The organism is Mesorhizobium sp. B2-5-11, from assembly GCF_006440835.1.
In the GTDB taxonomy this organism is placed as follows: Bacteria; Pseudomonadota; Alphaproteobacteria; order Rhizobiales; family Rhizobiaceae; genus Mesorhizobium.
Genome location: NZ_VFUK01000011.1, coordinates 1 through 114,517, shown reverse-complemented (window position 1 = coordinate 114,517; position 114,517 = coordinate 1). Strand labels below are relative to the sequence as shown.

Genomic DNA, 114,517 nt, shown 5'->3' with positions numbered 1-114,517 from the left:
CGCGGACCGCCCCCGACGCGATCGAGTTCGAGTGCGATCTCCCCGAGCCGCCGGAAAAGGTATGGCGGGCGCTGACCGTGCCCGAATTGCTTGCGGCCTGGATGATGCCCAACGACATCAATCCTGAGATCGGCAGCAATTTCGCCTTTGCCGGGCCGGATGCGCCGATCGAATGCGAGATCCTCGATGCCGAGCCCGGAAAAAGGCTTCGCTATTCCTGGCGGGAACAGCCGCGGCCCGACGAGGAACGGAACCCGCTCGACAGCATCGTCACCTTCACGCTCGCCCGCACCGTTTCGGGCGGCACGCATCTGCATATTATCCATGAAGGCTTTGCCCGTGTGGCGACATCCGCCGCCAGGCCCATGGTGACCATGGCAGGCGCCGGCTGCCGGCTTTCATTCACTGCGCGTGCCTCCGGCCGCCGCCCCGCAGCCAATTCATTTTGCCTTCTGCAGCGCGCCGCTTGAGTGGCCGACACATGAAAAACGGAGAGAGACGATGACCGGTTTTGCCAATCTGGTGCCGATGGTGATCGAGCAGTCGAGCCGCGGCGAGCGCGCCTTCGACATTTTCTCGCGGCTGCTGCGCGAGCGCATCGTCTTTATCAACGGCGAGATCAACGACGGCATGTCGGCGCTGGTCTGCGCCCAGCTTCTGTCGCTGGAATCGGATAATCCCGACAAAGAGATCTCGCTTTACATCAACTCGCCTGGCGGCGTGGTGACCAGCGGCTTCGCCATCTACGACACGATGCAATATGTCAGTTGTCCGGTGTCGACGGTGTGCATGGGCTTTGCCGCCTCGATGGCTTCGTTCCTGCTGATGGCTGGCACGCCGGGACGGCGCATCGCGCTGCCCAACGCCAGCCTCGTCCTGCACCAGCCGCTGGGCGGCTTCCAGGGTCAGGCATCGGACATCCAGCGTCACGCCGAAGGCATCCTGCGCACCAAGCGGCAGATGACCGAGCTCTATGCGCGCCATTGCGGCCGCACCTATGAAGAGGTCGAGCGCACGCTCGACCGGGACTATTTCATGACCGCCGAGGAAGCGAAGGCATGGGGTCTCGTCGATCATGTCTACGACACCCGCAAAAAGGCGGCGTGACCGGCACAAGCACGATGAATTGCGACGGCCCCGCCGTCCGGCGATTTGATGACCGCCGGTCTGGCCACCTCGGCGGGGCGGCGCTATAACCGGCCGATGATCGACAGCCGCTTATTCCAACCTTGGCGTCTTGCCGTCACTATTTTCGCCGGTGCGCTCATGCTGGCCGGCGGCGCCTTTGCCAACGACAGCCAGAAAGGCAGCCTGCCCGGTGTGGCCGGCGATTATCGCATCGCCAAGCCGGCCCCGCAGCCCGAACCCGATGACGCCTTCCCCGCCAACGGCAACGGCCGGTTCAAGATCGGCGATACCGATGTCAGGATTTCCGGCAGCATCACGGTCGATGTCGGCGCCGGCGGGATCAAACCGCCGCGGTAGCTGACATGTCGGGGCCGTCATTACCTCCGCGTTCCCCCAAAAGAGCAGCCCCGCCGTGCTTTTAGCAAACGGACGGGGCTTTTCTGGATCTATAATCCAATCTTTCGCCGGGAATGTTTTACCGGCTTTCGATTTCGGATGCTTCGCGGCGTTCAGCCGACGATCCGACCAGTAGTCTCTGATTTTGGTGCATCCGGCAGGGTCACGTCGGAAGGCGCTCGCGTCTCCCTGGCATTCATGCCTGCCGCGGCTCCAGTCACTGCTGGAGCCTCAAGGGACTGTCCGGTGGCGTCATGCTCCACTCCTGTGTCCATTGCGACAATCGTCGTCAGAAGCACTGATCGCAATAGCCCGCGGCGTCTCGCAGGCCGCCTTTGGGCGACGAGGCCATCGAAAGACAGCCGGCTTCATTGACCTGTGGAGTCTGCTCCCCTCAGCCGGGGACGTCAACCGCTCGATGTCCGATCGGAAAAAATGTGATCGAGCGACATATCCCCTGATGGGAACCACGCCGCCTGCTCCACCGCTTTTGTCAGGAGCGTGTTCGGTCTTTGTTCTTTCCGCTTGCCCGTTCGTGCGAAAGACGGTTAAACGACTTGGTCGAGAATTGTGGCGTCTCTCGACGCGGCGGCAAAAATACCTACATAGGGGACGGCCGGGGAAAACCCGCCGATCCCACAAATTCCAGATCTGAGGCGGCGACCGGCAATGGCCGACCATAAATATCTTTCCATTCGCGGGGCGCGCGAACACAATCTGAAGAATGTCGATCTCGACCTGCCGCGTGACAGCCTGATCGTCATGACGGGCCTGTCGGGCTCCGGCAAATCGTCGCTTGCCTTCGACACCATCTATGCCGAAGGCCAGCGCCGCTATGTCGAGAGCCTGTCGGCCTATGCGCGGCAATTCCTCGAAATGATGCAGAAGCCGGATGTCGACCAGATCGACGGCCTTTCGCCGGCCATCTCCATCGAGCAGAAGACCACTTCGAAGAACCCGCGCTCGACGGTCGGCACCGTCACCGAGATATACGACTACATGCGGCTTCTGTTCGCGCGTGTCGGCGTACCCTATTCGCCCGCCACCGGACTGCCGATCGAGAGCCAGACGGTGTCGCAGATGGTCGATCGCGTGCTGGCGGTCGAGGAAGGCACGCGCCTGTTCATCCTGGCGCCGATCGTGCGCGGCCGCAAAGGCGAGTACCGCAAGGAATTGCTCGAGCTGCAGAAAAAGGGATTTCAGCGCGTCAAGGTCGACGGCGTCTTCTATGAGATCGCTGATGTGCCGCCACTCGACAAGAAATACAAGCACGACATCGACGTGGTCGTGGACCGCATCGTCGTGCGCGGCGACCTCGCAACGCGCCTTGCCGATTCCATGGAGACCGCGCTGAAGCTCGCGGAGGGGCTGGCGGTAGCGGAGTTCGCCGACAAGCCGCTCGATGCCAGTCAGACGGGCGAGGATTCGGTCAACAAGTCGAAGAACGAGACGCATGAGCGCATCCTGTTCTCGGAAAAATTCGCCTGTCCGGTCTCCGGCTTCACCATTCCCGAGATCGAGCCCAGGCTGTTCTCGTTCAACAACCCGTTCGGCGCCTGCCCGACCTGCGACGGGCTGGGCAGCCAGCGCGCCATCGATCCCAATCTGGTCGTCCCCGACGAGAACGTCTCGCTGCGCGACGGCGCCGTCAGCCCATGGGCGAAATCGACTTCGCCCTACTACGTGCAGACGCTGGAGGCGCTCGGCAAGGCTTACGGCTTCAAGCTCGGCGACAAGTTCAAGGATTTGAGCAGGGAAGCCCAGGAAGCCATCCTGCGCGGCACCGGCGAGCGCGAGATCACCTTCCAGTATGATGACGGCCTGCGCTCCTACAAGACGACCAAGACCTTCGAGGGCGTCATCCCCAACCTCGAGCGGCGCTGGAAAGAGACCGAATCCGCCTGGATGCGCGAGGAGATCGAGCGCTTCATGTCGGCCACCCCCTGCCCGGCCTGTCGTGGCTACAGGCTGAAGCCGGAAGCGCTGGCGGTGAAGATCGCCGGCAAGCACATCGGCGAAGTGACCGAACAGTCGATCCGCAAGGCCGACCAGTGGTTCACCGACCTGCCGGCGCAGCTCAACGACAAGCAGAACGAGATCGCCGTGCGCGTGCTCAAGGAAATCCGCGAGCGGCTGCGCTTCCTCAACGACGTCGGCCTCGATTATCTCACCCTGTCGCGCAATTCCGGCACGCTGTCGGGCGGCGAGAGCCAGCGCATCCGGCTGGCATCGCAGATCGGCTCCGGCCTCACCGGCGTGCTCTACGTGCTGGACGAACCGTCGATCGGCCTGCACCAGCGCGATAATGCGCGCCTGCTCGACACGCTGAAGCACCTGCGCGACATCGGCAACACGGTCATCGTGGTCGAGCATGACGAGGACGCCATCCTGCATGCCGACTACGTCGTCGACATCGGCCCGGCCGCCGGCATCCATGGCGGCGAAATCATTGCCCAGGGCACGCCTCAGCAGGTGATGGCCAACCCGAATTCGATCACCGGCAAATACCTTTCGGGCGAGCTCGAAGTGGCGACACCAGCGGTTCGCCGCGAGGCGAAGAAGAACCGCCGCCTGAAAATCGTCGGCGCGCGCGGCAACAATCTGAAGAACGTCACCGCCGAAATTCCGCTCGGCACCTTCACCGCCGTCACCGGCGTATCGGGCGGCGGCAAATCGACCTTCCTGATCGAAACGCTTTTCAAGGCGGCCTCGCGCCGCATCATGGGCTCGCGCGAGCATCCGGCCGAGCACGACCGCATCGAGGGCCTGGAGTTCCTCGACAAGGTCATCGACATCGACCAGTCGCCGATCGGACGGACCCCGCGCTCCAACCCCGCCACCTATACCGGCGCCTTCACGCCGATCCGCGATTGGTTCGCGGGCCTGCCGGAAGCCAAGGCGCGCGGCTACCAGCCGGGCCGCTTCTCCTTCAACGTCAAGGGCGGCCGCTGCGAGGCCTGCCAGGGCGACGGCGTTATCAAGATCGAGATGCACTTCCTGCCCGACGTCTACGTCACCTGCGACGTCTGCCACGGCAAGCGCTATAACAGAGAGACGCTCGACGTGCTGTTCAAGGGCAAGTCGATCGCCGACGTGCTCGACATGACGGTCGAGGAAGGCGTCGATTTTTTCGCCGCCGTGCCCGGCGTGCGCGACAAGCTCGACACGCTGAAGCAGGTCGGCCTCGGCTACATCCATATCGGCCAGCAGGCGACGACACTGTCGGGCGGCGAGGCGCAGCGGATAAAACTCGCCAAGGAGCTGTCGCGCAAGGCGACCGGCAAGACGCTCTATATCCTGGACGAGCCGACCACTGGCCTGCACTTTCACGATGTCGCCAAGCTGCTGGAAGTGCTGCACGAACTGGTCGACCAGGGCAACACGGTGGTGGTGATCGAGCACAATCTCGAAGTGATCAAGACCGCCGACTGGGTGCTCGACCTCGGCCCCGAGGGTGGCGATGGCGGCGGCGAGCTGGTCGCCTCCGGCACGCCGGAAGCGATCGTGCGCGAAAAACGCAGCTACACCGGCCAATTCCTCAAGGAATTGCTGGAGCGACGCCCCGGAGGCAAGCGCGAAGCAGCGGAGTGATGGCGGGCTGGCGTTGGGAATCTCCGGAATGAAGATCAGGAAAGCCCTCGCCCCGGATGTCACCGCCGTCATGACTCTGACCACGGATGCCTACGCGCCCTACACCGCGCTGTTGGGCGCGCCGCCGATCCCGGTCACCGAAGACTATGCGCCGCGCATCGAACGCGGCCAGGCCTGGCTGCTGGAGAGCGGCGGCGACCTGGCCGGGCTGATCGTCCTGGAGCGGCACGAAGACCACGCGATGATCTTCTCCGTCGCGGTGGCGCCAGGATTTCAGGGCAAGGGCTTCGGCATCGCATTGTTGAAACATGCGGATCAGCAGGCGCGCCTGTGGGGCGTGCCGGAGGTGCGGCTCTACACCAATGCGAAAATGGAGCGCAACATCGCGCTCTATTTGGCCTACGGCTATCGCGAAACGGGTCGCCGGCCCAATCCCTACCGGCCAGGATGGGTGCTCGTCGACATGGCCAAGCCGGTCGACGAGGTCACGGCGGCCTGATTTTTCTGAACGCGGCCAGATTTCTGAAACGGGAGGACGACAATGAGCAAATCGGGAACAATCCGCGCCGGCATGGGCGGCTGGACCTTCGAGCCGTGGGACACGTCCTTCTACCCGGAAAAACTCCCCAAGGCCAAGCAGTTGCAATACGCCAGCCGGCAGGTACCGAGCATCGAGGTCAACGGCACCTACTATTCCAGCTTCAAGGAACCGACCTTCGTCAAATGGGCCAATGAGGCACCCGACGGTTTCGTCTATTCGCTGAAGGGCAACCGCTTCGTCACCAACCGCCGCGTGCTGGGCGAAGCCGGTGAATCGATGATGCGCTTCCTTGGCTCCGGCGTCGCCGCGCTCGGCGATAAGCTTGGGCCGATCCTTTGGCAGTTCGCGCCGACAAAGAAATTCGATCCCGACGATTTCGAGGCTTTTCTGAAGTTGTTGCCGGAAAGCCAAGACGGTGTCGCGTTGCGCCACGCGCTTGAAGTTCGCAACGACAGTTTCATCGTGCCGGAATTCCCGGCGCTCGCGCGCAAATACAAGGCGGCCATCGTCTATGCCGATCACGCAAAATATCCTGATATCGCCGATATCACCGGCGATTTCATCTATGCGCGGCTGCAGACCGGCTCGGATGACAATCCCGACTGCTACACGCCAAAAGGCCTCGATGAATGGGCGGCGCGGGCCAAGGTCTGGGCGGAAGGCAAGCAGCCGGCCGATTTGCGGCGCGCCGACCCTGCTACCGACGCGCCGGTGCAACCGCGCGACGTGTTCGTCTACTTCATCACCGAGGGCAAGGTGCGCGCGCCCTTCGGCGCCATGGCGCTGATGAAGCGAGTGACAGAAACCAGCTAAGCGGCAAGCCTCTGCGGCTATTTCCATTTGCATGAATTGCCGGCGTCAACAGCCTCTGTCGGAACCTCAAGGCGTCATCGTCGTTTTGCCTTGGTGGCGGGTTCCCGCGCGGGAAAACCAGCAGAAAAGCGAGGAAGGATGGCTGTCATCCTTATCGGTGCGTTTCTCATCGTCGCCGGCGTTGTGTATATGGCGGGCGCAGCTCTCAGGCGTGGACGGCTCAGCGATCCGGCACCTGCAGCTTCGGATCGACGGATGCCCAATCTCGCAACGCAGGCCCCGACGCTTGAGCCACGCCGGCGCGGCCTCGGTTTCCTAGGCGTGTCACAGAATTGGCCGGGTCTGCTGATGATGGCGGTCGGTGCGGTTCTGCTCCTGTCGGCGGTAGTCCTCTAACGCCGTGCAAGCTTGGCTTTTTCGCCGCGATCGTAACCTTATCGACACTTCCTTGCGTCATGACTCCAGCAACGTCAGGCTGCAGGGTCGTCGCGGGCAAGGAACGAGGGGCATGTCGCTCGACTACAACTCACTTCTGCTGGCGGTCGGTTTCTCCGCTGCCTGCCTGAGCCTGACGCTGTTCGGCACATGGCTCACCGCCCGCACCGACAAGTTCCTGCTCACCTGGGCGCTCAGCGCCTTGCTGGTGGTGGGCGAGGTCTTCACCTATGACGCCTATATCGACGCGCCCAGGCGCGGCCTCGGCATCGCCACCTTCACCTTGCTGCTGGTCGGCTTCTCCATGATGCTGGGCGCCGCCTACCAATTCAGAAGCGGCGGCTCGCCGGTCTCCAGGATTTTAATCGGCAGCGGCATTTCGCTGGCGGTGGCGCTGCCGCCCATGGCTCTCGGCTATGACGGGCTCGGCTTCATGTTCGAGAACCTGTTCGCGGCCCTGCTCCTGTTCGCAACCGCCGCCGAATACTGGAAGGGCCGCGCCGAGGCCCCAGCGCTTACCATCGGCGCCGCCGCACTCTATTCAGCGACCGCCATGTCCTTCCTGCTCTGCGCGACGGTTTTGGCATGGGACGGCAAGCTGATCATGAGCCATGCGCCAAGGAACTGGGCCGAGGATCTCAGCCTCATCGTCGTCATCGCCAGCATGACCGGCATCGGCGCCTTGTCGCTGGCCCTCAACCAGGGGCGTCTGGCGGGGCATCACCGCCGCAACGCGCTGACGGATCAGCTGACCGGCCTGCTCAACCGCCGCGCGCTGTTCGACCTCTTTGGCGATTCTCCCGTCGGCGCCTTTACCGCCGTGGTCGTGTTCGACCTCGATAGCTTCAAGGCCATCAATGACGAGTTCGGCCACGCGACGGGCGATGAGGTGCTGAAAGTGTTCGCCAAGGAGCTTGCCGGCAACCTTCGCCCGACCGATGTCGCCGCGCGCATGGGCGGCGAGGAGTTCGCGGTGGTGCTAAAGCGGACTTTGCCCGAAACAGTGGAAAACACGGCCGAGACGATACGGACCTCGTTCGCCGCGCGCCGCATCGACACCGAGAACGGTCCCCTGACGTGCACCGTCAGCGCCGGCTTTGCTTTCGGCACCAAAGAGGGCCTGAGCTTCGACAAGGTGCTTAGCGCCGCCGACAAGGCGCTCTATGCCGCCAAGCGCGGCGGCCGCAACCGCGTCACCGCCTCTCCATTCCGGCGCGCTAGCTGACCAAGCGCATCAATGCCGTGCCCATCATTGTTGAATGGCCGAATGCGGCTTTTACGCCGCCATGACAATTTCATTGAAGGCATCGAGGTCGACATAGAAGACCTTGGTGATCTCCTCGATCAGCTCGTCGTGGTCATAGCCCTGGGACTTCAGAATGTTGATGGCTGTGATGATGTCGACGCGCTCTGTGAGCCGCCGCTTCTGGTAGTCCTCGACGTAACGTTCCATGGCTGCCCCTTGGCCTGTATGCCCAAACGCGTTGAACGACAGAGATCGCAGGGAGGATGCTAGGAACGCATGCTTGCGCGGAACTTGCCCGTCGCCCACCTCGATCTGCGACAAACCAGACTGATACGGAAGCGGCCGACTCACAAAGCCATCAGAAGACTAGCATGTAGTATTGAGCGTGCCAGCGGGTGTTGAAGAAAGATTGAGCAATCTTTCATCAGGAGATGGATTTACACCGTCAGGAACTTCCTGACATCCGCCCGGTCGAGATCTTCCGCAGGACCAGTATGGACGATCTGGCCGCGGTCCATGATGTTGACCTCGTCGGCGAGTTCGCGGCAGAAGTCGAGATATTGCTCCACGAGAAGAACCGCAATGCCGGCCTGGTCGCGCAAATAGCGGATGGCGCGGCCGATGTCCTTGATAACGGACGGCTGGATACCTTCCGTCGGCTCATCGAGCACCAGAAGCTTGGGCCGCATCACCAGCGCCCTGCCGATGGCGAGCTGCTGCTGCTGGCCGCCGGAGAGATCGCCGCCGCGGCGGCCAAGCATCTGCTTGAGCACCGGAAACAATTCGAAAACATGCGCCGGCACGTTGCGGTCGGCCCGTTTCAGGGGCGAGAATCCCGATTCAAGGTTTTCCCGCACGCTGAGCAGCGGAAAGATCTCCCTGCCCTGCGGCACGAATGCGATGCCCGACCGGGCGCGGTCATACGCCGCGCTCCGGTCGAGCGCCTTCCCCTCGAAGGCAACGCTTCCGCTCGTCAGCCTGTGGTGGCCGACGATCGATCTCATCAAACTGGTCTTGCCGACGCCATTGCGGCCGAGCACGCAAGTGATCTTGCCGGCGCCCGCCTTCAGCGACACGCCGCGCAGCGCCTGGGCGGCGCCGTAGTGGAGCGTGGCATCGGAAACTTCGAGCATGTCAGCGCCTTCTCCAGAACCGAAGGAAGGCAAGATCGAAGCGATGGAATTGCACCCGCCAAACCATGCTCATCTCCCCAGATAGACTTCGACGACGCGTTCATCGGCGGATACGAAATCGAGTGTGCCTTCGGAAAGCACCGAGCCCTCATGCAGGCAGGTGACCTTGACGCCGAGCTCGCGCACGAAATGCATGTCGTGCTCGACGACGATCACTGAATGGTCGCGGGCGATCTCCTTGAGCAGGCGCGCGGTTTCCTCGGTTTCGGCGTCGGTCATGCCGGCGACCGGCTCGTCGACCAGCAGCAGCTTCGGGTCCTGCGCCAGGAGCATGCCGATCTCCAGCCACTGCTTCTGCCCATGGCTGAGATTGGCGGCGAGCTCGTCGCGTTTGTCGCCGAGCCGGATGGTCCCGAGGATGTCATCGATCCGCCGCGTCTCGGCGGGCGAGCGTCGATGGAACAGCGCCGGAAAGATCGAGCGCGGCCCCTTCAGCGCCAGCATCAAATTTTCCTCGATCGTATGGCTTTCGAAAACCGTCGGCTTCTGGAATTTGCGGCCGATGCCCATCATGGCGATCTCGGCCTCGTCATGGCAGGTGAGATCGACCTGGCCGTCGAAGAACACCTCGCCCTCGTCGGGCCGTGTCTTGCCGGTGACGATGTCCATCATCGTGGTCTTGCCGGCGCCGTTGGGGCCGATGATGGCGCGCATCTCGCCCTTGTCGAGCACCAGCGACAGATTGTTGATGGCGCGAAAGCCGTCGAAGGAAACCGAAACGCCGTCGAGATAGAGAATGGTGTTCGACTTCGGCATCGCTCGTTACTCCGCCGGCTGTGGTTCGAGGCTGGACGAGGACCATTCGCCGGGTGTTCTGGCCGCCGACTGCACGACTTTGGATGGCGCGATTTCACCATCGGCGCCGGCCTCCTCGGCCAACGATGCCGCACGCAGCGCCTTGGCGTTGCCGCGCCGGCTATCCCACATGCCGATGATGCCTTTCGGCAAGAGCAGCGTCACGGCGACGAACACGCCGCCGAGTGCGAACAGCCACAGTTCAGGCAGCACGCCGGTGAACCAGGATTTTCCGGTGTTGACCAGCAGCGCACCGATGATCGGCCCGATGATGGTGCCGCGCCCGCCGACCGCGGCCCAGATCACCACCTCGATCGAATTGGAGGGTTCGAATTCGCCCGGATTGATGATGCCGACCTGCGGCACGTAAAGCGCGCCCGCGACGCCGGCCATGACAGCTGAAACCGTGAAGGCGAACAACTTCACATTCTCAGCCCGCCAGCCGAGGAAGCGGGTGCGGCTTTCGGCATCGCGCACCGCCATCAGCAGCTTGCCGTATTTGGAGCCGACGATCGCCCAGGTGACGAAGACGCCGAGCGCAAGCATCACCGCGCTGGCCGCGAACAGCGCCGAGCGGGTCACGTCGGCCTGGATGTTGAAGCCCAGAATGTCCTTGAAATCGGTCAGGCCGTTGTTGCCGCCGAAGCCCATGTCGTTGCGGAAGAAGGCGAGCAGCAGCGCATAGGTCATCGCCTGTGTGATGATGGAGAGATAGACGCCTGTGACGCGGCTGCGGAAGGCGAACCAGCCGAAGACGAAGGCAAGCAGGCCGGGTACCGCAAGCACCATGAGGCCGGCGAACCAGAAATGGTCGAAGCCGGTCCAGAACCAGGGCAGTTCCTTGTAGTTCAGGAACACCATGAAATCAGGCAGGACCGGGTTGCCATAGACGCCGCGCGAGCCGATCTGGCGCATCAGATACATGCCCATCGCGTAGCCGCCGAGCGCGAAGAAGGCGCCGTGGCCGAGCGAGAGTATGCCGCAATAGCCCCAGACAAGATCAAGCGCGAGTGCCAGCAGCGCGTAGCAGAGATATTTGCCGGTCAGCGCCACGATATAGGGTGGAACGTAGAATGCGCTCGTAGGCGAAACAACCAGGTTGAGCAGCGGCACGATGATGGCCGCCGCCAGCAGAATGAGGATGGTGATGGCGATGCGGCGGTCCGCGCCCGCGGCGAAGAAGCGTCCCGACATCATGCTTCCACCGCCCTGCCCTTGAGCGCGAACAGGCCGCGCGGGCGCTTCTGGATGAACAGGATGATCAGCACCAGCACGACGATCTTGCCGAGCACGGCGCCGGCATAGGGTTCGAGGAACTTGTTGACGATGCCCAGCGAAAAGGCGCCGACCAGCGTGCCCCACAGATTGCCGACGCCGCCGAAGACGACGACCATGAAACTGTCGATGATGTAGCCGCGGCCGAGATTGGGCGAGACATTGTCGATCTGGCTGAGCGCCACGCCGGCAATGCCGGCAATGCCGGAGCCGAGCGCGAAGGTCAGCGCGTCGACCCATGGCGTCCTGATGCCCATAGAGGCGGCCATGCGGCGGTTGGCGGTGACGGCGCGCATCTGTAGGCCCCAGGGGGTGCGCTTCATCACATAGAGCAGCACGGCAAAGACGCTAAGCGCGAAGACCAGGATCCAGAGCCGGTTCCAGGTGATGGCAAGCTGGCCGACATCGAACGAACCCGACATCCAGGAGGGATTGCCGACCTCCTGGTTGGTTGGCCCGAAGATCGAGCGCACTGCCTGCTGCAGGATCAGCGAAACGCCCCATGTCGCCAGCAGCGTCTCCAGCGGCCGCCCGTAGAGGAAGCGGATAACGCCGCGCTCGATGGCAAGGCCGACAAGCCCCGCGACCAGGAAGGCGAGCGGCAGCGCGATCACCAGCGACCAGTCGAACAGGCCGGGAAAGGATGTACGGATCACCTGCTGGACGACGAAGGTCGTGTACGCGCCGAGCATCACCATCTCGCCATGCGCCATGTTGATGACGCCCATGACGCCGAAGGTGATGGCAAGCCCGATCGCCGCCAGCAGCAGCACCGAGCCCAGCGAAATGCCGTACCAGATGTTCTGTCCGGCGTCCCACAGGGCCAGCGTCGAATTGATGTTGGCGATTGCCGCTGTCGCCGCTTCCTTCACTGCGCCCGACGCATTGGCCTCTGCCGAGGTGAGCAGCGATACCGCATCGCGGTCGCCGCGCGCGCCGATCAAGGCGATTGCCGCGAGCTTGTCGGCATCCGGCCGATCCGAGCTCAGGATCGACGCGGCACGAGCCTGTTCCAGCAAGGTCTTGACACTGGCGACCGTCTCATTGGCGATCGCAGCGTCGAGCGGCTCGATGTTTGCGGAATCGGGCGTCTTGAACATGGTGTCGGCGGCGGCGAGCCGCACGGCCGGATCCTTGGCGCCAAGCGTCAGCGTGCCCAGCGCATCGCGGATGGTGCGGCGCAGCGTGTTGTTGACCTTGATCTTGGTGATGTCGTCCTTGGCTGCTTCACCGGATGGCTCACCGCTCAGCGGGTCGAAAAGCTGGACCCGTTCGCCGCCTTCCTTGCCGACGAAGACCAGGGAATCGATCTTGCGGATGTAAAGATTGCCATCGGCGAGTGCCGCAAGAGGCCGCTCCACTGCCGGATCGCCGGTCGCCGCCAGGTCGTGAACGACAGCTCCCGTCTCCGAAAAACCCTTGGCGGCGGCGAACTTGGCGATGATGCCACGCAGATCGGCTTCGCCGGCGCCCGATGACGACAGCGTCGCCAGCAAGAACAGCAGTGTCAGGCCAAGTGCGCGGAAAAGGTTCATCGGCGTCAGGCGACTCTTCAGGGTTGAGTTGGACGTCCGGACGGCGAAGGAACCGTCCGGACGCTCGCGGTCATGGGCATGGACCTGAAGGTCCAGCCCGGGAGGATCAGTTTGTGCCCTTGCCGCCGCATTTGCCGGTGGCGACATTGAAGTTGCCGCAGGACAGAGGCGCCCGCCAATCGGAGATCAAGTCCTTGGAGTCGGGCAGGTAATCCGACCACTCGTCGCCCATCACCAGCCCCGGCGTGCGCGAGACCGTCTCGAACTGGCCGTCGGCCTGGATTTCACCGATCAGCACCGGCTTGGTGATGTGATGGTTCGGCATCATCGTCGAATAGCCGCCGGTCAGGTTCGGCACCGAGACGCCGACCATGGCGTCAATCACCTTGTCCGGATCGGTGGTGCCGGCCTTCTCGACCGCCTTCACCCACATGTTGAAGCCGATATAGTGGGCCTCCATCGGGTCGTTGGTGGTGCGCTTGTCGTTCTTGATGAACTTGTGCCAGTCGGCGATGAACTTCTTGTTCTCGGGCGTGTCGACGCTCTCGAAGTAGTTCCAGGCGGCGAGATGGCCGACCAGCGGCGCCGTGTCGAGACCGGCAAGCTCCTCCTCGCCGACCGAGAAGGCCATGACCGGGATGTCCTCGGCCTTGATGCCCTGGTTGCCCAGTTCCTTGTAGAACGGCACGTTGGCGTCGCCGTTGACGGTGGAGACGACGGCGGTCTTCTTGCCGGCCGAACCGAACTTCTTGATTGCCGAGACTTCGGTCTGCCAGTCCGAGAAACCGAACGGCGTGTAGTTGACCATGATGTCTTCCGCCGCGACGCCCTTGGCCTTCAGATAGGCCTCGAGGATCTTGTTGGTGGTGCGGGGATAGACATAGTCGGTGCCTTCCAGCACCCATCGCTTCACCGAGCCGCCATCCTCGCTCATCAGATAGTCGACGGCCGGAATGGCCTGCTGGTTCGGCGCCGCGCCCGTATAGAACACGTTGCGCTCGCTCTCCTCGCCCTCATACTGGACGGGATAGAACAGGATGTTGTCGAGTTCCGAGAACACCGGCAGCACCGATTTGCGCGACACCGAGGTCCAGCAGCCGAACACCGCCGCGACCTTGTCTTTGGAGATCAGCTCGCGCGCTTTCTCGGCGAAGAGCGGCCAGTTGGACGCCGGATCGACGACGACCGCTTCGAGCTTCCTGCCGAGCAGGCCGCCCTTGGCATTCTGCTCGTCGATGAGCATCAGCATGGCATCCTTCAGCGTCGTCTCCGAAATCGCCATAGTGCCGGACAGCGAATGGAGGATGCCGACCTTGATCGTGTCGTCGGCCGCTTTCGCGGGCGCCGACATCGACAGGCCGGCAGCGACCACGCCCGCCGAAAACATTTTTGTTATTGTCGAGAAATTACCCCTCATGCCTGACACTCCCAAGCTGATTGATTGCAACGCAACACTACGAAGCAACCCCCATGCCAACCGCCGAGGCGGTCTCGCGGGAGGAGTTAATGCTCAATGTTATCAGCGGCTTGATGTATCGTACTTAGAGAAATCGTGAGCGCCCGGTTAAAAATTGGTTGAGAGAAATTTGCGCAGCGCACACAGTTTTTGCCTAATTTTCGTCCAATTTCTCCAAATGCCTAGATTTTGATCTCCGGACGCGGGCCGCACGCGACAAATATTGCGGTACGGCACACAAATGGGGCAAGCTCGCCCCTCAACCGAGCGACGTCATGGCATCCGGAATTTCACGCATCTCTACCGGCCTATTGTTTCTGGCGGCGGCGACCGGGGCGGCGCGAGCCGACTTCAGCGACGGCAAGATGCCCGACGGCATTTATCATTGCGAGGTCTACCTGCTCGGCATGTTCCTCAACCTCGGCGACATCACCATCAAGGGAAACGTCTATACCGGCCCAGTCACCTTCGGGACCGCCCAGCAGGGCTACAATTACCAGATGGACGCAAATGGGGTGATCTCCTGGCTGGGACCACTCGGCGGCTACACCGCCGGCGGCAACTCGTTGTCCCTCACTCAGGCGACTCTGGATGGCCAGGGCCCGCCCTCATTCGACATCATCATGAGACAGCCCGACGGCGCCTTCACCGCCTCGACCTGCACCAAGGGCTGAAAGTCGAGAAAAATGGCGCGGAACCCCGGTCGGGGCTCCGCGCCAGCAGGCAGTCGGGAGGTGGAACTAGATGCTTCTCGCTGACATTTGGCTGGCGATGTAATCGGCCTGCCGGATCGCCAGCGAGACGATCGTCAGCGTCGGGTTCTCGGCCGCGCCTGTCGTGAACTGGCTGCCGTCGGAAACGAACAGGTTCTTGATGTCGTGCGTCTGGCCGTGCTTGTTGACGACACCGTCGGCCGCCTTCTCGCTCATCCGGTTGGTGCCGAGATTATGGGTGGAAGGATAGGGCGGCGTCGGGAAAGTCCGCGTCGCTCCAACCGCGTCGTAGAGCGCCATGGCCTGTTTGTAGGCATGATCGCGCATCGCCGTATCGTTGGGATGATCGTCGAAATGCACATCGGCGATTGGCATGCCGTGCTCGTCCTTTTCGTCGGCATGCAGCGTGATGCGGTTTTCTTCGCGCGGCATGTCCTCGCCGACGATCCACAGCCCTGCCATGTGGTCGTAGTGGTCGAGCGCGGTGGTGAAGGAGCGGCCCCAAGCGCCGGGATCGAGGAAGGCCGCCATAAACGGCAGGCCGAGCGAAAGCGTCTCGAATTCGTAGCCGCCGACGAAACCGCGCGATGGATCATGCCGCGCCTCGTCGCGGATGATGCCGGCCATCGTGGTGCCGCGATACATGTGCACCGGTTTGTCGAAGATGGCATAAACCGAGCCGGTGGTGTGGCGCATGTAGTTCTTGCCCACCTGCCCCGATGAATTGGCGAGGCCGTCAGGGAACTTGCTCGAAGCCGAATTGAGCAGCAGGCGCGGGCTTTCAATCGAATTGCCGGCGACGGCGACGATGCGGGCCTTCTGCTCCTGCAGCTTGCCGTCCTTGTCGGCATAGACGACGCCGGTCACCTTTCCCGAGGCGTCATGGTTGATCTTGACGGCCATGGCGTTCGGCCTCACCTCGAGATGGCCTGTCGCTTCGCCTTTCGGGATCTCGGTGTAGAGCGTCGACCATTTGGCGCCCCATTTGCAGCCCTGGAAGCAGAAGCCGGTCTGCTGGCAGGACATCCGGTCGTCACGCTCGACCGAATTGATCGCCATGTTGCCGGTGTGGCATTCCTTGTAGCCGAGCTTGTCGGCGCCAGCCTTCAACAGCTTGAAATTATTGTTGCCCGGCAGCCTCGGCCAGTCATTGGTGCCGGTGACGCCCATCTTGGCTTCGGCCTTGGCGTAATAAGGCTCCATCTCGGCCAGTGTCACCGGCCAATCGAGCAGGTTCGCGCCCTCCACCTTGCCGTAGGTCGAGGCGGTCTTGAACTCATGCTCCTGGAAGCGCAGCGAAGCGCCGGCCCAGTGCGTGGTCGAGCCGCCGACCGATTTCACGATCCAGGCCGGCAGGTTCGGAAAATCCCTGGCTACGCGCCAGTCGCCCGAAGTGGTGCGCTTGTCTTTCCAGGCGAGTTGGGCAAAGGAGTCCCACTCGTCATTGATGAAGTCGTCGAATTCGTGGCGAGCGCCGGCCTCCAGGATCACGACGTCGATGCCCTTCTGGGCGAGTTCATTGCCGAGTGTGCCGCCGCCGGCTCCCGAGCCGATGATGACGACCAAATTGTCGTTTTTCAGATCAAATGCTGCTGCCATGGTTTCCTCCCATGATTTCGATTTTGCTGGGTGACGAGAGGAGCGGCTCAGAGCCACTCGATGTCGTCGAAGCCGCGCGCGATATAGCCGCCCTTGGAATAGGATTCGCCCTCATAGCCAAAGACCGGCCAGACCTCCTTCTGGTTGTAGAGGCTGACGACGAGGCCCCCGCGCACCGCCTGGAAGAAAGGCGTGGCTTCGACCTGCTTCAGCACTGCGACACGCTGATCCTCCCAACCAAGGTTCCGGTAGCCGCCCTTGCCGGACCTCTTGTCGAGATCGGCGATGCCGTTCTCGATGAGATCCCTATGTGCGGCATCCTTGCCGGCCTGATCGTCATGGCTCTTGACCGCGATGGCGTAATATTTGTCGGGAAGCTGATCGTGCGGGTAGACGTCCCGCCCCATTTGGATCAGCGTCGCCATCGTCTCCGGCTTCAGCGCCGACGTTTCGAGGCCCCAGGCATGTTCCGGGCTGATGACCGCGCTGCCGGAAATGACGAGCAAGGCTCCGACGCCGCCGCGCTTCAGAAGCTCGCGCCGCGAAAGCCCGGGCCTGCTTTCATAGATCGTGACCATATTTTCCTCCCTGCTTGCTGGTTGCATCCATGGGATGCCTTGGCTGGCGCCGCGCACACGCGGCCGCGATCTCTACTGGAACCTGCCTCCTCGTTGCAGAACCTCGATCCTGTAGCCGTCCGGATCCTCGATGAAGAAGAAGCGTGCGATCAGCGAACCGTCACGGTTGAATTCGACGATCTTCTTCGGGTTGAGGCCGAGCGCGCCGAGCCGGTCGTGCTCGCCGTCGAGATCGACGACCGAAACCGCGAGATGGCCGTAGCCATCGCCAAGCGCATAAGGCTCCTGCCGACCCTTGTTCACGGTCAGTTCGACTTCGAATTGCGTCTCGGCATTGCTGAGGTAGATGAGCGTGAACGTGTCGAAATCCAGCCTTTCGGCGACATCGAGGCCGAAGGCATTTCTGTAGAAATCGACGGAGCGGGTCTCGTCGAGAACCCGGATCATGGTGTGGATTGCCTTCGCCAAATCAGTCCTCGCCACTCGATGCTTCGAAGATGATTATGCGCGGCGACGGCAAAAGATGGTGGCAGCCGGTTACCACGCTCCGAAGATCGACTCGCCTGACAATCGCAAGGACGAAAGTCCGATTGCTGTTCAGCCGATTTTGCCGGAGAATGCTGTTGGGGACAAAGGCCGCGTCGCCTCTGGCGGCAAAAGCATCTGTCCACCCAAAATCAACGCCAAAAATCAACGAACGTGGGAGGTTGTCGGATGTGCAGGGTATTTGCGGCCCAGGATCCCGAAGGTTATCGTCAGATCAACCGGTCGATCCGCATCGACGGATATTCGACCAGCATCCAGCTTGAGGCGACGTTTTGGGCACTGCTCGACGAAATCGCCGAAAGCCAGGACCTGACGACGCCGAAATTCATCTCGAAACTCTATGACGAGGCCATCGAGATCAATGGCGAGATTCCCAACTTCGCCTCCATGCTGCGCACCACCTGCGCGCTCTATCTGCGCAGCCACCGGCCGGGTATGGAAGACCAGATGCCGCCGAAATGGGAAGCCGCCTGAAGAATCCAGAAAAGTGCCCCCCGGCTTTGTGTTCGGAATGCATCAGGAACTGGGGCGGCTCGGCGGGCCTATCACGCACCGGGCCGATCGGCGGCGGCGATTTCCAGCGCCAGCCGCGTCATGTCGGTAAAAAGATCCTGGCGCTCTGCATATTGGGTCTGTTCGCCGCTGTCGATATCGTCGACCACCGTGCAGATCGATAGCGCACGGGCCCCGAAATGCCTGGAAATGCGATAGAGCGCACTGGTCTCCATGTCCACGGCCAGCGCGCCGGCTGCCTGCGCATCGGCAAAACGGGCGCGTCCCTGCGGATGGTGGAAGACGTCGCTGCATGCCGTCAGCCCGGCACGATGGTCGATGCCGAGTTCGGCCGCCTTCGCCAATGCGCGAGCAAACAGCGCCGGGTCCGGCCCGGCTGCAGCGTCATAGAGGCCGAAAACCTGACCGCTTCGGGCGCTTTCGGGCCGCACCGATTGCGAGATGACGAGGCTGCGTAGTTTTACCTCAGCGGTCAGCCCGCCGCAGGTGCCGGTACGGATCAAAGTCCGCACACCGTAGCCGTCCAGCAGCTCATGCGCATAGATCAGAAAGGAGGATACGCCGATGCCGGTCGCCTGGATGCTGACCGGCTGACCACGAAACAGGCCAGTGAAGCCAAGGGCACCGCGCCGGCGGTTGATGCAGCGTGGGGCCTCCAGGAATGTCATGGCCATCCATTCGGCGCGCTGGGGGTCGCCCGGCAACAGCACAATGTCGGCGTAGTCACCCTCGCTGGCTTCGATGTGTGGCGTCAACAGCTCGTCCCTGCCGTTTCATCCACAATCATGGCCTTGTCGCAGTATTGCGCAAGAGGCATTCGGGAACGCTAATACACGGAAACTTCGTTTCAGGACGACAATATCACGAAAACAAAGAGTTAAACCGGTCGGCGACTCTATCAAAGTCGTAGCGGTGGCGACACGCCGGAAGTGCTTCAGCTTGGAGGAGAACCGCTCGATCAGGTTGCGCTCGCGATAGAGCCGCCCGCTGAAGCAAGGCTTCACTTGGTTGCTCTTCGGCGGGATGTTCGGCCGGCAGTCAGGCCGAGCCGCCCCAATTGCAGGCTGATGAAAACGCGCGGCGCGTCTTCATCAGCCGACGCACTCCAAGCGCTCATGATGCGAAGCTGGTTGATCGCGAAAGCTCCTCCCACGCGCTGATTTCGCTCCGCATCGCGTCGAGCTTCTGGTCGACCAGCCCCAGCGCATCGTCGCCCAGGAACAGCCGTACCGGCGGGTTCGCGGCATCGACCAGCACGAGCAACGCCTGCGCGGCCTTGGCCGGATCGCCCGGTTGGTTGCCGCTCTTGGCCTGTCGCGCGGCGCGGATCGGGTCCATGACCGCGTCATAGTCGGCAATGCTGCGCGGCGTGCGATCCATCGAGCGTCCGGCCCAATCCGTGCGGAATTGGCCGGGAGCGAGCGCCGTCACCCGAATTCCAAAGCCTGCCACTTCCTTGCCGAGCGCTTCGGAAATGCCTTCGAGCGCGAATTTGCTTCCGCAATAGAAGGTGATCCCGGGCATGGTGATGAAGCCGCCCATGGACGTGACGTTGATGATATGGCCGCGACGCCGCTCGCGCATGCCCGGCAGCACCGCCTTGATCATCGCGACGGGCCCGAAGACGTTGGCGGCGAACTGGCGCTGGAGATCGTCCAGGGACGACTCCTCCAGCACGCCCTCATGGCCGTAACCGGCGTTGTTCACCAGCACGTCGATTGGACCCGCCTGCCGTTCCGCCGCGGTGACAGCCGCCGGGACCGTCTCGAAATCGGTCACGTCCAGCAAGAGCGGGTGGGCGCGATCGGGCGCGAGCGCGGCGAAGATCTCGGCGTCGGCTTCCCGCCGCACGGTGCCGATCACCCGATGGCCCGCTTCAAGCGCGCCTCTTGCAAATGCTCGCCCCAGCCCGGAGCTGACACCGGTGATGAGGAATGTCTTAGGGGTGGAAGTCATGGTTCACTCCGGGCTATGATTGAAAACTATATCATGATATAGATAACAGCATGACACCAAACAAGACCAAGGTTGCTCCGACCGCCACGCGGGGTGAGCCGCTTCGCCGGCGTGTGATCGATGCGGCGGAGCGACTGCTCCGACAGGGTAAGGCCGGTTTCTCGATGCGCGACCTCGCCACCGAAGCCGGAGTCAGTTTCGCGACGCCGTTCAATCAGTTCGGGAGCAAGGCCGCGATCATGCATGCCCTTTCGCGGCGGCGGATCGATACGATGGCCCAGCGCTTTGCCGGGATGTCACCGCCTGCCGATGCCGCAGGCCGCGTGCTGTTGGCCATCGATACCGCGGTCGAGGTAATGTTGGAGGAGCCGGAGATAAACCGGGCCGTGATGGGATGGATCGGCACGGCCGGCCCGTCCCCCGGAAAGGTCCTGGCGCACTCCACAACCTTGTGGTCGCTGGCCCTTGGAGCGGGCGAAGGCTTGATCGCGGCCGGCAGGCAGAAGGCGCTGCGCAGTCTGCCGGAACAGCTCGCATTTGCCTTTCGTGGGGTCCTGTCATTCTGGACCGCCGGCGAACTGCCGGATGAGGCGCTTGCCTCGAAGGCGCGAGAGATCGCAAAAACCTTGCTGCTCGGATTTGCTGAACGGCCGCTATTCGGCGATTCCGCCTCCTAAGCTGCCCTCCGGGAACCACCAATCTCGGCCATTTCCCGATTTATGGGTTCACGGCCTAAGACTCCAGCATGTCCTTGACGATCGTTGCCAACTGCTTGAGCGAAAACGGTTTCGGCAGGAATCCGAAATGCGCGTCCGCCGGCAGGTTCCTGGCGAATGCATCCTCGGCATAGCCGGACACGAAGACGAACTTGATGTCCGGCTGGCGCTTGCGCAACTCGCCGAGCAGCGTCGGCCCGTCCATCTCCGGCATCACCACATCCGAAACCACAATGTCGACCTTGCCGCCGAGCGCTTCGAACACTTCCAGCGCCTCGACCCCGGAGGACGCCTCGTGCACGGTATAGCCGCGCGAGGTCAGAGCCCGCATGCCGCCCATGCGCACCGCATCCTCGTCCTCGACCAGCAGCACCGTGGCCGACCCGGACAAATCCTTGCCTGTCTCTGCCGACTTGGCAGGCACCGCTGCCGGTGCTTCCCCGGGTTCGCCTGCCTTCTTTGCCTCGGCGATGTGGCGCGGCAGGAAGATGCGGAAGACCGAACCCTTGCCGACCTCGGAATCGCAGAAGATAAAGCCGCCGGTCTGTTTGATGATGCCGTAGACCATGGACAGGCCAAGGCCGGTGCCCTTGCCGACCTCCTTGGTGGTGAAGAACGGTTCGAATATCTTCTTCAGCACGTCGGGCGCGATGCCGCTGCCGGTGTCCTCGACCTCGGCCACCACATAGTCCGCCGGAGTGAGTTCCCGGTAGGGAAAGGTCTTGCACTCCTCGGCGGTCACATTGCGGGTGCGCACCGTGAGGTCGCCGCCCGCCGGCATTGCATCGCGCGCGTTGACCGCCAGGTTGACCACCACCTGCTCGAACTGGCCGATATCGACCTTGACCGGCCAGAGATCGCGACCGTGGTCGATCTTCAGCTTGATGTCGTTGCCGACCAGACGGGCGAGCAACATCCTGAGATCGGCGAGCACGTCGGTAAGGTTCAGCACTTCCGGCCGCAGCGTCTGCTTGCGCGAAAAGGCCAGCAACTGCCGCACCAGCGAGGCTGCCCGGTTGGCATTCTGCTTGATGTTCATGATGTCGGGGAAGGATGGGTCCGACGGCCGATGATTGGTCAGAAGCAGGTCCGACGCCATGATGATGGCGGTCAGCACATTGTTGAAGTCGTGTGCGATGCCGCCGGCAAGCTGGCCGACGGCCTGCATCTTCTGGCTTTGCGCCATCTGCCCTTCGAGCGCCTTCTGCTCCGTCGTCTCGACGGCGTAGACGATGGCCGACTCCTCGGCCCCCTCGCCGCCTGTGCCGTCGGCGACCGCATTGACGTAAAAACGGATGTGGCGCTCCTCATTGCCGGGCAGGAGCGTGTCGATCGGCTCGATATCGGCCTGCCGCTGCCGTGCCTTTTCGAAGGCCGCGGCAAAGGCCGGGCGGTCACGTTCGTGGATGACCGTGTCGAGCCGCATGCGGCGGTCGACGGCGTCCCGGTCGACGACCGATGAAAACAGCGAAAGGAATGGCGCATTGGTGCGCAGGATGCGCCCGCTGGCGTCGACGCCGGCGATCGCCATCGGCGTCGAGTTGAAGAAGCGGGTGAACCGCACTTCCGAAGCGCGCAGGTCCGCCGAGGCGTCCTCGCCTTGCGTGCGGTTGAGCACGATCGTGCGCGTCGGACCGTTGAGGCCTTCGCGGCTGGCTGAAACGCGATGCATGAAGCGCACCGGCAGCGCCTCGCCCGTCATTGTCGTGAGGTCGAGATCGATGACCGCGTTGCGCGTCGTACCGGGGTCGGCCTTGACCGAGCGCACCAGCGCCATGCCGTCGCCGGCGACGATCTCCGGCAGGGAGACGGCGCCGGGCGTGAAGCTGGCAAGGTCGATGCCCAGCCATTCGGCGAGCGTGGCGTTGATATAGGTGACGCGGCCTTCCTGGTCGGCGGAAAAGAAGCCGGCGGGCGCGTGGTCGAGATGATCGATCGCCTTCTGCAGGTCCAGGAAGAAACGCTCCTGCTCGGCGCGTTCCTGCGAAATGTCGGCAAGTTGCCAGGCGAGCATCGGCGGCCGCTGGCCCGGCACGCTGAAAGCGCGGGCGCGGGCGCGATACCAGCGCGCGCCTGGCTCAGCGCCAGGCTTGATCGACTGCGCGAGCCGGAACTCGCCGTCGCCCGGCTGGCCGTCACGCAGACCGGAGGCCAGTCGGTAGATGGTGACCGAAGCTTCCGGAACGTCCGAAAGCAGCCCTTCGACCGTCTTCAGGTCGGCCGCGGAAGAGGCTCCGGTCATGTCGGCATAGGCGCGGTTGGCATAGACCACGCGGCCCTTGGTGTCCGTGACCAGAAGACCCTGCGACATCGAATCGACGAATGCCTTCGACAGTTCGTCGCCCGTCGAGCGTGGCGTGATCTGCACAAAGCCAATCGCCGTGGCGAACAGGAAGCCGACGCCGATCATCGCCAGCACGCCGAGCATGCCCAGCAGGAAAGGGTCGCCGAGCCGCTCGCGAAACAGGCCAAAAACGATCGCGGCCCCCGTCAGGACGGCAATGAAGATGACGAGCCGGGTAACGGCGCCCGGCCGCGTGTTCTGATCGACGATCGGTACCGGATAGAAATCGCCGCGCGTTTCCTTGGCCATGTGCCCCCTGCTCTTGAAGTCCGGTGTTCCGATACTCGCCGCAATGTGTGCCGACGCCCGCCCCTGTCGGGTTGAATCACATTCTCCTGGTCCCGAAAAGGCCCGGGCGGCAAATGTCAGATAAAAATGACGTCGGCCAGCCCTCCAGTGTTTCAAGCTGTTCATGAAGCGTGAAAGGCAACTTGCGGTAGCCCGCCGCAACGGTCTAGTGTCGCGTCACTTCCAAACCGATCAGGGGGAACCAATGCTGCAATGGCTGGATAGCGTAGCGGGCCCCGGCTATGTAGCGGCACTGCTGTGGACCTTCGCGGCGCTGGTCCTGCTGGTTATCGTCCTCATCATCGTCAAACTCGTTCGCAACCTGACCTTCGGCACCTTTGTCGCGGGCGGCCGGAACCGCAAGACGCGGCTTGCGGTCATGGACGCCACCGCCGTCGACAGCCATCGCCGCCTAGTGCTGGTGCGCCGCGACGACATCGAGCATCTGCTTTTGATCGGCGGCCCCACCGATGTCGTCGTCGAGCGTGACATCCGCCTTTCTGCGCCACGCCGTCCCGCGCTGACCGGAGATGGCGGTTCGCAGCAGCCTGTCGCGGTGGCAAAGCCGCGTCCGCATCAGCCCACCCCGGCGCCGGCGAGACAGGCACCTGCTCCGCAGCCGGTGAGTGCAGCGCCACCCGCCCGCCAGCGCGCTCCGGAGCCGGTGCCGAAGCCGGCGGCGCAGGGTTATCAGCCGACCAATGTCACGCCGCTGCCTTCCTACGGCTCCGCAAACGTCAATGCCGTCCGGCATGCCCCGCCGCCGGCTTCACCACCGCCGGGGCAGGAAAGCATCGATGAAACGCTGATGAAGGAACTCGAGGTTTCGCTCGACCAGCCCCGCTCGAGCAGTCCGGCGAATAAGCCGGTGGCAAAAACACCGCCGTCGCTCGACGACGAGATGACCAGGCTTCTGGGCGAACTCTCCAGCCAGAAAAGATGAGCAGCGCTTGTGCCCGGTCCGAAAAACCGATCGGGGTTTTGCGCGCATCGCCCGGTTCTGAAAAAAGAAATGGCCGGAAAACCGGCCATTTCGAGAGCGATATCGCTGAAATCTTCTTGAATGCAGACCGCAGGCTAATCGTCGCGATAGACCTTCTCGCGGCGCTCGTGGCGCTCTTGCGCTTCGATGGACAAGGTTGCGATCGGGCGGGCATCCAGCCGCTTCAGCGCGATCGGTTCGCCGGTCTCCTCGCAATAGCCGTAAGTGCCTTCCTCGATGCGCTGCAAGGCCGAATCGATCTTTGCGATGAGTTTCCGCTGGCGGTCGCGCGCCCTGAGTTCGATGGCGCGGTCGGTTTCCGAAGAGGCGCGGTCGGCTAGATCGGGATGATTGGCGTTTTCCTGCTGTAGGATTTCGAGGGTTTCGCGCGCTTCGCGCAATATGTCGTTCTTCCAGGTGACGAGCTTTGAGCGGAAGTAGGATTTCTGCCGCTCGTTCATGAACGGCTCGTCTTCGGAGGGTACGTAATCGGCGGTAACGGCATCGTTCATTCGACTCACCCAAACAGCCCCAAATTTGGCGCCTATATATTCGCGGTCAAACGCCTGCACAAGCGCAATCGATTACCGATTCACGCAATTGTTAATCTGCCTCGAGGAGCGCGATTGAGGTGATTCGGGCTGGTCTTAGGTACCGGATCCTTCGAACTGGCAGCCGCCGGCTGACGATTCGTCATGTCCGAAAAACGACTGCCATTGTGCGCCACGCCGTTCTTATGGCTAATCACGGCAAGGTTCGGGCTGTTGGCACGGTGGAGGTTGGGTGAGCAGGCTTTATCTGTTGAGGCACGCCAAAGCCGGATGGGCGCTGCCCGGCATGCGTGATTTCGATCGCCCGCTCGATGCGTCCGGCCGCGCTGATGCGGAGGCGATGGGCATCGCCATGCGGTCGCGCTCCTATGTGCCCGATCTGACGCTTTGCTCCACAGCCCGGCGCGCGAAGGAGACGCTGGAAGGCGTGGCCGGTCGGGCCGACACCGGCCGGGTTCTGTTCGTCGACGCGCTCTACAGCGAGGACGCGGCCGCGTACCTCAGCCTCATCCGGGACAATGGTGGGGTGGGTTCGATGCTGCTCGTCGGCCACAATCCGATGACGGAGGATCTCGCCATGGCGGTGTCCGGCGATGGCGAGGAAAGCGCCCGCGCCATGCTCAATCATGGTTTCCCGACCTCGGGCCTGGCGGTCGTGCGCTTCAGCGGCGATCTTGCCGGGGCCGCCCAGGGTGCCGGCTATCTCGAGGCATTCCTGACGCCGGCTGACCTCTGACGCATTTCAAACCAGCACGGCAACGCCTATATCGGACCTGTCGCAGCATCGAGAGACAATTTTGGCGTCATCGCTGACCACTTTCACCGACGAGGCGAGAATTGCGCTCGACACGCTTTCGGGCCGCGCCAGCGGGCTATTTTCGCCGTCGCTGCGGCTGGGCGTCACGGGCCTTTCCAGGGCGGGCAAGACGGTTTTCATCTCGGCGCTGGTCCACAACCTTATTCATGGCGGGCGCCTGCCGCTGTTCGAGGCGCAGAAATCCGGGCGCATCGCGCGCGCTTTCCTCGAAGAGCAGCCCGACGACGCGGTGCCGCGATTCCAGTACGAGGACCATATCGCCGCCTTGGTGAACGACCGCGTCTGGCCCGATTCGACACGCGCCATCTCCGAATTGCGGCTGACCATCGAATATGAATCGGCTTCCGGCTGGAACAGGATGTTTTCCTCCGGAAAACTGTCGGTCGACATCGTCGACTATCCCGGCGAATGGCTGCTCGACCTGCCGCTGCTCGGAAAATCCTTCGCCGATTTTTCGCGCGAAGCCCTTGAAATGGCTGCGTTGCCGGTGCGCGAGGACCTGTCGCGGGCCTGGCGGGCGCTATCGGCCGAGATCGACCCGAACGCCGATGCCGAGGAGATGACGGCGCGCCGCCTGGCCGAGGATTTCGCCGCCTATCTCAAAGCCTGCAAGCTCGACGAGCGGGCGCTTTCGACTTTGCCGCCGGGCCGTTTCTTGATGCCTGGCGATCTCGAAGGCTCGCCCGCATTGACCTTCGCGCCTCTGGCCAGCCTGGGCGACAAGCGCCCGCGCAGCGGCTCGCTGCACGCGATGATGGAAAGGCGCTACGAGGCCTACAAGACCCGTGTCGTCAAACCCTTCTTCCGCGAACACGTCACCCGGCTCGACCGCCAGATCGTGCTGATCGACGCCATGCAGGCGCTGAACGCCGGCCCCGGCGCCATGGCCGACCTGGAGCGCGCGGTGACCGAGATCCTCGCCTGTTTCCGTCCTGGACGCGGCAGCTTCCTCACCGATCTTTTCTCGCGGCGCATCGATCGTATCCTGATCGCCGCCACCAAGGCCGACCACCTGCATCACGACAGCCATGACCGCTTGCAGGCGATCGTGCGGCGGCTGGCAGACCGCGCCGTGGCGCGGGCGAATTTCACCGGCGCCGGCGTCGACGTCGTCGCCATGGCGGCGGTGCGCGCAACACGGGAAGGCACCGTCAAACAGGGCCGCGAGACATTGCCGGTCATCATCGGCACACCGCTCGCGGGCGAGACGATCAATGGCGACGCCTTTGACGGGAAAGCTGAAACAGCTATATTTCCCGGTGATTTACCGGAGAAAATTGATGCTGTCTTCGAAGCTCCCGGGGGAGCGCACAGGCAGGACAATACCGACCCGGCGATCCGCTTCGTGCGTTTTCGCCCGCCAAAACTCGAGCGCACGGCCGAGGGCGTCATGCTGTCACTGCCGCATATCCGGCTCGACCGTGCCTTGCAGTTCCTGATCGGAGACCATCTGGCATGACCGCGCCCCGCAAGCCGGCGGCATTCCGCATCGAACCGGAGGCCACATCGCAGCAGGACGCGGCGCAGGCGCGCCGTGCCCAGGCCGGGGCGCCGGAGGCGCGCCGTGTCCAGACCGACACACAGCGCAAGCCCCGCGCGGTGAAGAGCGATGTCGCGCTGGTCATCCCGTCGGAGATCGACGTGTTCGACGAGCCGGACATCGTCGCTGCCGAACCGCCGCCGGCGGTCGCTCGCAGGAAACGTTCATTGCTTGGCTCCATCTTCTTCGGCGCGTTCGGGGTGCTGATTTCGCTGGCCATCGGCCTGTGGACCGATCGGCTCATTCGCGATCTGTTCGCGCGCGCCGAGTGGCTGGGTTGGCTGGCCGCCGGCATGGCTGCCGTCGCCGTGCTGGCGCTGGTGGTGATCCTGATTCGCGAGTTCCTGGCGATCGCCCGGCTTGCCGAGGTCGAAAAGCTGCAGAAACGTGCGCTCGATGCGATTGCACGCGACGATCCCAAGGCGGCGCGATTGGTGGTCGACGAGCTGTCGGCCTTCGTCGCGGCCAAACCCGAAACGGCTGCGGGCAGGCGCGCGCTGGCCGATCTGCGCGACGAGATCATCGATGGCGCCAATCTGGTGCGTCTCGCTGAGGCGGAGATCCTTGGCCCTCTCGACGCCAGGGCCAAGATCATGATCCTGGAAGCCGCCAAACGCGTGTCGCTGGTGACGGCCGTCAGTCCGCGTGCGCTCGTCGACGTAGCCTATGTCGTGTTCGAGGCCGGGCGCCTCATCCGGCGCCTTTCGGAACTCTATGGCGGGCGGCCGGGAACACTGGGTTTCTTTCGCCTGGCGCGCAGCGTGCTGGCGCATCTGGCGGTCACCGGTTCGATCGCCGTCGGCGACAGTTTCGTCCAGCAGATCGTCGGCCACGGCCTGGCTGCGCGCCTCTCCGCCAAGCTCGGCGAAGGCGTCGTCAACGGCATGATGACGGCGCGCATCGGCATCGCCGCGATGGAGACGGCGCGCCCCCTGCCCTTCAGTGCGGCAAAACGGCCGGGACTGGGTGATTTCCTCTCCGCGCTGACATCGTTCGCAAGCAGGAAGGAAAGCGAGAACACCCCGCCTGGCAAGTGAACGACGACCTTGGCAGTGACGAAGCATTAACCAATCTTGTTCATGGTCGCACTGGTTCCAAAACAGCCTCTTTGTTGCCGGGTGTCGTCGATGAAAAGCGTAATTCTGTCCAGCCTGTTGCCCCTGGCGGTTGCGATCACCACTGTCGCCGGCATTGCCGCACAGGCGTCCGCGGCGGAGCCGGACAAGCAGTTCTTCCGGTCCGCCGAAGGCAAGTGGGTGGGCCCGGGCGAGATCGTTGCCGGCAAATACAAGGGCACGAAGTTCAATTGCAGCTTCACCGGCTCGACGCCCGACGGCAAGATGGGCATGACGCTCGACGGCGGCTGCCGTGTGGGCATGTTCACCCAGCCGATGTCGGCCAAGATCGAGCGCAAGGGGCGCGATTACAAGGGCTCCTTCATGGGCGGCGCGGCCGGTGCCGGCCTCGATATCATCGGCGGCAATGTGGTCGATGCCCGCAAGGTGGTGTTCACCATCAACCGCAACCAGCTGCGCGGCGTCATGCAGGCACGCATCCCCGACGACAATTCGATGACGGTGACGGTTGCCGTGCGCGTCGCGGACCAGCTGGTGCCGGTGATCGGCATGAGCCTGAAGCGGGTCGACGCGATCGAAGTCGGCTCCATCGCGCCGAACTGAGCGCGTATCAACCGCCTGTAACCAAACACAAAAAGAGACGGCGGCCCATCGCCACCGCCTCCTTTTGAAGACGTCGATAGGAACGATCAGCCCTTGATCGCCGCCGTCACCTCATCATAGGCCTTGCAGGCGTCGGCCAGGGTCGTGGTGCCCTGATATTTGGTCGTCACCTCTTGCACCTTGGCCGTCAGATCGGCCGCCTTGGACGGATCCTTGGTAATCGCCTCCTGCAGCGCGGCGGCCATGTCCTGCGCCTTCTTGGTGGCGACCTCGGCCGTGCACTCAGGCACCTTGGAGCAAGCCGAGCCGGCGAGCACCGCCAGGCCGACGGCAACGAGCAAAAACTTCTTCATGTCAGTCATCTCCTCAAAAAGGGCGCGACTTGATCGCCACACCCTCCACTGGCCGAAGCCGAGCGTGCTTAACCTCCGATTGCAGCCAGACGCAACGCGGCCTCGCGCTCAACTTGTGTAACATGCCTGCAACATTGCCCGCCGCAGGATTCGGGCTGTTACATGCCCGCCGAAGCCCCTATCCTTGGGGCGCTGGCGCCTGATCCGAGGCGTCTTGACCCGATCGCACAGGCTGCGGTCCTCAAACGAGCGGAATGGCGGGAATGGCGGCAGAGGCAGCGGGCAGCGAGCTTGTTCAGGTGGTGGCGCTGCTCGCCGCGGGTGTTGTCGCCGTTCCGATCTTCAAACGTATGGGCCTGGGTTCGATTCTCGGCTATCTGGCCGCGGGCGTGGTGATCGGCCCGTTCGGCATCGGTGTGTTTTCCGAATCGGGAGCCATCCTCCACGTCGCCGAGCTCGGCGTCGTGATGTTCCTGTTCATTATCGGGCTGGAGATGCAGCCGTCGCGGCTCTGGGGCTTGCGCCGCGAGATCTTCGGCCTGGGCGCGCTTCAGGTCGGGGTCTGCGCGGTCTTGCTGACCGGTGTGGGAATAGCCGGAGGCTTTTCCATCGCGCAATCCTTCGTCGCCGGAGCCGGCTTCGTGCTGACCTCGACGGCGATCGTCATGCAGCTTCTGGAAGAGCGCGGCGAAATCGCCTCGCCCAAGGGCCAGCGCATCGTCTCCATCCTGCTGCTGGAGGATCTGGCGATCGTGCCGCTGCTGGCCCTGATCGCGTTCCTGGCGCCAGGCGGCACCGACACCAGCCTGTCGGAGCGGCTGGCCGAGGTCGGCATCGGCCTTGCCGCGATCATTGGCCTAGTGCTGGCCGGACGTTTTCTGCTCAACCCTTTCTTCCGTATCCTGGCGGATGCCCGCGCCCGCGAGGTGATGACGGCGGCTGCCCTTCTGGTCGTTCTCGGATCCGCCCTTGCCATGCAGCTCAGCGGCCTGTCGATGGCGATGGGCGCGTTCCTGGCTGGCGTGCTGCTATCCGAATCGACCTTTCGCCACCAGCTCGAAGCCGACATCGAACCGTTTCGCGGCATCCTGCTCGGCCTGTTCTTTCTCGCCGTGGGTATGTCGCTCGACCTGCATGTGGTGGTTCAGAACTGGCGGCTGATCGCCGTCTATGTCGTTGCCTACATGGTCATGAAGGCGCTCGGCATCTACATCGTCGCCCGCATCCTGAAGTCGGGCCATCGCGAGGCGCTGGAACGCGCCGTTTTCATGGCGCAAGGCGGCGAATTCGCCTTCGTCCTCTATTCGGCTGCCGCTTCCGTCGGCATCATCGACGGCCAGGCCAACGCGACGCTGACGGCCATCGTCATCATCTCCATGGTGCTGACGCCGCTGGCGATCGTCGCGTTGCGGTATCTGACGCCGCGCGACGAGCTGTCGCTGGATGGCGTCGACGTCGCCGAAGGGCTGACCGGCAGCGTGCTGATCATCGGATTCGGTCGCTTCGGCCAGATCGCCAGCCAGCCATTGCTGCTGCGCGGCATCGACGTGTCGATCATCGACAACGATGTCGAGATGATCCAGGCAGCGGCCGATTTCGGCTTCAAGGTCTATTACGGCGACGGCACGCGGCTGGACATCCTGCACGCCGCCGGCGCCGGGCGCGCACGCGCCGTGCTCATCTGCGTCGACAAACCCGATGCCGCCGTGCGCATCGCCGAGCTCGTCAAAGCCGAGTTTCCCTTGCTTACCGTGCTGGCGCGCGCCTTCGACCGAGGCACCGCGCTGCAGCTCATCCGTACAGGCGTCGACTATCAGCTGCGTGAAACATTCGAATCGGCGCTGGTTTTTGGCGGTTCGACGCTGGAGGCCCTGGGCGTCGACCCGGAAGACGTCGCCGAGGTGGTCGAAGACGTCCGCCGCCGCGACACCGCCCGCTTCGAGACGCAACTCGCCGAAGGCATCCGCTCCGGACAGCGCTTCCTGAAGGGCAATATCGGCACGCCGATCCCGACGCCGCTCTCCACGCCGCGCCGCCCCGGCCAGGCGCTCAACGAGGAAACGGCCGGCGTTCTGCACAAGTCCGAGCCGGCGGATTGATAGGAGAAAAGCATGGATTTGGACAGCGGAGCCCTGTCGGTCACCAGATTCTGGCGTGATGCCGGAGCGGACGCATGGTTCGAGAAAAGCGATGTTTTCGACGGCGATTTCCGCAACCGCTTTCTTGAGCTGCATTACGCGGCCGCACGGCGCGAATGCGACGGCTGGTCGGAGCATGCCGAAGGCTCGCTGGCGTTGATGATCCTGCTCGATCAGTTTCCGCGCAACTGCTTTCGCGGCACCGGCCACATGTACGCCACGGACCCGCTGGCGAAGCATTTCGCCCAAAAAGCTGTAACGGCCGGCCAGGACCTGGTGCTCGAACCGGAATTGCGGGTGTTCCTGTATCTGCCGTTCGAACATTCGGAATTGCTCGCCGACCAGGAACGGTCGGTCGAGCTCACCGCGGCCAATGCGCCGGACTACCTCAAATACGCCGAAGAACACCTCGACATCATCCGGCGCTTCGGCCGTTTTCCGCACCGCAACAAGATGCTCGGCCGCGAAACCACGCCGGAGGAAAAAACCTTTCTGGACGATGGCGGGTTCTCAGGCTGACGCTGGTCTATCCAGCCACCAGTCGCGGCCCGACGGCAGGCGTTCGATACCGGCCGCATCGACGGCGGCCAGCCGCTCCGAGACGCTTCGCCCGCTTACCGCAAGATCGGGCGCGATCTCGGCCAGCGGCGCCAGCACGAAGGCACGTTCAAGCATGCGCGGATGCGGCACTTCCAGGCCGGTTTCGTGGATGACGCGGTCGCCGAAAACCAGGATGTCGATATCGATGAGGCGCGGCCCCCAGCGCTCCTCACGCACGCGCTTCAGCTTGCGCTCTGCATCGAGGCACAGGTCGAGCAATGCCCGCGGCGAGAGCCGTGTCGAGAGTTCGGCGGCGGCGTTCAGGAAGTCGGGCTGGTCGAGCTTGCCCCAGGGCGGCGTGCGGTAGAGCGAGGACACCGCGGCCACGCGAGCGGCGGGATCGGCGTCGAGCAGGCGCAGCGCCGCCGCCATCGAACTCGCCGGATCGCCAAGATTGCCGCCAAGGCTGAGATAGACGGTGTTACTGCGGCCAGACAACTGTCACCTCGACGTAATCGAGCACGCCGGGCACCGGCGCATTCGGCTTGCGGACCGTGATTTCGGCTTTCCTGATCTGCGGGAAGCGTTCCGTCAGGGCTTTTGCGACTTCCAGGGCCAGCGCCTCGATCAGGAAGCGCCTGTGTCCGGTGATGATCTCCTCGATCACCGTGAAGGCAACACCGTAATTGACGGTTTCCCCGATGGCATCGTCGACCAGCGCGCGCCCGGGCTCCACGGTGAGCGAGGCGTCGACATAGAAGCGCTGGCCGAGCGCCTCCTCCTCGTCCAGCACGCCGTGCCGGGCAAAGAAGGCGCAGTTCTTCAGGCGGATGACATACATGGTTCAGCGTCCCGAAGCGGCGGCGGTTTCGCGCGCCAGCATAGCATCCGCCACGGCCAGCGCGTCCACGTTGATTGCGACATCGTGGACGCGAAACAGGTCGGCGCCCTTCAATCTAAGTATGACGCTTGTCGCCGCAGTCCCAGCCCCTCTTTCGGCGGCATCGCGGCCAGTGACGGTGCCGATGAAGCGTTTTCGCGAGGTTCCGGCCATCAGCGGAAATCCGAGGGCGTTGAGCTCGGAAAACCGCGCCATCAGGTCGAGGTTATCCTCGGCCGTCTCCTTGGCGAAGCCGAAGCCGGCATCGAGAACGATATGATCGTCGGCGATGCCGTGTCGGCGGGCGATTTCAAGCGATTTTTCGAGGAACGCGAACTGGTCGGCGATGACGTCGGGCAGTTTCCGGCGATCCCGCCCGGTATGCATGATGATGAGCCCCGCGCCGGTTTCGGCTGCGACACGCGCAATGTCCGGCTCGCGCTGCAAGCCCCAGACGTCGTTGACGATATGCGCCCCGGCCGCGACGGCCAGCCGCGCGGTCTCCGCACGATAGGTGTCGACCGAAATCAGCACCTCGCCGGAACGCGCCAGCGCCTCGATCACCGGCAGGATGCGCGCCTGCTCCTCGCCCGCCGTGATCGCGGACGCGCCCGGCCTGGTCGATTCACCGCCGACATCGACGACCAGGGCCCCTTCGCCCAGCATGCGGCGCGCCTGGACCAGCGCGGTTTCGGCGGCATCGAACAGACCGCCGTCGGAAAAACTGTCGGGCGTGACATTGAGAATGCCGACCACCACGGCCTTGTCGCCAAGGTCGAGATGACGCCCGTGCGCCAACTGCCATCGCCTCGCCGTCATTGCTCATCAACCATGGGGCTCATCAACCGTGTGGCTCATCAACCGTGGGGCTCATCAACCATGTGTGATCCGCACCAGATCAATTCCGTTGCGCCGGCAATGGCCGTAAAGCAAGGTAGGACGAGAGGCAACCTGATGAAACGAACCCTGCTTTGCGCATTGCTGCTTGCCGCCACCGCCGTTCCGGCGGGCGCGGCCAATCTCGTCAAGACATATAGCTACTTCGCCGTCGGCGGCAGGACGCTAGAAGACATCGAGGCACAGCTTTCCAAACGTGGTCCGCAGGTGAAGAGCACGGGCTCGCGGCATCCCGGCGCCACACAGATGGCCTTCACCACGCGCATCAGCTATGCCGGGCAGTCCGGCTCCTGCCGGATCGCCGACGCCGCCGTGACCGTCAAGGTCAAGGTTATCCTTCCCGAATGGAGCCGCCCACGCAAGGCCGACGCGGATGTGCGGCTGTTCTGGGACACGCTGTCGGCCGACATCAAGCGCCATGAGGAACGCCATGTCGAGATCGCCAAGAATCACGCCCGCGAACTGGAAGACGCGCTGAAAGCCGCTTACCCGCAGAAGGACTGCGATGCGGCGAAGGCCAAGGCCGCCCAGATCACCGCCGCCATTCTCGCCAGACACGACCGTGCCCAGGTGCAGTTCGATCGCGTCGAAAGCGTCAATTTCGAAAGCCGCATCCTGCGGCTCCTGCGCTATCGCGTCGAGCGCATCGGCAACGGCCGGTTGCCGCCGACGTGAACGTCCTGATGTATGTCGCCTAAGGGGCGGCGGTGCGAGCCAACCGGGCCGAAGCGTAGTGCCAGCTTCGAAAAATTTCCGGGCAACGGTCGAAATCGGCCTATACGGGACGACATATCAGGGGTTGGCAAGGGCACGACCTTTCAAACACGAGCATCACGACCGATCGCGCCGCGGATGCAACCCGGCTAGCCCAGCCGACGCACCGGACGGCGCGCGCAAGCATATGGACGAAAGATTATGGACCAGGCTGTCGACAATCAGGCCGTGGCGGCCGCGAGCGCGCCGCTGACGGAAAGCGAAAAGAACGCCATTATCGGCGGCGTTCTCCTGTCGATGCTGCTGGCAGCACTTGACCAGACCATTGTGGCACCGGCCATGCCGACCATCGCGCGAGCGCTCGGCCACGCCGAGTACCTGCCCTGGATCGTGACCGGATATCTCCTGACCGCAACCGCCATGGCGCCGCTCTACGGCAAGATCTCCGACGTCTACGGCCGCCGGCCGACCGTCTATGGCGCGATCCTCATCTTCCTCGCCGGCTCGCTGGTCAGTGCGATGGCGCCCAACATGTTCGTGCTGGTGATCGGCCGCGCGATCCAGGGCGCCGGCGGCGGCGGGCTTTTCGCCCTGGCGCAGACCGTCATCGGCGACCTCGTGCCGCCACGCGAGCGGGCACGCTATGCGGCCTGGATCTCGGGCACCTGGGCAGTCGCCAGCATCGCCGGGCCCTTGCTCGGCGGCACGTTCGCCGAACATCTCCATTGGTCGCTGATCTTCTGGATCAACATTCCGCTCGGCATCCTGGCCATGGCCATCATCAACAAGCCGCTGCGCAAGCTGCCGGTCGCGGCAAGACGGCATCGCATCGACGGGCTCGGCGCGCTGCTTCTCGTCGCCGCCACGGCCCTGCTGCTTCTGGCGCTGAACTGGGGTGGCAGCGAATACCCCTGGCTATCGACGGAGATCCTGGGGCTCGTCGCCAGTTCCTTGGTCCTGTGGGGCGCCTTTGCGCTGCGGCTGCTGCGCGCAACCGAGCCGCTGATTTCGCTCGAGGTGCTGAGCAACCCGATCGTCCTTGCCGGCACGCTCTCCATGTTCCTTCTGCAGGCGGCCAATATCGGCCTGTCTGTCTACTTGCCGGTCTATCTCCAGTCGGTCATCGGCCTGTCGGCAAGCGAATCCGGCACCGCCCTCCTGGGGCTGATGCTTGGCACGGTGGCCGGCGCGACATTCAGCGGGCGCACCATTCCGCGTTTCGTCCATTACAAGCGGATCGCCATCTTCGGATTGGCCTTCGCCGTTCTATGCCTCGGCGTCCTCAGCCTGGTGGCGGGGCACGCCTCGCTGCTGGTTGTCGAGATCCTGACGACATGCGTCGGGCTCGGCAGCGGAACCACCTTTCCGGTGGCCACGGTGTCTGTCCAGAACGCAGTCGACCCCAGGCACCTTGGCGTCGCCACCGGCGTTCTGACGTTCCTGCGCTCGCTGGGCAGCGCGCTCGGCGTTGCTATCCTCGGTGCGGTCGCCCTGGGCAACGGGCTGCCGCTGGCGGGCGAAGGCGCGCAGGCGACCGGCGCCGGTGCCGAAGCTGCCGCCTTCGGGCTGATCTTCGTCGCCGCCGTGGTGATGTTGATCATGGCGCTGCTGACGCTCAGCCTGATGCCCGAAAAACCGCTGCGCGGCCATCCCGAGGCCCCCGTGCTGGCGGACTGAAGCGATACGCGTCAGGAGGCCTCCGCCACACCGAGCTTCTTCTGCAGGCTGGTCGACGAGGTCGTGTATTGGAAGACGATGCGTTCGCCCGGGCTGACGATGCGCTTGGCGGCCTGGGCCATCAGCGCGACCTCGTGAAAGCCCGACAGGATGAGCTTCAGCTTGCCGGGATACCAATTGATGTCGCCGACCGCGAAGATGCCCGGGACCGACGTCTGGAACTTCTCGGTGTCGACCGGAATCAGGTTCTCGTGAAGGTTGATCCCCCATTCCGCAATCGGTCCGAGCTTCATGGTCAGGCCGAAGAAGGGCAGCATCCGCGTGCAAGGAATTTCGATGTCGCCCTCCGTCCCCTTGATCAGGGCGGACGACAGTTGGCCGGCGGCGCCGGTCAAGCCGGTCACTTGCCCGACCTGGAAATCCAGCTGCTTCATCTCCTGCATGGCGTACATCTTGTTGACGCTGTCGGGGGCGGCGCGGAACTCCGGGCGCCGGTGGACCAGGGTCACGCTTTTTGCCACCGGCTGCAAATTGAGCGTCCAGTCCAGCGCCGAATCGCCGCCGCCAACGATAACGAGGTCGTGGCCGCGAAAGTCTTCCATCCGGCGCACCGAATAGAAGACGCTCTTGCCCTCATAGGGTTCGATGCCCGGGATGGGCGGGCGTTTCGGCTGGAACGAGCCGCCGCCGGCGGCGATCACCACCACCTTGGCCTCGAACACCTCGTTCTCGTCGGTGGTGACGCGAAAGCCGCCGTCCTCCAACCTCTCCAGGCTGGAGACCATGCGATTGTAGGTGAAATCAGGCTTGAACGGCGCGATCTGCTCGAGCAGCTTGTCGACCAGCCCTTGCGCCGAGATCGACGGCCAGCCGGGAATGTCATAGATCGGCTTTTCCGGATAGAGTTCCGCGCATTGGCCGCCGGGCCGGTCGAGGATGTCGATCAGGTGGCACTTCATGTCGAACAGGCCGAGCTCGAACACGGCGAACAGGCCGACCGGCCCTGCCCCGACAATGAGTACGTCTGTCCTGGTGATGCCGGTCATGGTGCGCGCCTCGCTGCTGGATTGGCGTGAGACTGCATGACCTCCGGCTTGCTGCCAAGCGGCAGCCGCAAAAATCAGAGCTGCGAACTCGGGTTGCAAGGGATGGACGACTGCCAGTCCGGCTGCCCCGCCACCTTTTCATGGCAGGGCAGCTTCTCACGATAGGAATTTTTTCTTGACGGGGTGCCCGCAACTATGGTAGATATTTGGTTGTGGTGCTGAGTTGCGCCGGAGGCCCGCCGCACAGGCGGGTTTTCCATTCAAGGCGACGTCAACAGCCGGCCCCCAAGGAACCCCCTGCCCGGATTCATTGCCTCGGGCAAAAATCGGCTTTTAGCCTTGGCGCTCGGGCACCCGCACCACCAGTCCGTCGAGCGCGTCGCGCACCTTGATCTGGCACGATAGCCGCGAATTCGGCTGGACGTCGTAGGCAAAGTCCAGCATGTCCTCTTCCATTGCTTCCGGCTCGCCGACTTCCGCCGTCCAGGCCTCGTCGACATAGACGTGGCAGGTTGCACAGGCGCAGGCGCCGCCGCACTCCGCTTCGATACCCGGCACGGCATTGCGGATGGCGTTTTCCATGACCGTCGAGCCGTTCTCGGCATCCACGTCGAAATGTGTGCCGTCATGGGCAATGAAGGTCAGTTTGGTCATTTGTCACCTGAGGGAGTTTCCGCCGAGATAATCACTCGGGCACACAAGTCAACTGCGGCGAGAAAGCGCCGCTCGGTGACGTTTTTCCGCAAACGGGTCTAGCGGTTGATGGCGGCGATGAAATCGCGCACTTCGTCGATCAGTTTGCCGAGCCGCGTAAGCGTCTGGCTGTCTTCCGGCTGCCGTTCTATCTCGGTGGCGCAATCGGCAATGGCAAAGGCCCCGACACCACGCGCCGAACCCTTCAGGCCGTGCGCCAGGAGCAGCCGGTCCTTGATGTCCGCATCGACTATCCTGTCGCGCACCGACAGCGCCTGTTGTACAAAGAGCGCCAGCACCTCCTGTTCGAGGCCGCGGTCGCCCATCGTCTGCCGCGCAAGGTGTGCCAAATCGATCGGTCGGGACCGCCTCGTTCCCGATACATCGCCCCCGGGCATTGAAAAGGCAATGCCGCTTTCGCCACGCATGAACTCGAACTCCGCTTCTTCGGCCGCCTGAAAAACTAGGCGAATCCAATGGACAACGGGTTAATGGATGGCCGGAAAAAATGTTGCGAAAGCGGCGCCGGAATCACGCTTCCGTTAACCTTATATTTAAAGTTTTACGTATCCCGCGGAATGCATGTTTTCTTTACCCCCCTGTGTCATTACGATACGAGGGGTCCATTTTCAGCCTCCTGCGCGTGGGTGCGACAACCAAAATCATAAGCCCGCGGCAGCTAGTACAGGGTAGCGAAGGCATGGCGAAGAAAACAACGACGACCAGATCTCTGGACAACGATGTGGCCAGGGAACTCGAGAAGGCACTCGATCTCGACCTCAGCGGCGACACCGGCAGCGGCGACCTCGATATAGCGGCCTCGATGGAAGATCTGGAAGCGCAGATATCCCAGGCCGCCGACGAATTGGCGCGCGAGGGACGCAATCAGACGCAGGCACCCGTCGTCAACCAAGCCCAGGCCGCGAATCCCGCGCCAAAGACCAGACCCGCCGAACTGCGCCCCGTCGAAACACGCAATGGCGGTCAGCCCGCCGGCTTCTCGCCGGCCAATGACGATCGTCAGAAGGATTACAAGACGCTTCTGCACAGCCTCAACCGGCGCGCCTCGAACACGATCTACTGGGTTATCGCCTTCGTTTCGCTGGCCTGGATCGCCGGCGCGGGCGGATTGGCCAACCTCCTCTTCGGGCCGAGCATCTGGAGGATCCGCACGCTCGACCAGTTCTTCGCCCGTCCCGAACTGATCGGCCTTGCTGTCGCGGCCATCGTGCCGGTCATCCTGTTCTGGGCCTTCGCCGCCATGATTCGCCGCGCGCAGGACATGCGCATCGCCGCCCAGTCGATGACGGAAGTGGCCTTCCGCCTCACCGAGCCGGAAAACATGGCCCAGGATCGCGTCATGATGATCGGCCAGGCCGTCCGCCGCGAGGTGGCCGCCATGGGCGAAGGCATCGAACGCACGCTGGCCCGCGCCGTCGAACTGGAAACGCTGGTCCACAGCGAGGTCAACCAGATCGAGCGCTCCTATTCGGAAAACGAAACCCGCATCCGCTCGCTCGTCGACGGGCTCGGCAGCGAGCGCGAGGCGGTCGTCAGCCATGCGGAGCGGGTTCGCGCTTCGATCGCCGGCGCGCACGACACCCTCAAGGACGAAATCGGCGCTGCCAGCGACCTCATCCGCGACAGCATTCTCAATGCATCGACCAAACTGTCGATGACCATCACCAATTCCGGCGACACGCTTATCGACCGCATCAACGAAAGTTCGCTGTCGATCTTCGATTCGGTGGAAGGACGGCTCGACACCATAACCGACAAGCTTTCGACTTCCGGCGAGGCTTTCGCCAGCCTGCTCGACACGCGCATCGCCAAGCTGACGGACACGACAGACGGCCTGACCCGGTCGTTGACCGACCTGCTCGACGATCGCACCAACGGCATGGTGTCGCTGCTTGGTGGCGCCGCGCGCACACTCAATTCGGAATTCGAGGCCAGCCTCAACGGCATCGAGCGCACGCTCGCCGAGCGCGGCCAGGCGCTGATCAGCGAGTTCCAGACCCGCGCCGAGGCTCTCGACACCGGCACGCAGAAGCTCAACGCAGCACTCGAAGCCCGTGCCCGGCAGATCAACGAAACGCTGGTCGAACGCGCGCGCGAAATCGCCCACACCTTCGCCGAGAGCAAGGACACGCTGACGGCGATGATCGACCAGGGCAAGACCCAGATCGGCGCCGACATGGCCGATATCGTCACATCGACCTCGTCCATGCTCGAAGCGCGCGCCAGCGATTTCGCCGGACGCATGGAAGCGGCGCGCCACGTCGTCTCGCGCTCGTTCGATGCCGATATCCAGCGGCTTGCCGATGCCCGCGTGGGCATAGAGGAAGCGGTCGAAAATCACAGCCGCAGCCTTTCCGAGAGCCGCGAGCGCATGGCGGCCGCGATGCAGGCCGATCTGGCCAAGTTCGCCGAGAGCCGTGCCGGCATCGATGCTGCGGTAACCGACCAGGTGCAGAAGCTGGCCGAAGGCCGCAGCCTGATCGCGCGCGCTCTCGAAGAAGATCTGCGCAAGGTCAACGAATCGCGCGCTGCCATCGACGCTTCGCTCGGCAGCCACCTCGAAAGGCTGGAAGAAGGCCGCAACCGGCTCTCCCAGGCTCTCAACGAAGACTCCGGAAAGCTGGTGCAAGCCCGTACAATCATTGACGAAATGGTTGCTGGACATGTTGGCAAGCTGGCCGAGGGCCGCAACATTCTCTCGCGCGCGCTCGAAACCGACCTCGGCAAGCTCGTGGACACGCGCGCCGACATTGATGGCCTTGTCGCCGGTCAGGTCGAGAAGATCGCCGAGGGCCGCGCGGTACTCGCCAAGGCGCTGGAGAACGACATCGCCGGCATCAAGGACCTCATCGAGGCGCATTCGGCCAAACTGGCGGAAGACCGCTCGCAGCTCGGCCGTTCGCTGGAGGACGATCTGTCCAGCATACGCGGGCTGATCGAAGACCATTCGGGCCGCCTGGCCGAGGATCGCAGCCTGCTGTCGCAGACCCTTGAAGCCGACCTTGCCAAGCTCGCCGAGAGCCGCTCGAGCATCGACGGCCTGGTCGCCGGTCAGGTCGAGAAACTGGCCGAAGGCCGCGATATTCTCAGGCGGGCGCTGGAATCCGACCTCAACGCGATCAAGGGCGTCATATCGAGCCAGTCCGAGAGGCTGGCCGAGGACCGCGGGCAGCTGTCGCGGGTTCTCGAGGCGGACTTGCAGAACGTGAACAGCGTCATTGCCGACCACATGAACAAGCTGGTCCAGGACCGTTCGACCTTGTCGAAAGCGCTTGAGGAGGATCTCGCCAAGCTGGCCGAAAGCCGTTCGAGCATCGACGGGCTGGTGGCCGGCCAGGTCGAGAAGCTGGCCGAAGGCCGCGACATCCTGCGCCGTGCGCTGGAAGCCGATCTCAACACGATCAAGAGCACCGTCGCCGATCAGTCCCAGAAACTGGTCGAAGATCGGGGACAATTCGCCCGGGCGCTCGAAGCCGACCTCGAAAACGTCAACAGTCTCGTCAACAGCCACTCCGAAAGGCTTGTCCAGGATCGTTCGGCGCTGTCGAAGGCACTCGAAGACGATCTGGAAAACGTCAACGGACTGGTCAATAGCCACTCCGAGCGGCTTGTCCAGGAGCGTTCGGTGCTGTCGAAGGCACTCGAAGACGATCTCGCCAAGCTGGCCGAAAGCCGCTCGAGCATCGACGGCCTTGTCGCCGGCCAGGTCGAGAAGCTGGCCGAAGGCCGCGACATCCTCAAGCGCGCGCTGGAGGCCGATCTGCAGAGGCTGTCGGAGAGCCGTGGCGATCTCGACGGCATCATCGCCGGACATGTCGGCAAGCTGGCCGAAGGCCGCGACGTGCTGAGCCGCGCGCTGGAAGACGATCTCGGCAGGCTCGCCGAGACCCGCAAGGACATCGATCGTTCGCTGTCGGGTCACATCGACCAGATCGCGGCCAGGAGCACCGACATCTCCGCTGCGATCGCCGCCGACGTGGACAAGATCGAGCAGGCGTTCAGTCACCAGACCGGCATCATCGAGGAGCGTGCGGGCACCATGGAGCGTGCGCTGTCGACAGGCGTCGACAATGTGCGCAACGTGCTCGAGAAGAGCGCCGTCTTCGTGGCCGGCGCCTTGCGCGAGAAGGTCCTGGAAGTCACCAGCGTCCTGCATGAGCAGGCGGGCCAAGCCTTCTCCGATGCGGATCGCAAGATCGCCGAGCGCGCCGAGCAGACCTCGGCTGCCCTGCTGGCCCGGGCCGAAGACATCGCCCGCACCTTCGAGGAGGCGGATCGCCGTCTCCACGCCCGTGCGGAAGACACGTCGAGCGCCTTGCTTGCCCGCGCGGACGATGCGTCCAGTTCCTTGCTGGCGCGAGCCCATGAAACCGCCGATCAGCTTGCCGCCCGTGCGAGCGAAATCGCCGGCACGTTCGACGCGGCCGACCAGAAGCTGGCCGCCCGCGCCCAGGAGACCGCCGACCAGTTGGCGGCTCGGGTGAGCGAGATTGCCGGCACCTTCGACGCGGCCGACCAGAAGCTGGTTGCCCGGGCCGTCGAAACGGCACAGTCGCTGGCCGCGCGCGCCGGCGATATCCTGCGCAATTTCGAAGGCGCCGATCAGCGGCTCGGCATGCGCATCGGCGAATCGGCCGAAGCTCTTGCCGCGCGTGCAGCGGATCTCGGCCGCATCTTCGATGCCGCCGACCAGCACCTGGTCTCGCGCATCGCCGAAGGTTCGGAAGCGCTGTCAGGCCGCGCCTCCGAAATCGCCCGCATCTTCGATGATGCGGACAACCGACTGGTTTCCCGCATCGCCGCCAGCACCTCGACCATCGGCGAACATGCTGAGAGCATCGTCGGCGCCTTCACCAGCACAGAGCAGAGGGTCGCCGACCGTGCGCGCCAGACCGGCCAGGAGCTGGCCGCGCATGCCCGTGAAATCGAGCAGGCGCTCGCCGGCGCCGACGAGCGGCTCGCATCGACCGCGGCAACGGCTGCTGCCCGCGTCGAAGAGCAGATCGCCAGCGTCGAGAACCGGCTCGCCCATACCGCCGAGACGATGGGCCAGAAGCTCAACGAGCAGGTGTCGAGCGCCGAGGCGCAACTCGTGTCGCGCGCCAATGTCATCGCGGAGACCTTTACCGCGGTCGGCCAGCATATCGGCCAGAGCACCAACGACGCCGCCAAGACGATCGGCGCCAACACCCGCGAGCTCAACACCATGCTTGCGGCACGGTCGGCGGAGATGTCGAAGATCCTCGACGAGACCGCGCGGCCGCTGGTCGAGCGTTTCGCCCAGGGCGGCTCGGAACTGCAAAAGAGCATGGAAGAGGTCACCGAACGTGCCGCCGAGAAGCTGCGCAGCGAAAACGCAGCCCTCGTCAACGCGCTCGCCAGCCGCACCGCAGAGACCCTGTCGGCGGTCGAAGGTGCCCGCTCGTCGCTATCCGACAGTGTCGCCGACCTGATCGGCCGCATGACCACGTCGAGCGCGCAGCTCGGTCAGCTGATCGAACAGGCCGCGGCCAATCTCGGCCAGGTCGACGAACGCCTGACCGGCAGCACGCAAAGCTTCGCGGCAACCACCGAGAAAGCGGCGCAGACCTTCGCCAGCTCGGCAAGGCTGGTCGATTCGAACACGACAAGGCTGACGGAACTGTCGTCGTCGACCTTGCGCGAGGTCGCGTCGATCGCCACCAAGTTCGATGAACACAGCCGCCTGCTCGCCGGTGCTTCGGACCTCCTGAGCTCGGCCCAGAGCAACCTCGAACACACGCTCGAAAGGCAGTCTTCGCTCGAGGATCTCGCTGTCGGCCTGGTCAAGAAGTCGGAAGATCTCGAAAGGGTCATGCGCTCGTTCGAGAATCTGGTCGGCCAGACGCTGCAAAATGCGGAAGGCAGGACGCTGGAATCGGCCGACAAGATCCGCAACGCCATCACCGACGTCGTCGATTCGGCGACCAAGCGCTTCTCCGACGCGACCGAGGAGATGCGCCGCACCGCCGGCGCCATCAAGAGCGAGCTCGACCTCACCCGCGCCGAGCTCAAGAAGGGCGTCATCGAGATGCCGGAAGAGGCCAAGGAATCGACATCGGCCATCCGCCGCGCGGTTTCCGAGCAGATCAACGCCCTGAAGGAGCTTTCGGACATCGTTGCGAAGTCCGGCCGCAGTGGTGGAGAGCCCTCGGAATCGCGCAATTTGCGCCCGGCGCCGCAAGCCCCGGCAGCGCCCCGCGCGGCAGAGCCGCCGCGCCGCGCTCCCGCGCCACAGCCGGAACTTCGCGCGCCGCAGGCGCCGTCGGGCGGCACGGCGCTACGCGGCACGCTTGACCTGGAGCGCCCCGCCGACACGGCGCCGCGCCAGCGTTCCGACGCCGGCGCCCGCACGCAACAGGGCGGCTGGGTGCGCGATCTCCTGAGCGGGGCGTCACGCGAGGACGAAGCCAAGCCTGCAACACCCGCCGAAGCACCGCGCGCCGCCCCTGCCCAGCGTTCGCCGCTCCACGTCGTGGAGTCGCTGAACTCGCTGTCCGTCGACATCGCACGGGCCATCGATCACGATGCGTCGATCGAACTGTGGAACCGGTACCGGCGCGGCGAGCGTGACGTGTTCACGCGGCGGCTCTATACGCTGAAGGGCCAGCAGACGTTCGACGAGATCCGTCGCAAGTATCAGACGGAGGCAGAGTTCCGCGCCGCCGTCGACCGCTATTGCGATGATTTCGAGAAGCTGCTGAAGGACGTGTCGCGCAACGACCGCGACAACATCATGGCGCAGACCTACCTGACCTCGGATACAGGCAAGGTCTACACCATGCTGGCCCACGCCAGCGGCCGCCTGCACTAGGCAGCGGCAGACAGCCAATGAAAAAAGGCGGGGGACTTGTCTCCCGCCTTTTGGCTTGGAAGGGTGGACGTCGCATCCGGAACTGGATCTCTGACTTGTGAAGACGGCGATCATATTCGACTGCGAGTTTCTTTGCCTTGAGGGCTCGCAACGCAGATTCTGGTGCGCGGCCCACGATCCCGACCCGGTCATCGCGCAGATCGGCGCGGTCAGGCTTGGGCTCGAAGACGACTTTCCCGTCCTGGGCACGCACAAGGCCTATGTCAGACCGATCGACCGGTTTGGCAGGAGATACGCGCTCGACCCTTTCTTCACCGAACTGACTGGCATCACAGAAGAAAAGCTGGAGATCGAGGGGGTCGCGCTAGGAGAAGCCCTTGTTGACATCGATCGTTTCTCGGGTGGGGCGCGATTCTGGTCCTGGGGCAAGGACGAACTGAACATGATAGCCATCAGCTGCTATATCGCAGGCATTCCTGCTCCCTTCCCGGCGGCCCGCTTTGACAATGCCGTAAAGCTGCTGATCTCGGCCGGGATGCCGATCGAGGACCTGGCAAGGACGCCGAGCAACAAGCTTGCCGACTATTATGGCGTTCAACACCCGCCATTGCAGGGACACGATGCGCTCGATGACGCGCTGTCCGTAACCTACACCCTGCAGCACCTGATGAAGGCCGGAAAGCTGCGGCCGGACGCCTTCGACCGCTTGTAGCCTGGTGGCTGGCGCCCGCCCGGGATCGCCGCTCAGACCGCCGAATCGGTCCAGCGCACGATCTGTTTGGCCGCGTCGCCGAAAGCAGCATCGAGCGCGCCGACATAGCCTTGGTTGCCGCTGCCCGAGACGGGCGCGGTCGCCGTAAAGCTCTTGGACGCACGCACCTCGCCGTTGCGGTCGTTGAGGATGCGCACGAACAGGTCGACCTCGGCATGATCGCCGCCGTCGACACGGACTTCGAACGAACGGATCTCGACGATGACCTGGTAATCGATCGCCAGTCCCTCGCCCGGCTTGCCCACGCCGGCGAAGCTGCCCGAGCGCTGGAACGTCTCGGCCAGCCGAGCCTGCACGATCAGCGGCAGCCGGTCCGCCCATTGCGCGCCCTTGAGGTACTGGATCGAGCGTGGGGACGGCTTTATGACGATGTTCTGGCTGTCCAGCGCCTTGAGCGCGGATGGCTGGGCGATCAGGATCTGGCGACGGCTGTGGCCATGCGCCTCGACCGACGGCGCCGACAGTTCGAATGTGTCAAGCGGCGCAGGCCCGCCGCCCGGCAGCGCGGCACAACCGGCAAGGGTCAAGGCAAGCAAGGCCACGCCCGATCTGAACACAATCGTCGACTTCACGCGCGATCCCTGCTGTCCCCGGCCTCACTATCCCTGGATTGTAACAACAACCCGCGGATGCAGACACTGTTTCTGGGGCGAGCCGAGACCGAAGTCAACGCCGCGCCCTGCCATCGTACTGCCGAACCTCGCCCTCGCCGCCCGACAGGATGCGCTGCGGATTGCGGCTGAGGTCGGTAACCGCCTCCTCGATGCGGCTGATCGAACGGCGGCTGTCCTGAACCAGCGCCTCGACATTCGAAAGGCCCTGGCCGGAAAACCGGGCTATATTGTCTGTGATGACGCCAAGCCGCGAATTCAGCGTATCGGCAACCTGCTTGAACGACCTCAGCGTGTCCCTGGCGTCCGCCATCACGCCGTCCGCCTGGCCCGAGCCGAGCAGCTTGTCGACCTTGGCCAGGATGCCGTCGACGCGCACCGAGGCGTCGTTGAGCCGCTGCGCGAGCTGCCTCGCATCCTTGATCGTCTCGTCGATGTCGTCCGCCCTGTTCGCGAATTTGCCGGTCACCTTGGCGATGTCCGAGGCCGCCTTGTCGGCGCTTTCGCTTGCCTTCTGGATGTTGGCCAGAGCCGTGCGCACTTGCGCCGGATCGATGCCGTCGAGCACGCTGTCGACCTTGGCCAGCGTACCTTGCGTCTGCTTGGCGAAATCATTGACCGATCCCACGGCCGTATCGACATTCCTGATCACGCCATTGAGCTGTTTGGACGTTTCCTTGAGGTTGCCGGTCACCGTATCGACATTGGCGACGATGCTCTTGATCTTGTCCTTGTCGACCGCATTGAGCAGCCCTTCGGCCGCCTTCAGCGTGCCGTCGAGCTTGCCCGAGACGCCCTTCAGCTCATCGGACAGCGCGCTGACCGCGGACAGGAACTTGTCGACGCCGTCGGAATTCCTGGCCAGCGCGTCGGAGAACGTCTGCACATTCTGCACGGTCTGCGTCAGCGGCCCGCGCACATCCTTGGTGAACCCCTCCAGCTGCGTCAGTACCGTGTCGGCGCGCGTGAAGATGTTCTGCGCCGTCTGCAAAAGATTGGTCACCGCCGACGGGTTGGCCACGATCTCGGCGACCTTGCCTTCCTTCTCGGCCTGGTCGAGAAGTTTTACTTCCTTGGGGTCGGCGCCCTTGAGTTCGATATTGGCCTGTCCGGTCAGGCCCGCCAGGCCGATATCGGCCTGCGTCGATTTGGTGATCGGCGTCATGCGATCGATCTCGGTGTCGGCGATGGCGACCGTCGGATTGTCGACATCGATATAGACGCGCCTGACGTCGCCGACCTTGACGCCGTTGAACAGCACGAAGCTGCCGCGGCCAAGTCCGGAAGCCGAGCCAGGGATGCGCACGCGCAACAATGTGGTCTCGCCTTTGTCGCCGATCGCCGCCGTCCAATAGACGAAGCCGAACGCCGCCAGGATCGCCACCAGCGTGAAGATGCCGACAATAACGTAGTTGGCTCTGGTTTCCATTGCTTCACTTATGGCTATGCGCGCGCGGCAAGATCAAGTTGCCGGGCTCGTTTTCCGCGGAAATACGATTTTACCCACGGTTCTTCACTCTTCAGCATGTCGTCTATGGTGCCTTCGACCAGCACTTTCTTCTTGCCGAGCACGGCGACGCGGTCGCAGGCGGTGAAAAGCGTGTCGAGATCGTGGGTCACCATGTAGACGGTCAGGTCCATCGTATCGCGCAGCTTGACCACCAGCTCGTCGAATTCCGCCGCGCTGATCGGATCGAGGCCCGAGGTCGGCTCGTCGAGGAAGACGATGTCGGGATCGAGCGCCAGCGCGCGAGCGAGTGCCGCGCGCTTGATCATGCCGCCCGACAGCTCGGACGGGAATTTCTGCGCCGCGTCCGGCGGCAGCCCGACCAGTTCGACCTTGAGCATCGCCAGTTCGTCCATCAGCTTGCGCGGCAGGTCGAGATATTCGCGCATCGGCACCTGGACGTTTTCCAGCACCGTCAGCGCCGAGAACAGCGCGCCGTGCTGGAACAGCACCCCAAGGCGCATGTCGATGCGCAGCCGTTCGGCATCGTCGGCCTTTTCGATATCCACGCCGAACAGCTTGATCGTGCCGGACTGCTTGCGCGTCAAACCAAGGATGGTGCGCAGCAGAACTGATTTGCCGGCGCCCGAAGCGCCGACGAAACCGAGGATCTCGCCGCGCCAGATATCGAGCGACAGTTTGTCGAGGATCAGATTGTCGCCGAAGGAAACGGTGATGTCATGCGCCGAAAGCACGATCTCGCTGTCATCCGCGCCCTCCTTGGCCCTGGTCTCGATGCCGTTTCCCATCGCCATTTCAGAACTCGATCGCTGCATAGAACATGGCGAAAAGCCCGTCGAGGATGATGACGACGAAGATCGATTTCACCACCGAGGCGGTCACGTGCTGACCAAGCGATTCGGCGCTGCCGCCGACCTTCATGCCCTCGACCGAGGCGATGGTGCCGATGATCATAGCCATGAACGGCGCCTTGATCAGGCCGGCGAAAATGGTGCTGAGGTCGATGGCGACGCGCAGCCGGTCGATGAAGGCGGCGGGTGCGATGTCGGAATAGAGCCAAGCCGCGAGGATACCGCCACCGAGTGCGGCAAAATTGGCGATGATGGTCAGGCAAGGCAGGGCGATCACCAGCGCAACCAGGCGCGGAAAGACCAGCACGCCGATGGGGTTGAGCCCGATGACCTTCAGCGCATCCACTTCCTCGCGCATCTTCATCGAGCCAATTTCGGCGGTGATGGCGCTGCCCGAGCGGCCGGCGATCATGATTGCCGTCATCAGCACGCCGAGTTCGCGCAGGATCAGCACGCCGACGAGGTCGACGACGAAGATGTCGGCGCCGAAATAGCTGAGCTGGTAGGCGCCCTGCTGGGCAACGATGGCGCCGACGATCGCCGACATCAGCACCACCACCGGAATGGCTCCGACGCCCATGCGGTCGATCTGGTTGAAGATCGCCGCCGGATTGACGGCATGGCCGCGGCCGAGCTTCATCTGCGCGCCACGGATCGTGGCGCCCAGTATGTTCATCGAGGCGAGAAAATCGTCGCGCATTTCGTAGACGCGGCGGCCAACCGCCTCCAGCGCGCGAATGACGATGTTGGGCGGCCCGACCGGCCCCGATTCGGGCTCGCGCCGCACCGCGTCGCCGACCGCGCCAAGCAGGATCGAGGCAACGTCGCTTTGGCCCTGCAGCCTGACCTCGACGCCCTTCTTCTCGAAAGCGCTGACCAGGCGGTCGATCAGCCACGCGCCGGCGGTGTCGATCTTCTCGATGTGCGAAAGATCGAGCGCCAAAGTCTTGAAACCGCTCCGTTTCTCGATTTTGCGCATCTCTGCGTCGACCGCGGCCACGGTGCGCGTCGTCCAGATTCCCGAGAAGGCGCACCCGAGAACGCCTGCTTCCTCACCGACCGACACGCGCGGTTCGTGGTCAGCCTCCGAGGCGGTCTTGCCGCTTGCGTCGCGCTTGCCGATGGTCAACATGGCGTCCTGTTTAGCCTGACGGGTCCGGCCTTGTCGATTTGCCGACGACCCTTCTCGCACAGCCGGAGCAGAAAATTATGGCGCGTGTCATTTCGGTCGAGGCCGAGCGTTTTCCGATCGCCGGCACCTTCACCATTTCGCGTGGTTCGAAGACCGAAGCCGAAGTGATCACCTGCACGATCAGCGAAGGCGATTACACGGGCCGTGGCGAATGCGTGCCGTACAAACGCTATGGCGAGACCATGGATGGGGTTCGCGCCGCGGTAGAGGCCATGCGCGGGCAAATCTCTGCTGGCATGGACCGGACAGCCCTGCTCGGCGCCATGCCGGCGGGCGCGGCGCGCAACGCCATCGATTGCGCCTTGTGGGACCTGGAAGCCAAGATCAGCGGCAAGGCGGTGGCGGACGTAGTCTGGCCGGCTCCTTTGCATCAGCTCGAGACGGCCTACACGCTGTCGCTGGGCGAACCCGAGGCGATGGCGGCGCAGGCCCGTGCCAATGCGGCGCGGCCGCTGCTCAAGGTCAAGATCGGCGGCGACAACGACATCGCGCGCATCCGCGCCGTCCGGCAGGCCGCGCCCGACAGCCGCATCATCCTCGACGCCAACGAGGGCTGGAACGATGACACCATCGCCGCGAACCTCGCCTTTGCCGCCGAGCAAGGCATCGCGCTTATCGAACAGCCGCTGCCGGCGGGCCATGACGGCATCCTGCGCCACATCGCGCATCCGGTGCCGATCTGCGCGGACGAGAGCGTGCATGAGGCGGGGGATCTGGCCGCGCTCGCCGGTCTCTACGATGCCGTCAACATCAAGCTCGACAAGTCGGGCGGGCTGACGGCGGCGCTCGTGCTGCGCGACCGCGCCCGCGAACTGGGTTTCGGCGTCATGGTCGGCTGCATGGTCGGCACGTCGCTGGCGATGGCGCCGGCGGTGCTGCTCGCCCAGGACGCCGATTTCGTAGACCTCGACGGACCGCTGCTGCTTGCGCGGGATCGTGTGCCCGGCCTCGCCTATGAGGGATCCTTGGTTTCACCGCCCGATCCGGCGCTTTGGGGCTGAGCGCGCCGCGAGTCCGACCAGCACCAGGCCGATGATCGCGATCGGGATCATGGCCAGGAAGCCGTCGACCCCGAAACGGTCGTAGAGCGGGCCGGAGGCGAGCGTCACGGCGGCCATGAAGAAGCCGTTGAAGAAATAGGCGATGCCCTGTGCGGCACCGGTGCGCTCTTCCGAGACCGTTTCGCCGATCATTTTCTGCAGGCCGATCAGCACCATGGCCACCGACACCGAATGCAGGGTCTGGACGCCGAAAAACCCCGCGACGCCGAGGCCAAGCGGCCAGATCAGCGGAAAGGCGATCCAGCGCACGACCGCGCCGATGCCGGCAATCACCATCACCCTGACGACCGACACGGAGGCGAATATGCGGTTGAAAAACACGAACATGCAGACTTCGGCCACCACGCCCCACGCCCACAGAAGCCCGACGACGGTGTCGCCGATGCCGATCGACTTCCAGTAGATCGACACGAAGCCGTAAAGGAAGGCGTGGCTGGCGGTGAGGATGCCGACACCCAGGGTGAAATAGACGAAATAGGCATTGAAGAGACTTGGTGCCGAGTGCTGGATCTCCGCGGCCGAAAGCGGTGAGGCAAGGCGCGGCCGCCCAAGGCGCGGCGCAAGCAGCGCGGCAACGAGCGCGGCACCCAGTGCCGCGAAAATGATCGCCGGGACGGCTTGCGCCCCTGCCGCGGTCAGGATGAAACCACCGGCCACGTTGGCGCAGAGATAGGAGATCGAACCCCACTTGCGCATGCTGGTGTAGTTGGAGCCGAAGCGGCGCACGCCCGAAAGCGCGAGCGAATCGGCCATCGGCGAATGCGGTGTCCATACGATCGTCAGCGCCAGCGACACCGCAAGCACGACGGCGTAGGAGGCCGGCAGAAAATAGCCGGCGGAAATGATCATCGATGCCGCGACGAGCGCGATATAGACGTCGGCGCGGTCCCTCGCCCGGTCCGCGAGCGCGGTGAGCAGCGGCGTCGTCACGACGCGCAGGAACATCGGAGCCGCCAGGATGACGGCGATCTGCTCGGCGTGAAAACCTTTCGCCTGCAGCCACAGCGGGAAGTAAGGCAGATGCGTGCCCTGCGACACGAACAATGTCGCGAAGATCAGGCTCATGCGCAGTTCGAAATGGCGAGGCTTGACGAGCTGTTCGGGTGAAAGCGGCGGCAGCGGCATGAATCGATCCAATAACGCTGCCGTCCACGAACGGCGAGCAGTGTGGATTGACCCTTAACATGAGGAAAAACCGGACGAAACCGATTGGCCTAATCGATTAACACCGGAATCTGTGCCTGGCACCCGCAGTCAGGCGGCCTGCACCACCCGGTCCTCGATCAGCATCGGGATGAAGGGTTCGTCCGGCGCGTCGGGCAAGACATGCGCCCAGGTCAGGATTTCCATCCGGCCGTCGAAATGTTCGACCACCGCCGTGCAGCTTTCCACCCAGTCGCCGGTGTTGATGTACTGGACGTCGCCATAGTTTTCGATCGCGGCATGATGGATATGGCCGCATATGACGCCGTCGACATGGGAGCGCCGCGCCTCGTCGCTGAGTACCATCTGGAACGAGCCGATGAAGTTCACCGCCTTCTTGACCTTGACCTTGGCCCAGGACGAAAACGACCAGTAAGGCAGGCCGAGCAGCTGGCGCAGCCGGGTGATCACACGGTTGACCTGCATGGCGGCGTCGTAGGCGTGGTCGCCGAGATAGGCGAGCCAGCGCTGATTGTGCACGACCGTGTCGAACTGGTCGCCATGAATAACGAGCAGCCGCCTGCCGTCGGCGGTTTCGTGAATGGCGCGGTCGGCTACGACGATGCCGCCGAAATGCACGCCCTGGAACTGGCGGGCGAATTCGTCGTGGTTGCCGGCGATGTAGGTGATGGTGGCGCCCTTTCGCGCCTTGCGCAGCAATTTCTGCACGACGTCATTGTGGCTCTGCGGCCAGTGCCAGCTGCGTCTCAGGCGCCACCCATCGACGATATCGCCGACGAGATAAATGATGTCGGCATCGTGATATCTAAGGAAATCGATCAGGAAATCGGCCTTTGCCGCCTTCGACCCGAGATGGACGTCGGAGATGAACATGCTGCGGAACGTGCGGGGCTCTTGGCCGGACATCGCGAATTCACCGTTGCTTTCGCGAGCCTATGCCCCGATTCATGCAACAACCGTATGACGGTTGCGATTGGTCCAGCCCAAGAGCTAGCCTGCCGGCGAATCACAGGAGAAATCGTCATGGATCTCGGCATCCGCGGAAAGAAGGCCATCGTCTGCGCTTCGAGCAAGGGGCTCGGAAAAGGCTGCGCCATGGCGCTGGCCGCGGCTGGTTGCGACGTCGTCGTCAACGGGCGCAACGCCGAGCTGGTGGCCAAAACCGCTGCGGAGCTGCGCGAGCGTTACGGCGTGACCGTCACGGAAGTCGTCGGCGATGTATCGAAGCCCGAGGTGCAGAAGGCGCTTCTCGCCGCTTGCCCCGAACCCGACATACTGGTCAACAATAATGGCGGCCCGCCGCTGCGCGATTTCCGCGAGCTCGATCGTGCCAAGATGCTCGAAGGCGTGACCCAGAACATGGTGACGCCGATCGAGCTGGTGCAGGCGGTGATCGACGGCATGGCCGTGCGCGGTTTTGGCCGCATCGTCAACATCACTTCGCTATCGGTCTATGTCCCCATCCCCGGCCTTGATCTGTCGTCCGGCGCGCGCGCCGGCCTGACCTCCTTTCTTGCCGGCGTGGCGCGCACGGTGATCGACCGCAACGTGACCATCAACAGCCTGCTGCCCGGCAAGCTGGATACCGACCGGCTGCGCGGTCCGCACGAGGCCGGCAGCGTTGAAGACCCGGCCGCGGCAGCCGCCCGCAAGGCGCGCATCAGTGCCGACGTGCCGGCCAAGCGGCTCGGCACGCCGGAGGAGTTCGGCCAGATCTGTGCCTTCCTGTGCTCGGTCCATGCCGGCTACCTGACCGGCCAGAACATACCGGTGGACGGCGGCCTCTATGTCAGCGCCTTCTGAGACCCGGTAGCGCCGGCGCCGAAGAAATTCCGCTCAAACCGTTGAAATAGATCGCTTATCCCGGCTTCGTCGATGTGAATGGCGATTGCGTCATTTGGCGTCGCGAAAAATCTCGGCCGCATGCTAAGAAGGCGGCACGCAGGATCGCAGGGAGGCCCGGAATGAACGGCGAGAGCAAGAAAACGGCACGTTCGGACCTCGACGAAGCCGCGCTCTACTTCCACAAGCACCCGACGCCGGGCAAGCTCGAAATCCAGGCCACCAAGCCGCTTGGCAACCAGCGCGACCTGGCGCTCGCCTATTCGCCCGGCGTGGCGGCCCCTTGCCTCGAAATCCGCGACGATCCGGCGACCGCGGCCGACTACACGGCGCGCGCCAATCTGGTCGGCGTCGTTTCCAACGGCTCGGCCGTGCTCGGCCTGGGCAATATCGGCCCGCTCGCTTCCAAGCCGGTCATGGAAGGCAAGGCGGTCCTGTTCAAGAAATTCGCCGGCATCGACGTCTTCGACATCGAGATCGACGCGCCCGAGATCGAGCGCATGGTCGAAACGGTGGCGGCGCTGGAACCGACATTCGGCGGCATCAACCTCGAGGACATCAAGGCGCCGGAATGCTTCGAGGTCGAAGAGCGACTGAAGGCCCGGATGGGCATACCGGTTTTCCATGACGACCAGCACGGCACCGCCATCATCGTCGCCGCCGCAGTGCTCAACGGCCTGGAATTCGCCGGCAAAACCATTGCCGACATCAAGATCGTCACTTCGGGCGCGGGTGCGGCGGCATTGGCCTGCCTCAACCTGCTGGTCTCGCTCGGCGCCAAGGTCGAGAACATCTGGGTCACCGACCGTTTCGGCGTCGCCTATAAGGGGCGCACGGATGAGATGGACCGCTGGAAAGACCCTTATGTGAAGGACACGGAGGCGCGCACGCTGGCCGACGTCATATCGGGCGCAGACGTGTTCCTCGGGCTTTCGGCCGCCGGCGTGCTGAAGCCGGAATTGCTCCAGCACATGGCGCCGAAGCCATTGATCCTGGCGCTGGCCAATCCCAATCCGGAAATCATGCCGGAAGTGGCGCGGGCGGCGCGCCCCGACGCGATGATCTGCACGGGCCGGTCCGATTTTCCAAATCAGGTCAACAACGTACTGTGTTTTCCTTACATCTTCCGCGGCGCGCTGGACTGTGGCGCCAGCGCCATCAATGAGGAGATGAAGATGGCCGCGGTGCGGGCCATCGCCGCCCTTGCCCGCGAAGAACCTTCGGATGTCGCCGCGCGCGCCTATTCCGGCGAGACGCCGGTGTTCGGACCCGAGTTCCTGATCCCCTCGCCCTTCGATCCGCGCCTCATCCTGCGCATCGCCCCGGCCGTCGCCAAGGCGGCCTGCGACACCGGTGTCGCGACAAGGCCGATCAGCGACTTCTCCGCCTATATCGACAAGCTCAACCGCTTCGTCTTCCGCTCCGGCCTGGTGATGAAGCCGGTGTTCTCCTCGGCCAAGGCGTCGAGCGCCAAGCGCGTCATCTATGCCGACGGCGAGGACGAGCGCGTGCTGCGCGCCGCGCAGGTGGTTTTGGAGGAAGGCATCGCCGAGCCGATCCTGATCGGCCGTCCGCACGTCATCGAGGTGCGATTGAAGCGCTACGGACTGCGCATCAAGCCCGGCGTCGACTTCGGCCTGATCAACCCGGAGGACGATCCGCGCTACCGCCATTACGTCGACCTCCTGATCGAGCTGGCCGGCCGGCGCGGCGTGACGACGGAGGCCGCGCGCACCATGGTGCGCACCGACAACACGGTGATCGCGGCCCTCGCATTGAAGCGCGGCGACGCCGACGCCATGGTCTGCGGCCTCGAAGGGCTTTTCGAGCGGCACCTGCGCAACGTCACGCTGATCATCGGGCCACGAACCGGCATCAAGGACCGGGATCTGTCGACGCTGTCCATGCTGATCTCGCAACGCGGCATCATCTTCCTGACCGACACCCATGTTTCTGTCGACCCCACCGCCGACGAGATCGCCGAAATGACCGTGCTGGCGGCCGAGGAGATCCAGCGCTTCGGCATCGAGCCCAAGGCGGCGCTGCTGTCGCATTCGGATTTCGGCTCGCGCGATTCGCCGAGTGCGCTCAAGATGCGGCAGGCGGCGGCGATCCTGGCGCGCATCGCGCCCGAGCTGCAATGCGACGGCGAGATGCATGCCGATTCCGCGCTGTCGGAACATCTGCGCCAGCGCGTCTATCCGCATTCGCGTCTGAAGGGCGAAGCCAATCTCCTGGTGTTCCCCAACCTCGATTCCGCCAACATCACGCTGACAGCGCTCAGGACCATGATGGATGCCCTGCATGTCGGCCCGATCCTGCTCGGCACCGACAAGCCGGCGCATATCCTGACGCCCTCGGTGACTTCGCGCGGCGTCGTCAACATGACAGCGCTGGCGGTGGTCGAGGCCGCCCACAAGGCGCAAGCTGTCGTCGATCTGGGCTGAACACCAATTCGGGGGTAAACTGCGGTTTAACCACGAGCACGTAGCGTGCGGCGAACAACCAAGCAGGGTTTCGGCGGATGATGGGCAAAGGGTGGAAGCAGGCGCATCTCGCCGTGCTGCTTGGCCTGCTGCTTTCGGGCGCCGCCGTCTCCGAGCCGCAGGCCGCCTCGCGTGTCTGCCGCCAGCTCGAGACCGATCTTGCCGCGACCTCGCGCGGCAGTGGCGGTCCGGCCCTGATCCGGAAATATGACGCCGCGATCGACCGGCAACGCGAGCAGATTTCAAAGGCGCGCGGCCAGTCCAGCAGCGCCGGCTGCGGCTTCTCTCTATTCAGCCGCAATGTCAGCCAATGCGCTGGGTTCAACGCCACCATCGAGCGCATGAACGCCAATCTCGATAGCTTGCAGGCCAAGCGCGCCCGCCTCGCCGGCGGCGGTTCGCGGCGCGATCGCGCACGCATCCTGGCCGCGCTCGACACCAATGGCTGCCGCGAGGACGCGGTGGCGCCCCGCCGCGAACTCTTGCGCGAAGCGAAACGGGAACAAGGCAACGGCAATCTGTTCGACCAGCTGTTCGGCGGCGACACACGCCGGCTCGATACGCTCGACCAGTCTGACGATCCCGACGAGGAGCGCAATATCCGCCGCGTGCCGGGCCGATCCGGCATACCGGATTTTCCGGGCGTCGGCGGCGAGTTCCGTACCACCTGCGTGCGCACCTGCGACGGCTACTTCTTTCCGATGTCGAATGCCGCCTCGGTCGGCGATTTCGAGCGCGACCAGAAGAACTGCGAATCGAGCTGTCCCGGCACCGAGATCCAGGTCTTCTATTCGCGCGGCATGGGCGACGATTCAGCCGACATGACATCGTCGGTCACCGGCCGACCCTACAGCGAACTGCCGACGGCCTATCTTTACAAGCAGCCCAACCTGTCGCGGCCGCCGGCCTGCGGCTGCAACGCCGCGCAGAACTTCCAGATCATCGGCGGCAATCCGCCAAGCCAGCAACAGTCGCGGCCGCAAACGGAGGGCGCCCCGTTCATTCCGGTGCCTGCCTCCAAACCCGATCCAGGTGCCGATCCCGAGACGCTGGCAAACGCCGCAGGCGGGCTGGACCGCGACGCCATCAAGCGGCTTGCGGTCAAACCGGTCACATCGCCGGTCTCGACGCTGCCGCCGGAACAGCGGAAGGTCAGGGTCGTCGGGCCAACGTTCCTTCCCGACCCATCAGCGGCAATAGATCTGCAAGCTCCGGTCCCGAAGTCAGTCCGGTAAGGGCGAGCCTCAGCGGCATGAACAGCGCCTTGCCCTTGCGGCCGGTCGCTTCCCTGATCTTGGCCGTCCAGTCCTTCCAGACGGTCCCGTTCCAAGGCTCCTCGGGCAGCAGATCGATGGCCTGGTGAAGAAAATCTCGATCGGCGTCGGAAAATTCCGGCTTCTCCTGCGGCCCTTCGCGCAGGATGCGCCACCAGCCGACAGCATCGGCCAGCCTGTCGAGATTGCCGCGCACAGCCAGCCAGAACGGTTCCGCCTGCTCGCCCGATATGCCGAGCACCACCAGCCGATTCTGCGCTTCGGAGAACGGCATTTGGTGCAGCAGCGTCCGGTTGAGCACGAAAAGCTCGTCCGGGTCGAACTTTGCCGCCGACTTCGAGGTCGCCGCCGGGTCGAAACGGCTGGCGAGTTCGGTCAGGTCGTGCGCGGCGGCGACATTCTCCGACGTGCCGACGAGCACGGCCAGCGATGCGACCGCCATCGGCTCGATGCCGTCCTCGCGCAGGCTTTCGATGGAGAGTGCGCCGGTGCGCTTCGACAGCCCCTCGCCCGAAACGGTGGTCAGCAGATTGTGGTGGCCGAATTCCGGCGGCTCGGCACCCAGCGCCCGGAACAGCGCGATCTGCACGCCGGTGTTGGTGACGTGGTCGTCGCCGCGGATGACATGGCTGACGCCCATCTCGATATCGTCGACGACGGATGGCAGCGTATAGAGATAGGTGCCGTCCTCGCGCACCAGCACCGGGTCCGACAGCGAGGCGAGATCGACGGTTTCCTGCCCGCGCACCAGGTCGTTCCAATGGATTTCGGTGCGCTCCGGCTGCTGCGGATCGCCGGTGAAATTGGGCAGCAGGAAGCGCCAGTGCGGCCGGCGGCCATCGGCCTGATATTCGGCGATCTGTTCCGACGTCAGCGTCAGCGCCTCGCGGCCATAGACCGGCGGCAGGCCGCGCGTACGGCGCACCTTGCGCCTGAGGTCGAGCTCCTCCGGCGTTTCATAGCAGGCATAGAGAACGCCCGCCGCCTTCAGCCGCTCGACCGCCGCGTCATAGATCTCGAAGCGACGCGACTGGTATTCGGTGGTGTCGGGAAAGATGCCAAGCCAATGCAGGTCGTAAAGGATGGCGTCGGAAAATTCCTGCTTCGAGCGCGCGACATCGGTGTCGTCGAAGCGCTGGATGAAGCGCCCCTTATGGTTCATGGCGAACAGCCAGTTGAACAGGGCGGTGCGCGCATTGCCGATATGGATGCGGCCTGTCGGCGAAGGGGCGAAACGAACGGTAACTGTCATGAGCGGGGCGTACCGGATGCTTTTGTGATTGACAAGACGCGCCCCCGTGCCGTGTCGCAGACATAGAACATGGCGCAAGCAATGAAAAGACTTGGCGAACGCGGCTCCGCCAGCAATCGCATGTCCCGCGCCGCCCGCCCGTCAGGCCGCCGGCGCCTGATGGGATGGCCTCCGGGCCAGAGCCGGAGGCCATCCCCGATCAGGTGACAAGTCCCTTGGTCAATTCGAGCGCCTGGCGCTCGAACAGGCGGCGGTAGATGCCGCCCGGCAGCCGGATCAGCGCGTCATGCGAGCCTTCCTCGGCGATCTTGCCGCGATCGAAGACCAACAGCCTGTCGAGCGCCCGCACCGTCGAAAGCCGGTGCGCGATGACCAGCGTGGTGCGGCCGACCATCAGCCGCTCCATCGCCTGCTGGATCAGCACCTCCGATTCTGAATCGAGGCTCGACGTCGCCTCGTCCAGGATCAGGATGCGCGCATCGGCGAGGAACGCGCGCGCGATCGCCACGCGCTGGCGCTCGCCGCCCGACAGCTTCACGCCGCGCTCGCCGACGAGCGTGCCGTAGCCCTTCGGCAGGTTGGCGATGAAGTCGTGCGCGCTCGCCAGCTTCGCGGCGTGCTCGATCTCGGCCTGCGTGGCGCCAGGCCGGGCATAGGCGATGTTTTCGGCCAGCGAGCGGTGGAACAGGATCGGCTCCTGCTGCACGATGGCGATCTGCGCGCGCAGCGACGCCTGCGTCACCTCCGAAATGTCCTGGCCGTCGATCAGGATCCGGCCGGCGTTCACGTCATAGAGCCTCTGGATCAGCTTGACGAAAGTCGTCTTGCCCGACCCGGAATGGCCGACCAGCCCGACCCGCTCGCCCGGCGCGATATCGACCGAGAAATCGCGATAGAGCGGCGAACGGTGACTGCCATAATGGAAGGTGACGTCGTCGAAGGCGATGCCCCCTTGCGTGATGCGGATCGGTCCGGCGCCGGGCCGATCCTCGATGCCGAGCGGTTCGGACTGGAAATCGACCAGTTCCTCCATGTCGTTGATCGAGCGCTGCAGGTTGCGGATATGCGTTCCGATATCCCTGAGATAGCCTTGCAGGACGAAGAAAGAAGTCAGCACGAAGGCGACGTCGCCGGCCGTTGCCTGCCCCCACGACCACAGCATCAGCGCCAGGCCGATGACCGCCGCTCTCATCACCAGCAGCAGCACCCCTTGCGTGGTACCGTTGATGGTGCCGCGCACCCAGGTGCGCCGCGTGCGGGCGCGCCATTTGGCGACGACCTTCGCAAGCCGGTTCTCCTCGCGCTCCTCGGCGCCAAACCCCTTGACCACGGCGTTGCAGCTCACCGCGTCGGCCAGCGAGCCGCCAAGGCGCGTGTCCCAGGTGTTGGCGAGCCTGGCCGCCGGCGCGACATAACCAAGCGACAGCATCGCCGTGACAGCGATGAACAGCACCGAGCCGGCGGCGACAACCGCTCCCATCAGCGGCCAGAACCAGCCCAGCAGCAGCGTCGAGCCGACGAGCATGACGATCGACGGCAGCAGCGCGATCAGGATCGTGTCGTTGAGCAGGTCCAACGCCCACATGCCGCGCGTCACCTTGCGCACGGTCGATCCGGCGAAGCTGTTGGCGTGCCAGTCGGTGGAAAAGCGCTGGACACGGTGGAAGGCGGCGGCGGCGATGTCGGCCATCATCTTCAGCGTCAGTTCGACGATCCCCATGAAGGCCAAATTGCGCAGGACGACACCCGCCAGCGCCAACGCCATCAGCATGGAAAACGCGGTCATCGCGGCATTCCAGGCGATCTCGTCGGCGCCGGCGCTGCTGGCGACGGCATCGACCAGCCGGCCGGAATAGAGCGGCGTCAGCACATCGGCCAGCGTCGACAGCAAGAAACCAGCCATGATCAGCGAAAGCCGCCAGGGCTGGCGCCGCCAGTGGGTGAAAGTAAAGCCAAGAACGCTGCGAAAGGCGCTTGCGCGCAAATCGATTCGAAAACGAGCCATGATGTCATTCGGGCGCAAAAAGCCCGATCCCGGTAAGGTCGAAAATTGAAAAAACCGCGCAAGGGGCTCAATGCCCGGGAATGCGGAGGTTCGGTTATGAATGGCCACTTGCCCGAAGGCGGCGACCGGCATCGGCAAAGGCCTGTTCTCGATCCGGCTCCGTTCCGAGGGTGAAAACCCTGCGGCGCGCCGGTCGGGACCTAGGCTTCGCGGCCTCGCATAACGATGTCAAATCCTGGCATTCGGTCCTCCCTAAAGGGAATCGCGGAGAGGCCCTTATAGAGATGCCTCATCGCATCGCCAAGGCTGGCGGTCACCAAAAACGGCATCTGGTCCAAGCACTGGGATAAATTTGCAACAACGGCAAAGGCGCTTGGTCAGCGGATCGGCTTACGATCGAGGCGCATGTACCGGCCATCGGTCGATGCCTTGAATCCCAGTCTTTCATAAACCCCATGCGCGTCGCTGGTCGATAGGCTCCAGTGCGAAACGGTGCGGAGCTCGGGGTGATCGATCAGTGCCTGCACCAGCCGCGAGCCGATGCCCTGCCCGCGATGCTGCGGCCAGACGATGATATCGGCCAGATAGGCGAACACCGTGCGGTCGGTGATCGCCCGGCCGAAGCCGACCTGTTTGCCTTCGACATAAGCGCCGACGCAGAGCGAATTCGCGAAGGCGCGGCGGTGGGTCTCGTCACTGCGCCCGCCGCCCCAATAGCTTGCCATCAACAGGTCGGATGTCGCCCTGAAGTCGATCCGTGACAGGTCGAAGCTGATTTCACACTCGGGCATCGCTACCCCTCGCCTGCGGCATGACGCGAATTTTCGGTCGGTACGGTGTCTAGCCGCGATCCCTGAACCGGTTGGTGATGGGATAGCGACGGTCGCGGCCGAAATTCTTCCTGGTGATCTTCACGCCGGGCGCCGCCTGCCGGCGCTTGTATTCGGCGACGTAGAGCAGGTGCTCGATGCGCGTCACCGTCGCCCGGTCATGGCCGCGCGCGACGATGTCGTCGACGCCCATCTCGTTCTCGACCAGGCATTCGAGGATGTCGTCCAGCACCGGATAGGGCGGCAGCGAATCCTGATCGGTCTGGTTCTCGCGCAGTTCCGCCGACGGCGCCTTGTCGATGATGTTCTTCGGGATCACCTCGCCCGACGGTCCGAGCGCGCCCGGCGGCACGTGGCTGTTGCGCCAGCGCGACAGTGCATAGACCTGCATCTTGTACAGGTCCTTGATCGGATTGAAGCCCCCATTCATGTCGCCATAGAGCGTGGCATAGCCGACCGACATCTCGCTCTTATTGCCTGTCGTAACCACCATCGAGCCGAATTTGTTGGAAATCGCCATCAGGATGGTGCCGCGCGCGCGGCTCTGCAAGTTCTCCTCGGTGATGCCTTCCTTGGTGCCTTCGAAAAGCTGCGTCAGCGCATGAAGGAAACCTTCGACCGGCTCGAAGATCGGCACGATGTCATAGCGGCAGCCGAGTGCGCGGGCACAGTCTTCAGCATCCTTAAGCGAATCCTTCGACGTATAGCGGTAAGGCATCATCACCGCGCGCAGCCGCTCCTCGCCCAGCGCATCGACGGCAAGGGCCGCGCAGATGGCCGAATCGATGCCGCCCGACAGGCCGAGCACGACGTTCTTGAAACCGTTCTTGTTGACGTAGTCGCGCAAGCCCAGCATGCAGGCGCGGTAGTCGGCCTCCTCCCGTTCGGGGATCTTCGACATCGGTCCTTCCGAACAGACCCAGTTTTCGCCTTGTCTCCTCCAGGTGGTGATGTCGACCGCCTCCTCGAACTGGCTCATCTGGAAAGCAAGCCGCTTGTCGGCACCTATGGCAAACGACGCGCCGTCGAAGATCAGCTCGTCCTGGCCGCCGAGCTGGTTTGCATAGATCATCGGCAGCCCGCATTCGATAACCTGGCGGATGACGACCTGGTGGCGCACATCGATCTTGGCGCGGTAATAGGGCGAGCCGTTCGGCACCAGCAGGATTTCCGCGCCGCTCTCGGCCAGCGTCTCGCAGACGCCGATGTCGCCCCAGATGTCCTCGCAGATCGGGATTCCCAGACGCACGCCGCGGAAATTGACGGGCCCCTGGATCTCCGGTCCGGCCTGGAAGACGCGCTTCTCGTCGAACTCGCCATAATTCGGCAGATCGACCTTATAGCGCTCGGTGATGATCTTGCCGCCATCGGCGAAGACGATCGAGTTGTGGGTGCCGGTCTTGCGCTTCAGCGGCGTGCCGATGATGACGCCGGGACCGCCATCGCCGGTGTCGGCGGCGATCTCCTGCGCGGCCCGCTCGCAGGCCTTCAGGAAGGCGGGCTTCAGCACCAGATCCTCAGGCGGATAGCCGGCGAGGAAAAGCTCGGTGTAGAGCACGAGATCGGCGCCTTGACGCGCGGCATCCGCCCTCGCCTCGCGGGCCTTGGCGAGATTGCCGGCGACGTCGCCGACTGTCGGATTGAGCTGGGCAACGGCGATGCGCAGTATGTCGGGCTTCTTGGTCATGCTGCTGACTTAGCGCGGCAAAATTCGCCCCGCAATGGCGTTTGCTTGGGCCAATTTCGACATCAGTCGTTGCCCATATAGTCGCGCAGCGCCTGCGGCGAATGGTTCTCCCCGATCGACATCGCCAGGATGCGCGAAATGTGCCGGCGCGGCAGGCCGGTATCCGCAACCCAACGGTTGACCTGGGCCTGGATCTTGTCGAGATCCTTCTTCGACGTCGGGCTTTCGGCGATATCAAGCCCGGCATCGCGAAGGGCGGCCGCCATGTCGGCCGAAATGACGAAGGCGTCCCAACCCAGCCAGCGCAGGAAATACTGGCCGGTATTGCCGCCGAGCCGGCTCCCATGCTTGCCGAGATAGGCCATCAGCCCGACCTGGTCGTCGGCGGGCCACTCGGCGAGGAATGTGCCGAAGCCGCCATGCTCTTTTGACACGCGCTCGACGAAGGCGGCGTTGTCGCGAACGGATTTGATCTTCTGCGGATTGCGCACGATGCGCTGGTCGGATGCCAGTTCATGCCAGAAATCGTCAGGCTGGAACAGCAACCGCTTCGGCTCGAAGCGCAGGAACGCCTCTTCGAATCCGGGCCATTTCTGCTCGATGACGCGCCAGACGAAACCAGCGGCGAAGACGCGCTCGGCCATCGTCGACAGGATACGGTCATCGCCGATGTCGGCCACGGCGGCGTTGTCGGGAATCGGCCCGAGCAGCGAGACCAGTTCCTCCTCGCCGCCCTTGCGCTTTGCGGCGCGAGCGCGAATTTTCTTGAAGTCGACCATAAGTCCCTCCGGTTCCCATCAAATCTAGCACTTCCCGCGCGGCCCGGCAGCCTCTACCTCTATCGCCAGCCAAGCCCTTGGAGACGGCCATGAACAAGACAATCGACGATCTGGCGAACCGCTGGCTGAGACGAAAGCCGGACGGTCTCAGTGCCCTGGAGAACCGGGTGCTGCAGTCGACGCTCGAGCGCACCACGATCTCGAGGGACACCAACAAGGCCGTCGCCTTCCACCAGACCTTTGGCGACCGCCTTGCCGATAGCATCGCCCGCATTGGCGGTTCCTGGTCGTTCATCCTTGGCTTCATTGCCTTCCTGATCGTCTGGACATCAGCCAATGCCTGGCTTCTGGCGCGCGACGCCTTCGACCCCTACCCGTTCATCTTCCTCAATCTCGTCCTGTCCATGGTCGCGGCGCTGCAGGCGCCGGTGATCATGATGGCGCAGAACCGCCAGACCGAGCGCGACCGCATCGATGCCGCCCACGACTACGAGGTCAATCTGAAGGCCGAGATCGAGATCATGGCGCTGCATGAAAAGCTGGACGAAATGCGCCACGGCCAGATCATCGGCATGCGCGACGAGATCGTGCGGCTGACCGAACTGGTCAAGCGGATCGACGAGAGGCTGTCGCAGCAATCGCCGTCATGAGCGACGCGATCCATCATTTCATCGAACAATACGGGCTGATCGCCGTTTTTCTGGGCTGTGTCGCCGAGGGCGAGAGTGCCGCCATACTCGGCGGCTTCTTCGCCCATCAGCATATCTTCGTCCTCTGGCAGACTGTCGTCGTGGCAGCGCTTGGGGCCTTCGCCGGCGACACCTGCTTCTTCATCCTGGGGAGAAGTTTCGCGGACCATCGCTATGTCGTCGGGTTGCGCAAGCGGCCCGGCTTCCGCCGCGCCTATCGTCTGCTCAACACCCATCCCAACATCTTCGTGCTGTCGAACCGCTACGTCTATGGCATGCGCCTGGTCGGTGGCATCGCGGCCGGCCTGTCGAACATCGCAGCACCCCGCTTCATCGTCTTGAACGCCATTTCCTCGGCGGTCTGGGCGGTGCTGTTCAGCACCATCGGCTATGTCTTCGGGTTGGGCGCCGAGCATTTCATCGGCCAGGCGCTGCTTCGCCATGAGCGGATATTGGTGGGCCTGGCTATCGGCCTGGCCGTGGCCGTACTCGCCTGGCTCATCGCCCGCCATTTCGCCCGAAAGGAACGCGCCAGGGAAAACTGATGGTCGGCCGGCGGCGAAAGCTCAGATCGGCAGCCCGACGATACGCTCGATGATCGCGATGCCCCAGACGCCGGCAACGATCGCCACGGAGATCAGTACCGCCAGCGAACCGCAGTCTTTGGCCAGCTGGATGTCGACATTGAATTCGCGGCTGAAGGCATCGCAGGCCGCTTCGATGCCCGTGTTCAGCACCTCGACCATGATCAGGAGCAGCACCGCGCCGATCAGCAGCGCGTAGCCGCGCCACGACACCGAAACGAACCAGCCGAGCGGAAGGGCAAGGGCGAGCAGCGCCAACTCCTGCTGGAAAGCTTTTTCAGTTGCAGCCAGCTTGCGGAACGCCCGCAGCGAGTTGAAATAAGCGTCGATCAGCCGCTGCATGCCAAACCCCTTTGCGAATCACCGGCACGGGATAAAGCAATGGCCCGATCAATGGAATAAGCTGGCTCGCCCAAAATTCATTCGTCGGCGACCTTCACCGATGGGGTCGACTTCTCGAATTGAGGCAGCGCGTCGTCGATAGAATAATAATCGCCCTTGTCACCCACGAATATGTGGCATTGGCCCTCGAGGCCTGTCGGTTCATCGAACGATCCCGCCAGAACCGAAACATAGGCGTTGTCCCGCGGTTTCCAGAAAAGCAGCGATCCGCATGTCTTGCAAAAACCGCGCCCGGCGAAGGCGGACGCCTCATACCAGGTGATGTTGTCGGCGCCGTCGATATCGATATTGGCGTCCGGGACATTGGTTGCGGCATAAAAATGTCCACTCTGCTTGCGACATTGCGAGCAATGGCAATAGATGACGCCGCGCAACGGCCCTCGCGTCCTGAAGCGAACCGCTCCGCAGAGACACGATCCCGTATGATTTTCACTCATCGCACCATCCCAAAAGAAATCGCTGCTGACAGGATCCCAGCTTTTCGATGGCTGCGCGCAAGAAAATGCGACATGCATTTGGCGCGCTCGGGAATTGTTTGTTGACAGATGAAGGCGTGTTAAGCCGGAATCAGCGAAAAACAGGCCGGATTCAGCGGATTAAGGAAACTTTAGCGCTGCTGCATCTATGATCCTCGCAAGCGAAAGTCGTGAGTGGGGACGCGCCTTCTTCGCAAGATGGACTGGAATGGCCAGCGTTCCCCAGGTCGGCGACATTGGATGCCTGCGAATGCCGCAGCGTGTTCCCGGGGAAGAGTGAACAGAACATGCAGCCGGCAGCCGCCCAGAGCGAACGAAGCACCGATATTGCGAGCACTGTCCTGGCCACAATGCGCCAGCTCGGCGTGCTCGGCCTGCCACGCAACTACGAGATCTTCTACGAGGCCTTGAGCGGATCCAATCGCGAGCTCAGCCTTGCCGTCGTGTCGCTGAGCGGCCGACCGACACAGGACGACATCGACCAGATCGGACGCGCCTTCTTTGCCCAGAACCATGGCTCCGGCATCGTCGAGCATGCCAGGGAAGTCATCGCCAACGAACTCGAGGACATCGCTTCGCTGCTGAGGAGCGAGCGCAGCCACATCGAGAAATACGGCAGGATCCTCAACGAAACGTCGAGCGGACTCGGCAGAAACAGCCTGCTGTCGCCGGATGTTCTGCAAAAGATCGTCAACGCCATGGCGGTCGCCACCAATTCGACGATCGATCATGGCCGGCAGGTTGCCTCGACGCTCAGCGACAAGACCGCGGAACTGGAAAGCGTCAAGTCGAAGCTCGAGGAATACAAGCGCCTGGCCGACACCGACCCCCTCACGCAAATCTGGAACCGTCGCGCCTTCGACAAGGAAATCACCAGGATCTACAACAGCAACAAAGGCATCCTGTTCAACGCATTGATCCTCGCCGATATCGATCGGTTCAAGGACATCAACGACAGGTACGGCCATCCCGTCGGCGACAAGATCCTCCAGATCATCGCCGATATATTCCAGACCAGCATTCGCGCCGACATGTTCGTCGCCCGCACCGGCGGCGAGGAATTCGCGCTGATCGTCGAGGGCGCAAGCGAGGACGCCACCTACGAAATCGCCGAACGCATTCGCGCGCTGATCGAGCAGTCGCCTTTCACCAGCAGCCAGACCGGCATGAATTACGGCACCGTCACCGTCTCGATGGGCATCTGCATGGCATCCGAAGCCGAGGGCCCTGAAGACCTCTACAGCAAGGCAGACCGGGCGCTTTACCGCTCAAAGGTCAGCGGCCGTAACCGCGTGACCAGGCATTCGGCAATGGCGGGCCGCGCCGGCAAGAGCTGGCTGCTCTACAAGCAAGACTGATTTTTCGGCAGGAAGCGCTTTTCCTGTGAGCTGCTTTGGACGGGTCAGCCGTTGGCGACCTGCTTGTGTTGCACCGGGTGGCTTTTCTTGAGCAGGTCCGACACCAGGAACGCCAGTTCGATGGCCTGGTCGGCATTGAGGCGCGGGTCGCAATGGGTGTGATAGCGGTCCTGCAATTCCTCGGCGGTGATGGCGCGGGCGCCGCCGGTGCATTCAGTCACGTTCTTGCCGGTCATCTCGACATGGATGCCGCCCGGATGCGTGCCTTCGGCGCGGTGCACCTCGAAGAACGTCTGCACCTCCTTCAGGATGCGGTCGAACGGCCGCGTCTTGTAGCCGGCCGCTTCGATCGTATTGCCATGCATCGGGTCTGACGACCAGACGACGCTACGGCCTTCCTTCTGCACCGCCCGCACCAGCTTCGGCAGATGCTCGGCGACCTTGTCGGAACCGAAGCGCGCGATCAGCGTCAGCCTGCCTGGCTCGTTCTCGGGGTTGAGCAGGTCGATCAGTTCCAGCAAGCCGTCCGGCGTCAGCGACGGGCCGCATTTCAGGCCGAGCGGGTTCTTGATGCCGCGGCAATATTCGACATGCGCATGGTCGGGCTGGCGGGTGCGGTCACCGATCCAGATCATGTGGCCAGACGTCGCGTACCAGTCGCCGGAGGTCGAATCGACACGCGTCAGCGCTTCCTCATAGCCGAGCAGCAGCGCCTCGTGGCTGGTATAGAAATCAGTCTCGCGCAGCGCGAAATTGGTTTCGGAGGTGATGCCGACCGCGCGCATGAAATCCATCGTCTCGGTGATGCGGTTGGCAAGCGACTCGTATTTTTCGGCCTGCGGGCTGTCGGAGACGAAGCCGAGCATCCAGCGATGCACATTCTCCAGGCTGGCGTAGCCGCCCTGCGCGAAGGCGCGCAAAAGATTGAGCGTTGCCGCCGACTGACGGTACGCCATTTCCTGGCGGGCAGGATCGGGAATGCGCGACTTGAGGTCGAATTCGATGCCATTGATGATGTCGCCGCGATAGCTCGGCAGCGTCACCTCGCCCTTGGTCTCGTTGTCGGACGAGCGCGGCTTGGCGAACTGGCCCGCAACGCGGCCGATCTTCACCACCGGCTGCGCACCGGCGAAGGTCAGCACCACCGACATTTGCAGGAACACGCGGAAGAAGTCGCGGATGTTGTCCGCGCCATGTTCGGCAAAGCTTTCGGCGCAATCGCCGCCCTGGAGCAGGAATGCCTCGCCGGCAGCGACGCTGGCCAGTTGCTTCTTCAGCTTGCGCGCCTCGCCGGCAAAAACCAGCGGCGGAAAGGTGGCGAGCTGGGCCTCCGTGTTCTTCAGCGCGGCAAGGTCCGGATAAGCAGGGACCTGCTTGATCGGCTTTGCCCTCCACGAATTCGGCGACCATTTCGTCATCGCTGCACCCAACGCTCTTTCCGGCAAGCACCCTCGCCCGCCATTTCCAGCCCCCATGTGGGGTGGCGGCTCCATACACGAAGCCGATTTCCTATTCTAGACCGGAATTTCAGCGCTGGCGAATTGGCCGGGCTGGCTACGCCGCCTTCTCCACCAGCCGCGCCAGTTGCGTCATCACCACCGCCGAGCCTGCCAGCCGCTTCTCGGCGGTTGGCCAGTCGCGGGTGAAGACGACGCTTTGGTCGGGTCGGATCTTGGCCAGCGAGCCCTGCTCGCCGATGAACTTGACCAGTCCGACCGGGTTGGGGAATTCGCGCTTGCGGAAATGGATGACGACGCCCTTCGGCCCGGCATCGAGCTTCTCGACATTGGCCTTGCGGCAGAGGGCTTTGATGAAGACGATCTTGAGCAGATGCTTCACCTCCTCCGGCAGCGGGCCGAAACGGTCGATCAGCTCGGCGCCGAAAGCATCGATTTCCTCGGTGCTCTCGAGGTCGCCGAGACGCCGATAGAGCGCCAGCCTGAGCTGCAGGTCCGGCACATAGCTCTCCGGGATCATCACCGCCGTGCCGACGGCGATCTGCGGCGACCAGCCGCCATCCAGCACCTCGCCGGAATCCTTCACCTCCGCGACCGCCTCCTCCAGCATCTGCTGGTAGAGCTCGAAGCCGACTTCCTTGATGTGGCCGGACTGCTCTTCGCCGAGCAGATTGCCTGCGCCTCTGATATCGAGATCGTGGCTGGCGAGCTGGAAGCCGGCGCCCAGCGTGTCGAGCGACTGCAGCACTTTCAGTCGACGTTCGGCGGTGTCGGTCAGCTTGCGGTTGGCCGGCAGTGTGAACAGCGCGTAGGCGCGCACCTTCGAGCGCCCGACACGGCCGCGCAACTGATAGAGCTGCGACAGGCCGAACATGTCGGCGCGATGGACGATCAGCGTGTTGGCGGTCGGGATGTCGAGGCCGGATTCGACGATGGTGGTCGACAAGAGAACGTCGTACTGGCCGTCGTAGAAGGCGTTCATGATGTCGTCGAGTTCGCCTGGCGGCATCTGGCCATGGGCCACCGCCACCTTCAGTTCCGGCACGGATTGGTTCAGGAAATCATGGATTTCCGCCAGATCGCTGATGCGCGGCACGACATAGAAGGAATGGCCGCCGCGATAACGCTCGCGCAACAACGTCTCGCGAATAACCAGCGGATCGAAGGGCGAGATGAAGGTGCGCACCGCCATGCGGTCGACCGGCGGCGTGGCGATCAGCGACAGTTCGCGCACGCCGGTCAATGCCAGTTGCAGCGTGCGCGGGATAGGCGTCGCCGACAGCGTCAGCACGTGGACGTCGGTCTTCAGGTCCTTCAGCCGTTCCTTGTGCTTGACGCCAAAATGCTGCTCTTCATCGATGATCAGGAGGCCGAGATTCTTGAACGAGATCGCGCTGCCGAGCAGCGCGTGGGTGCCGACCACGATATCCACCGTCCCTTCGGCAATGCCCTTCTTGGTCTCTGCCAGATCCTTTGCGCCGACCAGCCGCGATGCCTGGGCGACGCGGATCGGCAGGCCGGAAAAGCGCTGCGAGAAGGTCTTGAAATGCTGGCGGGACAACAGCGTCGTCGGCACCACCACCGCGACCTGGAACCCTTCCATCGCCGCGATGAAGGCGGCGCGCAGCGCCACCTCGGTCTTGCCGAAACCGACATCGCCGCAGATCAGCCGGTCCATCGGCTTGCCGGCCGCCAGATCGTCCCTGACGGAATCGATCGCCGTTTGCTGGTCATCGGTCTCCTCATAGGGGAAGCGCGCGGCGAACTCGCCATAGAGGCCTTCCGCCGGCACCAGCGGGGGTGCAGCGCGCATCTGCCGTTCGGCGGCGATGCGGATCAACTGCCCGGCCATGTCGAGCAGGCGTTTCTTCAGCCGCGCCTTGCGCGATTGCCAGGCGCCGCCGCCGAGTTTGTCGAGTGTCGCCTCGGCTGTGTCAGAACCGTAGCGCGACAGGAGCTCGATGTTTTCCACCGGCAGGAACAGCCGGTCGTCGCCGGCATAGTGGATTTCCAGGCAATCATGCGGCGCCCCGACGGCTTCGATTGTGCGCAGGCCGATGAAGCGGCCAATGCCGTGGTCGGCATGGACGACGATGTCGCCAGCCGACAGGGCCGAGGCTTCGGCAATGAAGTCGGACGCGCGCTTCTTGCGCTTGGAGCGCCGGATCAGACGGTCGCCCAAAATGTCCTGTTCGGCGACGACGACCAGTCTTTCGGTCTCAAAACCGGATTCCAGCGGCAGCACGGCCAATGCCGCCTGCCCCGGCTCGAGTTTCTCCGCCTCCGCCAAGGTCGCCACCGGCGCAAGATTGCCCAGACGATGTTCGGCGAGAATTTGGCCGAGCCGGTCGAGCGAGCCCTCGGTCCAGCCGGCGACAATGACGCGGCGGCGTGCCGCGCGTTCGTCGGCGATGTGCTTCACCGCCACGTCGAAGACATTGACGTTGGGGTCGGCGCGCTCTTCCGCGAAGCTGCGGCCATGGCGCGAGCCGGCGTGGAAGACCTTTCTTGCTCCCGCATCCGGTGCGTCGAAGGCGGTGAAGTCGATCGCTTCGCGCGGTCCGAGAGAAGCGACGAGATTTTCCGGCGAGAGGTAAAGCAGGTCCGGCGCCACCGGCTTGTAGGGCACCGCGTCCTTCAGCGCACCTTCGGCCTGCTTTTTGCGCGCCTCGTAGTGATCGAGGATCAGCGTGTGGCGTTCGGCAAGCGCTTCATGCGCCAGATGGTCGAAAACGACAGGCGTGTCCGGCAGATAGTCGAACACGGTCTCCAACCGCTCGTAGAAGAACGGCAGCCAATGTTCCATGCCCGCGAAGCGCCGACCTTCGCTGACCGCGGCGTAAAGCCCATCGTCACGCGACGGCGCGCCGAACGCTTCGATATAGGCGCGGCGGAAGCGGCTGATCGTCTCCGGCGTCAGCGCCACCTCGCTCATCGCCTGGAGCGCCATGGACTTGCGCTGCCCGGTGGTGCGCTGCGTGGCCACGTCGAAGACGCGGATGGATTCCAGCGTATCGCCGAAGAAATCGAGCCTCAGCGCCTCGGTCCAGCCAGGTGCGAACAGGTCAAGGATACCGCCGCGCACGGCGAACTCGCCGATGCCGCGCACCGTCGGCACCCGCTCGAAGCCCGATGTCTCCAGCCGCGACACCAGCGCGTTCATATCGATCTGGTTGCCAGGTTTGGCGTGAAAGGTCTGCGCCTCGATGAGATCCGCGGGCGGAATGCGCTGGAGCAGCGCATTGGCGGTGGTGAGAATGACGGCGCGATGCGGCTTTTTCGCCAGCGCGATCATGGCGGCGAGCGCGTCGAGCCGCCGGGCGGCCGCATCCGAGCCGGGCGAGACGCGGTCATAGGGCAGGCAGTCCCAGGCGGGCAGTTCCAGCACGGGCAGGCCGGGAGCGGCAAAGGCCAGCGCCTCTGTGATTGCCGGCAGGCGCTGCCCGTCGCGCGCCACGAACAGCACCGGCTTGTCGGGCGCGATCTCGCGCGCCGCCTGCAGCAGCGCGAAGGCTTCATAGCCGTCGGCGACGCCGTCGACGATGAACTGGCCGGCACGGCCTTTCGGCAAGCCGATGGTGGGAATGAGGCTCATGGAAGCGTTCTTCAAAAGGTCATTGTCCGGCGTGAAGTCATGATTTTTTGCAGGACCGCACAATCAATTTCGGCGGGAACAGGACGTTCGCCGGTGATCAAGGGCAGGAACTCGGTGTCGGGAATATCGAGGAGCTTTTCATATTGGTCGATTTCATCGCCGGTCAAGGCGCCGATCTCAGCATCGGCGAAGGTGCCAAGGATAAGGTCCATCTCGCGCATGCCGCGGTGCCAGGAGCGGAACAAGAGCTTGCGGCGGCGGGCGTCGAGCCCCTCGCTTGATCGTTTCGTTCCCGTCATTGTGCCGCATCCTCACTTGCTGCGGCGCATATAGCGTGGATAGAAGGGGCTGTCAGCCTTGCGCTGCAGCCGCCGCGACATAAGCTGACATCATGCGTCCTTCCATCCTCGACCCGCTTTTCGTCCCGATCACGTCGCTCGCCGGTGTCGGGCCGAAGGTCGGCGCGCTGATCGAAAAGGTCGTCGCGGCCGATCTCGGCGACCGCGCGGCGCGCGCCGGCGATCTCCTGTTCGTGCTGCCGCATACCGTCATCGACCGCCGCAACCGGCCGGGCATTGCCGGCTCGGCCGAAGGCGCCATCGTGACGCTTGACCTGCGCATCGACCGCCACCAGCCGCCGCCGCGCGGCAACAGGTCGGTGCCTTACCGGGTCTACGCCCACGATGATACCGGCGAAGTGGCGCTGACTTTCTTCCACGCCCATGCTGCCTATCTGGAAAAATCGATGCCGGTGGGTGAGCATGTCGTGGTCTCCGGCCGCATGGAATGGTTCAACGGTCGCCCGACCATGGTCCACCCGGATCATATCGCCTTGGCCGGCGACGCCGAAAACCTGCCGCTGGTCGAGCCGGTCTATCCGCTCACGGCAGGACTGTCCGGCAAGGTGCTGCGCCGCGCCATCGGCCAGGCGCTCGGCCGTCTGCCGGAACTGCCTGAGTGGCAGGATGGCGCTTTCATGCGCCGCCAGAGTTTCCCGTCTTTCGGTGACGCGCTGGCCCGCATCCATCATCCCGCGGACCCGATCGATGTCGCCATCGAAGGCGCCGCATGGCGGCGCCTCGCCTATGACGAGTTGCTGGCGGGCCAGGTGTCGCTCGCCCTGGTCCGGTCGAGGGTCCGCAGGCTGTCCGGCCGGCCGCTCACCGGCGACAGCCAGGTCGTCGACAAGCTGCGCGCGGCCCTGCCCTACACATTGACCGCGTCCCAGGAATTCGCGCTCGCCGAAATCAATGCAGACCTCGCCGACCCCGAGCGCATGCTGCGCCTCCTGCAAGGCGACGTCGGCTCCGGCAAGACGGTCGTTGCGCTCCTGGCCATGGCGCGTGCCGTCGAGGCTGGCGGCCAGGCTGCCCTGATGGCGCCGACAGAGATCCTGGCGCGCCAGCACCTGGCGACGATCGCCCCTTTGGCGGAACGGGCAGGCATGCGCACGGCCATCCTCACCGGTCGCGAAAAGGGCCGCGAACGCACCGAAACGCTGGCGGGACTGGCCAGCGGCGAGATCGACATCGTCATCGGCACCCACGCGCTGTTCCAGGAAACGGTGGCGTTCCACGATCTTGTCCTTGCCGTCGTGGACGAGCAGCATCGCTTCGGCGTTCACCAGCGGCTTGCCATCACCGCCAAGGGCGACGCGCCAGACATGCTGGTGATGACGGCAACCCCCATTCCGCGCACGCTGGTGCTGACCGCCTTCGGCGACATGGACGTCTCCAAGCTGACGGAAAAGCCGGCCGGCCGGCAGCCGATCCGCACCGTCACGCTGCCGCTTGAGCGGCTGGACGAACTCGTCGATCGCATGGTGGAAGCGGTGGCCGGCGGCCAGAAAATCTACTGGATATGCCCGCTTGTGGAAGAATCCGAAGAGATAAAGCTGATGTCGGCCGAGGACCGCTTTGCTTCCCTGAAGCCGCTGTTCGGCGACCGGATCGGCCTCGTCCACGGCCGCATGAAGGGCGCCGAGAAGGACGAAGCGATGCGCGCCTTCAAGCAGGGCGAGACACGTATCCTGATTGCCACAACCGTCATCGAGGTCGGCGTCGACGTGCCGGACGCGACCATCATGGTCGTCGAACACGCCGAACGTTTCGGCCTCGCCCAGCTGCACCAGTTGCGCGGCCGCGTCGGGCGCGGCGACAAGCCTTCGTCCTGTGTATTGCTCTACAAGGATCCGCTCGGCGAAACGGCCAAGCGGCGCCTGTCGGTGATGCGCGAGACCGAGGATGGCTTCGTGATCGCCGAGGAGGACCTGAAGCTGCGCGGCGAAGGCGAATTGCTTGGCACCCGTCAGTCCGGCACGCCGGGCTTCCAGGTCGCGCGCATCGAGGCGCATGCGGACCTGCTCGAAGCGGCCCGCGATGACGCAAGACTGATCCTGTCGCGTGATCCGGACCTGCAGACCGAGCGCGGCGAAGCGCTGCGCCTGCTGCTCTACTTGTTCGGCCGCGACGAGGCGGTGCGGCTCCTGCGGGCGGGATAAGGCCCGAGCGGCGGATTGGCCAGGGTGCCCGTGATCGGCTCGCCATTCAGCATCACCAGCTTCGTTTTCACCTCCGGCGCCACCAGCCCGGCCGAGACGATCAGCTTGGCGCCATCCTCGATCGTCATGTCGAGCAGCACGATGTCCGATTTCGGCACATACATCAGGAAGCCCGTCGTCGGATTGGGCGTACAAGGCATGAAGACAGCGGTCAGCGGATCGCCTTCCTGGTCAAGCTTCTGGTTGATCTCGGTTTCCTTCTCGCTGGCCACGAACACCAGCGACCACACCCCCTTGCGCGGATATTCGACCAAGCCGACCTGGCGGAACATGTCACCTTTGTTCGACAGCACGGTTTCGAAAATCTGCTTCAGCGAGCGATAGATGCCCCGCACCAGCGGCATTCGGCCAAGCAGGCGCTCGCCGAAATTGACGATGGCGCGGCCGACGATATTGGCGGTCATGAACCCGATCAGCGTGATCAGGACAAGCGCCACGATCAGCCCGAACCCCGGAACCGGGAACGGCAGATAGGTATCGGGACTGTAGCGTGCCGGAATATAGGGTTTGACCCAGGAATCCACCCAACCGATGAAGGACCACGCGATATAGGCGGTGATCGCCAGCGGCGCGCAGACGACGAAGCCTGTGAGGAAATAGTTCCTCAGCCGGGTCATGCCGGAGGTCTTGAGAGCATCTGACATGGTTCACCGGGGCGCGAGTTGCAGCGCAAACATTAGTGAACCGGAAGGCGCTTTGGAACTGCGAAGTTTTTAAAGCACCTGTTTAAAAAACGCCTACTCCACCGTCACCGATTTCGCCAGATTGCGCGGCTGGTCGACGTCGGTGCCCATGAAAACGGCGGCGAAATAGGCCAGCATCTGGATCGGCAGCGCGTAGATGATCGGCGAGATGATTTCCGGCACGTCCGGAAGGATGATCGTCTCCATCGTCTTCACGCTCGCCTGCGCGGCGCCCTTGGCGTCGGTGATCAGGATGATCTTGCCGCCGCGCGCCGCCACTTCCTGCATGTTGGACACCGTCTTCTCGAAGATGCGGTCATGCGGTGCGATGACGATGACCGGCATGTTCTCGTCGATAAGCGCGATCGGGCCATGCTTCAACTCGCCCGCGGCATAGCCTTCGGCGTGGATGTAGGAGATCTCCTTGAGCTTCAGCGCGCCTTCCATGGCGAGCGGGAAATTGGTGTCGCGTCCGAGATAGAGCACGTCCTTGTAGCGCGACAGTTCCCGCGCGATCCGTTCGATCTGCTCTTCGAGCTTGAGCACCTGGTTGGCATAGCGCGGCGCCTCGGAAAGCGCCCGCACCAGCGACTTTTCCTCGTCCCGCGAAATCGTGCCGCGCGCCACGCCTGCCCGGACGGCGAGCGAAGCCAGCACCGACAACTGGCAGGTGAAGGCCTTGGTCGAGGCGACACCGATCTCCGGCCCGGCCAGCGTCGGCAAGATGACGTCGGATTCGCGCGCCATGGTCGATTCCCGCACGTTGACGACGGCGCCGATCTTCATGCCGGCCTTGCGGCAATAGCGCAGCGAGGCCAGCGTGTCGGCGGTCTCGCCCGATTGCGAGATGAAGAAGGCGGCGTCGTTCTTCGACAGCGGCATTTCGCGGTAGCGAAATTCAGAGGCGACATCGATGTCGACCGGGAGCCGAGCGTAGCGCTCGAACCAGTATTTGCTGATCAGCCCGGCGAGATAGGCGGTACCGCAGGCCGAAATCGCCAGCCGGTTAATCGTAGCAAAGTCGAACGGCAGGTCGAGCGGCTTGGAGACGCCGGAAACAAAATCGACATAATGCGCCAGCGTGTGCGAGATCACCTCCGGCTGCTCATGGATTTCCTTCTCCATGAAGTGGCGGCGATTGCCCTTGTCGACCATGAAGCTGGTCGAGAGCGACTGCTGGCGCTTGCGGTCGACCTTTTCGCCGTCAATGTCGAAGATGGCGACACCGCTGCGGCGCACCACCGCCCAGTCGCCGTCTTCCAGATAGGTGATCGAATTGGTGAACGGGGCAAGCGCGATGGCGTCGGAGCCCAGGAACATCTCGCCGTCGCCATGGCCGACCGCCAGCGGTGGGCCGTTGCGAGCGCCAACGATGAGGTCCTCGTCGCCCGTGAACATGATCGCCAGCGCAAAGGCGCCTTCCAGCCGCTTGAGCGCCTTGTGCGCGGCATCGACCGGCTTCAAGCCTTTCGCGACTTCCCGCGCCACCAGATGCGCGACGACCTCGGTGTCGGTCTGCGACGAGAAGGAATAGCCGTCGCGGATCAGTTCGTCGCGCAGCTCGGCGAAATTCTCGATGATGCCGTTGTGGACGATGGCGACGCCATTGGAGAAATGCGGGTGCGCGTTGGTCTCGTTCGGCACGCCATGCGTGGCCCAGCGGGTGTGACCGATGCCGATCGTGCCGTCGAGCGGCTCGTCCTTCAGCCGGCGTTCGAGATTGACCAGCTTGCCTTCGGCGCGGCGGCGGCCAAGCGCCCCCTTCTCTATGGTGGCGACGCCGGCCGAATCGTAGCCTCGATATTCAAGCCGCTTCAGCGCATCGACGATGAGCGGCGCAACCTGCGAATGGCCGACAATTCCAACGATACCGCACATGCAGACAGTCCCCAATCCCCGGCAGAACCCGGCGCTATCTACGGATTGCCGGGCTCTCGCGAAAGTTACTTTGCGTTTCGTTCCGTGTAATGGGAACAGTCTCGTACGCATGCATCATGACACAGCGCACTTGCAATCCAGTTACTGCAATCGTTCAGTTTTTGAAGACCGGTTTTACCTCTTTTTGGCAACCGCGGCCGACGCGAAGCGCTCGCGCAATTCCTTGCCTTTGCCGGGGATCGTCTTCTGGCGGGCACGCCCGAAGGCCAGCGCATCGTCGGGCACGCTTTCGGTGATGACGCTGCCCGAGGCGATATAGCCGCCCTTGCCAATGGTGACCGGCGCGACAAGCGAGGAATTCGATCCGACAAAGGCGCCCTCGCCGATATCGGTGAAGTGCTTCAGATAGCCGTCATAATTGCAGGTGATCGTGCCGGCGCCGATGTTGGCCCCGGCGCCCACCCGCGCGTCGCCGATATAGGTCAAATGGTTGACCTTGGCGCCCTCCTCGATGACGGCCTGCTTGACCTCGCAGAAATTGCCGACCTTGGCTTTCTGTTTGAGATCGGCGCCCGGCCGCAGCCGCGCGAAGGGGCCGACATCGCAATGAGCGGCGACGATGGCGCCTTCGATATGGCTGAAGGCGTGAATCCTGGCGCCGCCTGCAATCTTCACACCGGGCCCGAACCAGACGTTCGGCTCGACAATAGTATCGGCGCCGATCTCGGTGTCGTGCGAGAAATACACCGTTTCTGGTGCGATCAGCGTCACGCCCGAAAGCATCGCTTCCTGCCGGCGGCGTGCCTGCCAGATGCCTTCGGCCTGCGCCAGCTCGGCGCGGTTGTTGATGCCGAGCGCATTCTCGAAGCTGGCTTCGGTGGCGACGACATCGAGGCCCTGGTTGCTGGCAAGCTCGACGATATCGGTGAGATAGTATTCGCCCTTGGCGTTCTTGTTGCCGACGGCATCGAGCAGTTTCAGCGCCTGGCTGCCGGCAATCGCCATCAGCCCGCCATTGCAGAAGGTGATCTTCTTCTCCTCGTCGGAGCAGTCCTTTTCCTCGCGGATGGCGACGAACTTGCCACCTTTTTCGATCAGGCGGCCATAGCCGGTGGGGTTCGCCGTGCGGAAGCCGATGACCACGACGGCAGCACCTTGCGCCAGCTTCAGGCGCGCGGCCGTGAGGGCGTCCGGATCGATCAGCGGCGTATCGCCGAACATGACGAGGATATCGTCGTAACCTTTTGATATAGCAGCGCGCGCGGCAAGCACCGCATGCGCGGTGCCGAGGCGCTTTTCCTGCACGAAAGCCTCTGCCTTCGGCGCGAATTTCTGCGCCGCCTTGCGCATCTCCTCGGCGCCGTGGCCGATCACCAGCGCAAGATCGCCGGCGCCCGCTGCCTCGGCCGCCTTGACCACATGCGCGACCATCGGCAGCCCGGCGATCTGGTGCAGCACCTTGGGCAGCGCGCTCTTCATGCGCGTGCCTTCGCCGGCGGCGAGGATGACGGATAGGCATGTTCTCTGGTTCATGGAAGGACAACCATAGGAAAAGCGTTGGGAATCAAATCATGCTAGCAGTGGGCGCCATGCTGCACCAATGCGGTTAAATTCCGGTGAGATGGTGAGCAGCCGACTCTTAATCAGCGGGTCACAGGTTCAATCTTGTGCGCACCCGATACCGACAGCCTTATCCCAGCCGGCCCAGCAGCGGAAAATTCTCCAGCAGCCAATACGACACGGCCTGCACCCCGCCGGTGAGGAAAAACACGCCGGCGACGACCAGCAATGCGCCGATCGCCTTCTCGACGCGGCCGAGATGGACGCGGAATTTGCCGAGGAAACGCATGAAGGCGCCGGAAAACAGTGCCGCGATCAGGAATGGGATGCCGAGGCCGAGCGAATAGGCGGCGAGCAGCAATGCGCCTTCGCCCACTGTCTCGCGGCCGCCGGCCAGCGTCAGGATCGGCCCCAGCACCGGGCCGATGCACGGCGTCCAGCCGAAGGCGAAGGCCAGTCCCATGACATAGGCCGCAACCGCGCTTGCCGGTTTGCCCTGCGACTGGAAGCGCGCCTCGCGCGACAAAAGCGGAATGCGCAGGATGCCGAGGAAATTCAGCCCCATCAGGATGATCAGCACGCCGGCGCCTATTGCCAGCGGCTCCTGCCAGACGCGCAGGAGGCGGCCGATGCTCGAGGCGCCGGCGCCCAGCGCGACGAACACGGTCGAGAAGCCGAGCACGAAGGCAATCGAGGAATAAAGCAGCGCGGTGCGGGCGCCGGCTTTCGCGGCTGCCCCGGCATTGCCGCGAAAATCGTCGACCGACACGCCGGCCATGTAGCAGAGATAGGGCGGCACCAGCGGCAGCACGCAAGGCGACAGGAACGAGATCGCCCCTGCCCCGACCGCGCTGACATAGCCTATATCGAGTGCCATTCCAGAACTCCGACTTTACGGGCCGATATAGCGACGCCCGGGCCCCTCTGCCAATCACCATTGTGTTGGCATGCCCGGGAATAAACGTCGGTACCTGCGCGTTGATCGAGCGAGGCCGCGATTGCCGCGCATCCTCGGATCAGCAGGGAGATTTCGATGAAAACCGTGACACTAGGGTTGGCCGCGCTTTTGCTCAGCACCGCCGCGTCTTTCGCAGCAGAGGCCTGGAAGGAGGCCGAGGTCGGCGGCACCAAGATCTACACCGATGCCAACGGCATGACGCTCTACACCTATGACAAGGACGAGAAGGGCAAGACCAACTGCTACGACAAATGCGCCACAAACTGGCCGCCGCTGAAGGCCGAGGCCGGCGCCAAGGCGGACGATGAATGGACCGTTGTCGACCGCACCGACGGCACCAAGATGTGGGCCTATGACGGCAAGCCCGTCTACACATTCATCAAGGACAAGAAGGCCGGCGATGTGTCGGGTGATGGCGTCGGCGGCGTCTGGCATATCGTCAAGGCCGACTAAGGCTGCCACCTTAACTTCGACGTTGCTGCCGGGCGTGCCTTCAACGCCTGGCAGTCCGCATCAGACGCGCTGGCGCGGCATTTGACTCGGTCCACAGGGTCGCCGGCGACCTCATCGGCGCCAATTTGAGCCGCTCCCCACCGCTCCAGCCATTTGTCTTAGTTACCCCTCAACAATGTGATCTTCTCCATACACTCTTAGAGTGTATTGCTGCCGGCACTCTTGCAATTTGGCCGCTTCCCCTTGACCGGATGCAAAAGCGCGGCCATGTGAGCGACGAACAGAACCGAGATTTCGTCGCGCGCAGCGGAATTCTTCTGCCGCATCACAGCTGATATGAGCCCTCATGGACGTCGTCGTCGTCGAATCGCCGGCCAAGGCGAAGACAATTAACAAATACCTCGGCAAGAACTACAAGGTTCTGGCCTCGTTCGGCCATGTCCGTGATTTGCCGGCCAAGGACGGCTCGGTGCGACCGGACGAGGATTTCGCCATGTCCTGGGCGGTCGACACGGCATCCGGCAAGCGCCTCGCCGACATCGCCAAGGCGGTCAAGGACGCCGACGGCCTGATCCTCGCCACCGACCCGGACCGCGAGGGCGAGGCCATTTCCTGGCACGTTCTGGAAGTCTTGCGGCAGAAGCGCGCGCTGAAGGACAAGCCGGTCAGCCGCGTCGTCTTCAACGCCATCACCAAGAGCTCGGTGCTCGAGGCGATGGCCAATCCGCGCCAGATCGATGCGCCGCTGGTCGACGCCTATCTCGCCCGCCGGGCGCTCGACTATCTCGTCGGCTTCACTCTTTCGCCGGTACTGTGGCGCAAGCTCCCCGGAGCCCGTTCCGCCGGCCGCGTGCAGTCGGTCGCCTTGCGGCTGGTCTGCGACCGCGAATCCGAGATCGAACGCTTCATCCGCGAAGAATACTGGCAGATCGCTGCCATCCTCGGCACGCCGCGCAACGAGAACTTCGAGGCGCGCCTGACCGCTTTCGAGCGCAAGAAGTTGCAGAAGCTCGACATCGCCAACAAGGCGCAGGCCGACGACATCAAGGCCATGCTCGAGGGCGCGGCCTTCAAGGCGCTGTCCGTCGAAGCAAAACCCACCAAGCGCAATCCGGGCCCGCCCTTCACCACCTCGACATTGCAGCAGGCCGCCTCGTCGGGCCTCGGCTTTTCGGCCAACCGCACGATGCAGGTGGCGCAGCGCCTCTATGAAGGAATGGAGATCGGCGGCGAAACCACCGGCCTGATCACCTATATGCGAACCGACGGCGTGCAGATGGCGCCCGAGGCGATCGACGCCGCACGCGATGCCATCGCCAAGGAGTTCGGCCCGAAATACCTGCCGGAGAAGCCGCGTTTTTACACGACCAAGGCCAAGAATGCCCAGGAAGCGCACGAAGCGATCCGCCCGACAGATTTCATGCGCACGCCGGCATCGGTCAGGCAATATCTCGATGCCGACCAGATGCGGCTCTACGAATTGATCTGGAAGCGCGCCATCGCCAGCCAGATGCAGCCGGCCGAGATCGAGCGCACCACGGTCGAGATCGAGGCGGTCAACGGCGCGCGCACAGCCGAGTTGCGCGCCGTCGGTTCAGTCGTGCGCTTCGATGGTTTCATCGCTGCCTATACCGACCAGAAGGACGATGATTCCGAGGACGAGGAAAACCGCCGCCTGCCCGAAATCCGCGCCGGCGAGCAGCTTGCCCGCCAGGCGATCAACGCCACCCAGCACACGACCGAACCGCCGCCGCGTTATTCCGAAGCTTCGCTGATCAAGAAGCTGGAGGAGCTCGGCATCGGCCGGCCGTCGACCTACACGGCGATCCTGAAGACGCTCGAGGACCGCGACTACGTCACCATCGACAAGCGCCGGCTTGTGCCGCAGGCAAAGGGCCGGCTGCTGTCGGCCTTCCTGGAAAGCTTCTTCGAGCGTTATGTCGAATATGACTTTACCGCATCGCTTGAGGAAAAGCTCGACGAGATCTCCGACGGCAAGCTCGCCTGGAAGGACGTTCTGCGCGATTTCTGGAAGGATTTTTCCGGCGCCGTGGCCGACATCAAGGAACTACGCGTCACCGATGTGCTCGATGCGCTGAACGAGGAACTGGCGCCGCTGGTTTTCCCTGCCCGGGAGGACGGCTCCAATCCGCGCATCTGCCCCAAATGCGGCACCGGCAATTTGTCGCTCAAGCTCGGCAAGTTCGGCGCCTTCGTCGGCTGCTCGAACTATCCCGAATGCTCCTTCACCCGCCAGCTCGGCGACGCGGCCAATCCCAATGGCGAGAATGGCGGCGGCGAGGACGGCACCAAGGTGCTCGGCAAGGATCCCTACACGGCTGAGGAGATCACGCTGCGCAGCGGCCGCTTTGGCCCCTACATCCAGCGTGGCGACGGCAAGGAAGCCAAGCGTTCCAGCTTGCCCAAGGGCTGGACGCCCGATTCGATCGACCATGAGAAGGCGCTTGCTCTGCTTTCCCTGCCGCGCGATGTCGGCAAGCATCCGGAAACCGGCAAGATGATCTCGGCCGGGCTTGGCCGCTACGGGCCTTTCGTGCTGCATGACGGCACCTACGCCAATCTCGACAGCATCGAGGATGTATTCTCGATCGGGCTCAACCGCGCTGTTTCGGTGATCGCCGAGAAGCAGTTGAAGGGCAAGGGCGGCCGTAATGGCGGCACTGCGGCAGCCCTCAAGGAGCTTGGCGATCATCCCGACGGCGGCGGCAAGATCGTCGTGCGCGACGGCAAATACGGGCCTTATGTCAATTTCGGCAAGGTCAATGCCACGCTGCCCAAGGGCAAGGATCCGCAATCGGTGACGATGGAGGATGCGCTGGCGCTGATCGCCGAGAAGGAAGCCAAGGGCGGCGGCGGCAAGAAGCCTTTCCGCAAAGCGGCGGCGGCCAAGGCGCCCGCTACCAAGAAGACGGCGGCCAAGAAGCCTGCCGCCAGGAAAAAGGGATAGAACGGCGTGGCGCGCAGGATCTCCGCAACAACCCACGGCGACCCGCGCACCGCCGACACAACGGCCAAGGTCAAGGGCGATTACAGGCCCTCGCGTGACGAAATCCTGCGCTACATCGCCGAAAATCCGGATCGCGCTGGAAAACGCGACATCGCCAAGGCGTTCGCGCTGCGCGGCCCGGACCGCATTTGGCTGAAGGATCTCCTGCGCGACCTGCAGGACGAAGGCGTCCTGACCAAGGAGCGTAAGCGCCTGGCCCGCGTTGGCGCCCTGCCCCATGTCACAGTGCTCGACATTTTCGACCGCGACGCCGACGGCGTGCTGCTGGCGCGTCCCACCGAACACACCGCCAATGGACCGCCCCCCATCGTTTCCATCCGCCTGTCGCGCAGTGGCGGCGGACCGGCGCCTGGCATTGGCGATCGCGTGCTGGCCAAGACCTTTCCCGCCGACGACACGAATGTCGCCTTGGGCGGCCCGGCCTACACAGGGCGGGTGATGAAGATATTCGAGAAGCGCACGGATGCCGTTCTCGGCGTCTTTCGGGTGCTTCAGGACGGCAGCTTCCGCATCGAGCCGGTGGAGCGCCGGCAACCCGAACCGATCGTCGACAAGGAATTCCAGAACGGAGCCAAGAACGGCGATCTCGTCGAGGTCGAGCCCGCCCGGGCCTCGCGCTATGGCTTGCCGAGAGCAAAAGTGCTCAACGTGCTGGGCTCGCTGACCAGCGAAAAGGCGGTCTCGATGATCGCCATCCACGCACATGACATTCCGCATGTCTTCCCGGCCGACGTCATCGCCGAAGCCGAAGCCGTCAAGCCTGCGACGATGGCCAACCGCGAGGACTGGCGCGAACTGCCGCTGGTCACCATCGACCCGGCCGACGCCAAGGACCACGACGACGCGGTGTTCGCTACGCCCGATCTCGATGAGAAGAACCCCGGCGGCGTGGTCATCACGGTCGCCATCGCCGACGTGGCTGCTTACGTCCGCTACGGCACGGCACTCGACCGCGAAGCGCTGAAGCGCGGCAACTCGGTCTATTTCCCCGACCGCGTCGTGCCGATGCTGCCCGAGCGCATCTCCAACGATCTCTGCTCGCTGCGCGAAGGCCAGGATCGCCCGGCACTGGCAGTGCGCATGACCTTCTCGGCGGACGGGCGCAAGGTCAGGCATTCCTTCCACCGCATCATGATGAAATCGGCGGCCAAGCTCGCCTACCCGCAGGCGCAGGCGGCGATCGACGGCGTGCCGGACGACAAGACCGGGCCGATCCTCGACGCAGTGCTGAAGCCGCTATGGGATGCCTATGCGGTCCTCAAGCGCGGACGCGATGGCCGCCAGCCGCTCGAACTCGACCTGCCCGAGCGCAAGATCCTGCTGAAGCCCGACGGCACTGTCGATCGCGTCGTCGTGCCGGAACGGCTCGATGCCCATAAACTCATCGAAGAATTCATGATCCAGGCCAATGTCGCCGCCGCCGAGACACTCGAGGCGAAGAAGCAGGCGCTGGTGTACCGCACCCACGACGCGCCCTCGCTGGCCAAGCAGGAATCGCTGCGCGAATTTCTGCAAACCCTGGGCCTGTCGCTGGCGCGCGGTGCGCAGATGCGGCCCGCCCAGTTCAACGGCATTCTCGAGCGCGTGCGCGGCGCCGACAATGAAGGTCTGGTCAACGAGGTGGTGCTGCGCTCGCAGAGCCAGGCCGAATATTCACCCAAGAACATCGGCCATTTCGGCCTCAACCTGAACCGTTACGCGCATTTCACCTCGCCGATCCGCCGTTACGCCGACCTCATCGTGCACCGCGGGCTTATCGCCGCACTCGGCCTCGGCCCAGGGGGCCTGACGCAGGAGGAGGAAGCGCGGCTCGAGGATGTTTCGGTGCTGATTTCCGGCACAGAACGCCGTGCAATGGCGGCCGAACGCGACACGATCGACCGGCTGATCGCCGCTTATCTCGCCGAGCGCATCGACGACCGTTTCGACGCCCGCATTTCGGGCGTCACCAAATCGGGACTATTTGTCCAATTGCCGCAGTATGGCGCGGATGGTTTCATCCCCGTGTCAACTCTGGGCGGCGATTACTATATATATGACGAAACGGCCCGCTCGCTCTACGGAGAACGCTCGGGCAAGGGTTATCAGCTGGCGGACCGTGTCGAGGTCCGTCTCGTCGAAGTGGCGCCGATGGCCGGCGCGATGCGCTTTGAGATGTTGACCGACCCGAAGCCCCTGCCTGGCTCCGTCAGGTCGTTTCACAAGGCAAAAGGCCGCGCCCGTGCGTCACAATCGCGCCCAGGCTCGCGTGGCAGGAGACGATGATGGCAAGAGTCACGGAAGAACAGGTTTTCGGCGGTGAACATCACTCGGGCCGGGTCGCGCGTCCGCTGTGGACGGCGATGAAGCGCGGCATGCTCGGCCGCTGCCCGCATTGCGGCGAAGGCAAGCTGTTTCGCGGCTTCACCAAGACCGTCGAGACATGCAGCGTCTGCGGCGAGGAGATACACCATCACCGCGCCGACGACCTGCCCGCCTATCTGGTCATCGTCATCGTCGGCCACATCGTGCTCGGCGCCTTCATGGGCGTGGAGGCGACGTCGACCCTTTCCACCTGGCAGCACATCGCCATCTGGGTACCCTTGACGATCCTGCTGTCGGTTGCACTGCTGCAGCCGGTGAAAGGTGCCGTCATCGGATTGCAATGGGCATTCTATATGCACGGTTTTGCTGGCGAACACGACGTGGCTGAACCCCATCCCGGTGCCTGAGGTGCTGGCTGGCGCAACATGCCAACCGTCAAGGCTACTTTCGCATGCAAGACGTTTCCGCTAGGTCCTGCGCATGGAAGGAATGACCAAGGCGGACGTCGACAGGATCGACAAGGGTCTGGCCACGCATGGTGGCCGGGCGATTCGTCCACGTGATGCCGCGACCCTGATCCTGCTCGACGGCAAGGCCAACGACTTGCGGGTCCTGATGGGTCGCCGTCATGCCGGTCACGCCTTCATGCCAGGCAAGTTCGTTTTTCCCGGCGGCCGTACCGACCCGGCGGACAGCCGCATCCCCACCGCCACCGCGCTGCATCCCGAGCAGGAAGCAAAGCTCATCGCCGGCCCCGGCCGCACGAGCGAGGCGCGTGCCCGCGCCATCGCCTTGTCGGCCATCCGCGAGACCTATGAGGAAGCCGGGCTGCTGATTGGTCGCAAAGGCGCCTTCGCCACGACAAGGTCTGATTGGCAAGGCTTTGCCGAACATGGGGTGCAACCTGCCCTGGACATGCTGCGCTTCATTGCGCGCGCCATCACGCCGCCCAACCGGGTGCGCCGCTTCGACACCCGCTTCTTCTGCGCCTGGCGCGATGATGTCGCCGTCGAACTGACGGGCGGCGGTCCGACCAACGAGCTCGAGGAACTGGTCTGGCTGCCGCTTGCCAAGGCCAGGGAAGCCGACATTCCCGACATCACCCGGATGATCCTGGACGAGCTGGAAAGCCGCCTCGCCCATGATCCGCTGTTGCGTCCGGGCGGTCCCGTGCCCTTCTACCGGCTTGTCCGCAACCGCTTCACCCGCGAAATTCTGTAGAACATCGAGTATTCAGACATAACATGACGGTCGATACCCAACCAAAGGGCGACGAGCGCGTACACTGGCTGCCGATGGTGGCGGCGATCTCGTCGATCAGCGTCGTCGGCATCGCCATCGGCCTCGGCATGCCGCTGCTCAGCGTCATCCTGGAAACGCGCGGCCATTCGGCCTCGATGATCGGCCTCAACACGGCAGTCGCCGGCCTGGCCTCGATCGCCGGCGCCCCTCTGGCCACGCCGCTCGCCATGCGCTTCGGCGTCGCCTGGACGATGATCGCCATGATTGCCGCCGGTGCGCTGGCCTTCGTCGGCTTCCACTTCGCACCCGATTTCTGGATGTGGTTTCCGCTGCGCGTCGTGCTGCACATCGCGCTGACGGTGCTGTTCATCCTGTCCGAATTCTGGATCAGCACCTCGGCGCCGCCGCATCGGCGAGGTCTTGTGCTCGGCATCTACGCCACCGTGCTGTCGCTCGGCTTTGCCGCGGGGCCGTGGCTGTTCGCCCATCTCGGCAGCTCCGGCTTCAGGCCGTTCGGAGTCATCATCGCATTGGTGGCGCTGGCCGCGATCCCGGTGCTGGCGGCGCGCAACGAGAGCCCGACGATTGTATCCGACGGCGAAACCAGCAATTTCCTGCGCTACATCTGGCTGGTGCCGACCGCGACCGCCGCCGTTCTGGTGTTCGGCGCTGTCGAAACCGGCGGTTTCGCCCTGTTTCCGGTCTATGGCAACCGCATCGGCTATTCCGAAGCCGACGCAGCCTTGCTGCTCACCATGATCGGCCTCGGCAACGTGCTCTTGCAGATCCCGATCGGCATGATCAGCGATCGCGTCTCGGACCGCCGCTATCTGCTTCTGGCGTGCGCCACTGTCGGACTCGCCGGTACGATCTTCATGCCGCATCTGGCCGGCAACTGGCACCTGATGGCGGGCCTTCTGTTCGTCTGGGGCGGCGTGGTCGCGGCCATGTACACGATCGGCCTCGCCCATCTCGGCTCGCAGCTTTCCGGCCATGAACTGGCTTCCGCCAATGCCGCCTTCGTGCTGTGCTACGGCGTCGGCATGGTGCTCGGCCCGCAGGCGATAGGCATCGGCATGGATGCGTTCGGTCCCTCTGGCTTCGGCTGGTCGCTCGGCCTGTTCTTCGCCGCCTACATGGTTCTTGCCAGCGTCAGGTTGGTCCGCAAGATCTTGTAAGCCGCCACCGGCGCAAACCGGATTCACGATCGCCCACTACCGGCTGGCCCATAACTGGCTACCCCCGGATGACTGGCTGCTGACAGAACCGTGTCAGCAGCCACGGTTTATACGGAGACCTCAAAACACCTGAAGTTGAGGAGACTCCGATGATCGACAGCGGCTTTGAAACCACATCATTGCGGATGACGCTGCTCCTGCTTGTCACTTTCCAGGCGCCGGCCGCGGATGTCGACCGCATCATGGACGCCGTGGTGGCGCTGGCGCCGCTGGCCATGGGTAAATATGACCGCAACGCCTACCAGTCGGCGCATGGCATCGAGCGCTACCGGCCACTTGACGGCGCAGCCGCCGGCGCCGAGACCGAATTGCGGCGGCGCCCCGGCACGGTCGAGGTTTCGTTCGAATTGCCCGATGACCAGGAATTGGCGGCGCGCGTCGTCGAAGCGATCTTCCAAGCGCACAGCTACCAGGAGCCGGTGATCCGCATTCAGCCGGTCCTTGCCAGCCGTTCCAAGGGGTTGGACGACCGCGCCAATCCGAATCGCTGGTGGAACACCACGGGAGATTGGAAGAAAACCATCGTTCTGGAGGCGGAACACGTATGAATGCGGACAGGCATTGGCGTCCGTGACGGCCGCAAGGCGCGTCGGGCTTGACTTTCCGGGCGCGTTCTTTATGTGTCGCGGCAAGTTTCCCGCGTCCGGGTGTTTTCCCGTGCTCCAGCGGCCAAAACCCCACGAACAAACGGACTGATACCATGGCCAAAGCCGCAAACATCAAGATTAAGCTTCTGTCGACCGCCGACACCGGTTTCTTCTACGTGACCAGCAAAAACAGTCGCACCAAGACGGACAAGCTGTCGTTCCGCAAATACGACCCGGTCGCCAAGAAGCACGTCGAGTTCAAGGAAACCAAGATCAAGTAATCTGGTTTTTCCAAGAGAATGCCGAAACGCCGCCCATCGGGCGGCGTTTTTTGTTCCTAAAGCATTGATTTCATTGGATGGTAGTCAAACCCAGCATAACGGCCAACATAATGGATCGCGCTACCGATAGGGCTGCTATAGTCACAAAGCCCGCGTGAGGCAGGGGCCTTGTCGAGCGGCTCTCATAAACCGCGAAGGCGTGCGCGTCGTCACCGCATAAATCTCCACGACAAAAGCCACGGCGCCTCAGCAAGGATCCAGAGAATTTGTCTCTACGCAGCTTTGCCCTAGCCACAAGAAAGTGGTTCCAAGTACCTTTTCATGACATGCAATGGCACGTAGTCACCCTCGACTAGATTTCCACCTTCCTCGTTCACAAGCACCATTAGAGCCTGAGTAGACTTTCTCATAAACACAGATAACTCAGATCGTATTGGTATATTACAAGAGAATCCTTTAATCATGATTAGAGAGAGTCGATTTTCGTCCATATTGAATTCGAGTTTAGACAAATCATCGTTAAACGGCCGACTGTGGAAAATGATAAGCTCTCCACGATCATTTATGGCTATTTCAATTTTAATAGGAAATTCAAATTGGATTCCACCAATTACGTAAGACTCACGTCTCTGAACTATTGCTAGGATTTTAGATATATCATCTTTAATATCAGATGTGTCGTTCTTTATCGAATTCGCTATCTGCAAAAATTGGTCAAATTTGGCTTCGAGTTTCGGTAGCGAATTGCGCAAATACCCAAGGCGAGACGCGATGAAGGCGACCTCCGCTTTGTGATTTTGCTTCAATGCCTCCCGCATGAAGGCAAGGAAAATAAGAGCCCAGCCCGGCTCATCATCTGTCGCCTTTCCACGAAAAAATGACGCGAAATCGGCAGGAACGGCCAGTTGGTCCTTTCCCTGCTCCGTTCCGGCGATGAGATCGCGCAGAACGCGCTTGCACGCTGCATCCAGACTCGCCTGGACCGCTGCAAAGTCGCGAGCCGATAGCGCGCCGTCCAAGTTTGTCTCTATTTCATCGACAACGTCCTTGTTGGATTCTAGCTTGAATGGCCCGCCCAATCCGATCTGCTTATGCAGATAGCGGCGCGCGGCACTAGCGAACTGAATCCTCGCGCGACGCTCCGGCGGCCGTCCGCCAAGCCGCAACTGGTCGGCCTCTTGCGTATCGACATACATGCGCACCATCACGAGTGAAGAGGTGAGTTCACTGAGTCGAATGGCGTGCTCCAAATCGTGGTTTGCTGGAACCGCGCCTGTATGAGCGCGCAGCTTGGATGCGACGTCCTCGTAGATCGCTTTATAACGTCCGCCAAACAGCGTCTCGCCGATCTTATCTAGGATGTCGCCGGCATTTTCGAGCGCCTTCCAACCGATCACCGCCCCGATGTATCCGCAAACCGAGATCATTCGTCTAGGTCCCTGATGATGGCCCAAAGTAGGGCGGCAGTTGACCAGAAATCAAGAATACCAAACGGCTGAGCCTAGCTCATATCCCGCCGCGGACGGTGGAGTTCAAAGAGATTTAGGCTGCTTTGCCGGCCGCCCTGGGATAGAGCGTGGCTTGATACTGCTGCCCTCGCTGTCCGCTAGGCGTCAATTCGCGACTGAATCTGTTCCGTGATTTCGCTGCGTATGAAAGCAATTCTCCGGTCTCCGAGCGTGATGGCAGACGGAAGCCGTCTTCTGACATACCGGTTCACCGGCCTAGGCTGGTCATTCTCGCGGCATGGTTCAGTGATACGAGCGTCGGCGGAATTGTTATTCGCAGGCATTATAAATCTCCCCCCCGCCGCGTTGCGGCGATTCAAGAACCAAACTGATTGATGAAAGGACGCCACATGATGGCGGCAGGAGGAGGTTTCTATTAATGTGGCTCCGCAAAGCGGTTGGCCCGGGTCAAGCAAGTTTCGACTCGTCAAAAGGCCGTATGGTTAGAATGTGCCCAGCGGGCAACAGAGTGGCCGCTCGGCGGCCGCGCCCCTACCCTACCCGGTCGGCGCTTTTCGGGTCGAAAACATGCAGCGCCGCCGGATTGGCCGATAGCCGCACCGTCTCGCCAGGCTTCACGCCGGCGCGGCCCATGGCGAACACGCAAAGCTGCTGGCCGGCCAGCTTGACGTAGAACTGCGTCGAGAGGCCGAGCGGCTCGACCACCACCACTTCGCCTTGCAGCGGGCCGTCATCCGCCAGCCTTATATGCTCCGGCCGCAAACCGACGGTAACCGCATCGCCTTCCCTGAGTGGCAGGCCATCAGGCAATCGCAGTTTCTGGCCATCGGACAGCACTGCATCCGCCTTGCCGCCCTTCTCAACACTCGCGGGCAGGAAATTCATGCCGGGCGAGCCAATGAATCCGGCGACGAACATGTTGGCCGGCCGGTCATAGAGGTCGAGCGGCGCGCCGACCTGCTGGACGACGCCGTCATGCATGACGACGATGCGGTCGGCCATGGTCATGGCTTCGATCTGGTCATGCGTGACATAGACGGACGTGGTCTTCAGTTGCTGGTGAAGCGCCTTGATCTCGGCGCGCATGTGCACGCGCAGCTTGGCGTCGAGGTTCGAAAGCGGCTCGTCGAAAAGAAAGACCTTGGGATCGCGCACGATGGCCCGGCCCATGGCGACGCGCTGGCGCTGGCCGCCGGAAAGCTGGCGCGGCAGGCGTTGCAGGAAATTGTCCAGCCCAAGCCGCCTGGCGGCTCCGTCGACACGCGCGTCGATCGCCTGCTTCTCTGCCTTCCTCAGCATCAGGCTGAAGCCCATGTTCTTAGACACGTCCATATGCGGATAGAGGGCGTAGGACTGGAACACCATGGCGATGTCGCGGTCCTTCGGCGCGACGTCGTTGACCAGCCGCTCGCCGATACGGATCTCGCCATCGGAAACCTCCTCCAGACCGGCGATCATGCGCAGAAGCGTCGATTTCCCGCAGCCGGACGGACCGACGAGGACGACGAACTCGCCGTCGGCGATGTCGAGGTCGACCGCGTGCAGCACACGCACGGCGCCATAGTCTTTGCGGACTTTTTCCAGCGTAACGGAAGCCATCGATTATCCCTTCACGGCGCCGGCGGTGAGGCCGGTGACGAGATAGCGTTGCAGGAAGCCGAAGAAGATGCAGACCGGGATCAGCGCCAGGATCGACGCCGCCATCATCTGCCCCCAGTCGACGGCGAACTTGCCGATGAAGGTGAGCAGGCCGACGGCGAAGGTCTTCTTGTCATCGCTGGAGATCAGCATCAGCGCGAACAGGAGTTCGCTCCAGGCAGCGGTGAAGACAAAGCCGAGCGTGGCGCCCATGCCGGGTAGCGTCAGCGGCACGATCACCCGGCGCATCGCCTGCGCGCGTGTGCAGCCGTCGATCATCGCCGCCTCCTCCAGGTCCTTCGGTATGCCGTCGAAGAAGGACTGCATCAGGAAGGTTGCAAACGCGGTATTGAAGGCGGTGTAGATGATGATCAGCCCGGTCAGGCTGTTGATCAGGCCGATCTGGCCCATCACGCGATAGATCGGTGGAATGACCATGACTAGCGGGAAAGTCTGGGTCAAAAGCAGCATCAGCGCCAGTGCCGCCTTGCCGCGAAAGGTGAAGCGCGACATGGCATAGCCGGCAAGCGTCGCGATGACAGTCACCAGTGCAGCCGTCGAAACCGAGACGATGACGCTGTTGAGGAAATAGCGCGGAAAGTCGGTCGCCTCGAGCACGGTGACGAAGTTCTGCAACGTCATCTGCGACGGCCAGAAGGTGATGCCTTCGGAATAGAGAAGCCGTTCCGGCGTAACCGATATCTTCAGCGTCCAGAAGATCGGGAACAGGGCGAAGATCACATAGGCCGCGATGGCCGCATAGAGCCCGACGCCGCCGAAGAAGCGCTGCGAAGATGAGCGTCCCGCAATCATCAGACGTGCCTCACCAGGGAGCGGCGGATGGCGATCAGCGCGATCGCATAGGCAATGAGCAGGACGAGCAGCAGCACGGCAACCGCCGATGCGTAGCCCTTGTCCAGCGACTTGAAGGCGCTGACATAGATGTAGACCGGCACCGTGTTGGTCGACCCGGCCGGCCCGCCCTCGGTCATGACGAAGATTAAGTCGGCGAAAGTGGCGATCCAGATGGTACGCAGCATCACCGTGATGGCGATGGTCGGCGCCAGGAACGGCAGCGTCACCTTGGTGAAGCGTTGCCAGGGCGAGGCGCCGTCGATCGCTGCCGCCTCATGCAGTTCCGAGGGAATGGATTTCAGTGCCGCCAGCAACGTGATGGCAAAGAACGGGATGCCGAACCAGACATTGGCGACGATCGGCCCCCACATGGCGGTCGAGGGATCGGAGAGAACGTTGGTCGGCTCGGCCTTCAGCCCCAGCGCGAACAGCCAGTGCGGCAGCGGCCCGATGATCGGATTGAACAGCCATGCCCATGTCAGGCCCGACAGGAAGGACGGCACCGCCCAGGGCAGGAACACCAGCGCCTGCACCACCTTGCGGCCCCGAAACGGCTTGTCGAGCAGCAGCGCCAGGCCAAGGCCGAGGAAGAACTGGAAGAACAGGCTGGAGAGCGTCCACCACAACGTATTGACCAGCGCCTGGCCGAGCACGGCATCCGACAGCATCGCCTGGTACTGGCCGAGCCCGACATATTCCGACTTGAAGGCCGAAAACTTACGGAACGAATAGCTGATGCCGATGACCAGCGGCACCAGAAGCACCACGACCAGCAGGATGATCGCCGGGCTGAGATAAAGCCAGGGTTCGGTGGCAGCGTGCGTCAGCCGCTTGCGGCGCGGCCTCCCGGCGGGTCGTATTTCGGAAACGGCATAGGTCATTTGGGCTCAACAGTGGTGAGTGGGTGCCGGCGAAGGCGACAGCACCCTTCTCCCCGTATACGGGGAGAAGATGCCGGCAGGCAGATGAGGGGCAGCGCCAGGCTGACAGAACGTAGCGCCGCCTCTCATCCGGCCCTATCGGGCCACCTTCTCCCCGTGAACGGGGAGAAGGAAGAAAAACTACTTCTTGTTCTTCGCCATCCAGTCCTGCTGTTCCTTGGTCAGGAAGGCGGCCCATTGGTCGGCAACCTCCTTGGCCGTCTTTTGGCCCAGCAGCACTTCCTGGAAATTCTTGATCGCCACCTGGTCGACGAAATTGCCGAGGTTCTCCAGATGCGTCGGCGGCGTCACCATTTCATATTTGGCGCTGTCGCTGAGCTCCGTGAACCAGCCCTTGAACTGCTCGGTCTTGAAATGCGGATCCTGGTCGGCGCCGTTGTGGATCGGGACGACGCCGACTTCCTTGGCCCATTCCAGATTGTCCTTGGGCGAGAGCAGCGTCGCCATCAGCTTCCAGGCGTCGTCCTTGTGCTGCGAATTGGCGAACATTGCCCAGCCGGCATAGCCGAGCGTCGGATAGGACTTGCCGCTCGGCCCGACCGGCAGCGGCGCCACGGCGAAGTCGTCTGCGCTCATCTTGTCGGCTATACCCAGCAGCGCATCCGGATCCTGGTTGAGCATGGCGCAGGTGCCGGAATAGAAGCCGGTGACGGTTTCGTTGAAGCCCCAGCTCACCGCGTCCTTGGGCGCCAGGCCCTGCTTGTACATGTCGGCCAGCATCTGCAGGCCCTTGACCGAGCCCTCCTCGTTGATGGTCGAGGTGCCGTCTTCGTTGAAGTAGCCGCCCTTGCCGGCGGCGATGTTCATGAACATGTGCATGCCGTTGAAGGCGCCGGGTCCGCCGCGCAGGCAGTAGCCGTATTTGCCGGGCAACGCCGAGATCTTCTTGGAATCGGCGACGAACTCGTCGAGCGTGGCCGGCGGGCCGTCGAGGCCGGCTTCCCTGAACAGCTTCTTGTTCCAGAACAGCGCGTTCACATAGTAGCCGTAAGGGATCATGAACTGGGTGTTATTGACGGTCGAGCCGAACTGCTTGGCGCGCTCCCCGAGCGTCTTGGCGTCGTCCCACTTGGCCATGTACGGGCCGAGATCCTCGAGCTGGGCGTTGTTGGCGTAGAGGCCCATCCAACGTTCCGGCATCTCGACCACGTCGGGCGTATCGCCTGCCTGCACCATGGTCAGGAACTTTTCGAAAGCCTGCCCCCAGGGCAGCGAGATCAGCTCGACCTTGATGCCGGGATTGGCCTTTTCGAATTCGGCGATCTGCTTCTTCAGGAACTCCGTGCGCGGCGGGCTGGTGATGACTTCGACCATTTTCAGGGTCGAATCGGCCAGCGCGTTTCCGGCGGAAATCGCCAATCCCGCGGCTGTGGCAAGCATGACGGTCAGTTTTTTCATCTTCAAGACTCCCATTTTGAAGCGGCTTGTTATTTTCTGGCTTTTTCGAAGGCCTGCGCCACGTCGGCCCACAGGTCCTCGACACTTTCCAATCCGACATTGAAGCGGATTGTTCGGGGGCTGACGCCGAAGCGCGCCATCGAATTCAGTCCCGGCGTCTGCTCCAGCGACGCCTTGGCCGGCACGACCAGGCTCTCATGGCCGCCCCAGCTCACGCCGATGCGGAAATATTTTAACGCATCGACGAAGACGGGGATGTCGATATCCTCGGTGACCTCGAAGGAGAACAACCCCGCGTAACCAGCAAGCGTCGCCTTGCCCGGATGGTTCGAATAGGCGGGGTGGTTCACGCGCTCGACGTTGCCATGCGCCTTCAGCCGCTCGGCGATGGTAAGCCCGCTCTTCATGTGATGCGGCAGGCGCAGCGGCAGCGTGCGCAGCCCGCGCAGCAAGAGCCAGGCCTCGAAGGGCGAAAGCTTGCCGCCGAGATAGGAATAGGTCTGCTCGTTGATGTGCTTGATGTGGGCGGCCGAGCCTGCCACCACGCCGGCGACCGTATCGCTATGGCCGCCGAGATATTTCGAAGCCGAATGCAGCACCAGATCGACGCCATGCGTGATCGGCTTCTGGAACACCGGCGTCGCCCAGGAATTGTCGATCGTGGTGACGATGCCCTGCTCCTTCGCCAGCCGGGTCAGGTGAGCCAAGTCCTGCAACTCGAACATCATCGAGGTCGGGCTCTCCAGATAGAGCAGCCTGGCGCCCGGAAGGGCCGCCGCCACCGCATCCGGATCGGAGCCGTCGACATAGTCGACCCTGATGTTGAGCCGCGGCAAAAGCCGCTCGAACAGCCGATAGGCATCACCATAGCAATTGCGCACCGCAACGATGCGCTCGCCGGCGCCGACGAAGGCGAGCACCGTGGCGCTGATCGCCGCCATGCCGCTGGAAAAGCCGCGCGCGGCCTCGGCGCCCTCGAGCGCGGCGACGCGTGCCTCGAATTCCATCACCGTCGGATTGTCGCCACGCGAATAGATCGGCTGCTTCCGTTTGCCGGCAAAAGTATCCGCCATCTCGGCATAGTTGGCGAAGGTGAACAGCGATGTCTGGTAGATCGGCGGCACCACCGCCCCACCGGGGAAAGGTTCGTCATGCGCCAGAAGCGTCGCCGCCTCGGCAAGATAGTCGTGATCGAAACCTGAGGGATGCTCGTTCATGTCTGGCTCGAAAGTTTGAGTTTGGCGGCGCCGCGCTTGAGATCGTCCTCGACGGTGGCGATCAGCTTGAGCGCTTCGGCGCGGGCGCCGTGCGGGTCGCGCGCGGCGATGCGCTCGTAAATGGTCCGATGATAGGGAAAACTGGCGTGGCCGAAATCGCGCACGCCCAGCGGATGCTCCCAGAAGCGGTGGAACAATTCGTGCATGGCGGCGATGATCTGTTCGAACAGCGGGTTGCCAGAAACCCTGTAGATCGCCTGGTGGAACTCCCAGTCCTCTTCCGAAGACATGCCCTCGCGCGTGCGGAACGCCTGCTCCATGATGTCGAGCTTGCGCTCGATTTCGGCGATATCGGTCTGGCTCGCGCGTTCGGCGCAAAGGGCGGCGGCTTCCGCCTCCAGCGCGCGACGGATTTCAAGCGTCTGCATCAGGCTGGTGAAGTCGTTGCCGCCCGCAAGCGTCAGCGGCAGATGCAACATGTCCGGCGAAACGGCTGCCTTGAGATAGGTGCCGCTGCCTTGCCGGCGCTCGACCAGGCCGAGCCCTTCCCAGCGCGTCAGCGCCTCGCGCACCGTGTTGCGGCTGACCTTCAGCCGCTCGGCCAGGATGCGTTCCGTTGGCAGCCGCTCGCCCGGCTGGAGGGCCTCGGCACGAACAAAGCCTACCAACGCCTTCAGCACGGCGTCGTCACGCGCCGTCGTCTGAATAGGTGGCAGGCTGTTTTGATCCACGCGCGTTCCAAGTGGTCCAATGGTCCAACCAATTTCTGCACAGATGGTACCTCCTGTCAACGGGATGTCAGGAGACCTAGCACCGTAAAAGCTCGCAACGCATGACAAGCACGCGTTTGCGGGCGATGCGCCAGGCCGGCCTCGACCCTGCTACGCCACAGCAGCGGGCGGCCCGAACCAGGCGGTCAGCGCATCGGCCAGTCCCTGTTGGCTTCCGGAACCAACCCGTGCCACGTACCCGTCGGGGCGGATCAGCACCGCGTCGGGCCCGGCGACGGCCCCGAGAACTGGCAGCTCCCAGTCGCCGTCGTACACGGCGTCGACCTGCTGGACCCGATCCGCCCACGGCTTGATGTCAAGTCTGCCGGGCGTGCCGAGGTTGATCAGCACCGGCCGGGCATGGTGCAGCAAGGTAAACAGCCGCACCGGCCCGCTGGCGGTGAGCAGATCGAGGTCGGGTATTCGCCGCCCAAGCAGCGCGTGCCCCTCCCCGAGGTCGTAGTGGACACCCAGGCCGGACATCTCTGCGGCGATTCGTTTGCGTGGTTCATCCATGGCGAGCAGTTCGGCGATGGTGTCGCCCAGGGCTTTGGTGCGGTCATCCATGCGGCGAAGCGCGACCTGCGCCATCGTGTTGCGCAACACGCGGGCGGCGACCGGATGGCGCTCGGCATGGTAGCTGTCGAGCAGGCTGTCCGGTGATGCCCGTTTGACGACCTGGGCCAGCTTCCATCCCAGGTTGACCGCGTCCTGCACGCCGATGTTGAGGCCCTGTCCGCCCATTGGGGGATGGATATGCGCAGCGTCGCCGGCCAGCAGGACACGTCTGTCGCGGTAAGCGGCAGCCTGGCGCGTCATATCGGTGAAACGAGAGAGCCAAGTCGGACTGTGGACGCCGAAATCGGTGCCATAGACAACGGTGAGCGCCTCGCGGAGATCGTCCAATGTCGGTTCACCACCGATGATCAGTCGTTTCTCGGTCAGCACGATGCCCAACCGGTCGCCGTCCTCGATCTTGCCTATCGCATGGGTTCCGTGGGCGTCGCTGCGAAAGCCCAATGGCGGTTCTTCCGACATCTCGACCTCGGCGATCATCCAGCTCATCGTCGGATCCCATCCAGCGAATTCGATGCCCGCCGCCTTGCGGATCGTGCTGCGTCCACCGTCGCATCCGACGAGGTACTGCGCCTTCATCCGTCGGCCATCGGAAAGCCCCACATCCACGCCACTGTCGTCCTGCATGAAATCCGTGACTTCCTGTCCGCGATGGATCGGCACCCCCAATTCGCTGATCCAGTCGGCCAATATCCGCTCGATGTGGTTTTGCCGCAGCGCCAGCAGATAGTTGTGCCGGCTGGGAAAGTCGCTGATGTCCAAACGGATCATGTGGAAGCCGACGGTCGGGAAGCATTGCCCCTGGGAGAGGAACCGGTCGGCGATCCCGCGCTGGTCGAGCACCTCGATTGTGCGTGCGTGCAGGCCACCCGCGCGCAAGCCAATCAGTTGCTGGGTCGGGCGCCGCTCGACAATGGCGACGTCGATGCCCGCCAATGCGAGTTCGCCTGCCAGCATCAATCCTGTCGGGCCGCCCCCGGCGACAATCACCGCATGATTTCGACGCGATCCATCTGTCGGTGCACGCATTCCCGTCACTCCGCTCCCATTGGCTAGGGCCGCGGTTTTACGGGAGGAACCCAGGCTTGAAGCAAGCCCCCTGGGCGCCATATGTATGAAGTGAGGAGCAACGCCCTCTGCCGAATGGCAAGAGAGCGTGCGCCGCAGCTCTTCACATCGGGGCTCGCCTTTTACAGGCCAGAAAGCGCTGTCGACATCTCGTGCGCAAAAAGCCCCTGATTTCCGGAGCTTGGCGCAGAATCCTGATGCTATTTTGAAAGGGGGCCGGTCGGCGTTTGGCAGCGGTACGAGGAGGCCACTATGTGCCAGCGCCGGCCGGCCGACCCCACGGACCCAGGAGATGCGGCGGACCTGAGCATCATGGGGTATTTTTTGATCGACCCGACTGTCTGTCCTCGTGCCGGCGTCGCTCTGTCTGTGGCCGCACATTTGCGCAAGAGCTTATGAAAATCAACAGTTTCTTAACCAAGCCTCGCGAATCGCTTGGATTAAGGTAAATGGGTAACCTTGCCGGATTGACGGACACTCTTATCCGGTCCGTCAGGCAGCCTTGGCGACGACGCGGTTGCGGCCACCGCTCTTGGCTTCATAGAGCGCCAGATCGGCGCGTTTCATCAGCGCCGCCACCGTATCCACCCCCTTCAGCACCGACGACACGCCGACGCTGACGGTGACCTCGATGGCCTTGCCGTCAGGCCCGATGACGAACGGCATCTGGGCGATTTCGGCGCGGATGCGTTCGGCCACCTTTTCGGCGATCGCTCCATCGGTGTCAGGCATGACCACTACGAACTCCTCACCGCCGAACCGGCAGGCCAGATCGATGCCGCGCACGTTCTTGCGCAGCCGCCGCGCGAATTCCCGCAGCACCTCGTCGCCACCGTCATGGCCGTGCGTGTCGTTAATCGACTTGAAGCGATCGAGGTCGGTGATCATCACCGACAGCGGCCGACGCCGCGCCACGGCGCGGTCGAACAGCGTCTGGAGATGGCTGTCGAGATAGCGGCGGTTGTGCAGCCCGGTCAGCCCGTCGGTCACCGCCATTTCGATCGTCTGCGTCACGCTGGCGCGCAATTGGTCGTTGTAGCGCTTGCGGCGCACCTGGGTGCGCAACCGCGCCGTCAGTTCCTGCTGGTCGATCGGCCGCATCAGATAGTCGTTGATGCCGAGTTCGAGGCCGCGGATGATGCGCTCCTCCTCGCCCTCCTCCGCCAGCAGGATGATCGGCAGGAAGCGTGTGCGATCGAGCGAGCGCAGTTGCGAGCAGAGCCGAAGCGGATCGAAATCGGCGAAGCTCGTCGAGATCATCACGCATTCATAGGGCGTCTCCGCCGCCTGGAAGAAGCCGGCATGCGGATCGCTGGCGACATCCAGGTCAGCACAGTCGCGCAGCATCTTCTGGACGCGCTCGATCGACGATTTGCGCTCATCGATCAGAAGCACTTTCGGCGTCGTGTCCTCGGAGGCGAAATTGCGGCTGAGCAACTCTTCGATGCCGATGTTGCGCGTGGTCGAAGCGCGCAGCCGCAACTCGTCGGTCAGCGACTTCAGCCTGACGAGACTCTTGACGCGCGTCATCAGTTGCAGGTCGTTGACGGGTTTGGTCAGGAAATCGTCGGCGCCGACCTCAAGCCCGCGCACCCTGTCGGAAACCTGGTCGAGTGCGGTGATCATTACCACTGGAATATGCGACGTCGCCGGATCGCTCTTCAGGCGGCGGCAGACCTCGAAGCCGTCCATGTCCGGCATCATGACGTCGAGCAGCACGACGTCGACCTTGCCGTTCTCGCAGGTCTCGATCGCATCCGGGCCGTTGGTGGCGGTCAACACCTCGAAATATTCGGCCAGCAGCCGAACCTCCAGCAGCCTGACATTGGCAGGGATGTCGTCGACGACGAGAATCCGAGCGGTCATTTCACAAGGCTCCGGCTTTGGCGGCAAGGTGCATCAGGAATCACCCAGGTAAGACTTGATGGTTTCGATGAAGCGCGGCACCGAGATCGGCTTGGAGATATAAGCCTCGCAGCCGCCCTGGCGGATGCGCTCCTCGTCGCCCTTCATCGCGAAGGCGGTGACGGCAATGACCGGGATGACGTGCAGGTCGTCGTCTTCCTTCAGCCATTTCGTCACCTCCAGCCCAGACACTTCAGGCAACTGGATGTCCATCAAAATGAGATCCGGCCGGTGCTGACGCGCCAGATCGAGCGCTTCCAGACCGTTGCGGGTGCGAACTGTCTCGTAACCGCTTGCTTCGATGAGGTCCCGAAAGAGCTTCATGTTGAGCTCATTGTCCTCGACGATCATGACCTTCTTAGGCATCGATATCCCGTCCCGGCCGCTGTTCCGCTCGAAGGCGGCCGTTATGCGCCCTTCCGGGACGCACCAAACCCTGGTCGACTCTACGGCAATATGATTGACGAAACGGAAACCTGCGGCGAGAAAAGCTGCTCCGTTTCCACCTCGGGTCCCGCACTGAAGAGGTAACGACTTGCCGCAAGCGACGCTTGCCATTACTGCGGAAGAGACTCACATTCCGCATACCCTGAAAGGTAATGATGGCAAACGCAGCGTCAATGCGCGAAGAGGCCGAAACCATTGCCGTGAAGGCTCTGGCCTTCGTCGCCTCTGATCCCGAACTGCTGCCTCGCTTCCTGGCGATCACCGGCATCGAGGCGCATTCGATCCGCAAAGCTGCCGGCGAGCCGGGATTTCTGGCCGGTGTGCTGCAGTTCGTTCTCGCCCACGAACCCACATTGCTGCGTTTTGCCGAGGAAACCGGCACGCCACCGGCCTCCGTCGGCAAGGCGTTGCGCGCGCTGCCGCTGGGCGACGATAACCACGAGCATTCCATATGAGTGACGATCCCAAGGCGGCGCCCCGATCGCCAGGTCGAGCGAAGTCTGACTCTTGTCGCCCGGTTTGAGCGACAAGCATAAAACGAAGGCTTGAGGCGCGTCGCGCCAATCCGTTCGAAGGCGACGCGCTTTGGTGAGCCGAGTGGCTACGGTGTCGGATCCGCCTGGTCCGTCTCGTCGCCGCCATCGTCAATGCTGTCGTCCTCGGCAGGATCGGCCGGCTTCAGCATGACGCCATTGACAATGACCGAACCGTCCGGCTTGGCGTTGACGACCCATTCCATGCGGCCGTCCGTCAACGTCTTGCCGAACCCTTTCACCATCAGGGCCACAGGCACGTACTGCGCCACCTCCGGTTCCGATTTCGCCGCTTCCTGCAAGCCCTCGACGATCTTGTCGAAGCCGGCCACGTCCACCGTCACATTGGCTTCCGGCTTCTCGCCAGGAAAAGTCATTTCGCCTTCCAAGGCAATTTCGGTATCCTTGTTCTTGATGGTGCTATGGCCAATGACGACCTTCGGCGTCTTGGCCATGAAGTCGGTTTTGAGCTGCTCTCCGAATTCGGCCGACAGCGGCGGGTTCTTGTTAAGATCAAAGGCTTCGATTGCCTTCTTCGCCATGCTGTCGAGATCGATGTTGGCGCCGCCGAAGTTCAGGTCGATATCGGTCGGCAGCAGCGCCATGCTCCAGCTCGGCAGAAGCTGCTGCGGCACGGTCAACCCCGACGCCTTGATCCCGTAGCCGATCGTACCGCTCTGGGCGACGCCATCCATTCCGAAGGCGGTGCTGAGCTGCGCCGCGCCGAACGTGCCGACCGGGCTCTCGACCGCGAAATCCTTGAACCCGTATGTCCCGTCGATGCGCTCCCACACCGGAAGCGCGGCGAGCAGAAGCGATTTGAGCTGCGCCTGGTTGGCTTTCAGCGAGGCTTCGTTCTCATTGGCGACGGCAAATGCCACGAGATCGAGCAGCGGCTTGGTCTGCACGCCCTTGCCTTTGGCATCCACCGACAGTTCCGGTGATTTGACGGTGACCGGGAATTTCAGTCCGCTTTCGGGATCGTCGAATTTGATCGTCTCGACAAAGTTCGACACTTTTTGCGACAACGCGAAATCGATCCCGCCATTGGCAGCTTTGGTGGCGGCCATGGTCGCGGTGCCGCCGTCGGCGCTGACTTCCATGTGCTGCTTGGCATCTTGCGACACCATCGTCATGCCCGCCATCGAACTGGTGCCGCTGGTAAAGGCCGCCAGATTGGGGTCGTAGACACCGGAACCCTTGCCGTCCTTGATAGAAAATTGCGTGCTCTGCAGCCCCTGCGGCCCGTTGAACTCGAAGGAGGCGCTGTGCGAAAGATCCATCGAGACATCCCAGGTCCCGTCGCTACGCGGCTTGACCAGCAGGGCGTAGGGCGCAAAGTCGAATTTCAACAGCTTCTGGTCGGGCAAGGTGCCGGCGAGCGCCTTGAAATCGAACATGATCTTGTAGGCGCCGCCTTCGACCGAGACCTTCAGGATGCCCTTATCGAGGGCCTGTTTGCCGACATAGCGGGACAGGTTCTCGGATAGCTGCTTCGCACCCTGGCTGTCGACGCTCTGGCCGAAAGCGGGCGCGCTGAGCAGAAGCGCGGTAAAGGCGATTGGCAACATCCGGTTCACGTAGAATTCTCCGTTTGGTCGAAAAGGCAAAATCGTCTCCTACTTCTGGTAGGGAAAGACCGTCACAACTGCAAGACGGCGAAGTTCAGGCGCTCGGCTCCAGCACCAGCCGCATCAACGGCCGGCCCGCCTTGCGTTCCAGGAGCCGCTCGAACCCGGCCTTCTCGAACACGCGCGACGAGCCCACGAACAGCCCGATGGAGCGTGAATCCTTCGACAGGTCTATCGGGCAGGCTTCCACCATTCGCGCGCCGTTCCTGCGGGCGAAATCGATGCCGCCTTCGACCAGGCGATGGCTGATGCCCCGGCCCCGTGCCTTGGCGCGGATGAAGAAACAGGAAATTGCCCAGACGCTCGGATCCGATGCGTCCGCGGGATCGACCGGAGCCGAGCCCCGGCCCCGGTTGTTCCACTCGGGCACGTCGGCGCGCGGCCCGATCTGCATCCAGCCGACTGCCTTGCCGTCCTCGAACGCCAGCATGCCCGGTGGCGGGCCTGCTTCGATGCGCGCCCTGATGTGGTCTTTGTTGCGTTCGCGGCTGCTTTCGCGACGAGCCGCCGGCGCCAGCCGGAAATGCGTGCACCAGCAGCCGTAGCAGGCGCCCTGCTTGCCGAAGAGATCTTCGAATTCAGGCCAGAGCTCAGGCGCCAGCGGCACTATGGTCGTGCTCATGCGTTCTCCCCAGGCCAAGCTTGTCGCTAGCCTTGCACTGTCGTACCATTGTGTTTGTTCTCTTTATGTTCGCAGCGATGGCGGCTCCTGTCAATAATCCTGATCACGGTTTCTGCCGCGACTGCCTGGCCTTTCAGCGCAGCGACGCCAGGCGCTGCGAGCGATGCGGCAGCCCCAGGCTTGCCCGTCATCCCGAGCTGTACCGGCTGCATCTGGCCCATATCGACTGCGACGCTTTCTATGCGGCAATCGAAAAACGCGACAACCCGGCGCTGAAGGACAAGCCGCTGATCATCGGCGGCGGCAAGCGCGGCGTCGTCTCCACCGCCTGCTACATCGCCCGGATAAGGGGCGTGCGTTCCGCCATGCCCATGTTCAAGGCGCTCGAGGCTTGCCCCGAAGCGGTGGTTATCCCGCCCAATATGGAAAAGTACGTGGTCGTCGGGCGCGAGGTGCGCGCCATGATGCAGGCGCTGACGCCGCTGGTCGAGCCGCTCTCGATCGACGAGGCGTTTCTCGACCTTGCCGGAACCGAACGGCTGCACGGCCTGCCGCCGGCGGTGGTGCTGGCCCGTTTCGCGCTGGCCGTCGAGAAGGAGATCGGCATCACCGTTTCGTCAGGTCTGTCCTACTGCAAGTTCCTGGCTAAGGTGGCGTCGGATTTCCGCAAACCGCGCGGCTTCTCGGTCATCGGCGAAGCGGAAGCCGTGGGTTTCCTCGCCGCACAGCCGGTGAGCATGATCTGGGGGGTCGGCAAGGCATTCAACGCCACGCTCGAACAGGACGGCATCCACACCATCGGCCAGCTCCAGAAGATGGACCGTGGCGACCTCATGCGCCGCTATGGCGTGATGGGCGACCGGCTTTACCGGCTCTCGCGCGGCGAGGACGTCCGCCGCGTCGATCCCGACCAGGACGCCAAGAGCGTATCGGCCGAAACCACTTTCGACACCGATATCGCTTCGCTGGACGAGCTGGTCTCGGTGCTGCGGGGCCTTTCGGAAAAGGTCTCGGCGCGGCTGAAGAAATCCGGCATCGCCGGGCGCACGGTGGTGCTCAAGCTGAAGACGCAGGATTTCAAGATCCGCACCCGCAACCGCCAGCTCGGCGACCCGACCCGGCTCGCCGACCGTATCTTTTCGACCGGGGTCGAGCTGCTGCGCAAGGAAACCGACGGCACCAAATACCGGCTGCTCGGCATCGGCGTCAGCGATCTTTCCGCCGATGACAAGGCCGATCCGCCCGATCTGGTCGATATCCAGTCGCGCAAGCGGGCCATGGCCGAAGGCGCCATCGACGCGCTGCGCGACAAGTTCGGCCGCAAGGCGGTGGAAACCGGCTATACGTTCGGCAAAGGCCGCGACACCCACCCGCCAGAGCCGCTGGAAGACTGATAAGGATATCAGCTGTCGAGATTTAGGTGCGCTGCAGATCGATCCTGCTTGTCACCATGCTCTTGCCGGTTTTCGGATCAGTGTCGATCACCGTCAGCCGCATGCCGTTCTCGCCTCGTTTCTCGACCTTCATCTGCGCCTTTCGGTCACCATTGACCTCCTTGGCCCAACGGATGCCGAGATTGATCGCGTTGCCCGAACGGGTGCCGTTCAATTGCGCAGGCCCGGTACGAGACCCGACATAAGTGCCGCTATATTTCGCTCCGGCAGTCCTCAGGTCCGCGCTGATGGCGCGCGTCACCACGATAAGCCCTCGGCAATTGCCATCGAGCGACAATGAGGTCGACGTCGCGTTTGACCTGAACGTGCAGGACACATTCACCGTCGGCGCGTCGGTAGTCACCTTGACGATGCCCTTGCCGGTGAAATTGCCCTTGAACGACTGGAGAAATCTGGACTCGTCGGCATGTGCCGCGCCTGCCGTGACCAACAGGCAGCCAGCAAGCGCAAATTGCGCAAATGATCTCATCGAAATTCTCCTATCGACATTGAAAGGCACCTGCGAAGCACTTCCGATATTCGGAACTCAACGCCCCCTGCCGTGCCAGGTTCCGCCTTCAACATGACTGTTTTGCAACATCCGGCTGGCCCAGAAGAATGCGGCTGCTAGCGGTTGCGGCAAAAGCCACGGCCTGCGACATAGCGGAAATGGCACCCACCCCTTCCATCCCCAAGGCCGCGTTCTGGATGGCGCTGTCGATCGCCTCGTTCCTGGCGATGTCGGTCGCGGGCCGCGCCACCACGGCCGAGCTCAACGTTTTCCAGGTGCTGGAGCTGCGCTCGGTGATCGGCTTTTTCATCCTGCTGCCGCTGGTCATGCAAAATGGCGGCTTTGCCGCCATGCGCACTGGGCGCCCCCTCGCCCATGTCACGCGCAACGTGGTTCACTATACCGGCCAGGCGGCGTGGCTCTACGCCCTGACGCTGATCCCTTTGGCGGTGCTGATCTCGATCGAATTCACGACGCCGATCTGGACGGCGATCCTTGCGGTCACCTTTCTCGGCGAAAGGCTCACCCGGCCGAAGCTCGGCGCCGTGGCGCTCGGGCTGATCGGTGTCGTGATCATCGTGCGCCCAGGCGTCGGCTCGGTCGATCCGGGACATCTGGTCGTGCTGGGCGCGGCAATGTGCTTCGGCATCTCGCTGGTCCTGGTCAAGTCGCTGACGCGGACCGACAGCGTTGTGCGAATCATCTTCTGGATGCTGATCATCCAGTCGGTGCTCGGCCTGATCCCGGCGCTCTACGAATGGCGCAACCCTTCGCTCGAGCTGTGGCCGTGGATCCTGCTGATCGCCTTCACTGGCATGTCGTCACATTTCTGCATGGCCTGGGCGCTGAGCTACGCCGATGCCACCGTCATTTCTCCGATGGATTTCCTGCGCGTGCCGCTGTCGGCATTGATCGGCTGGCTGCTCTACAAGGAGCAGATCGACGCTTTTACCGCAGGCGGGGCATTGCTGATCCTGATGGGCAATATGCTCAACCTGCAGCGCCGGCAGCCAAAGCCGGCGCAAGCGGCGGCATCGTAGCGCGCCTCAATCGCCCCTCAATCACCGCTGTCGGGTATGTTGAGGAGGTGGCCGCAGGCCTTGCAGTGAACGGCGTCCGGCTCGTGCCGTTGCAGGCCGCATTGCGGACAGGGAAAGAACACCTTGGCCGGTCGGAAGATCGCCTGCGCCAGCCTGACGAACAGCGATATGCCGATGATCATGGTCACGATCGCCGTCAGTTTCCCCGCCATTCCCGGCAGCACGATGTCGCCGAACCCGGTCGTGGTCACCGTCGCGACGGTGAAGTAAAGCGCGTCGATGTAGCTTTCCAGCCCCGCTCCGCTGCGGAAGAAGAAAGTGTAGACGAAACCGGTGATCACGAAGAGGAACGTCAAGAGATTGATCACCGCGTGGCTCGCTTCGCGCCAGGGCCGCAGGCCCTGCATCTCGAAATGCCGCCAGAGCGAACCGCTGCGCGACAGCGACCACAGCCGCAGGATGCGCAGAAAGCCGAGATTGGCGAGCGCCGTCGGCATCAGCAGCGTCAAAAGGATGAAAATGTCCACCCAGGAGGTCGGCTGCTTCATCAGCCGCAGCATGTCGTTCGAGGCAAGCAGCCTGGCAACCAGGTCGGCGGCGACCAGAGCCGCCACCGCATAGTCGAGCCACAGGAATGAGGCCGACTGCTGGATGACGGGCGTGGCGATGAAGAAGGCAATCATGGCCAGGTCGATGATGACCGCAACCAGCTGAAACCGAAAAGCCGCCGGCGTGCGGCCGTGGTAGAGCTTGCGCAGCGTGTCGCGCAGCCACGCCATTGTGGAACGGTCCTGCAATCCGTCGCTGTCTTTCGTCTTCATGGCAATTGCGGTGACTTGAGCGGCGGATGCCGCCCGGCGGATTGCCACCAGTCCCCGGAAGGGGCGATCACACCAGCTCCACTTCGACCACGCCTGGCACGGCGCGCATCGCCGAGGCGATTTGCGGCGAGACGCGGTAGCCCCCCTGCAGGGCAATCTCCACCTCGCCCTGCGCTTCTTCCTTGATAACGATGATGCTCACCTGACTTTCACCACGCTGGGTAAGCTGCGATTGAATGATCGAGGCAGGCGCATCGTTTCTGACGAAGATGCGCAGCGCCTTCTGGATGCGGCTGGCCTCGTCCTCAAGCGACTGCACGGTCTGGATGCGCAGGTTGACGCCCTCCGGCCTGTCCTCCGCCGCCACGGTAATGACCACGGAGCGGCCCGGCTCCAGCATGTCGCGATACTGCGCCAATCCTTCGGAAAACAGTACCGCCTCATACTGGCCGGACGTGTCCGAGAACTGCACCACGCCCATCTTGTTGCCGGTCCGCGTCTTGCGCTCCTGCTTGGTGGTCACGGTGCCGGCGAGGCGCCCTGCGGTGGCACCGCGCTTGACCGCGGCCGAAAACTCCGCCCAGTTCTGCACCCGCATCTTCTGCAGCGCCGCCTTGTACTCGTCCAGCGGATGGGCGGAGAGATAGAAACCGACCACCTGGAATTCGCGGTGCAGGCGGTCGGCGGCGAGCCACGGTTCGGTCACGGGCAAGTTGAGCGCCTGCGACTGTGCCCCTAGAGACGCGCCGAAAATGTCGGCCTGGCCTGAGACGGCGTTCTGCTGCGCCAGTGACGCCAGCCCCATCATCCGCTCGACGCCAGCCATCATCGCGGCGCGGTCATGGCCGAAACAGTCTAGCGCTCCGGCCATGATCAGGCTTTCGAAGACGCGCTTGCCGACGATTTTCGGATCGACCCTCTCGCAGAAATCGGCCAGGCTCTTGAACGGCTTCTCGCCGCGCATGGCGACGATATGCTCCACCGCCGCGTCGCCGACGCCCTTGAGCGCGGCCATCGAATAGTAGATGCGGTTCTCGCCGACCTCGAAGGGACGAAAGCTTGATATCACCGACGGTGCCACCACCTCGATGCCGAGGCGCAGCGCATCCTGGCGGAAATCCGCGAGCTTGTCGGTGTTTCCCATGTCGAGCGTCATCGACGCCGCCAGGAACTCGACCGGATAATGCGCCTTGAGATAGGCTGTCTGGTAGGAGACGACGGCGTAGGCGGCCGCGTGCGATTTGTTGAAACCGTAGTCGGCGAACTTGGCCAGCAGGTCGAAAATGAAGTCGGCCTGCGGTTTGGCCACGCCGCGCTCGACCGCGCCCGAGACGAAGCGCTCACGCTGCTTGTCCATCTCGGCGCGGATCTTCTTGCCCATGGCGCGGCGCAAAAGGTCGGCTTCGCCCAGCGAATAGCCGGACAACTCCTGCGCGATCTGCATCACCTGTTCCTGGTAGACGATGACGCCTTGCGTCTCCTTCACCAGATGGTCGATCTTGGGATGGATCGAGGCCATCTCCTCCTCGCCGTGCTTCCTGGCGTTGTAGGTCGGGATGTTCTCCATCGGTCCCGGCCGGTAGAGCGCGACCAGCGCGATGATGTCCTCGATGCAGTCGGGCCGCATGCCGATCAGCGCCTTGCGCATGCCGGCACTTTCCACCTGGAACACGCCGACCACTTCGCCGCGCGACAGCATGGCGTAGGTTTCGGGATCGTCGAGCGGGATCGTCGCCAGGTCGATATCGATGCCGCGGCGGCGTATCAGCTTCACCGCCGTCTCCAGCACGGTCAGCGTCTTCAGGCCGAGAAAGTCGAACTTCACCAGCCCGGCCTGTTCGACATATTTCATGTTGAACTGGGTGACCGGCATGTCCGAACGAGGATCGCGGTACATCGGCACTAGCTCCGACAGCGGCCGGTCGCCGATGACGATGCCGGCGGCGTGCGTCGACGCGTGGCGATAAAGCCCTTCCAGCTTCTGTGCCATGTCGAGCAGCGTCTGGACGATCGGCTCCTTTTCGGCCTCCTCGGCAAAACGCGGCTCGTTGGCGATAGCGTCCGCCAGTTTCACCGGATTGGCCGGGTTCTGCGGCACCATCTTGGACAGCTTGTCGACCTGGCCGTAAGGCATCTGCAGCACGCGGCCGACGTCGCGCAGCACCGCGCGGGCTTGCAGCGTTCCAAAGGTGATGATCTGGCCGACCTGGTCGCGTCCATATTTCTGCTGGACATAGCGGATCACCTCTTCGCGGCGGTCCTGGCAGAAGTCGATGTCGAAATCGGGCATCGACACGCGGTCCGGATTGAGGAAGCGCTCGAACAGCAGCGAGAAACGCAGCGGATCGATGTCGGTGATGGTGGTGGAATAGGCGACCAGCGAGCCCGCACCCGAGCCGCGCCCCGGCCCGACTGGAATGCCTTGCGACTTGGCCCATTTGATGAAGTCGGCAACGATCAGGAAGTAGCCTGGGAATTTCATCTTCTCGATGATGCCGAGCTCGAACTCGAGCCTCTCGCGGTATTGCTCGACCGTATAGCCCGGCGTCGGTCCGTGCGCGGCAAGCCGGGCCTCCAGCCCTTCACGCGCCTGGCGGGCAAGTTCGGCGGCCTCGGCCTTCTCGGCTGCGTCCTTGTCCGACGCGTCGCCGCCGGTAAAGCGCGGCAGGATCGGGCTGCGGGTTTTCGGATAGTAGGAGCAGCGCAACGCGATCTCGACCGTGTTGTCGATCGCTTCCGGCAGATCGGCGAACAACGCTGCCATCTCAGCCTGGCTACGCAGGAAGTTATCCGGTGAAAGCCGGCGGCGATTGTCCACGGCGACGACCGAGCCCTCCGCTATGGCGATCAGCGCATCATGCGCGTCATAATCGTCGCGCGAGGAGAAGAACGCCTCGTTGGTGGCGACGAGCGGCAATTCGTGGGCATAGGCGAGATCGATCGTGGAATGTTCTATCAGCCGGTCGTAACCGGAAACTCGTTCCAGTTCGACATAGAGCCGATCGCCGAACAGGGCTTTCAGGGTCGACAGCCGGGTCTCCGCGAGATCGCGTCGATCCTCCTTCAGAGCCGCGCCGATAGGGCCGCGGGGACCGCCGCTGAGGCAGATCAACCCGTCGGTCTGGCCCTCCAGCATCTCGCTGGTCAGATGCACGGCTTCGCCGGGCGGCGTCTCCAGATAGACGCGGCTTACCAGCCTGACCAGATTGGAATAGCCGGCTTCGGTCGCCGCGATAAGCACGACTGGCCGCATCTCGGGCCCCTGCCGCCGGCGGTCGCGCTGGCCGTCGACGTTCTCGCCGGAAAAGGCGAGCGCGATCTGGCAGCCGATGATCGGCTGGATGCCGTCCTTCACCGCCTTCTGCGCGAATTCGAGCGCGCCGAACAGATTGTTGGTGTCGGTGACCGCGATTGCCGGACACTCGTCCTTGACCGCATGGCCGACGATCTTGCCGAGTTGGAGCGCGCCTTCCAGCAGCGAATAGGCCGAGTGGACGCGAAGATGCACGAAAGGACGCGCCGGCGCTTCTGGCGCCGCCGCCTTCACTGCCGCTTCGCGCAGCAAGGGGTCGCGTGGAAGTCTGTCATCCGCCATGGTTTTTCGCGTTTCCCGAAGGACTTGAGTCGATCAAGATGTATTGTCCGGCACCGGGCTGTGCCAGTCCAGCACAAACGAACATCGGCCACAGGCTTCCGGCCGCCCCCGCTTCAGGCGAATTCCATGATCACCGCGTCGACGGCCAGGCTGTCGCCCGGCTTGACGTTGAGTTTCGCCACCACGAGATCGCGCTCGGCGCGCAGCACGTTCTCCATCTTCATCGCCTCGACGACGGCCAGCGTCTCGCCGGCCTTGACCTCCTGACCCTCGGCGACGGCGATCGACACGACGAGGCCGGGCATGGGACATAGCAGCAGGTTGGAGGTGTCGGGCGCCAGCTTTTCCGGCATCAGCCTTTCCAGCGCGGCAATGCGCGGCAGCATGGCGCGCGCCGTCACCGAAAGCCCTTTCCAGGCGATGCGAAGGCCGTTCGGCGCGGGGCGCAGTTGCGCCACCATTTCGTGCCCGCCGACGCTGCCGCGCCAGACCAGTTCGCCCGGCCGCCAGGCCGACGAAACCGTCAGCGGCTTGCCGCCCTCGATGGACAAGTCGACTTCCATCGGAATGGAGATTATGCCCTCCAGGATGGACGCGGACAGATAGTCCCTGCCAATCTTCACCACCCAGTCGCGCTTGAGTGCTCCCGAATGCGGCGCCAAGCGCCCGCCCAGCCGGTCGAGTCGGTCGCGGCGCAGCAATTCGACCACGGTGGCGACCGCCGCCAACACGGCCTTGTCGTCATGATCGGGCAGGATCGGCGCAAAGCCGTCGGGATATTCCTCCGCGATGAATCCGGTCGAAATCCGCCCTTCCCGCCAGCGCGGATGCTGCATGAGCGCCGCCAGGAACGGGATGTTGTGCTCGATACCGTCGACGACAAAACTGTCCAACGCTTCGGACATCGCGTCGATTGCCTCCAGCCGGGTCGGCGCCCAGGTGCACAGCTTGGCAATCATCGGGTCGTAGAACATCGAAATCTCCGATCCCTCGGTGACGCCGGTGTCGTTGCGGATGATGACGTCGCCGACTTGCCCTTCCTGCGGCGGTCGATAGCGCGTCAGGCGGCCGATCGACGGCAGGAAGTTGCGATACGGATCCTCGGCATAGAGCCGGCTCTCCACCGCCCAGCCATTCAGTTTCACGTCGCTTTGCTTCAAGGCGAGCTTCTCGCCGGCGGCCACACGGATCATCTGCTCGACCAGATCGATACCGGTGACAAGCTCGGTCACCGGATGCTCGACCTGCAATCGTGTATTCATTTCAAGGAAATAGAAGTTTTTCTCAGCGTCGACGATGAATTCCACCGTGCCGGCGCTCTGGTAGTCGACGGCCCTGGCCAGCGCCACCGACTGCTCGCCCATGGCCTTGCGCGTCCTGGCATCGAGGAAAGGCGATGGCGCCTCCTCGGCCACCTTCTGGTTGCGGCGCTGGATCGAGCATTCGCGCTCGCCGAGATAGAGCGCGTTGCCATGCGCGTCGGCCAGCACCTGGATCTCGATGTGGCGTGGATCGACGATGAACTTCTCGATGAAGACGCGGTCGTCGCCGAACGAGCTCTTGGCCTCCGAGCGCGCGCGGTCGAAGCCGTCGCGCACCTCGGCCTGGTTCCAAGCGATGCGCATGCCCTTGCCGCCGCCGCCGGCCGAGGCCTTGATCATCACGGGATAGCCGATCTCTCCGGCGATCTTCTCCGCGTGGTCGGCGTTCTCGATGACGCCGAGCCAGCCGGGAACCGTCGAAACATTGGCGGCGTTGGCGAATTTCTTCGATTCGATTTTGTCGCCCATCGCCTTGATGGCCTTCGGCTTCGGCCCGATGAAGACGATGCCCTCCTTCTCCAGCGCCTCGCAGAATGATGCGCGCTCGGACAGGAAGCCATAGCCGGGATGCACGGCCTGAGCGCCGGTCGCCTTGCACGCCGCGATGATTTTCTCGGGCACGAGATAGCTCTGCGCGGCTGGCGACGGTCCGATATGCACCGCCTCGTCGGCCATCTCGACATGCGCGGCATCGCGATCGGCGTCGGAATAGACAGCGACCGTGGCGATGCCCATCTTGCGCGCGGTCTTGATGACGCGGCAGGCTATCTCGCCACGGTTGGCGATCAGGATTTTGGTGAACATGCGGGCAAATTCCCCTCCGGCGGACGGTCCAGTTCTATGGATTATGTCGCCATGTCTCAAGTACCGTGTGCGTGGCGCGAACGCCTGCGGTCAAGGGTGTGCTACCTGCGTCAAGAAAGCCGATATTTCGTCTCATCTGGCGGTTGATGAGCAGGCCAAAACCTGAAAGCCTGAGCGCAAAATTGCGTTGGAGGATTGCCAGATGAAAACCCGCGCCGCCGTTGCCGTTGCTGCCGGAAAGCCGCTTGAGATCATGGAGGTCGACCTTGACGGTCCGCGCGAGGGCGAGGTGCTGGT

Annotated in this window: 99 protein-coding genes and 1 pseudogene (1 of these 100 cut by a window edge); 42 read left to right on the top strand and 58 right to left on the bottom strand. The window is 63.4% G+C overall.

Features of this window, described 5'->3' with window-relative positions:
- From FJ490_RS26970 to FJ490_RS26935, 8 genes are all read left to right on the top strand, one after another.
- A protein-coding gene (locus FJ490_RS26970; RefSeq protein WP_140729211.1) for an SRPBCC domain-containing protein crosses the window boundary here: on the top strand, positions 1-470 show its 3' portion. 34 nt of this gene lie to the left of the window's left edge; the window shows 470 of its 504 coding nt (coding positions 35-504); its start codon lies off the left edge, out of view; it ends in the stop codon at positions 468-470.
- Between the two features lie 31 nt (positions 471-501).
- On the top strand, positions 502-1,107 hold the full coding sequence (locus tag FJ490_RS26965) for an ATP-dependent Clp protease proteolytic subunit (RefSeq protein ID WP_140498846.1): 606 nt from the start codon (positions 502-504) through the stop codon (positions 1,105-1,107).
- Positions 1,108-1,203: 96 nt separating this feature from the next.
- Complete coding sequence (locus FJ490_RS26960) at positions 1,204-1,485, top strand: hypothetical protein (RefSeq protein WP_140560963.1); 282 nt, start codon at positions 1,204-1,206, stop codon at positions 1,483-1,485.
- Between the two features lie 708 nt (positions 1,486-2,193).
- Entirely contained in the window at positions 2,194-5,115 is a 2,922-nt protein-coding gene (gene uvrA / locus FJ490_RS26955; protein WP_140686314.1) for an excinuclease ABC subunit UvrA, read from the top strand.
- 28 nt (positions 5,116-5,143) lie between these two features.
- The gene (locus tag FJ490_RS26950; RefSeq protein WP_140686313.1) at positions 5,144-5,614 is read left to right on the top strand and encodes a GNAT family N-acetyltransferase; all 471 of its coding nucleotides are present in this window, start codon (positions 5,144-5,146) and stop codon (positions 5,612-5,614) included.
- Positions 5,615-5,656: 42 nt separating this feature from the next.
- On the top strand, positions 5,657-6,469 hold the full coding sequence (locus FJ490_RS26945) for a DUF72 domain-containing protein (RefSeq protein WP_140515303.1): 813 nt from the start codon (positions 5,657-5,659) through the stop codon (positions 6,467-6,469).
- Positions 6,470-6,607: 138 nt separating this feature from the next.
- Positions 6,608-6,865 (top strand): hypothetical protein, encoded by a 258-nt coding sequence (locus FJ490_RS33355; protein ID WP_140564488.1) that lies wholly within the window; start codon positions 6,608-6,610, stop codon positions 6,863-6,865.
- 112 nt (positions 6,866-6,977) lie between these two features.
- Positions 6,978-8,129 (top strand): GGDEF domain-containing protein, encoded by a 1,152-nt coding sequence (locus tag FJ490_RS26935; protein ID WP_140664316.1) that lies wholly within the window; start codon positions 6,978-6,980, stop codon positions 8,127-8,129.
- Between the two features lie 51 nt (positions 8,130-8,180).
- Here the strand turns inward: FJ490_RS26935 and FJ490_RS26930 are convergent, their stop codons facing one another.
- The 6 genes from FJ490_RS26930 to urtA form a co-directional block, all read right to left on the bottom strand.
- On the bottom strand, positions 8,181-8,357 hold the full coding sequence (locus FJ490_RS26930; RefSeq protein WP_140498860.1) for a hypothetical protein: 177 nt from the start codon (positions 8,355-8,357) through the stop codon (positions 8,181-8,183).
- Between the two features lie 230 nt (positions 8,358-8,587).
- The gene (gene urtE / locus FJ490_RS26925) at positions 8,588-9,283 is read right to left on the bottom strand and encodes an urea ABC transporter ATP-binding subunit UrtE (RefSeq protein ID WP_140557767.1); all 696 of its coding nucleotides are present in this window, start codon (positions 9,281-9,283) and stop codon (positions 8,588-8,590) included.
- Between the two features lie 69 nt (positions 9,284-9,352).
- Positions 9,353-10,099: an urea ABC transporter ATP-binding protein UrtD gene (gene urtD, locus FJ490_RS26920; RefSeq protein ID WP_140664313.1), complete on the bottom strand. Its 747-nt coding sequence runs from the start codon at positions 10,097-10,099 to the stop codon at positions 9,353-9,355.
- 6 nt (positions 10,100-10,105) lie between these two features.
- Entirely contained in the window at positions 10,106-11,335 is a 1,230-nt protein-coding gene (gene urtC / locus FJ490_RS26915; protein ID WP_140664310.1) for an urea ABC transporter permease subunit UrtC, read from the bottom strand.
- Positions 11,332-12,948 carry an urea ABC transporter permease subunit UrtB gene (gene urtB, locus FJ490_RS26910; protein WP_140729212.1) on the bottom strand — a complete coding sequence of 539 codons (1,617 nt, stop codon included), beginning with the start codon at positions 12,946-12,948 and terminating at the stop codon, positions 11,332-11,334. The genes urtC and urtB overlap by 4 nt, the downstream gene beginning before the upstream one ends.
- 106 nt (positions 12,949-13,054) lie before the next feature.
- A complete protein-coding gene (gene urtA, locus FJ490_RS26905) occupies positions 13,055-14,365 on the bottom strand; it encodes an urea ABC transporter substrate-binding protein (RefSeq protein ID WP_140729213.1) in 1,311 nt (436 codons plus the stop codon).
- Positions 14,366-14,679: 314 nt separating this feature from the next.
- Here urtA and FJ490_RS26900 point away from each other — a divergent pair, with 314 nt between their 5' ends.
- Positions 14,680-15,078: a hypothetical protein gene (locus FJ490_RS26900; RefSeq protein WP_140498872.1), complete on the top strand. Its 399-nt coding sequence runs from the start codon at positions 14,680-14,682 to the stop codon at positions 15,076-15,078.
- 66 nt (positions 15,079-15,144) lie between these two features.
- On the opposite strand, the gene FJ490_RS26895 is transcribed toward FJ490_RS26900, so the two are convergent.
- From FJ490_RS26895 to FJ490_RS26885, 3 genes are all read right to left on the bottom strand, one after another.
- Positions 15,145-16,716 carry a GMC family oxidoreductase gene (locus FJ490_RS26895; RefSeq protein ID WP_140656363.1) on the bottom strand — a complete coding sequence of 524 codons (1,572 nt, stop codon included), beginning with the start codon at positions 16,714-16,716 and terminating at the stop codon, positions 15,145-15,147.
- 47 nt (positions 16,717-16,763) lie between these two features.
- The gene (locus tag FJ490_RS26890) at positions 16,764-17,294 is read right to left on the bottom strand and encodes a gluconate 2-dehydrogenase subunit 3 family protein (protein WP_140515296.1); all 531 of its coding nucleotides are present in this window, start codon (positions 17,292-17,294) and stop codon (positions 16,764-16,766) included.
- A gap of 72 nt (positions 17,295-17,366) precedes the next feature.
- Entirely contained in the window at positions 17,367-17,762 is a 396-nt protein-coding gene (locus tag FJ490_RS26885) for a VOC family protein (RefSeq protein ID WP_140498876.1), read from the bottom strand.
- Positions 17,763-18,008: 246 nt separating this feature from the next.
- On the opposite strand from FJ490_RS26885, the gene FJ490_RS26880 reads away from it, so the two are divergent.
- Entirely contained in the window at positions 18,009-18,314 is a 306-nt protein-coding gene (locus FJ490_RS26880) for a ribbon-helix-helix domain-containing protein (protein ID WP_140498878.1), read from the top strand.
- 71 nt (positions 18,315-18,385) lie between these two features.
- Here the strand turns inward: FJ490_RS26880 and FJ490_RS26875 are convergent, their stop codons facing one another.
- The 3 genes and pseudogenes from FJ490_RS26875 to FJ490_RS26865 form a co-directional block, all read right to left on the bottom strand.
- Positions 18,386-19,108, bottom strand: a complete 723-nt coding sequence (locus FJ490_RS26875; RefSeq protein ID WP_140525366.1) for a DeoD-type purine-nucleoside phosphorylase — start codon at positions 19,106-19,108, stop codon at positions 18,386-18,388.
- 156 nt (positions 19,109-19,264) lie between these two features.
- A pseudogene (locus tag FJ490_RS26870) lies at positions 19,265-19,384 on the bottom strand (IS5/IS1182 family transposase); the annotation flags it as partial.
- A gap of 82 nt (positions 19,385-19,466) precedes the next feature.
- Entirely contained in the window at positions 19,467-20,309 is an 843-nt protein-coding gene (locus FJ490_RS26865) for an oxidoreductase (RefSeq protein ID WP_140584351.1), read from the bottom strand.
- Between the two features lie 50 nt (positions 20,310-20,359).
- Between FJ490_RS26865 and FJ490_RS26860 the strand changes: the two genes are divergently transcribed.
- A complete protein-coding gene (locus FJ490_RS26860; RefSeq protein WP_140674552.1) occupies positions 20,360-20,986 on the top strand; it encodes a TetR/AcrR family transcriptional regulator in 627 nt (208 codons plus the stop codon).
- Positions 20,987-21,041: 55 nt separating this feature from the next.
- Here FJ490_RS26860 and FJ490_RS26855 read toward each other — a convergent pair whose 3' ends face one another.
- Positions 21,042-23,618, bottom strand: coding sequence for a response regulator (locus FJ490_RS26855; RefSeq protein ID WP_140515292.1), 2,577 nt, complete (start codon positions 23,616-23,618; stop codon positions 21,042-21,044).
- 244 nt (positions 23,619-23,862) lie between these two features.
- On the opposite strand from FJ490_RS26855, the gene FJ490_RS26850 reads away from it, so the two are divergent.
- Complete coding sequence (locus FJ490_RS26850; protein ID WP_181165356.1) at positions 23,863-24,600, top strand: flagellar biosynthetic protein FliO; 738 nt, start codon at positions 23,863-23,865, stop codon at positions 24,598-24,600.
- A gap of 134 nt (positions 24,601-24,734) precedes the next feature.
- Here the strand turns inward: FJ490_RS26850 and dksA are convergent, their stop codons facing one another.
- Positions 24,735-25,151 carry an RNA polymerase-binding protein DksA gene (gene dksA / locus FJ490_RS26845; RefSeq protein ID WP_140498888.1) on the bottom strand — a complete coding sequence of 139 codons (417 nt, stop codon included), beginning with the start codon at positions 25,149-25,151 and terminating at the stop codon, positions 24,735-24,737.
- A 271-nt stretch (positions 25,152-25,422) separates the two neighbouring features.
- On the opposite strand from dksA, the gene FJ490_RS26840 reads away from it, so the two are divergent.
- The 4 genes from FJ490_RS26840 (at position 25,423) to FJ490_RS26825 (ending at position 29,226) form a co-directional block, all read left to right on the top strand.
- Complete coding sequence (locus tag FJ490_RS26840; RefSeq protein ID WP_140498890.1) at positions 25,423-25,926, top strand: histidine phosphatase family protein; 504 nt, start codon at positions 25,423-25,425, stop codon at positions 25,924-25,926.
- Positions 25,927-25,987: 61 nt separating this feature from the next.
- On the top strand, positions 25,988-27,466 hold the full coding sequence (locus tag FJ490_RS26835) for a YcjX family protein (protein WP_140729214.1): 1,479 nt from the start codon (positions 25,988-25,990) through the stop codon (positions 27,464-27,466).
- Positions 27,463-28,584 carry a TIGR01620 family protein gene (locus FJ490_RS26830; protein WP_140729215.1) on the top strand — a complete coding sequence of 374 codons (1,122 nt, stop codon included), beginning with the start codon at positions 27,463-27,465 and terminating at the stop codon, positions 28,582-28,584. Before FJ490_RS26835 ends, FJ490_RS26830 begins: the two co-directional genes overlap by 4 nt.
- Before the next feature lie 90 nt (positions 28,585-28,674).
- Positions 28,675-29,226 (top strand): hypothetical protein, encoded by a 552-nt coding sequence (locus FJ490_RS26825; RefSeq protein ID WP_140498896.1) that lies wholly within the window; start codon positions 28,675-28,677, stop codon positions 29,224-29,226.
- Positions 29,227-29,312: 86 nt separating this feature from the next.
- Here FJ490_RS26825 and FJ490_RS26820 read toward each other — a convergent pair whose 3' ends face one another.
- Positions 29,313-29,579 carry a hypothetical protein gene (locus FJ490_RS26820; protein ID WP_140633146.1) on the bottom strand — a complete coding sequence of 89 codons (267 nt, stop codon included), beginning with the start codon at positions 29,577-29,579 and terminating at the stop codon, positions 29,313-29,315.
- 263 nt (positions 29,580-29,842) lie between these two features.
- Here FJ490_RS26820 and FJ490_RS26815 point away from each other — a divergent pair, with 263 nt between their 5' ends.
- Complete coding sequence (locus FJ490_RS26815) at positions 29,843-31,678, top strand: monovalent cation:proton antiporter-2 (CPA2) family protein (RefSeq protein ID WP_140515288.1); 1,836 nt, start codon at positions 29,843-29,845, stop codon at positions 31,676-31,678.
- Between the two features lie 12 nt (positions 31,679-31,690).
- A complete protein-coding gene (locus FJ490_RS26810) occupies positions 31,691-32,236 on the top strand; it encodes a DUF924 family protein (RefSeq protein WP_140584347.1) in 546 nt (181 codons plus the stop codon).
- Here the strand turns inward: FJ490_RS26810 and folK are convergent.
- The 3 genes from folK to folP are packed head-to-tail and all read right to left on the bottom strand — an operon-like array spanning position 32,228 to position 33,956.
- A complete protein-coding gene (folK, locus tag FJ490_RS26805; RefSeq protein WP_140656374.1) occupies positions 32,228-32,755 on the bottom strand; it encodes a 2-amino-4-hydroxy-6-hydroxymethyldihydropteridine diphosphokinase in 528 nt (175 codons plus the stop codon). The two genes, FJ490_RS26810 and folK, sit on opposite strands and share 9 nt — an antisense overlap.
- A complete protein-coding gene (gene folB / locus FJ490_RS26800; RefSeq protein WP_140498905.1) occupies positions 32,739-33,098 on the bottom strand; it encodes a dihydroneopterin aldolase in 360 nt (119 codons plus the stop codon). Before folB ends, folK begins: the two co-directional genes overlap by 17 nt.
- A 3-nt stretch (positions 33,099-33,101) precedes the next feature.
- Positions 33,102-33,956: a dihydropteroate synthase gene (gene folP / locus FJ490_RS26795; RefSeq protein ID WP_140557791.1), complete on the bottom strand. Its 855-nt coding sequence runs from the start codon at positions 33,954-33,956 to the stop codon at positions 33,102-33,104.
- Between the two features lie 135 nt (positions 33,957-34,091).
- On the opposite strand from folP, the gene FJ490_RS26790 reads away from it, so the two are divergent.
- Complete coding sequence (locus tag FJ490_RS26790) at positions 34,092-34,709, top strand: DUF922 domain-containing protein (RefSeq protein WP_181165355.1); 618 nt, start codon at positions 34,092-34,094, stop codon at positions 34,707-34,709.
- Between the two features lie 240 nt (positions 34,710-34,949).
- A complete protein-coding gene (locus tag FJ490_RS26785; RefSeq protein ID WP_140656377.1) occupies positions 34,950-36,425 on the top strand; it encodes an MDR family MFS transporter in 1,476 nt (491 codons plus the stop codon).
- Between the two features lie 11 nt (positions 36,426-36,436).
- On the opposite strand, the gene FJ490_RS26780 is transcribed toward FJ490_RS26785, so the two are convergent.
- From FJ490_RS26780 to FJ490_RS26770, 3 genes are all read right to left on the bottom strand, one after another.
- A complete protein-coding gene (locus tag FJ490_RS26780; RefSeq protein ID WP_140729216.1) occupies positions 36,437-37,471 on the bottom strand; it encodes an NAD(P)/FAD-dependent oxidoreductase in 1,035 nt (344 codons plus the stop codon).
- A gap of 333 nt (positions 37,472-37,804) precedes the next feature.
- A complete protein-coding gene (locus FJ490_RS26775) occupies positions 37,805-38,125 on the bottom strand; it encodes a 2Fe-2S iron-sulfur cluster-binding protein (protein ID WP_137931040.1) in 321 nt (106 codons plus the stop codon).
- 98 nt (positions 38,126-38,223) lie between these two features.
- Positions 38,224-38,592, bottom strand: a complete 369-nt coding sequence (locus tag FJ490_RS26770) for an Hpt domain-containing protein (RefSeq protein WP_140498914.1) — start codon at positions 38,590-38,592, stop codon at positions 38,224-38,226.
- Positions 38,593-38,864: 272 nt separating this feature from the next.
- Here FJ490_RS26770 and FJ490_RS26765 point away from each other — a divergent pair, with 272 nt between their 5' ends.
- Together FJ490_RS26765 and FJ490_RS26760 are read left to right on the top strand one after the other, a co-directional pair.
- Positions 38,865-45,017: a kinesin gene (locus tag FJ490_RS26765; protein WP_140729217.1), complete on the top strand. Its 6,153-nt coding sequence runs from the start codon at positions 38,865-38,867 to the stop codon at positions 45,015-45,017.
- Positions 45,018-45,114: 97 nt separating this feature from the next.
- Positions 45,115-45,729 (top strand): 3'-5' exonuclease, encoded by a 615-nt coding sequence (locus FJ490_RS26760; RefSeq protein ID WP_140674540.1) that lies wholly within the window; start codon positions 45,115-45,117, stop codon positions 45,727-45,729.
- A gap of 32 nt (positions 45,730-45,761) precedes the next feature.
- Here FJ490_RS26760 and FJ490_RS26755 read toward each other — a convergent pair whose 3' ends face one another.
- From FJ490_RS26755 to FJ490_RS26740, 4 genes are all read right to left on the bottom strand, one after another.
- Entirely contained in the window at positions 45,762-46,361 is a 600-nt protein-coding gene (locus tag FJ490_RS26755; protein ID WP_224618578.1) for an ABC-type transport auxiliary lipoprotein family protein, read from the bottom strand.
- 94 nt (positions 46,362-46,455) lie between these two features.
- Positions 46,456-47,829, bottom strand: coding sequence for an MlaD family protein (locus FJ490_RS26750; RefSeq protein ID WP_140729218.1), 1,374 nt, complete (start codon positions 47,827-47,829; stop codon positions 46,456-46,458).
- Between the two features lie 14 nt (positions 47,830-47,843).
- On the bottom strand, positions 47,844-48,662 hold the full coding sequence (locus FJ490_RS26745; protein ID WP_140515278.1) for an ABC transporter ATP-binding protein: 819 nt from the start codon (positions 48,660-48,662) through the stop codon (positions 47,844-47,846).
- Position 48,663: 1 nt separating this feature from the next.
- A complete protein-coding gene (locus tag FJ490_RS26740) occupies positions 48,664-49,851 on the bottom strand; it encodes an ABC transporter permease (RefSeq protein WP_140515277.1) in 1,188 nt (395 codons plus the stop codon).
- A 77-nt stretch (positions 49,852-49,928) separates the two neighbouring features.
- On the opposite strand from FJ490_RS26740, the gene dgcA reads away from it, so the two are divergent.
- Complete coding sequence (gene dgcA / locus FJ490_RS26735; protein WP_140729219.1) at positions 49,929-50,912, top strand: N-acetyl-D-Glu racemase DgcA; 984 nt, start codon at positions 49,929-49,931, stop codon at positions 50,910-50,912.
- On the opposite strand, the gene FJ490_RS26730 is transcribed toward dgcA, so the two are convergent.
- Together FJ490_RS26730 and FJ490_RS26725 are read right to left on the bottom strand one after the other, a co-directional pair.
- Entirely contained in the window at positions 50,883-52,097 is a 1,215-nt protein-coding gene (locus FJ490_RS26730; RefSeq protein ID WP_140515275.1) for an MFS transporter, read from the bottom strand. The two genes, dgcA and FJ490_RS26730, sit on opposite strands and share 30 nt — an antisense overlap.
- A gap of 129 nt (positions 52,098-52,226) precedes the next feature.
- Entirely contained in the window at positions 52,227-53,042 is an 816-nt protein-coding gene (locus FJ490_RS26725) for a UDP-2,3-diacylglucosamine diphosphatase (protein ID WP_140729220.1), read from the bottom strand.
- A gap of 117 nt (positions 53,043-53,159) precedes the next feature.
- Between FJ490_RS26725 and FJ490_RS26720 the strand changes: the two genes are divergently transcribed.
- The 3 genes from FJ490_RS26720 to FJ490_RS26710 all read left to right on the top strand — a co-directional run bounded on the left by FJ490_RS26720 (position 53,160) and on the right by FJ490_RS26710 (position 57,699).
- Positions 53,160-53,939, top strand: a complete 780-nt coding sequence (locus tag FJ490_RS26720) for an SDR family oxidoreductase (protein WP_140729221.1) — start codon at positions 53,160-53,162, stop codon at positions 53,937-53,939.
- 161 nt (positions 53,940-54,100) lie between these two features.
- The gene (locus FJ490_RS26715; protein ID WP_140729222.1) at positions 54,101-56,425 is read left to right on the top strand and encodes an NADP-dependent malic enzyme; all 2,325 of its coding nucleotides are present in this window, start codon (positions 54,101-54,103) and stop codon (positions 56,423-56,425) included.
- A gap of 77 nt (positions 56,426-56,502) precedes the next feature.
- Positions 56,503-57,699: a DUF2865 domain-containing protein gene (locus FJ490_RS26710; RefSeq protein WP_140560906.1), complete on the top strand. Its 1,197-nt coding sequence runs from the start codon at positions 56,503-56,505 to the stop codon at positions 57,697-57,699.
- On the opposite strand, the gene gltX is transcribed toward FJ490_RS26710, so the two are convergent.
- Together gltX and FJ490_RS26700 are read right to left on the bottom strand one after the other, a co-directional pair.
- Positions 57,617-58,990 carry a glutamate--tRNA ligase gene (gltX, locus tag FJ490_RS26705; RefSeq protein ID WP_140584338.1) on the bottom strand — a complete coding sequence of 458 codons (1,374 nt, stop codon included), beginning with the start codon at positions 58,988-58,990 and terminating at the stop codon, positions 57,617-57,619. The genes FJ490_RS26710 and gltX overlap by 83 nt on opposite strands.
- Positions 58,991-59,189: 199 nt before the next feature.
- A complete protein-coding gene (locus FJ490_RS26700) occupies positions 59,190-60,893 on the bottom strand; it encodes an ABC transporter ATP-binding protein (RefSeq protein WP_224518947.1) in 1,704 nt (567 codons plus the stop codon).
- Here FJ490_RS26700 and FJ490_RS33350 point away from each other — a divergent pair.
- Complete coding sequence (locus FJ490_RS33350; RefSeq protein ID WP_224518946.1) at positions 60,892-61,044, top strand: hypothetical protein; 153 nt, start codon at positions 60,892-60,894, stop codon at positions 61,042-61,044. The two genes, FJ490_RS26700 and FJ490_RS33350, sit on opposite strands and share 2 nt — an antisense overlap.
- A gap of 328 nt (positions 61,045-61,372) precedes the next feature.
- Here FJ490_RS33350 and FJ490_RS26695 read toward each other — a convergent pair whose 3' ends face one another.
- The 3 genes from FJ490_RS26695 to FJ490_RS26685 form a co-directional block, all read right to left on the bottom strand.
- Positions 61,373-61,786, bottom strand: a complete 414-nt coding sequence (locus tag FJ490_RS26695) for a GNAT family N-acetyltransferase (protein ID WP_140525389.1) — start codon at positions 61,784-61,786, stop codon at positions 61,373-61,375.
- A gap of 49 nt (positions 61,787-61,835) precedes the next feature.
- Entirely contained in the window at positions 61,836-63,512 is a 1,677-nt protein-coding gene (locus FJ490_RS26690) for an NAD+ synthase (protein WP_140633119.1), read from the bottom strand.
- A gap of 62 nt (positions 63,513-63,574) precedes the next feature.
- A complete protein-coding gene (locus FJ490_RS26685) occupies positions 63,575-64,291 on the bottom strand; it encodes a DNA-3-methyladenine glycosylase I (RefSeq protein WP_140525391.1) in 717 nt (238 codons plus the stop codon).
- Between the two features lie 89 nt (positions 64,292-64,380).
- Here FJ490_RS26685 and FJ490_RS26680 point away from each other — a divergent pair, with 89 nt between their 5' ends.
- Positions 64,381-64,941: a DUF1003 domain-containing protein gene (locus FJ490_RS26680; RefSeq protein ID WP_140498947.1), complete on the top strand. Its 561-nt coding sequence runs from the start codon at positions 64,381-64,383 to the stop codon at positions 64,939-64,941.
- Positions 64,938-65,525, top strand: a complete 588-nt coding sequence (locus FJ490_RS26675) for a DedA family protein (RefSeq protein ID WP_140498949.1) — start codon at positions 64,938-64,940, stop codon at positions 65,523-65,525. The genes FJ490_RS26680 and FJ490_RS26675 overlap by 4 nt, the downstream gene beginning before the upstream one ends.
- 21 nt (positions 65,526-65,546) lie before the next feature.
- Here FJ490_RS26675 and FJ490_RS26670 read toward each other — a convergent pair whose 3' ends face one another.
- Positions 65,547-65,906, bottom strand: a complete 360-nt coding sequence (locus tag FJ490_RS26670; protein WP_140515268.1) for a diacylglycerol kinase — start codon at positions 65,904-65,906, stop codon at positions 65,547-65,549.
- A 77-nt stretch (positions 65,907-65,983) separates the two neighbouring features.
- Entirely contained in the window at positions 65,984-66,403 is a 420-nt protein-coding gene (locus tag FJ490_RS26665) for a GFA family protein (protein ID WP_140515267.1), read from the bottom strand.
- 326 nt (positions 66,404-66,729) lie between these two features.
- On the opposite strand from FJ490_RS26665, the gene FJ490_RS26660 reads away from it, so the two are divergent.
- Positions 66,730-67,800 carry a diguanylate cyclase gene (locus tag FJ490_RS26660; protein WP_140515266.1) on the top strand — a complete coding sequence of 357 codons (1,071 nt, stop codon included), beginning with the start codon at positions 66,730-66,732 and terminating at the stop codon, positions 67,798-67,800.
- 44 nt (positions 67,801-67,844) lie between these two features.
- Here FJ490_RS26660 and FJ490_RS26655 read toward each other — a convergent pair whose 3' ends face one another.
- From FJ490_RS26655 to FJ490_RS26645, 3 genes are all read right to left on the bottom strand, one after another.
- The gene (locus FJ490_RS26655; RefSeq protein ID WP_140515265.1) at positions 67,845-69,218 is read right to left on the bottom strand and encodes a 3-deoxy-7-phosphoheptulonate synthase class II; all 1,374 of its coding nucleotides are present in this window, start codon (positions 69,216-69,218) and stop codon (positions 67,845-67,847) included.
- A 136-nt stretch (positions 69,219-69,354) separates the two neighbouring features.
- Positions 69,355-72,852, bottom strand: coding sequence for a transcription-repair coupling factor (gene mfd / locus FJ490_RS26650; RefSeq protein WP_140498957.1), 3,498 nt, complete (start codon positions 72,850-72,852; stop codon positions 69,355-69,357).
- A gap of 11 nt (positions 72,853-72,863) precedes the next feature.
- Positions 72,864-73,151: a succinate dehydrogenase assembly factor 2 gene (locus tag FJ490_RS26645; protein ID WP_140729223.1), complete on the bottom strand. Its 288-nt coding sequence runs from the start codon at positions 73,149-73,151 to the stop codon at positions 72,864-72,866.
- Positions 73,152-73,243: 92 nt separating this feature from the next.
- Here FJ490_RS26645 and recG point away from each other — a divergent pair, with 92 nt between their 5' ends.
- Complete coding sequence (gene recG / locus FJ490_RS26640; RefSeq protein ID WP_140729224.1) at positions 73,244-75,352, top strand: ATP-dependent DNA helicase RecG; 2,109 nt, start codon at positions 73,244-73,246, stop codon at positions 75,350-75,352.
- Here the strand turns inward: recG and FJ490_RS26635 are convergent.
- From FJ490_RS26635 to FJ490_RS26620, 4 genes are all read right to left on the bottom strand, one after another.
- Positions 75,304-76,056: a DUF502 domain-containing protein gene (locus FJ490_RS26635; RefSeq protein ID WP_140557815.1), complete on the bottom strand. Its 753-nt coding sequence runs from the start codon at positions 76,054-76,056 to the stop codon at positions 75,304-75,306. The two genes, recG and FJ490_RS26635, sit on opposite strands and share 49 nt — an antisense overlap.
- 93 nt (positions 76,057-76,149) lie before the next feature.
- Entirely contained in the window at positions 76,150-77,973 is a 1,824-nt protein-coding gene (gene glmS, locus FJ490_RS26630; RefSeq protein WP_140498965.1) for a glutamine--fructose-6-phosphate transaminase (isomerizing), read from the bottom strand.
- Between the two features lie 174 nt (positions 77,974-78,147).
- Entirely contained in the window at positions 78,148-79,506 is a 1,359-nt protein-coding gene (gene glmU, locus FJ490_RS26625; RefSeq protein ID WP_140525399.1) for a bifunctional UDP-N-acetylglucosamine diphosphorylase/glucosamine-1-phosphate N-acetyltransferase GlmU, read from the bottom strand.
- Between the two features lie 157 nt (positions 79,507-79,663).
- Positions 79,664-80,410, bottom strand: coding sequence for a cytochrome c biogenesis CcdA family protein (locus FJ490_RS26620; RefSeq protein WP_140729225.1), 747 nt, complete (start codon positions 80,408-80,410; stop codon positions 79,664-79,666).
- A gap of 156 nt (positions 80,411-80,566) precedes the next feature.
- Between FJ490_RS26620 and FJ490_RS26615 the strand changes: the two genes are divergently transcribed.
- The 8 genes from FJ490_RS26615 (at position 80,567) to rpmG (ending at position 89,624) form a co-directional block, all read left to right on the top strand.
- Positions 80,567-80,944 carry a hypothetical protein gene (locus tag FJ490_RS26615; RefSeq protein WP_140525400.1) on the top strand — a complete coding sequence of 126 codons (378 nt, stop codon included), beginning with the start codon at positions 80,567-80,569 and terminating at the stop codon, positions 80,942-80,944.
- 346 nt (positions 80,945-81,290) lie between these two features.
- The gene (gene topA / locus FJ490_RS26610; RefSeq protein ID WP_140501570.1) at positions 81,291-83,912 is read left to right on the top strand and encodes a type I DNA topoisomerase; all 2,622 of its coding nucleotides are present in this window, start codon (positions 81,291-81,293) and stop codon (positions 83,910-83,912) included.
- A gap of 6 nt (positions 83,913-83,918) precedes the next feature.
- Positions 83,919-86,237, top strand: coding sequence for a ribonuclease R (gene rnr / locus FJ490_RS26605; RefSeq protein ID WP_140729226.1), 2,319 nt, complete (start codon positions 83,919-83,921; stop codon positions 86,235-86,237).
- Entirely contained in the window at positions 86,237-86,683 is a 447-nt protein-coding gene (locus tag FJ490_RS26600) for a DUF983 domain-containing protein (RefSeq protein WP_140501566.1), read from the top strand. The genes rnr and FJ490_RS26600 overlap by 1 nt, the downstream gene beginning before the upstream one ends.
- Positions 86,684-86,756: 73 nt before the next feature.
- Positions 86,757-87,497 (top strand): NUDIX domain-containing protein, encoded by a 741-nt coding sequence (locus FJ490_RS26595; protein WP_140501564.1) that lies wholly within the window; start codon positions 86,757-86,759, stop codon positions 87,495-87,497.
- A 23-nt stretch (positions 87,498-87,520) separates the two neighbouring features.
- Entirely contained in the window at positions 87,521-88,696 is a 1,176-nt protein-coding gene (locus tag FJ490_RS26590) for an MFS transporter (RefSeq protein ID WP_140501562.1), read from the top strand.
- Positions 88,697-88,845: 149 nt separating this feature from the next.
- Entirely contained in the window at positions 88,846-89,304 is a 459-nt protein-coding gene (locus FJ490_RS26585; protein WP_140501560.1) for a hypothetical protein, read from the top strand.
- Between the two features lie 152 nt (positions 89,305-89,456).
- A complete protein-coding gene (gene rpmG / locus FJ490_RS26580; RefSeq protein WP_006201775.1) occupies positions 89,457-89,624 on the top strand; it encodes a 50S ribosomal protein L33 in 168 nt (55 codons plus the stop codon).
- 287 nt (positions 89,625-89,911) lie between these two features.
- On the opposite strand, the gene FJ490_RS26575 is transcribed toward rpmG, so the two are convergent.
- From FJ490_RS26575 to FJ490_RS26525, 10 genes are all read right to left on the bottom strand, one after another.
- Positions 89,912-91,051 (bottom strand): hypothetical protein, encoded by a 1,140-nt coding sequence (locus FJ490_RS26575; protein WP_140729227.1) that lies wholly within the window; start codon positions 91,049-91,051, stop codon positions 89,912-89,914.
- A gap of 573 nt (positions 91,052-91,624) precedes the next feature.
- Positions 91,625-92,692: a sn-glycerol-3-phosphate ABC transporter ATP-binding protein UgpC gene (gene ugpC, locus FJ490_RS26570; protein ID WP_140729228.1), complete on the bottom strand. Its 1,068-nt coding sequence runs from the start codon at positions 92,690-92,692 to the stop codon at positions 91,625-91,627.
- A gap of 3 nt (positions 92,693-92,695) precedes the next feature.
- Positions 92,696-93,544 (bottom strand): carbohydrate ABC transporter permease, encoded by an 849-nt coding sequence (locus tag FJ490_RS26565; protein ID WP_140501552.1) that lies wholly within the window; start codon positions 93,542-93,544, stop codon positions 92,696-92,698.
- Positions 93,544-94,467: a sugar ABC transporter permease gene (locus FJ490_RS26560; RefSeq protein ID WP_140518289.1), complete on the bottom strand. Its 924-nt coding sequence runs from the start codon at positions 94,465-94,467 to the stop codon at positions 93,544-93,546. Before FJ490_RS26560 ends, FJ490_RS26565 begins: the two co-directional genes overlap by 1 nt.
- A 180-nt stretch (positions 94,468-94,647) precedes the next feature.
- Positions 94,648-95,925 carry a sugar ABC transporter substrate-binding protein gene (locus FJ490_RS26555; RefSeq protein ID WP_140623450.1) on the bottom strand — a complete coding sequence of 426 codons (1,278 nt, stop codon included), beginning with the start codon at positions 95,923-95,925 and terminating at the stop codon, positions 94,648-94,650.
- Positions 95,926-95,954: 29 nt separating this feature from the next.
- Positions 95,955-97,142 carry a PLP-dependent transferase gene (locus tag FJ490_RS26550; protein WP_140672723.1) on the bottom strand — a complete coding sequence of 396 codons (1,188 nt, stop codon included), beginning with the start codon at positions 97,140-97,142 and terminating at the stop codon, positions 95,955-95,957.
- On the bottom strand, positions 97,139-97,873 hold the full coding sequence (locus FJ490_RS26545) for a FadR/GntR family transcriptional regulator (RefSeq protein ID WP_140501544.1): 735 nt from the start codon (positions 97,871-97,873) through the stop codon (positions 97,139-97,141). The genes FJ490_RS26550 and FJ490_RS26545 overlap by 4 nt, the downstream gene beginning before the upstream one ends.
- Before the next feature lie 150 nt (positions 97,874-98,023).
- On the bottom strand, positions 98,024-99,517 hold the full coding sequence (locus tag FJ490_RS26540; protein ID WP_140729229.1) for an FAD-dependent monooxygenase: 1,494 nt from the start codon (positions 99,515-99,517) through the stop codon (positions 98,024-98,026).
- A gap of 531 nt (positions 99,518-100,048) precedes the next feature.
- Positions 100,049-101,422, bottom strand: a complete 1,374-nt coding sequence (locus tag FJ490_RS26530; protein WP_140562440.1) for a PleD family two-component system response regulator — start codon at positions 101,420-101,422, stop codon at positions 100,049-100,051.
- Between the two features lie 33 nt (positions 101,423-101,455).
- The gene (locus tag FJ490_RS26525; RefSeq protein WP_140501538.1) at positions 101,456-101,827 is read right to left on the bottom strand and encodes a response regulator; all 372 of its coding nucleotides are present in this window, start codon (positions 101,825-101,827) and stop codon (positions 101,456-101,458) included.
- 236 nt (positions 101,828-102,063) lie between these two features.
- Between FJ490_RS26525 and FJ490_RS26520 the strand changes: the two genes are divergently transcribed.
- Positions 102,064-102,363, top strand: a complete 300-nt coding sequence (locus FJ490_RS26520; RefSeq protein ID WP_140501536.1) for a DUF3572 domain-containing protein — start codon at positions 102,064-102,066, stop codon at positions 102,361-102,363.
- A gap of 146 nt (positions 102,364-102,509) precedes the next feature.
- On the opposite strand, the gene FJ490_RS26515 is transcribed toward FJ490_RS26520, so the two are convergent.
- Positions 102,510-104,012, bottom strand: coding sequence for a hypothetical protein (locus FJ490_RS26515; RefSeq protein ID WP_140729233.1), 1,503 nt, complete (start codon positions 104,010-104,012; stop codon positions 102,510-102,512).
- A gap of 94 nt (positions 104,013-104,106) precedes the next feature.
- On the bottom strand, positions 104,107-104,694 hold the full coding sequence (locus FJ490_RS26510; protein WP_140518294.1) for a GNAT family N-acetyltransferase: 588 nt from the start codon (positions 104,692-104,694) through the stop codon (positions 104,107-104,109).
- A gap of 65 nt (positions 104,695-104,759) precedes the next feature.
- Here FJ490_RS26510 and FJ490_RS26505 point away from each other — a divergent pair, with 65 nt between their 5' ends.
- Positions 104,760-106,088, top strand: a complete 1,329-nt coding sequence (locus FJ490_RS26505; protein WP_140623446.1) for a DNA polymerase IV — start codon at positions 104,760-104,762, stop codon at positions 106,086-106,088.
- A 22-nt stretch (positions 106,089-106,110) separates the two neighbouring features.
- Here FJ490_RS26505 and FJ490_RS26500 read toward each other — a convergent pair whose 3' ends face one another.
- On the bottom strand, positions 106,111-106,617 hold the full coding sequence (locus FJ490_RS26500; protein WP_140501529.1) for a hypothetical protein: 507 nt from the start codon (positions 106,615-106,617) through the stop codon (positions 106,111-106,113).
- Positions 106,618-106,796: 179 nt separating this feature from the next.
- Between FJ490_RS26500 and FJ490_RS26495 the strand changes: the two genes are divergently transcribed.
- A complete protein-coding gene (locus FJ490_RS26495) occupies positions 106,797-107,678 on the top strand; it encodes a DMT family transporter (protein WP_140623444.1) in 882 nt (293 codons plus the stop codon).
- A gap of 17 nt (positions 107,679-107,695) precedes the next feature.
- Here the strand turns inward: FJ490_RS26495 and FJ490_RS26490 are convergent, their stop codons facing one another.
- From FJ490_RS26490 to FJ490_RS32860, 4 genes are all read right to left on the bottom strand, one after another.
- Positions 107,696-108,499 (bottom strand): potassium channel family protein, encoded by an 804-nt coding sequence (locus FJ490_RS26490; protein ID WP_140729230.1) that lies wholly within the window; start codon positions 108,497-108,499, stop codon positions 107,696-107,698.
- A gap of 67 nt (positions 108,500-108,566) precedes the next feature.
- Positions 108,567-112,094 (bottom strand): DNA polymerase III subunit alpha, encoded by a 3,528-nt coding sequence (dnaE, locus tag FJ490_RS26485; RefSeq protein WP_140562435.1) that lies wholly within the window; start codon positions 112,092-112,094, stop codon positions 108,567-108,569.
- A gap of 113 nt (positions 112,095-112,207) precedes the next feature.
- Complete coding sequence (locus tag FJ490_RS26480) at positions 112,208-114,220, bottom strand: acetyl/propionyl/methylcrotonyl-CoA carboxylase subunit alpha (protein WP_140729231.1); 2,013 nt, start codon at positions 114,218-114,220, stop codon at positions 112,208-112,210.
- 34 nt (positions 114,221-114,254) lie between these two features.
- The coding region (locus tag FJ490_RS32860; protein WP_181166240.1) for a hypothetical protein at positions 114,255-114,517 on the bottom strand (263 nt) is incomplete at its 5' end.

What these genes read in the sequence shown, in the direction of transcription:
- FJ490_RS26965 (WP_140498846.1), top strand. Translation starts at nt 502, where the DNA reads ATGACCGGTTTTGCCAATCTGGTGCCGATGGTGATCGAGCAGTCGAGC.
- FJ490_RS26960 (WP_140560963.1), top strand. Translation starts at nt 1,204, where the DNA reads ATGATCGACAGCCGCTTATTCCAACCTTGGCGTCTTGCCGTCACTATT.
- uvrA (WP_140686314.1), top strand. Translation starts at nt 2,194, where the DNA reads ATGGCCGACCATAAATATCTTTCCATTCGCGGGGCGCGCGAACACAAT.
- FJ490_RS26950 (WP_140686313.1), top strand. Translation starts at nt 5,144, where the DNA reads ATGAAGATCAGGAAAGCCCTCGCCCCGGATGTCACCGCCGTCATGACT.
- FJ490_RS26945 (WP_140515303.1), top strand. Translation starts at nt 5,657, where the DNA reads ATGAGCAAATCGGGAACAATCCGCGCCGGCATGGGCGGCTGGACCTTC.
- FJ490_RS33355 (WP_140564488.1), top strand. Translation starts at nt 6,608, where the DNA reads ATGGCTGTCATCCTTATCGGTGCGTTTCTCATCGTCGCCGGCGTTGTG.
- FJ490_RS26935 (WP_140664316.1), top strand. Translation starts at nt 6,978, where the DNA reads ATGTCGCTCGACTACAACTCACTTCTGCTGGCGGTCGGTTTCTCCGCT.
- FJ490_RS26930 (WP_140498860.1), bottom strand. Translation starts at nt 8,357, where the DNA reads ATGGAACGTTACGTCGAGGACTACCAGAAGCGGCGGCTCACAGAGCGC.
- urtE (WP_140557767.1), bottom strand. Translation starts at nt 9,283, where the DNA reads ATGCTCGAAGTTTCCGATGCCACGCTCCACTACGGCGCCGCCCAGGCG.
- urtD (WP_140664313.1), bottom strand. Translation starts at nt 10,099, where the DNA reads ATGCCGAAGTCGAACACCATTCTCTATCTCGACGGCGTTTCGGTTTCC.
- urtC (WP_140664310.1), bottom strand. Translation starts at nt 11,335, where the DNA reads ATGATGTCGGGACGCTTCTTCGCCGCGGGCGCGGACCGCCGCATCGCC.
- urtB (WP_140729212.1), bottom strand. Translation starts at nt 12,948, where the DNA reads ATGAACCTTTTCCGCGCACTTGGCCTGACACTGCTGTTCTTGCTGGCG.
- urtA (WP_140729213.1), bottom strand. Translation starts at nt 14,365, where the DNA reads ATGAGGGGTAATTTCTCGACAATAACAAAAATGTTTTCGGCGGGCGTG.
- FJ490_RS26900 (WP_140498872.1), top strand. Translation starts at nt 14,680, where the DNA reads ATGGCATCCGGAATTTCACGCATCTCTACCGGCCTATTGTTTCTGGCG.
- FJ490_RS26895 (WP_140656363.1), bottom strand. Translation starts at nt 16,716, where the DNA reads ATGGCAGCAGCATTTGATCTGAAAAACGACAATTTGGTCGTCATCATC.
- FJ490_RS26890 (WP_140515296.1), bottom strand. Translation starts at nt 17,294, where the DNA reads ATGGTCACGATCTATGAAAGCAGGCCCGGGCTTTCGCGGCGCGAGCTT.
- FJ490_RS26880 (WP_140498878.1), top strand. Translation starts at nt 18,009, where the DNA reads ATGTGCAGGGTATTTGCGGCCCAGGATCCCGAAGGTTATCGTCAGATC.
- FJ490_RS26865 (WP_140584351.1), bottom strand. Translation starts at nt 20,309, where the DNA reads ATGACTTCCACCCCTAAGACATTCCTCATCACCGGTGTCAGCTCCGGG.
- FJ490_RS26860 (WP_140674552.1), top strand. Translation starts at nt 20,360, where the DNA reads ATGACACCAAACAAGACCAAGGTTGCTCCGACCGCCACGCGGGGTGAG.
- FJ490_RS26855 (WP_140515292.1), bottom strand. Translation starts at nt 23,618, where the DNA reads ATGGCCAAGGAAACGCGCGGCGATTTCTATCCGGTACCGATCGTCGAT.
- FJ490_RS26850 (WP_181165356.1), top strand. Translation starts at nt 23,863, where the DNA reads ATGCTGCAATGGCTGGATAGCGTAGCGGGCCCCGGCTATGTAGCGGCA.
- dksA (WP_140498888.1), bottom strand. Translation starts at nt 25,151, where the DNA reads ATGAACGATGCCGTTACCGCCGATTACGTACCCTCCGAAGACGAGCCG.
- FJ490_RS26830 (WP_140729215.1), top strand. Translation starts at nt 27,463, where the DNA reads ATGACCGCGCCCCGCAAGCCGGCGGCATTCCGCATCGAACCGGAGGCC.
- FJ490_RS26825 (WP_140498896.1), top strand. Translation starts at nt 28,675, where the DNA reads ATGAAAAGCGTAATTCTGTCCAGCCTGTTGCCCCTGGCGGTTGCGATC.
- FJ490_RS26820 (WP_140633146.1), bottom strand. Translation starts at nt 29,579, where the DNA reads ATGAAGAAGTTTTTGCTCGTTGCCGTCGGCCTGGCGGTGCTCGCCGGC.
- FJ490_RS26815 (WP_140515288.1), top strand. Translation starts at nt 29,843, where the DNA reads ATGGCGGCAGAGGCAGCGGGCAGCGAGCTTGTTCAGGTGGTGGCGCTG.
- FJ490_RS26810 (WP_140584347.1), top strand. Translation starts at nt 31,691, where the DNA reads ATGGATTTGGACAGCGGAGCCCTGTCGGTCACCAGATTCTGGCGTGAT.
- folB (WP_140498905.1), bottom strand. Translation starts at nt 33,098, where the DNA reads ATGTATGTCATCCGCCTGAAGAACTGCGCCTTCTTTGCCCGGCACGGC.
- folP (WP_140557791.1), bottom strand. Translation starts at nt 33,956, where the DNA reads ATGACGGCGAGGCGATGGCAGTTGGCGCACGGGCGTCATCTCGACCTT.
- FJ490_RS26790 (WP_181165355.1), top strand. Translation starts at nt 34,092, where the DNA reads ATGAAACGAACCCTGCTTTGCGCATTGCTGCTTGCCGCCACCGCCGTT.
- FJ490_RS26785 (WP_140656377.1), top strand. Translation starts at nt 34,950, where the DNA reads ATGGACCAGGCTGTCGACAATCAGGCCGTGGCGGCCGCGAGCGCGCCG.
- FJ490_RS26780 (WP_140729216.1), bottom strand. Translation starts at nt 37,471, where the DNA reads ATGACCGGCATCACCAGGACAGACGTACTCATTGTCGGGGCAGGGCCG.
- FJ490_RS26775 (WP_137931040.1), bottom strand. Translation starts at nt 38,125, where the DNA reads ATGACCAAACTGACCTTCATTGCCCATGACGGCACACATTTCGACGTG.
- FJ490_RS26770 (WP_140498914.1), bottom strand. Translation starts at nt 38,592, where the DNA reads ATGCGTGGCGAAAGCGGCATTGCCTTTTCAATGCCCGGGGGCGATGTA.
- FJ490_RS26765 (WP_140729217.1), top strand. Translation starts at nt 38,865, where the DNA reads ATGGCGAAGAAAACAACGACGACCAGATCTCTGGACAACGATGTGGCC.
- FJ490_RS26750 (WP_140729218.1), bottom strand. Translation starts at nt 47,829, where the DNA reads ATGGAAACCAGAGCCAACTACGTTATTGTCGGCATCTTCACGCTGGTG.
- FJ490_RS26745 (WP_140515278.1), bottom strand. Translation starts at nt 48,662, where the DNA reads ATGGCGATGGGAAACGGCATCGAGACCAGGGCCAAGGAGGGCGCGGAT.
- FJ490_RS26740 (WP_140515277.1), bottom strand. Translation starts at nt 49,851, where the DNA reads ATGTTGACCATCGGCAAGCGCGACGCAAGCGGCAAGACCGCCTCGGAG.
- dgcA (WP_140729219.1), top strand. Translation starts at nt 49,929, where the DNA reads ATGGCGCGTGTCATTTCGGTCGAGGCCGAGCGTTTTCCGATCGCCGGC.
- FJ490_RS26730 (WP_140515275.1), bottom strand. Translation starts at nt 52,097, where the DNA reads ATGCCGCTGCCGCCGCTTTCACCCGAACAGCTCGTCAAGCCTCGCCAT.
- FJ490_RS26725 (WP_140729220.1), bottom strand. Translation starts at nt 53,042, where the DNA reads ATGTCCGGCCAAGAGCCCCGCACGTTCCGCAGCATGTTCATCTCCGAC.
- FJ490_RS26720 (WP_140729221.1), top strand. Translation starts at nt 53,160, where the DNA reads ATGGATCTCGGCATCCGCGGAAAGAAGGCCATCGTCTGCGCTTCGAGC.
- FJ490_RS26715 (WP_140729222.1), top strand. Translation starts at nt 54,101, where the DNA reads ATGAACGGCGAGAGCAAGAAAACGGCACGTTCGGACCTCGACGAAGCC.
- FJ490_RS26710 (WP_140560906.1), top strand. Translation starts at nt 56,503, where the DNA reads ATGATGGGCAAAGGGTGGAAGCAGGCGCATCTCGCCGTGCTGCTTGGC.
- gltX (WP_140584338.1), bottom strand. Translation starts at nt 58,990, where the DNA reads ATGACAGTTACCGTTCGTTTCGCCCCTTCGCCGACAGGCCGCATCCAT.
- FJ490_RS33350 (WP_224518946.1), top strand. Translation starts at nt 60,892, where the DNA reads ATGATCAGCGAAAGCCGCCAGGGCTGGCGCCGCCAGTGGGTGAAAGTA.
- FJ490_RS26700 (WP_224518947.1), bottom strand. Translation starts at nt 60,893, where the DNA reads ATGGCTGGTTTCTTGCTGTCGACGCTGGCCGATGTGCTGACGCCGCTC.
- FJ490_RS26695 (WP_140525389.1), bottom strand. Translation starts at nt 61,786, where the DNA reads ATGCCCGAGTGTGAAATCAGCTTCGACCTGTCACGGATCGACTTCAGG.
- FJ490_RS26690 (WP_140633119.1), bottom strand. Translation starts at nt 63,512, where the DNA reads ATGACCAAGAAGCCCGACATACTGCGCATCGCCGTTGCCCAGCTCAAT.
- FJ490_RS26685 (WP_140525391.1), bottom strand. Translation starts at nt 64,291, where the DNA reads ATGGTCGACTTCAAGAAAATTCGCGCTCGCGCCGCAAAGCGCAAGGGC.
- FJ490_RS26680 (WP_140498947.1), top strand. Translation starts at nt 64,381, where the DNA reads ATGAACAAGACAATCGACGATCTGGCGAACCGCTGGCTGAGACGAAAG.
- FJ490_RS26675 (WP_140498949.1), top strand. Translation starts at nt 64,938, where the DNA reads ATGAGCGACGCGATCCATCATTTCATCGAACAATACGGGCTGATCGCC.
- FJ490_RS26670 (WP_140515268.1), bottom strand. Translation starts at nt 65,906, where the DNA reads ATGCAGCGGCTGATCGACGCTTATTTCAACTCGCTGCGGGCGTTCCGC.
- FJ490_RS26665 (WP_140515267.1), bottom strand. Translation starts at nt 66,403, where the DNA reads ATGAGTGAAAATCATACGGGATCGTGTCTCTGCGGAGCGGTTCGCTTC.
- FJ490_RS26660 (WP_140515266.1), top strand. Translation starts at nt 66,730, where the DNA reads ATGCAGCCGGCAGCCGCCCAGAGCGAACGAAGCACCGATATTGCGAGC.
- FJ490_RS26655 (WP_140515265.1), bottom strand. Translation starts at nt 69,218, where the DNA reads ATGACGAAATGGTCGCCGAATTCGTGGAGGGCAAAGCCGATCAAGCAG.
- mfd (WP_140498957.1), bottom strand. Translation starts at nt 72,852, where the DNA reads ATGAGCCTCATTCCCACCATCGGCTTGCCGAAAGGCCGTGCCGGCCAG.
- FJ490_RS26645 (WP_140729223.1), bottom strand. Translation starts at nt 73,151, where the DNA reads ATGACGGGAACGAAACGATCAAGCGAGGGGCTCGACGCCCGCCGCCGC.
- recG (WP_140729224.1), top strand. Translation starts at nt 73,244, where the DNA reads ATGCGTCCTTCCATCCTCGACCCGCTTTTCGTCCCGATCACGTCGCTC.
- FJ490_RS26635 (WP_140557815.1), bottom strand. Translation starts at nt 76,056, where the DNA reads ATGTCAGATGCTCTCAAGACCTCCGGCATGACCCGGCTGAGGAACTAT.
- glmS (WP_140498965.1), bottom strand. Translation starts at nt 77,973, where the DNA reads ATGTGCGGTATCGTTGGAATTGTCGGCCATTCGCAGGTTGCGCCGCTC.
- glmU (WP_140525399.1), bottom strand. Translation starts at nt 79,506, where the DNA reads ATGAACCAGAGAACATGCCTATCCGTCATCCTCGCCGCCGGCGAAGGC.
- FJ490_RS26620 (WP_140729225.1), bottom strand. Translation starts at nt 80,410, where the DNA reads ATGGCACTCGATATAGGCTATGTCAGCGCGGTCGGGGCAGGGGCGATC.
- FJ490_RS26615 (WP_140525400.1), top strand. Translation starts at nt 80,567, where the DNA reads ATGAAAACCGTGACACTAGGGTTGGCCGCGCTTTTGCTCAGCACCGCC.
- topA (WP_140501570.1), top strand. Translation starts at nt 81,291, where the DNA reads ATGGACGTCGTCGTCGTCGAATCGCCGGCCAAGGCGAAGACAATTAAC.
- FJ490_RS26600 (WP_140501566.1), top strand. Translation starts at nt 86,237, where the DNA reads ATGGCAAGAGTCACGGAAGAACAGGTTTTCGGCGGTGAACATCACTCG.
- FJ490_RS26595 (WP_140501564.1), top strand. Translation starts at nt 86,757, where the DNA reads ATGGAAGGAATGACCAAGGCGGACGTCGACAGGATCGACAAGGGTCTG.
- FJ490_RS26590 (WP_140501562.1), top strand. Translation starts at nt 87,521, where the DNA reads ATGACGGTCGATACCCAACCAAAGGGCGACGAGCGCGTACACTGGCTG.
- FJ490_RS26585 (WP_140501560.1), top strand. Translation starts at nt 88,846, where the DNA reads ATGATCGACAGCGGCTTTGAAACCACATCATTGCGGATGACGCTGCTC.
- rpmG (WP_006201775.1), top strand. Translation starts at nt 89,457, where the DNA reads ATGGCCAAAGCCGCAAACATCAAGATTAAGCTTCTGTCGACCGCCGAC.
- FJ490_RS26575 (WP_140729227.1), bottom strand. Translation starts at nt 91,051, where the DNA reads ATGATCTCGGTTTGCGGATACATCGGGGCGGTGATCGGTTGGAAGGCG.
- ugpC (WP_140729228.1), bottom strand. Translation starts at nt 92,692, where the DNA reads ATGGCTTCCGTTACGCTGGAAAAAGTCCGCAAAGACTATGGCGCCGTG.
- FJ490_RS26565 (WP_140501552.1), bottom strand. Translation starts at nt 93,544, where the DNA reads ATGATTGCGGGACGCTCATCTTCGCAGCGCTTCTTCGGCGGCGTCGGG.
- FJ490_RS26560 (WP_140518289.1), bottom strand. Translation starts at nt 94,467, where the DNA reads ATGACCTATGCCGTTTCCGAAATACGACCCGCCGGGAGGCCGCGCCGC.
- FJ490_RS26555 (WP_140623450.1), bottom strand. Translation starts at nt 95,925, where the DNA reads ATGAAAAAACTGACCGTCATGCTTGCCACAGCCGCGGGATTGGCGATT.
- FJ490_RS26550 (WP_140672723.1), bottom strand. Translation starts at nt 97,142, where the DNA reads ATGAACGAGCATCCCTCAGGTTTCGATCACGACTATCTTGCCGAGGCG.
- FJ490_RS26540 (WP_140729229.1), bottom strand. Translation starts at nt 99,517, where the DNA reads ATGCGTGCACCGACAGATGGATCGCGTCGAAATCATGCGGTGATTGTC.
- FJ490_RS26530 (WP_140562440.1), bottom strand. Translation starts at nt 101,422, where the DNA reads ATGACCGCTCGGATTCTCGTCGTCGACGACATCCCTGCCAATGTCAGG.
- FJ490_RS26525 (WP_140501538.1), bottom strand. Translation starts at nt 101,827, where the DNA reads ATGCCTAAGAAGGTCATGATCGTCGAGGACAATGAGCTCAACATGAAG.
- FJ490_RS26520 (WP_140501536.1), top strand. Translation starts at nt 102,064, where the DNA reads ATGGCAAACGCAGCGTCAATGCGCGAAGAGGCCGAAACCATTGCCGTG.
- FJ490_RS26515 (WP_140729233.1), bottom strand. Translation starts at nt 104,012, where the DNA reads ATGTTGCCAATCGCCTTTACCGCGCTTCTGCTCAGCGCGCCCGCTTTC.
- FJ490_RS26510 (WP_140518294.1), bottom strand. Translation starts at nt 104,694, where the DNA reads ATGAGCACGACCATAGTGCCGCTGGCGCCTGAGCTCTGGCCTGAATTC.
- FJ490_RS26505 (WP_140623446.1), top strand. Translation starts at nt 104,760, where the DNA reads ATGTTCGCAGCGATGGCGGCTCCTGTCAATAATCCTGATCACGGTTTC.
- FJ490_RS26500 (WP_140501529.1), bottom strand. Translation starts at nt 106,617, where the DNA reads ATGAGATCATTTGCGCAATTTGCGCTTGCTGGCTGCCTGTTGGTCACG.
- FJ490_RS26495 (WP_140623444.1), top strand. Translation starts at nt 106,797, where the DNA reads ATGGCACCCACCCCTTCCATCCCCAAGGCCGCGTTCTGGATGGCGCTG.
- FJ490_RS26490 (WP_140729230.1), bottom strand. Translation starts at nt 108,499, where the DNA reads ATGAAGACGAAAGACAGCGACGGATTGCAGGACCGTTCCACAATGGCG.
- dnaE (WP_140562435.1), bottom strand. Translation starts at nt 112,094, where the DNA reads ATGGCGGATGACAGACTTCCACGCGACCCCTTGCTGCGCGAAGCGGCA.
- FJ490_RS26480 (WP_140729231.1), bottom strand. Translation starts at nt 114,220, where the DNA reads ATGTTCACCAAAATCCTGATCGCCAACCGTGGCGAGATAGCCTGCCGC.